Below are 115,343 nucleotides of genomic sequence, written 5' to 3'. Positions count from 1 at the left end.
ATCCGCGGGCGTCCCGGAACAGCCGGACGGGCACCGCGTCGGCCAGCAGACCGTAGCCGTGCGGGTTCAGGTGCAGGTGGTCGCCCCCGTCGGCGGAGTGCAGCAGCCGCTCCGGAGCGGCTGGATCCCGCACCGCCGCGTCGAAGTCGATCACCGCGTCGAACCGGCCGCTGTCACGGATCCACGCGTTCACCGTCCGCCTGGCCTCCTCCCGCAGCCCTTCCGCGTCGTCGTACGTCTCGTTGCCGCCGAACGGCAGCAGGGTCGCCCCGTACACCTCGATGCCGTGGGCGTGCGCGCGGACGACGATCTGCTCGTACGCCGCGATCAACCGCGCCGCGACGTCCTTCTGTGCGGCGGGCGTGGCCGGCGCCGTACCGATGTCGTTGATTCCCTCGAAGACGACGAGCCACTCCACACCACTCTGCGCCAACACGTCACGATCGAGGCGGGCGAGCAGGTTCGGACCCAGACCGTCGTTCAGTACACGGTTGCCGCCCGCCGCCTGGTTGAGGACGGCGGTGCCCGCCGTGCCGCCGGACCGTGACAGCAGACGGTCGAGGAACTGGTCGGGCCAGCGGTTGTTCATGTTGGTGGTCGAGCCCCGCCCGTCGGTCAACGAGTCCCCGACGACCGCGACAGCGGCCGTGCGCGTCGGCGCCCACGTCTCGATCCCACTCAGGAAGTACCAGTGGTCGGTGGGGGTGGCCCCCGCCAGGTCCACGGCATCGACGTGGTCACCGGCCAGGAGGTGGGACGTGGTCCTCGACCCGGGGTGCGAGGTGATGTCGCGCGACGCCTGGCCCTCGGCCAGGTACATCGTCACTGTGAGGTTGCTCCCCGCCGCCACGTCGAACGGCAGCGGGTCGGACACGGCCTGCGCACCCACCGGCACGGTCGTCGACGCGCCGCCTTGGAAGGTGACCGTGCGGGCGAAACCGGGCGCGATCCCGGTGACCCCGGCCCGGCCGTCGACCGGGCGTGCCACCGATACCGAGGTGATCGGCAGGGGAGCGCCGCCGAAGGCGTTGGAGAAACGCAGCCGGATCCGCTCCCCGCCGACCGTGACCCGCACCGTCTGACGCAGGGTGCTGTCGACGAGGACGGCGTCCTCCTGGGTGAACGGCGGCGGCGGCATGTTGCCGGGCTCCGTCAACTGCGGCATGGCCGCCCACGTGTTCACCCAGTGCCGCCCTTCCCGGGTGGTGTTCTCCGTGTCGGCCGCGCCCGCCGCTCCGCCGGTGGAGGCGGCGGTCAGGAGTGAGATCGCAAGCAGGCCTACGGCGGTGAGACTGCTGATCCATGACATTCTTCGCACGGCGGTGCCGTCCCTTCATGGCGCCGACCGTCAGCGGCGCAGCCCTGTGAACCGCACAGCCCTGTGAACCGCACAGCCGGGGTACGACGACGAGGCTTCCCGAAAAGGTGCGTTTACGCGGTCTTCCATGGAGCGACGACGACGTTAGGCAACCTACTTTCGGGACGTCAAGACGTGCACCCGTCGAAACTTTTCGGTACTCGGGGCCTGCCGCCGAAAGTCACAGGGCAAGCTGATTGAAAGTCCCCTGCGCAGGAAGCAACTACCCGAGACGACTCCTGTTGAGGTTGATTTCCAGCGCTTCAGGCCGTTCTGTGATGAGCGCTGCCGCGGGAACGGTGCTTCTGGCGGTGAGTCCGTGTGTACGGGTATTGACCTTGCCCCCGACAGGCGCTTAGCTTCCGTTACTGTAAATATTTCGGTCCAAGCGTCGAATCTTTCGAAGGATACGGAATGAGGCTTTCCGGATGAGGCGTTTCCGCTTCCTCACCGTGGCCCTGGCCACCGCCGCCCTGTCCCTGCCGCTCACGGCCGACGTGGCCGGGGCCGCCCCGGCGGCCGACCGGCAGTCCGTCCCGCACTCCAACGCCAGGCTCGACCGGCTGCGCGACGCCGCCCCCGAGGATTTCGTCGTGGGCACCGCCGTGGCAGGCGGCGGCCACCACTTGGAGCAGGATTACCCGGACCCGTTCACCTCGGACAGGGAGTACCGGAAGATCCTCGGGCGCCAGTTCAGCTCGGTTTCGCCCGAGAACCAGATGAAGTGGGAGTTCGTCCACCCGGAGCGGGACCGGTACGACTTCGAGGCCGCGGACGCCATCGTCGGTTTCGCCGAGCGGCACGGTCAGGTCGTGCGGGGGCACACACTGCTGTGGCACAGCCAGAACCCGCAGTGGCTGGAGCAGGGCGGCTTCTCGAAGGAGGAACTGCGCGCGATCCTGCGCGAGCACGTCACCACCGTCGTCGGCCGGTACGCCGGCAGGATCCAGCAGTGGGACGTCGCGAACGAGATCTTCGACGACCGGGGGGATCTGCGTACGCAGGACAACATCTGGATCCGCGAACTCGGCCCGGGCATCGTCGCTGACGCCTTCCGCTGGGCGCACGAGGCCGACCCCAAGGCGAAGCTGTTCTTCAACGACTACGGTGTCGAGAGCGTCAACGCCAAGAGCGATGCCTACTACGCCCTCACGCAGGACCTGATCCGGCAGGGGGTGCCCGTGCACGGGTTCTCCGTGCAGGCACACCTGAGCACGCGGTACGGCTTCCCGGAGGATCTGGAGACGAACCTGCGGCGGTTCGACGCGCTGCGCTTGGAGACGGCCGTTACCGAACTGGACGTACGGATGGACCTGCCGGAGACCGGGATGCCCACCGACGCGCAGCAGAAGCAGCAGGCCGACTACTATCAGCGAGCGCTGTCGGCGTGTCTGGCCGTCGAGGACTGCAACTCGTTCACGATCTGGGGCTTCACCGACAAGTACTCATGGGTGCCGGTGTTCTTCCAGGGGGAGGGGTCCGCGACGGTCATGACCGGGGACTTCGGCCGCAAGCCCGCCTTCCACGCCCTGCGGTCCACGCTGCAAGCGGCTCGGGAAGACTGATCCCTGTGATCCGCCGCCAGGGTTCACCACCGATCGGATCGTCGGCCAAGGTGGCGCCGGCTGCGGCGAGCGTGCCGGCGAGGCCGTCGGGGAATCCGGCGCCGGCGACGTTGGCGAGGTGGCCGCCGCCCGTCGCGGCGGCCGCCAGGACCACGGTGGTGACCTCGTGCCTGACGGACGACGAACCGCGGTGCCAGCCGCTGCTGCGCGGCAGATGGCCCCGGTTCAGCCGCCCCGGGCGGAGAGGAGTGCGAGCGACGACGATCGACGGTACGAGGGATGCGACCAGGCCGTTGAACCCTTTGGGGGAAGGGAGTTCGGGCGGAGCCCGGCTTCCGTGACGTGCCGCCGCGGGATCTGCATTCAGCGTCCTCGGGCCCATCGCCGCCGATGTAACCGGCCCGGTGGGAGAAGATCACGAGGCACAACAACGAGCGCGCGCAGGGTGATCGGCGTCAACCCCCAGGGCCGGACGCGTACTCCGGCCGCATCGGGGGCTGTTCCATCGACGCCCGGATGCAGTCCCGCCGCGCCGTAGCCGCGCTGGAGTCCGCCATCGTCCGCCGCGACCAGGTGGTCGGATGCGTGGTGCCTCGTGGTACTCCCACGCAGCTGGGTGGTAGAGCGCCCACGGTCCTGGATCTTCCAGCGTCGCCGCTGAGTACGTGACTACACACGTTGCCCGAGCACCACGAAGCCGTGGCCGAGTGATCCATCATCATGATGATGGCCCGGCGTCTGGCGTGCGCGAAGGACGCCAAGCACCGGAAATGATCAGTTTGTTCACGGGCTCTCAGCGGCGACGTGAGCGATGGAGCGAGCTCGGCAGCGCTCAACGAGGCGGTGGCGCCCGTCAACGGACGACGGTGCGTTGCGGTGAGAGCCCGGCGCAGTATCAGCAGGCCCGATCAGATCGCCTACTACGTCGCATCCGCGCCGGTGGGCACCAGCGTCGACCGGCTCGTGCGTGTTGCCGGGCGCCGGTGGGCGATCGAGGAATGCTTCCAGGCCGCGAAGAACGAGTGCGGCCTGGACCAGTACGAAGTCCGCCGCTACGTCGGCTGGATGAGGCACATCACCCTGGCCATGCCCGCGCATGCCTTTCTCGCGGCCACGGCAACACAGGCAGCGGCAAAGGGGGATGCAGAAACGGTTCCACCCTTCGCTCACCGTGGCAGAAGTCCGCCGGCTCCTGGCAACTGGCACCGCACACCGGCCCGCCCGCTACTTCGCACCCATGCGCTGAGATGGTCGCGATGGCGGCGAAGGCGTCAGGCCGTGGCCCGGCACTGTCACTACCGACGACGATGCCACTCATTGGAGGGGCGGTCCGGTAACACCGCCCCTGACATGCCAGCAGCCAACTACACTCCCGACGATGCCTCTGACCAGGCCAGGTAGCGAACCGCTGCTGGAGTACTAGGTCGCGGGCGACGTGCGCTAACGGGTGGCCGGTCGAGCGGACCTCGCGGACGGCGCGCTCGCGGAGTTCATCGGGGTACTTACGTGGTGCTGGGACTGCTGTGGCTCTCCTTACGTCTGGATCGTAACCCAGGCTTCAAGGACTTCACGAAGATCAGTGCAGCTCAAGGCGAAACCGATTGGTGCCTGGTCGTTGGTCGGGTGTGATCGGGAATGGGGACATGCGTCGGCTGGTGCCGGCTGCGCAGGAGGATCTGCGGCTGCGGGTGGTTGCGGCGCTCGAATCGGGGCGGGTGGCGACGTACGGTCAGGCCGCGGAGCTGTTCGGCGTCTCCGAGCGGTCGGTGGGCAGCTGGTGGCGTGCCTTCAAGACCGGCGGCAGGGCAGCCTTGAAGGCGGCCGAGCGTGAATCCCGGGCTGGGAAGGGCGAGTTGGTCGACGATTCCGCTCGTGGTGCGGTGTTGCGGGCGATGCGGGACTACACCCCGGCCGACCTGGGCCAGAGCGGGGTGATGTGGACCCGCGCCTCGACGCGGATCCTGATCCACCTGGTGTGCGGAGTGTCGATGACGGAGCAGGGAGTGGGCAAGTGGCTGCGCCGGCACGGCTTCACGCCGCAGCGCCCCGCCCGGCGCTCCTACCGGCAGCGGGGCGAACAGGTGTGGGCCTGGCTGGAGGAGAACGCCGAGCGGATCGGGCTGCACCTGGTGCCCGGATACAGCCCCGAGCTCAACCCCGACGAACTGACGAACTGTTGAACGCCGACCTCAAACACCACGTCCACGCCGCCCGCGCAACCTCCATCGACGATCTCGCCCGCGAGACCCGACGCTTCCTGCATCACAGGCAACGCCAACCCCGCATCGTCTGCGGCTACTTCAAAGCCCGCCACGTCCGCTACACCATCGAGTAGGAAACCCACCAGTTTCGGCTCAATAGAAGATCGCGTTCACGATCTCCCACAGGTCACAGGGCCTTGAGGACTCCGGTCGCCGAGCGGACCACCCGGTCCTGCTTCCACGCCTGATCATCGGCTCGATCAATACTCACTGCTCGTCCGATAAGTCGCTGGGGTACGGCTCTGCCTTCACGCCCCGCACCTGAACATGGACTGCCCCCCCCAGTGGACCGTGCAGCGATCATTACCTCGATCGAGCGATCCCGAACCGAGGAAGATCGGACTTAGCCTCCACTGAGTATGGCCACGGAGTTCCACGCGGCAACAAGCACCCTCCAGAGTTATAGGTACTCCACTCGGCGAAGGCAGCCCAAACTGTGCCGTCGGATGCCGCAAGGACTCGACCGAGGGAGTGCTGTGTTCAGAACGAGAGCAAGACCCCAGGCAGACTTGATACCGTCCGCCGGTCCGCACCCATGGGGCCGGTGGCGGCCGGCCACCGCGCTGACAGCCTGGCTGGTGGGGATCATCGTCGCCGCGGCGACGGTCCTGATGCCGACGCCCGCGGTGGCCGCGCCGTCCACCCCGGACTTCGGGGCGGCTATCGACGCGTATGCCGCCAACGACCCCCAGGACGAGTGTTTTGACAAGATCCAGCCGGGCGCTCTGGGTCTCCGGGACCTGCTCAACGAGGCGTACGGATCTCACACTTCCTACTTCCAACGTGCCTGCAGTGACGGTGGCACGAGTGAGCACAAGGAAGGCCGTGCGCTGGACTACATGCTCGACTACTACAACTCCGGTGAGCGCGCCATCGCCGACGACACCCTCGCCTGGCTGCTGAAGACGGACAAGTACGGCAACAAGCACGCCAACGCCCGGCGGCTCGGGATCATGTATGTGATATGGAACGACCGGATCTGGTCGGCGCACCGAGCCGATGAGGGGTGGCGGGACTACAGCGGAGACAATCCGCACAGGGACCACATCCACTTCAGTCTCAGCTGGGACGGTGCCCTCAAGAAGACAAGCTGGTGGCAGTGGAAGGAGCCCGGACGGACCACCCACAGCGTGACGGGTGACTCGTTCACCGACCTGGTGGCGACGAAGTCCGACGGCACGATGTGGCTGTATTCCAACAACTTCCTGCGTGACGACGGCATGCCGTACAGCAGCGCCCGCCAGATCGGCAGCAGTTGGAACACCTTCAACCGCATCATCCCGGCCGACGCGACCGGCGACGGCTACACCGACCTGGTGGCGACGAAGTCCGACGGGACGATGTGGCTGTATTCCAACAACTTCGTCCGTGACGGCGGCAAGCCATATAGCAGTGGTCGCCAGATCGGCCACAGCTGGAACATCTACAACCGCGTCATCGCGGCCGACGCGACCGGTGACGGGTTCACGGACTTGGTGGCGCTGAAGCCCGACGGGACGATGTGGCTGTATTCCAACAACTTCGTCCGTGACGGCGGCAAGCCATATAGCAGTGGTCGCCAGATCGGCCACAGCTGGAACAACTTCAACCGCATCACCGCCTGACGTCGCTCCCATGGTGCCGGCCGCCCACTTGCAGCGGTCGGCACCCTCACCCCTCATGACCGCTGGAGCAACCGTGCGACTTTTGATGGGGACGGTTGAGCAGCTCCGCGACCCCGTCTACGCGACCAACCGGTTCCTCGGCAAAACGCTCCAATTCGACTGGCGCAACGATCCAATCGGGCAGAACTGCCAGCAAGTAGTCGGGACTGTTGCAGAGTTGGGTGACAGCGGGTTTATGCAGCCAGGGCTGGGGGCGGGGTCATGATGGTCTCGCACTCGACGGGGGTCAACCGGGCCAGGCGCCTCTGACGCCGGCGGCGGCGGTAGGTGCGCTCGATCCAGGTCACGATCGCACTCCGCAATTCCTGGCGGGTGGCCCAGGTACGGCGGTCGAGGACGTTCTTCTGCATAAGCGCGAAGAAGCTCTCCATGGCCGCGTTGTCGCTTGCGGTACCGACTCTCCCCATCGACCCGATCATGCGGTGACGTGAGAGAACGGCAACGAATTTCCGGGAGCGAAATTACGACAGAGCCGGGCGTCGATCGAGTAGCCCACAAAGCGGCCGGAGTACACGTCCTTGACCGCGCACAGATACAACTTGCCCTCGCCGGTGGGGTGCTCGGTGATGTCCGTGATCCACAGCCGGTTCGGCCCGTCGGCGGTGAAGTCGCGCCGGACCCGGTCGTCGTGCACCGGTCGGCCGGCCTTGGCGTTCTTGCCCCGGCCCCACCCCTTGCCGAAGACGCTCCACCAACGGTTGTCGCGACAAATCCTCCAGGCGGTCCGCTCGGCCATCGCCTCACCGGCCTCGCGCGCCTCGTCGAGGAGGAACCTGTGGCCGAACTCGGGATCGTCGCGGTGAGCACCGAACAGGGCATTGGCCCGGTATGCCTCAGCCAGCTCGGCATCGGTCACTGGTGTCTGGCTGTGGTCGTCGGCCAGCGGCCTGTCGGGCGAGGACATCGACCTGCGCTGGCAGGCGTTCCTGAGAAGGTTCGACCTGGAACACACCTTCCGGATGATCAAGCAGACACTGGGCTGGACCAGCCCGAGGCTCCGCACGCCCCAGGCGGCGGACCGGTGGACCTGGCTGGTCGTCGCCGCTCACACTCAGCTCCGCCTCGCCCGGCCGCTGGCCGCGGACCTCCGCCGCCCGTGGGAGAGGCCGGCCGAGCCTGGCCGACTCGCCCCCGCACGGGTACGCCGGGGGTTCAGGAACCTCCGCCCGCACCTGCCCTGTCCGGCGAGTGCGCCCAAACCCACCCGGGCCGGCCCCGGCAGGGCACCCGGCTCGAAGAACCGGCAACCCGCGACCCGCTACGACGTGGGCATCGGTCAGGCGCCCCGAGACCACCACTGAGCGTGACCAGGTCAGACCATAAAGAACAACCTGAGAGTCTGTTTCCGATCCCTGGTTCGTCGGGCGGGCGTGGTGATGGCGTCCGTGGTGTTGTGACACCGACCGCGGAGGGGAATCTCGGGATGGTGCGCTCGGTTGAAGGAGCCATGGTCAGCATCAGCTACGAAACACCACAGGATACCCGCACGCGGCTGCGCCGAGTGCTTGCCGAGGCCACCTTCAAAGTCCTGTCCGGGCAGTGGGCGTACCACGAGTACCTGGCAGTGCCGGTCCCGCAAATGTCTGCCGACGCCCTGGCCCTGGTGCGCGACGAGGAGAGCTGGTCAGTCCTCGAGCCGGCGCGGGGCGGCGAGGCGGAGGTCTTCGGCGTCTTCGCGTTTCACTTCCCGGCAGCATCCGATAACAGCGGCTTTGTAGGCTGGCTGGCTGGCGAGCTCAAGGATCACCTCGGCACGGGCGTGGCCGTGCTCTGCGGATACAACTCCTCGAAGGGCGGCATTTACGACTACTGGCTCGTCCCTAGTCAGCTTCTATCCGAGGCAGAGGAGCATGTGCGGAGTCTGGCGGCGGACGGCGGTGAGGACAGCCAGTAGGCAGGACTCGGTGAAACCGTCGTGGTGGTACGACAATGAGGCCGGTTCAGATCAGGTGGCCTCTCGGGAGGCGGTTGTCCGCTTCTGCGGGACTTTCGGCGAGTGATGCGCCTGGTCATAAGATCGTGTCCTACGTGGTGAGGCGGTTGCGGTCGTTGGTCCGTTCATGAGGCGGGGTACGTGGAGTTGGATTGTTCCAGACGGCCTGTGGGAGATCGCGAAGCCGCTGATCCCTCCGTCGAAGGTGCGGCCGCAGGGGGGTGGAACGCAGGACACGCCTGATGAGACGCTGTTCGCGGCCATCATCTACGTGCTGGTCAGCGGCTGCGCCTGGCGCGCTTTGCCATCCTGCTTCGGCATATCGAAGTCGACCGCCCACCGCCGGTTCCTGATCTGGTGGAGACCCGGCGTCTGGGGCCGCCTCCACGAGGCCGAACTGCACCGGCTTGACGACGCCGGCCTGGACGACGTCACCCGCGTCGTCCTCGACACCGCCCACGTGAGAGCAAAAAAAGGGGGTGAACACACAGGTCCGAGCCCCGTGGACCGCGGCAAGCCGGGTTCCAGGACGCACGTCTTGCCGGACGCGAACGGACTGCCTCTCCTCGTCGGCGTCTCGGCCGGCAACACCCACGACAGCGAAGGGCTGAAGCCCATGGTCGAGGGCCACCAAACGAGACACGACCCTCACCGCGGCCGCTACTTCAAGCCCCAGCCCTCCACGCAGACCAAGCCCACGACCGCGCCGACCCGCGCAGATGGCTTCGCTGGAAGCGCATCGGAGTACGCGTCGCCCGCAAAGGCATCGAGTCCAGCGCGCCGATTAGGGCGACGACGCTGGGTCGTCGAGCGCACCATGTCGTGGCTCTCCGGTTACCGCGGACTCAGCCCCCGCTACGAGCGCAATCCCCGTAACTACCTGGCCTTCCTCGGACTCGCCGCCGCTCTCTGCTGCTACAAGCGCCTTGCCCGCCTCACCACGTAGGACACGGTCTTATCCGTACGTGAGGGCACCTCAGTGTCGCGTCGAGACCGCACTTCTCTGGGCTCGTTCGAGACGGCGGGCCCTGACGCGTCGGGTGGGGTGGGCGGGGTCTTCGCCGGCGCCCGCCACAGGGGTCCGCGCGCCGCCGGGGGGCGGGAAGAGCCGCTCGGCGACGTCGGCGAGGGCATTGCTGTCCGGTCCCGCCGCGATGTGGAAGTGGGACGGCTTCACAGGGCTGAGGTCACCGCCCCATACGACGGTGCCTTCGCAGTCCAGGAGGATGTCCCGCACGATCCGTTCGTGGTGGGGCCAGAGCCCTTCGGAGCCGCCGAGGGGGTAGGCGGCGGGGTGGAGGCACAGTGCGGTGCCGGAGAGGTGGTTCAACTCGTAGTCCGCAGCGATGGTCCGGTTGGTGGTGTGGCCGCTGATGCCGCCGCCCTGGCCGGTGTCGAGTGGTGCGATCTCGTAATACCAGCGTCGCGCGATGTGCAGGAGCACGGTTGCCACTGGGCCGTCACGCAAGTCCACGGAGGCTGTGAAGCCGTCCACCAGGTGGGTGTTGACGGCGTCGGGGGTGATGGGCCAGCCGTTCACAGACCTGCCCCGGGTCCACTCGGCGCTCTTCCCGTTCGATACGGCGCCCGGTGCGGCGGCAGCCGGTCCTGCGTGGGTGATCCAGGCGGCCACGGTGGTCGCGGCCCCGGCGGCGAGGAGGCCCCGGCGCGTGATGGTGCGGCTCACGCTACCCTTCCATACCTCGGGTGATGACGGTGTGCATTCCCTCGACGAACGAGGCGAGCTGGTCCGAGGGAACCCGGTCCGGGTACTGGCTTTCGTCCTCGGGCAGGAAGGAACCCTTGCCCCTGTCGAACAAGGAGAAGATCTCGGAATCCAACAGGACGTTCCGCACAGTCGCCCGGAACGTGCTGGAGCTGCCGCCGAACCGCTTCTCGTAGAAGTGGGTGAACCGCTTCGCCGATCGGTTCTCTCCATCCCAGAAGTGGTACGTGAACGGCGTGTCGGACAGCAGCCTGTCGTCTCCGCCGCCGGACTCGCCGTCCAAGCCGTGCAGATAGTGGGAGATGTTGTAGGCGTCGACGTCGGCGATGAGGTTGTCACTGCTGAACCGGGATTCCACCGTCGCGGATCCGACGACCTGGACGCAGAAGTCCTCGCCGGACATCGAGCGGTGGTTCTCACGCCACTGCGTGTAGGCGTTGAGAATGTCCCCCCAACCGCAGCCTTCTCCCATAGTTCACGTCGGTGCCGCTTCCGGGGTAGGCGAAGTGACCCTCGGCGGCGGCGCCGAAGTGCGCTAGGGTGATGCGGTGGTTCGCCCGCGGATCATCGTATTTGACCATGTCGCCGGGCTCGATGCCCGCGGCCGCGCCGAGCCGCCTCGTCACATAGCTTCGCTCGTCACCGGGCGCCGTCCCCGCCCTTCGGCTCGCTGCCAAGCGACGACCCACCCCTCCTGCCTTCTACCCTGTCTGAGACCTTCACGGTCGCCGATGAGCCGAGCCAGTGGATGCTGGTTCCGAACTGCAGGGTCGTTCCCAGCCGGACTGGAACCTCCCCGACGTGCTGGATACGGCGCTCATCCGACTGCTCGCCGCATACCTCGACCTCGCCGCCGAGTCCGACACACCCCCGGCCTCCTCTTCGAGTCGGTGTAGGCACTCCGCGTGGTCGCGGAGAACCCCGTGAACGCGGCACCCGCCACCGGGCGGCACCCGGAGGGCAACCCCCGCCCCACCCACACGGCCGCGCAGCCCCCGGACGCCCCGCCGCACCCGCGACCACCGCGCGGCGGGGCACCAGGGACCCGTCAAGCCTTCCCGTTGTACTGGTACCAGTCAGTGATCGGGTCGGTCAGGACCTTGTCGTCGAAGAGCCGGAAGTACACGACCGTGCCCTCGTCGATGTCGTCGTTGTCGTCCATCTCAATCTTATTCATGTCGAGTTCCGCGGACGTCCCCGGCGCCCAGTAGGTCCCCTCCTCCTTGATGAAGCCCGAGCCCTCCCACCACATCGCCCGGACGTAGATCGTGTCGCCGTCGTTCTTGCCGTCGTAGACGTACAGGATCTCGTCGGACGGGTGGAACTCGACCTGCGCCACAGGGCTGTTGTTCTTCTTGACGACCAGCTTCAGGCCCTTGCCGCCGCTGTCATACTTGAACTCGGTGAAGTCGAGGCCACTGTTGTCCGAGCAGGGGCATTCGACGGTGTAGCGGGACCAGCTGGAGACCGACAGGTCCGAGTTGGTGTAGGCGTTCGCCGTGCTCGCGGAGAACCCGGTGAACGTGGCAGCCATTCCGAGGGAGAAGGCCGTGGCCATTGCTCTGGTGCGCATTGTTGCCCTTCTTGTTGGTTAGGAAATGTGGAGCTCCGGCGGCATCCGCCACCAGGTCAGCGCCTCTGCGTACGTGAGAGGCGGAGCGCCTTGACACGCCGGGCGGGCTGGGTGGGATCCTCGACCGCCCCCGCCACAGGAGTCCGCGTGGCGCCGGGCGGCGGCACAAGCCGCTCGGCAACACGTTCCAGCTCCTTGCTTCCCGGCTCCACGGCGATCTGGAAGTGTGACAGCTTCGCGGGGGCGAGGTCCCCGCCCCACACGACCGTGCCTTCGCAGTCCAGGAGGATGTCCCGCACGATCAACTCGTGGTGCGGCCACAGCCCTTCGGACCCGCCAAGGGGGTGCGCGGCGGGGTGCAGGCAGAGCGCGGTGCCCGAGAGGTAGTTCGACTCGTACGACGCGGCGACGGCCCGACGGGTCTTGTGCCCGCTGACGCCCCCGCCCTCCCCGGTGTCGAGCGGCGCGATCTCGTAGTGCCAGCGGCGCGCGACGTGCAGGAGCACAGCGGCTACGGGCCCGTCCCGCAGCACCACGGCAGCCGACGACCCCTCCACCTGATGCCTGCTGACGGCACCGGCATCGATGCTCCAGCCGTTCTCGGATCTTTCCCCGGTCCACGCGTCCTGCTTCCCGGACGACGCGTCCGGCGCGGCGGCGGCCGGCGTGGTCTGCCCGATCCAGGCGGCGGCGACGGTGCCCGCTCCGGCGGCGAGTACACTCCGGCGTGTGAGAGCACGACTCACGCGACTCCCTCCCCTTCCGTACGGCGGTTGATGACGGCGAACATGCCGTTGATGAACGAGTCGAGCGCGTCCGCGGGAATGTTCTCCGGCCACTGTTCTTCGTCTTCGGGCAGAAATTCCTTCTTGGCCCAGTCGTAGACGGAGAGGAAGTCGAGCGTCAGCATGTTCCGCACCGTCGTCTTGAACGTGCTGCTGCTGCCGCGGAAACGGTCGTAGTAGAAAGCGGTGAACCGCCGCTTCGCCTGGTTCGGTCCGTCGCCGAAGTGGTATGCCTCAAGGGCGTCGGACAACAGCATGTCGTCGTCGCCGCCCAACTCGCCGTTGCTGCCGCGCAGGAGCACGGCGATGTTGTGGGCGTCGACGTCGGCGACGAGATTGTCGCTGCCGAAGCGGGACTCCACGGTGGCGGATCCGACGACCTGGACACAGAAGTCGTGGCCGGACAGGTCCCGGTGGTGCTCCCGCCATTGCGTATAGGCGTTGAGGATGTCCCCCGCCCATCCGCAGCCCTCACCCGTCGTCGGTTCGGTGCCGCTGCCGGGGAAGTTGTAGTGGCCTTCGGCGGCGGCGCCGAAGTGGGCGAGGGTGATGCGGTGATTCACCAGCGGGTCGTAGTAGGAGGTTCTGTCGCCGGGCTCGATGCCGTTCGCCGCGCACTCGGCCGCGACGTCCCCGGAGATGCGGCCGAGGAGGAGGCTCCATTTCCAGTCGTGGTAATTGGGCTCAGCCGAGCGCAGGAAGGCCAGCGTCGCGTCGATCACGTCGTGCCGGGGGTACCCCATGCCGGAGATGACGTTCTCGACCCGCTTCACGAACTCGATGTACTGGCGGAGGTCGCCGTCCCCTGTGTCGGTCGTGCCGAGGAAGCTCACCCCAGGGTCGCTGTTCAGCCGCCAGACGTTGTGGTCCAGGCCGTAGCCCGACTGGAAGTCGTACTCCCGGATCTGGTTGAGCGACCAGTTGTGTGGCATCGGGAAGCCGAGGTTCCCGGAGTACCCCCACGACATGCCCGAGACGAACGACCAGCGGGCACCGGCCTCGCGCGAGACGCGCTCGCAGACGTTGCGGGTCCCATACACACCGAAGACATAGCGGGCGCCGCTCCTTGCGAGGGCGTTGCGGACGCCGTTGAAGTAGGGCACGACGTGCGAGGTGATGTGCTCGTCCTGGGCGTCGTAGTCCACGGCGAAGTAGATGCAGGACCCGTGCGGGATGCCGTGCTCCCTGGCCTTGGCGTCGGCCTGGAGCCCCTGGTCGTACCCCTTCGCCTCGGTGAAGTTGGCCAGCTGGGTGCCGTTGTACTGGAACAGCGGGAACAGCCGCATGGCATTGACGACGATGCCCGCCGCCTCGCCGGGCTTGAGCGCCTTGCCGAGGTAGTACGGGTCGTCGGGCTCCAGGTGTTCGTCCAGATACCGGCCGATGATCCGGTAGTCCGCGGCCCACAGCGCCCGGGCGCGCTCGGGGCTGGTGTAGGCGGCGGTGTCGCAGCCGTGCCCTTCACGGGTGTCGTCGCCGCAGGAGACGAGCAATTGGGCCCAGGTCTTGTAGTTGAACGTGCCGGCGAGCGTGCCGGTGGGTAGCTGTGAGAACTCCTGGAAGGCGTCTACCCAGGTCGTGGTTTCCGTCGAGGACTGGTTGCTGAACACGTGGTCGGCGTCGAAATGGATCGCGTTGCCGTCGCTGTCCCAGGTGGGGGAGTTGAACCAGCACGCGAAGCGGAACAGCAGCTCCAGTGGCTCCGTCAGGCGGATGCCGGTGCCCTTGGACTTGAGGGCCGCCTTCGTGCCGTCCCCGAAGTGTCCGTTGATGGTGTTCTTGTCCAGGCCGAGCTCGAACTGGAGGGCCAGCATCAGGCCTTGCTGCACATCGCGCGAGTAGATGCCGTCGGACGGCACCAGGTTCATCGCGGGAATGCGCTCCCGCTGGACGTATTTGCTGTTCAGGTACTGCTGGATCTGCTTGGTGATCAACTTGCCGCCCGGCACGAGGAGGAACTGGTCCATGCGCAGCAGCGAGCGGGTGAATCGGGCCCACAGGTCGGCGTCGATGTCCGAGAAGGTCGCTACGAGGCCCAGGTCGAACAGGGCATCGGACAGGGAGTCCTGAGCCCTCGCGTCCCACACGGCGGGATCGGCCGAGCCGTAGTAGCCCTTGCACCACAAGGCGGCGCTGTAGATGCGGATGATGTTCTGGTTGGTCTCCTTGTCGGGGAACAGGTAGCGCTGCTTCACCGCCGCAAGGGTGCCTGGCCCGAAGTTCTTGACGGTCGGGGAGATCCCCAGCTCGTGCTGGAGTGCCTGGGTGAGGCAGTCGACCGTCTCCCAGCCCGTTCTGCCGTTTGGTGTGCACGGTACATAGCCGGGCACGTTCGCGTAGGTCGCGTTGACCCAGTCCTGGACGGCCCGGATGTTCGGGTCCGGCATACGTACCTCCATGGTTCGGTGCGTCGCCCACCGTCACGGGGTGTGTGGCGGTGGGCGACGGGTCGTCGGCGGGGAGCGTTATCGCATCAGAGGCGGCTGCATTCATCTGAACCCATGGCGGTGACGGGCTTGTAGTACCAGAGGAGGGCGCTGAGCGTCTGCGGACCGTAGATGCCGTCCACGCCGATGTCCTCCCTGGCCTGGGCCCGCTTGAGCGCGTCCCGCGTCAGAGCACCGAACTCCCCGTCCACGTCCAGGGACTGGCCGTAGCACTTGTTGAGGGTCGTCTGCAGGGCCCTCACCTCGGAGCCGGAGGACCCCTGCTGCATCGTGCAGTTGAGGCTCAGATAGGTACCGTTGCTCCAGGCGGGGATGCGCGCCTCGCCGCGCCACTCGATGAAGCTCTTGGCGCTGGTGTACGTCGAGTTGCAGCTGCTCGTGGCCGCGGCGGCGGGTGACGTGCCGATCACCAGCGTTCCGGCGGCGAGCGCACCGATCGCGGCGGTGGCGAAACAGGCTCGCGTGGTACGGAAGTTCATGGAGGTCCCTCCCCGTTGAGCGATGCGTTTGTCATGCCACCGACGGCATGACGCCTGTCGAGTGTCGCGGCAAAGCTGACTGCTCGGAACCTCGAACTTTTCAGGGTGTGATGCAAGGTGCCCGCCGAAACTACACTCCGAGTCGCGCCCCTTGGTGTGGTGTAGGCGATCATTCGTCGGTGGCGGGCAGCAGGGTGATCTTGTCCGGATAGAGGCTGTCCATGCTCTCGTTGGAGACGTAGCGGCGGGGGAAGGCGATCCACTCGTCGTGCATCTCGATCAGCACGGCGGTGGCGAGGCGTTCGACGGCAGCATCGTCGGGGAAGACCTGGACGACGTCGGCCCGGCGTTTGACCTCGCGATTCAAGCGCTCCAGCGGGTTGGTCGACTGGATCTTCGACGGCGTGCTGTTGATGTCCGTGCACGCCAACGACCCACTGCCCGACATGCTCGCGGACCCTGGCCTGCCCACCGTGATGCTGGGCCGTCGCTCGGCTGACGAGAACATCACCTACGTGGACGCGGACAACGCCGGGGGAGCCCGAAGCGCGGTCACCCATCTGCTGAACAGGGGCCGCAGCGCGGTCGCGACCATCACCGGGCCGCTCGACATGTACGTCGCCCAGTGCCGGTTGCGCGGCTACCGCGAGGCGCTGGGACCTGGGGATCGACGCCGTGTTCGCCGCATCGGACAGCATGGCCGCCGGAGAGCTGAACGCCCTGCGCGCGGCGGATCGCCGAGTACCGCAGGACGTCGCCGTGGTCGGATTCGACGACTTCCTCCTGGCGCAGCGTACGGAGCCCACATTGACGACAGTGCGCCAACCGCTCCAGGAGATCGGCCGGACCATGGTGCGGCTGCTTCTGGAGGAGACTGGAGGATTCGGGGGTGGCCTGGCGGCATGTCAGCCTGCGCACAGAAGCGCTGCTCCGCGGCTCCGCCTGACCCGCTCGCCCCACTTCACCCCACGTGGCGCCTGCCGGCCCCGGCCCGCCGGGCCGGTCTCCGCGCCCGCCGTGACGCTGTGCGTCGACTTGCTGTCCCATTCCTCGGGTTGGCCCCTCACCGACGCCGTCCGGGAGCGCTCCCAGCGCCCCGGGTGTGGAGCCCTTGACTGCGGCGATGACGAGCAGGCGTTGCGTTCGACCGTCTTGCCGTGGCCGTACTTGAACGTGACGTATTTCGTCACGTCGGCCGTGTCGTGCGGGAGTAATCCGCCGGTTGACTCGTCCGGGAGCGTCCGCGACCGAGCCCGAGGGTGGAGCGTGGTCCCTGCGATGGCCCCGTATCGCGCCGTTCCCAGTCCAGCGTGACCGTCGGCGGCCTGCCGGTGGGCGGGCAGGTGGACCTGATCCAGACCGGCAGCGCAACCGCGGCCACGCGTCGGCGTGGGGAAACCGGGCGAGCGCGTCCGCACCTCGGTCTCCGCACAGCAGGGCTTGCCTCGCAGGGCATGGCGTTCTCCCCCTGCAGTAAGCGGGGGCTCCAGCACAAGGCTGGAGCCCCCGAGGGAGTCAGCTGGTGGGGAAGGCGTCGGGGGTACTGATGCGGCTCTTGAGCAGCGCCCCCGATTCCGTGAGCACGCCGGCGCTGCTGTAGTCGGTGCCATTGCAGGTGCCGGGTTTGAACGCGGCGCTGCCCTCATTGGCGTCGGAGTAGGTCCAGTTGGCGTAGCCGATCTTCAACTGGTCCAGTAGGTCCAGCCAGGCCACGGAGCTGGCGCGGTCGACCGCGCCCCCGCCGGTGTAGGTAACCGTCCCGAACTCGGTGACGAACAACGGCAGTTTCGTGGCCGCACGGCTCACCGTGGCACGGTAGTTGTCCTTGTGGCTGGCGGCGTAGAAGTGAAACGCGTACATGATGTTGGTGGCGTTGACCGGGTTGTTGATGATCTCCGTCTCGTTGGAGCCGTCCGAGACGCCCAGCGAGGACCAGCCGGGGGTGCCGACGATGATGACGGCGTCCGGGTCGGCGGCGCGGATGACCGGGATGACCTGCTCGGCGTAGCTCTTGATGGTCGCCCAGCTCACGCCGTTGGGCTCGTTGGCGATCTCGTAGATCACGTTCTTCTTGTCGGCGTTGCGGGCGGCGACGGACGCGAAGAACGTCTTGGCCCGCTCAAGGTTGAAGTTCGGGTCGCCCGGCGTCAGGGTGTGGAAGTCGATCATGGCGTACATGCCGCGCGCCTCGGCCATGTCGACGAGGCTGTTCACCCGGCTGGTGAAGCCCGCCGGGTCGGTCTCGTAGCCGCCCTCCTGCACGTACATGGCGATGCGGAACAGGTCCGACTTCCAGTCCATGGCCAGCGCGTCCAGGGAGGCGTTGTTGTAGCACTTGCTGAACCACTGAATGCCGTGCGTGCTCATGCCGCGCAGCTGGATGGGGCGGTTGTACTGATTGCACAGGTACACGCCGCACACCTCGAGCTGCCCGTTGATGCCGACCGGGGTACCGGTGGGCGGCTCGGGGTCCGGGTCCGGCGGGGGCTCCTCGCCGCCGATGGTGCCGGTGCAGGCCACGCCGTCGAGCGTGAAGGCGGCGGGTTTCGGATTGGCGCCCGTGAACGTACCCGTGAAGCCCAGGTCGGCGGAGCCGCCGGTGGCCAGGGTGCGGTTCCAGTCGGCGTTGGTGACGCTGACCGCGGAGCCGGACTGCGACCAGGTGCCGTTCCAGCCCTGGTTCACCTTCTGCCCGCCGTCGGCCCAGGTCCACTTCAGGGTCCAGCCACTGACGGGGTCACCCAGGTTGGTGACCTTCACCCCGGCCTGGAAACCACCCGACCACTGGTTCGTGATCGTGTAATCGACCTTGCAGCCCGAGGCGGCCGCCGCCGGTGGGCTGACGAGAACGGTGAGGCCCAGGACCATCGCGCAGGTCGCCAGTAAGGCCAGTAGACGTTTCACAGCTCTTTCTCCTGTCTGCCGATAGAGCTTGAATTGGGAGCGCTCCCAAAACAGGGCGGGGATATGTTCCGCCCTGTTCGATGTGTGGCGGGTCAGGCCGGGGGCGTGCCCCAGGCCAGGGTCGTGCCGGTGTATGCGGGAACGGCCGGTGCATCGGTGTACGTCGTCGAGGTCGTACGGCTGTAGTCGTTCGCTTCGTTGAAGTTCGACCAGTCCGCCTTGCTCATCCTCAGCTGGATGTCACCGCTGTTGGCGCCGGCGGCCAGCGAGCCGCCCGTGAAGCTCACCTCCAGATAGGCGTCCGCGCCCGAGACGGGTGTCGCCAGCGGCACGACCCGCAGCTTGACCTGCGCGCAGCCCACGGCCGCGTAGTCGCACCAGGCGCTCACGGAGGCCGATCCGTCGCGGGTGAAGTAGTAGCGCACCGCGATGGCGTCGAGTTTCACGGTGGAGCTGCCGGTGTTCACGACCTGGAGCGAGGGCCGGATGGCGTTGTCCGTCGCGGAGCCGTCGTTGTTCTTGTACCGCACCTTCACGGCCCCGGACGGGGTGTCAGAGGACTGCGTGGTCACGTTCAGCGCCGCCGAGGGAGCGGAGACGTTACCTGCCGCGTCCCGGGCCCGCACGGTGTAGCTGTACGCCGTGGAGGGCGAGAGCCCCGTGTCGGTGTAGGTCGTGCCGGTCACCGGCACCGCGTTCACCTTGGTCGTTCCCCGATAGACGTCATACCCGGTCACCCGGGTGTTGTCGGTCGACGCCGTCCAGGACAGCGCAACGCTGGTGGAGGTCTTGGCGGTACTGGCCAGGCCGGTGGGGGCGGTGGGCGCCTGGGTGTCCTCGGGGTCCGTCGGCCCGTCGTACACGTCGCTCAGGCTGATGCCGGTGGTGCTGCCGGCGCCGCCCAGGGGAACCTCGTGGTCGAGGCTGACGAACTTGCCGCCGTGCTGCCACAGCGCCGGCTTGAGCAGAGCGTATTTCTCCTCGTCCCAGGACTTCCAGTCGCCGAGCAACAGGCCACCGGTGTCCCCGGAGTTGGGGTTGAGGCACCAGAACGTCTGGTGAATCCGGTGCTCGACGATGAGGTCCCGAAGTGCGGTCATCCACTTCTGGTTCGGGCCGCCGTCGAGGAAGCCTCCCCACTCGCCGATCAGGAGCGGGGCTTTGTTCTCCTTGTGCAGGTAGAGCCAGTTGGGGTCCCAGACGTCGCGCTCGAGCGTGGTGCGGTTCCAGTCGCCGGTGAACCAGGGCTGCTGGTGGACCAGCGGCCCGTAGTCGTGCGGGGAGTACACGAGCTGGTCGTTGTACGCGCCGAGGTCCACGGGATGGTCGCGGACGCCACGCAGGTTGCCGCCCCACCAGTTCGAGTGGTAGTCGGTGGGAGTGGTGGAGGTCCAGCTCGCACCGGCCTTGGGGTAGATCTCGATGCCCTCGCAGAGCACCAGCAGGTTGGGGTTGATGGCGAGCATCCGCTTGCCGGCGGTCTCGCACACGTGCTTGAAGTTGTCCTGGTCCGTCGAACCGTCCCACTTGGCGCGCGGAGACGTGCTCGCCGTGCCGTGCGGCTCGTTCTTGACGTCCATGGCTACGACGGTGTCGTCGTTCTTGTAGCGGGCGGTCACCCACTCCCAGGCGGTGTAGAAGTCCTCGGAGGTGATGGTGCCCTTCCACCATACCGGGTGGATATGGCCGGAGTTGTCGGCCTCGGCGCTGTGTACGTCCAGCATGACCTTGATGCCGTACCGCTCGCACAGGGCGAGCCAGTGGTCGAAGACCTCCAGGGAGGTCTTGCCCGCGATCTCGGGGTTGGCATAGGCGTTGACGCCGCTCGGGACGGCGGCCTTGCCGTCCTTCCACTCCAGGAGGAGCTGGGTGGAGATGGGTACCCGGACGATGTTGATGCCCCTGGATGCCATCGACTTGGTGATGTCGGTGATGTTGCCGGACCACAGTCCGTGGAAGATCCGTTCGTCGGCGTTGAAGCCGAACCAGTTGGTGCCGGTGAGCCAGACCTCGTCGCCGTTCGCGTCAACGATCTTGTTGCCCTTGGTGTGCAGCCAGTCGTCGCCGGGTGCGGCGACGGCCGCCTCGCTGCGCGCGGGAGCCGGGCGCTCCCCTGCCCCCAGCGCTGGGCCGCTCGCGAACAGTAGTCCTGTGGTCAGCGCCGCAGCGAGTACCACCTGGATGCGCCGCAATGGCCGGCTGCGGCCGCGTCTTGATGACAGTCCCACGATGTCCCTTTCTGTCGCATGGCCAGAACAAGAAGCACGGAACAGCGTTGGGAGCGCTCCCAAAATTGCGCGCTGTTCATGAAGCCAGGCGCCTTGAGGGCTGTCAACCTTTTGAACCAAAGCGGCCAACTCGCGCCGGAGCGTGGGGTGTGGCTGCCGCTTTGAGACGAGCGGCAGGGGCGGCTGGTGACGGCCGGGAGGAACATGGCAGAAGCGGGGGCGTTGACGAGGGGAGGCGTCAATCCCGCTGTCTCATGCTCAGCGGCTGTCCGAGCGCGTTACGCGGTCACCGCCGGTCAGACGTGCCGTCTCACCACGCGCGGTGCACCGAGTACGAGAGCTGCCGCGGCCAGCCCGATCACTCCTCCCGCGGTCACGTTGGAGGGGTAGTGGGCACCGCTGTGTACGCGCTCGGCGGCGACCATGACCGCCGCCGCTCCGCAGACGGTCCCTGCCGTCGGCCACACCGGCACGACGGCGCCCGCGAAAGCGAGACGCCGCGGCGGTGTGCCCGGACGGGAAGGAAGAACTGTCCGGGTGCTCCCGCAGTTCTTTTGACGGCACGGCACCCGTTCCTCGGGTGGGCGGCGCCGGTGGTTCAAATTCTTGACGACCGCGTTGGACAGCACCTGGGCCGTCGCCATGGCAGCCACCCCCCGCGACGGCAGCCGTGCGGCCGCGCCGTCCGCCACACGCGGCGAGGCCTGTGGCCGTCGCCCACCAGAGCTTCGTGTGCTCGGCCGACTCCTGCACTGCGGACGCCAACTCCCGCATCCACGGCGGCCCCCGGCCGATCGTCCTTCTGGCCGGCCAGTGGTCCCCGTCATGCAGATCCGCCATCATTCCCATGAGCTGCCGACTTCCCGTTCAAGGACCGTCACACCGACGTCGTAGTCGGTGCGGTGGCAGCCGCCGCCAGGTCCAGGTCGACCTTGGTCGGGGCCCGGCCGGAGTATGTAGGTTCAACTCGATGTGCCAGGTGGGCACGCGGTGCTGAATCCGTCGATCGCTACCGGGCTCAGCAGGGTCCCCGGCTTGTGGACGAAGGTCAGGCGATCGATGTGTCCCGGGAGCTCGATGGTCCCTGTGTTCCGGCGAGTCGAGGGAACAGGCGCGCGGCGGGTGCGTTGGGGGCGATGTCCAGTCGGGCGTTACGCAGGTTCGCGCACTGGCGCAATTCGGTGGCCAAGGTGGCGGCGTCCGCCGGGGTGATCGGGAAGTCGCTGCCGTAGAGGAGCCTGTCGGGGGTGGCCAGTTCGAGCAGGCCTTTGAGTGCGACAGGAACGGGGTGTGCCGGCGAGGTCGTAGTGGAGGTTGCCGAGGGCGGCGGGTACGTCGGCGCCCTCGCCGGTCAGGTCGCAGACGAAGGCGACCCGGTGTGCGAGTGCGGGCAGGACGGCTCCGGCATGCGGAATGACCCAGCGGATACGGGGGCGGCGTTGGAGTGTCCCGCTCAAGATGAGGTCGACGACGCAGCGGGTGGTGTCGAAGGGGGGGGAACTCGATCATGGGGCGGGGCCGGCCGGGTGTCGTGTGCTGCCAGCCCGGCGGCGAGCTCGGGTGCAGGGTGATCACGGCGTCCCGCGCGTCGAGCTCGGCAAGGCCGGGCGCGAAGGCCGGGTCGGACAGGTAGCGGCCGTGGTAGTGGGTCTTCAACGCGACGGCGCCGGTGCGGAGTTCGTCGTAGGCGCGGGCCAGTTCTTCCAGCGCGCCCTCGACGTCGGGCAGCGGCAGCGAAGCGGACAGGCCGAAGCGGTCGGGACGGGCGGCGACCAGGGCGGCGCCGGAGTCGTTGACGTGCCGGGCGAGGTCCCGGGCCGCGGCGTCCGCGACGAGCCGGCGATCGCCGAAGTGCACCCCGGGTGAGGACACGGGCAGCACGGCGGCGGCGATGCCGTTCGCGTCCATCATGGCGAGCGCGCTCTCCGGGCTCCAGGCGGGAAGTCCGGGCATGCCGTCGGGGCGCTCATGGCCGGCGGCTGGCTGCGCTGGTCCGCTGGAACGGGGATCACCGCCCGGATTCCGCGCTTGCGCAAGTGCTCGCGGATGGCGCGTGAGGAGTACGCCTTGTCGGCCAGGACCACATCCGGTCTGGTGCGGGGCCGTCCGCGGCGGCGGGGAACGCGCAAGCGGGCCATCACGTGGGCGAAGGCGGGTGCGTCACCGGACTGTCCGGCGGTGAGAACGAAAGCGAGAGGCCGGCATCGGGCGTCTGCCGCGAGGTGAATCTTCGTGGTCAGTCCGCCACGGGACCGGCCGATGGCATGGTCGTGCGGCTCGCCGGCCCGGGCCCCTTCTTGCGGGCCCCGGCCGCGTGCTGGTGGGCACGCGCGATCGTGGAGTCCACCGAAACAGCCCAGTTCAGGTCCTCGTCGGCGTCCGCCTGGGCCACGAGCGGGGTGAACACACGCTCCCAGGTGCCGTCGACGGCCCACATGCGAAGCCGGTTGTAGACACCCCTCCAGTTGCCGTACTGCTCGGGCAGATGGACCCACTGGGACCCGCTCTGGAACTTCCAGGCGATCGCATGGATCACCTCGCGGTGGTCCTGCCACCGACCACCCCGCTTCGGCGTCCGGTCAGGGAGAAACGGCTCGATCCGCGCCCACTGCGCGTCAGTGAGCGGCACACCCAGACCAATGATCAGATGATCCGAACGAAACGGCCTAGGCGGGAGCGCTCCAGCCCGTGGTCGTACAGGAGCCGCGCGAGCATCGGAAACGCGGTGACTGCCAGGGCGCCGCCGAGGAACAGTGCGAACATTCCCGGGCTGATGTCGGTACGGGTCAAGTCCTGGTGGAAGAGCAGTCCCACTCCACTGCCCAGGAGCAGGGCAGGCACGATGCTCGAGAGTGCCAGGATCAGAGCGGTGCGCTGGTAGCCGGGTGGCGCCTTCTCGTGGTCGAGCCCTAGGCCGACGAGGAACATGAAGAGTGTGAGGCCGATCGTGCTCAGCACATACAGCACGGGCTTCACAGCGGGCGCGAACAGTGACTCCTGGGCTCCGGGAAACACCCGGCCGAGGAGAGTCGGCCCCAGCGCGATACCGGCGACCATCTCTCCGACAACACGAGGCTGCCCCACCGCGATCGCCAGCTTCCCGCAGAGTGAGGAAAGGACCCAGGATGACCAGCAGCGCCGGCAGGACGTCGAGCACGAGCTGCACGCTTGGATCCTGAGTGGCGGCGAGCGTGCTCATGGTCATCGTCGCCTCCTACGCCCGGGTGAGTACGAGAGCGGCGTTCTGCCCGCCGAAACCGAAGGAATTGCCGAGCACGGCATCCATGACCACCTTTCGCGATTTGCCCGCCACGATGTCCAGGTCGATGGCGGGGTCCTGATGGGTGAGCCCTGCGGTCACGGGGGCCAGCTGGTGCTTCAGTGACAGCGCTGTGATCGCTGCCTCCACCGCACCGGCCGCGCCGAGCGAGTGGCCCGTCACGCCCTTGACCGAGGAGCTGACCGGGTGATGACCGAGCACCTGTTGGATCATGCAGGCCTCTGCCGCATCGTTGAGCGGCGTGGAGGTGGCCGTTCGAAGCGGTTGGCGGGCGGGCCAGCCCTTCAGGACCAGTGTGTGAGGTTGGTTCGGGCGAGGGCCGTCAAGAGGGCTCGGTGGGCCTCGGGTTCGCCGACCGAGACGCGTACGCCGTGTCCCGGGCAGGCTCTGACCTTGACCCCGGCGGTGGCCGCGGCCTGGGCGAAGGGTTCGGCAAACGTGGTGAGCGGGAGCCAGACGAAGTTGGCCCGGGAGGGCAGGACCGGGAGTCCCAGTTCCCTGAGATCCTCGCTCAGTTCCTCCCGCGCCGAGGTCACCGCGCTCAGACGTTCGCGCAGTTCGGTTCCGTCGCGCAGGGACAGGATCGCGGCTCGCTCCGCGAGGCGTGTCACTCCGAAGGGCAACGCCGTCTTGCAGACGGTGGTCACGATCCGGTGTGGGCCGGCCGCGTAGCCGACGCGCAGGCCGGCCAGCCCGTAAGCCTTGGAGAAGGTGCGGAGGACGACGACGTTGCCGTGCTCGCGCAGGATCTCCGGCAGGCCCGGCGGGTCGCCGCCCCGGTCGAACTCCACGTACGCCTCGTCAAGGACCGCCACCACGTCCTCCGGCAGTGACCGAAGGAAGCCGTCCAGCCGGCCGTGGTCGATGACCGTCCCGGTCGGGTTGTGCGGGGAACAGAGGATCACCACCCTGGTCCGGTCGCTCACCCGGGCGCGCAACTCGCCGAGATCGTGTTCCCCGGACGCGGTCAGCGGGGTCTGCACGCCGGTGGCGCCGGAGACAGCGACCAGTAGCGGATACGCGTCGAACCCCGGCTACGCGTAGACGACTTCGTCGCCCTCGCTGCACAGGGCGAGCAGGAGCTGCTGGAGTACGCCCGCGCTTCCAGGTCCCACGGCCACCTCGTCCACGGAAACGCGTAAGTGGCCGGCGATCTCCTCGGTCAGGGCCCGTGCCGTCGGGTCGGGGTAGCGGGCCAGCTGGGGCAGGCCCTCCTCGATGGCGGAGAGCACGGATGGAAGAGGCGGAAGGGTCAGTTCGTTGCTGGACAGGTCGAAGGAGAAGGCCGAGCTCCCGTCGGTGGCCGACGACTCCGCGCTGCGGTAGGCCGTCATGTCCCGTAGGGCGCCGCGCCTTGCGAATCGTGTGCTCATCACCGGGGTCCCCTCGTGAAGATCTGCTCGGGTGTGGTCAGGGCTGCACGAGGAGCCGGGTGGGGAGCATGAGGTTGATGCTGGGCTCGTATTCGGTCATCTGGTCCGGTACGAGCCGCAGACGGGGGTGGTGTCGCATCAGCAGGTCGACGCCGACCCGGGCGACGGTCCGGGCGAGGTAGGAGCCGAGGCAGTAGTGCAGTCCTTGGGCGAAGTGCAGACTGCCGGCGAGGTTGGGACGGCGGGGGTCGAAGACGAGGGGGTCGGGGAACCGGCTGTCGTCGTAGTTCGCCGAGGACACCATCGCCCACAGCGCCGCCCCCTCAGGAATGAGGACGCCCGCCACCTCCACATCCGTGGTGGCCGTGCGGAAGACGCCGAGCCCGATCCCGGAGCGGCGCAGCGATTCGCTGAAGGCGTTGTCGAACAGCGCCGGGTCGGCGCGGAGGTCGTCCCAGTGCCGTGGCTCCCGCAGCAGCTCACGGCAGAGGTTGACGATCACGAACCCGGCGGGGCGGATGCCGGCCGCGAGGATGTCGAAGCTGATCAGGCTGATCAGTTCGCCGGTCGTGTAGTCGGCTTCACCCTTGGCCATCAGGTCCAGGAGGTAGCTGATCAGACCGTCCCGAGGCTTCCGCCGGCACGCCTCGATGACGTCGGCGAGATATGCCTCCAGTTGGAGGACGTCCTCGGCGTAGCCCGCCAGCTTCTCCACCGGCGGTTTCCCGAAGAAGAAGGCGTTGACGGCCTCGTGGTAGCGCATGATCCTGTCGTGGTCCTCGACGGGAAGGCCGGCCAGATCGATGATCACCCTGCCGGCCACGGGCCGGGCGAACGACTGGGCGAGGTCGAACGGGGTGCCCTCCGGTGTCTCGGGCATCTCCTCGAAGCAGCGGGTGGCGATCTCGCGGATGCGGGGTTCACGGCGAAGCGCGGCCTTGGCCGAGAAGTACTTCGCGACCGGGCCGCGCAGCCGGTCGTGCGCGGGCTGCCCGTCGAAGGCCAGGTTGGGGGCGGCGAAGGTGTGCGTTCCCGCCAGCTCGGCCCGGATCTCGTCGGGGAAGGCGGACAGGATCATCGGCCTGGTGGAGGAGGAGAAGCGGTCCGCGTCCTTGAGTATCCTCAAGACGTCGTCGTACCGGGAGACGATCCACATGCCGAACGGTTCGCTGTAGAACACGGGTGCTTCGTTCCGCGCCGTCGCCAACTGCTGGGGGAGATCGGCGAATCCCGGCGTGGCGAAGGGGTTGAAGCCGCTGCCGTCCGGGCCGAACGGGCAACCCCCGGTCAGGGGCGTGGGAACAGGACTTGCGGAGCGGTCGCTTGTTTCTGACATTTTGCTGTCTCGCTCGCTTCTCTTGTGACGACTGGTTTTGTGGCGACTGGTGCCCCCGGTCAGCGGAAGATGTCCGCGAACCGTCGCGCCCACGCATCGTGGTGGGCGGCCTTGACGCTCTCCGGGACGTGCAGGATTCCGCGGAAGTCGTCGGCGTGGGCGGGGAGGCCGGTGCGGTCGAACACGGCGGGAACCCGGGCCCCGGGGTGCACCGGCATCACTCCGAGCTGTTCGCACCAGTCCTGCTGGACGTCCGGCCGGAGCGCGAACGCGATGTACAGCATCGCCACGTCGCGCACCGCGTCCGGCACGCCGCGGGGGACCCACAGGGCGTCGACGGTGTCCGCGGTTCCCTCCTCCGGCACGCTCCAGCCGACGGGCAGCTCGTCCTGGAAAGCGAGGACGTTGGGCAGGGCGCGGAAGCACAGGTCGAGGTCGCGTGTGCGCAGCCGCTCCTCCATGCCGATGCTGTACTCGAGTTCGGCGATCTGCGGCCGGATGCGGCTCATGAAGGTCCAGCACGCCGCCATGTCGGCGGGGATGTCCTCGACGCCGCCGCCCTGCATCGTCTGCGCTATCGCGTGCAGGCCGTTGCCGTGCGGGTAAAGGGCGATCCTGCCGCGGTGCCGTTTGTCGAGCAGGACGTCCCAGGAACCGGGCGGCCCGTCGGGGAAGGCCGCCCGGTGGTAGCCCAGCACGTAGTACACGACGTAGGGGTGCACCACGTACGCCGCCGCGTCGCCCTCCGGGCGGGCCCGGCGGCGCAGGTGCGCCAGGACCGGCATCCGCGCCTGTTCCAGTGCGTGGCAGTGGCCGGCCCGGGCGGCGTGCAGCGCGGGGACCGAGTTCGACCAGATGACGTCGACGGGCGGGCGTGCCCCGGCGTCGAGCGCGGACAGCAGCGCCGGCGGCAGGGCGAGCCCTATGCGCGGTTCGTGCTCCACCCGGACGCCGGTGGCCTCCTCGAAGGGCCGGGAGACCGCGCTGCGCAGCGCGCGTCCCCAGCGGCCGCCCCAGGTGTGAACGCGCAGGGAGTCGCCGGAGGAGCCGGGATGCGGCGGCGCGGTCATGCCCTGCCTCCGGTGCGTGAGTCGGGCAGCAGCGCGAGCAGGCCGCCCACCTGCCAGACGCGCTGGACGAACTCGCCCGGCGGATCGAGCGGGACGTGCTCTCCCGAGTCGGTGGTCAGCCGTGCCGCTGCGGGGTCGATCTCCACCGTCCGGCCCGCGCGCAGCAGGTCCCGGTGTTCCGGCTGGGCCAGGGTGAGGCAGGGGATGCCGTTGTTCGTGCAGTTGCGGAAGAAGATCCTCGCGAAGTCGATCGCGACGATGGCGCCGATGCCGTTCAGCTTCAGCGACCGTACGGAGGTCTCGCGGCTGCTTCCGCAGCCGAAGTTGCGGCCGCCGATCAGCACGTCCCCGGGACGCAGGTTCGGCTGGATGTCGGGGTCGAGGCCGTGGAAGAGTCCCCGTTTCACCTTCTCCTCGTCGAGGCTGAAGAACTGAGGTGGGTGGATGACGTCGGTGTTGAGGTCGTCGCCGAACAGCCAGGCCCGGCCCTTGATCACTGTCATGCGGTGGAACTCCCCGCCGTGTCCCGGTCGTGCGCGTACAGGTCGGGGCCGATGTGCCCGGCGAGTGCCGCGCGGGCCACGGTCCGGGCGCTGGCCAGGTAGGTGCGGCTCGCCCAGTGGCCCATGCGGCCGCGGAAGTTGCGGTTGGACGTGGAGACGCACACGTCGTCCGCGCCCAGCACGCCCTTGTCGATGCCCCCGCACGGACCACAGCTCGAATGGTCGATGACGGCCCCGGCCTCGGTCAGTGTGGTGACGTAGCCGGCCGCCAGCGCCTGCTGGAACACCTGGACCGAGGCGGGGATGACGACGAACCGGACTTGGGGGTGCACGGTCCTGCCGGCGACCTCCTCGGCCGCGTCGCGGAGGTCGGTGAGCCGGCCGCTGGAGCAGGACCCCAGGAAGGCCACGGACACAGGCCGGGTGTCGGCCTCCGCGACCGGTACCACGTTCGCCGGCGACCACGGCTTGGCGATCCGTGGGGTCAGCGCGGTCAGGTCGATGTCCAGGGTGCGTTCGTAGCGGGCGTCCGGGTCCGGTGTGACGAGGGCGGGACGGCGTCCGTCGCGTTCCGCGCAGTAGGCGGCCGTCACGTCGTCGGGCACGAACACGCCGAACTTCGCGCCGAGCTCGACCGCCATGTTGGAGATGGCGAAGCGGTCGTCCTGGGAGATCGGGGTGTCCGCGAGGTCGTGAAACTCCAGGGAACGGTACTGCGCGCCGCTTTCGCCCAGCAGCCGCAGCAGTTCGAGGATGACGTCCCGGCCGTTGCAGTGCGGGCCGAGCGCGCCGTGGAAGCGGACGCGCACGGTGGCGGGCCGCCGCATCCAGGTGGTGCCGGTGGCCAGGGCGTAGAGGATGTCGGTGGAGCCCATGCCGGTGGCGCACGCGCCGACGCCGCCCGCCATGACCGTGTGGCTGTCGGCTCCGACTATCAGGCTGCCGGGAGCGCACAGCGGGCTTTCCACGAGCAGCTGGTGGCAGATGCCCCGGTCGAGCATGAGGTGGGTGACGTTCCTCTCCCGCGCGAAGCGCAGGAACTTGTTGGAGATGTCCGCACGCTCGATCGTCGCCGGCGGGGAGAAGTGGTCGTTGGTGAAGATCACCCGGTCGCGGTCCCAGATCGTCAGATCCCGTCGCTCGAACTCGTCGACCAGGAGCGCGATGGTGGCGTCGTGGCCGAGCAGCGCGTCGATGCGGATCTCACGGTAGAGGCCGGTGCCACCGGGGTCGCAGGTGTGGGCGTCGATGATCTTGTCGCTGAGGGTACGGCCGGTGCGCCCGGTGTGTCCGTGGTGGCTCAACGCTCCGTCCGCCCCTCGACCGGTCCGCTGTAGCGCTCGGTCAGGGTGTCGGGGGCGAACCCCGACAGCAGGGTGCGGTGGGCCGCCAGGGCATCGTCGTGCGCCCGGTGGTGCGGGGTCTTGTCCCGTCGCTCGACGCCCGCCTTTACCTCGGCCAGGGCTCTGGCCAGCAGGACGTCGTCGCAGTGGATGCCGGCGGAGCTGAGGACGTGGCGCACCAGCGACGTGCCGCTGTGCTTCCCGAGGACGAACTCACTGTGCCGGCCCACCCACGCAGGGGGCAGGAACTCGTAGCTGCGGGCGTCCTTGAGCATGCCGTCCACGTGCACACCCGACTCGTGCCGGAAGACGTTGTACCCGGTCACCGGCTTGATGGGGCTGGTGAAGATGCCGCTCGCCCGTTCCACGGCGGCGGACAGCGTGGGGAGGGCCAGCGGATCGATGCCGTGCCCGGCCCCGTAGAGGTGCGTCAGGCCAGCCACGCACTCGGCGAGGTCGGCGTTGCCGGCCCGCTCGCCGATGCCGTTGACCGTGCAGGTGATCGCCTCCGCCCCGGCCGCGACCGCCGCCAGGGTGTTGGCCGTGGCAAGACCGAAGTCGTTGTGGCAGTGCGTGCAGAGCCTGACCCCGTGGTCCAGGGCATCGCGGAGACGGTGTACCAGGCGCTGCATTGCCGCCGGGTGGGCGCATCCGACGGTGTCCGCGAGAACCAGCCGCAGGAGGGGCACGTGCCGGCTCAGCTCGGCCGCCGTGTCGATGAGCTGACGCGGGTCGGTGCGCGTCGCGTCCTCGAAGACCAAGTTGATGCCCAGGCCGTGCGCCGCGGCGGCCTCGGCGCCCGCCCGGAAGACCGCCGTGGCCCGGTCGCGGGTGATGCCGAGGGTCTCCTTCAGCCTCAGGTCGCTGGTCGGCATGAACAGGAACACCTCGTCCGCGTGCGCCTTCGCCGCGGCGGCGACGTCCTGGGGGAGCGGGCGGGCCGTCGCCGCGACGGACGCGCTCAGGCCGAGGCCGTGCATGGCCTGGAGGGCCTCCAGTTCGCTGCCGGACGCGGCAGGGAAACCGGCGTCCAGGACGGAGACGCCCGCGTCCGACAGGGCGGTGGCCAGGTCCAGTTTTTCCTGCGTGGTGAACCAGACACCCGGTGCCTGTTCACCGTCGCGCAATGTGCAGTCGATGACTTCCACGGAGGTCGGGAGATCCGGACCCAACGCGCGTGCTTCTGCTTCTGTTTCCGACATGTGGGGTTCCCTCACCCTTGCCTGTGTGTACGTGATCTGTGGTGTCACTGTCGTGGCTCAGGGGCGTGCTTCCTGGTGCATCTCGATGTCGCACCAGCGCAGCAGCAGGGCCAGGCACGGCATGCCGTCGTGGCGCCAGATGACGCTGGGGCTCGCCATCCGGCCCGGTTCGCTGATCCGGCAGGCGCCGAGGCGGCCCAGCTCCTCGGCCAGCCCCCGGAACTCCTCGCCGATCGCGCCGAGGCCGACGTTCTGGAGCCGCGGGCCGATCGTCCGCAGTTCGTGGACGACGTCACGGGAGCCCGCCACCGGCACCACGCCGACCATGCGGTTGCCCGAGCCCTGGACAGAGGGCAGGTCAGGGGCCGTGGTGACGGTCCAGTCGAGGCCGGGGGCGCGCCAGAAGCCGCCCGCCAGGCTGTCCGCCGCGGACCAGGCGACGCTTGCGCGGCGCATCTGCAATGCCGCGGCGTCCCCCGGCGTGAGGGTGCCGAGGGGGCAGTCCGCCGCGTACTCGGCCATCGCCTCGGCGAGCGCCTCGGCGAAACGGAGGGCGCCCGGCCCGTCGTCCTCCACCAGGTACGCCTGAGGGGCGATGCAGGCGTGCTGGTTGAAGGCCGACACGTCCTCGGCGACCCGTCGGGCCACCTCCCGCAGTCCGACCTTGTCGACGTACGTCCGGGTGAGGACGCCCACCGACACCTTGTGCCCGTGCTCGACGTAGCGCTGACCGGGACGTACGTGGGCGCGGACGGCCGCGCAGGCCGCGTCGCTGCCGTAGGCGATCACCGCGTCCGCCTGCGCCACGACGTCCCGCAGCGCGTCATGGTCATCGCTGTTCCAGTAGGTGACGACAACGGCGTCGGCCAGTACCGGCTCCACCTCCGCGAGGGAGCGCGTGAAGTGCGCCGCGAACGAGGGCTCGCCGCTGGCCACCTTGAGGAGCACCGCGGACTTGACGAGGAGCGCGCGCACCAGCGACAGCGCGGGCAGTCCGGGGACGTTGCCGCTGCACACCGCCATGGTCACCCGGGGTCCGACGGCGAGCGTGTGGCCGTCGAGTTCGGCGTCCTCGCGGAAGCCGTCCAGGACGCCGGGGTCACCGAGTTCGCGGCGCAGGACGCTGTGCAGCGTCCCGGCGCGGTAGTTGCCGAGTTCGACGTCGAGGCTGCGGTCGACCGCCTCCGCCGAGAAGCCGGTGGCGGCGGCGATGTCCTGCCGGGCCCGCACCCGGTCGGGGAAGTCACGGTCGGCCCACCGGGTACACGTCGCGTCCAGCGCATCGACGATCCGGGCGACCGGCAGCGCGCGCAGGGCCTCGTGCGCCGAGCGCAGTCCGTCCCCCAGAGACTGCCACTCTCCCGCGGCCGGCCGCAGGCCGTAGTACCGGACCGGAGCGTCGTCGTCGGCGGCGACGGCGGAACGCTCCAGGGTGCCCCTATCGAGCCACGACGGGAGCCAGGAGACACAGCGGAACTCAGGCACGGCTCCTCCTCCGGTCGGTGGGGGACAGGGGTCCGGTGGTGACCTGGTCGAGGGCGAGCGAGCAGCCCCGAGGGAGGCCCTGGGCGATGCGGCCGACGACGGCCGTCCCGGCCGGGCCCGCCAGGCCCCAGTCACCGGTGAGCACGGCACAGGGGCGGTCGAGCACGCACAGGTCGACGACTTCGAGGAGGCCGACGCCGTTGTCGAGCAGCGTCAGGTCGTCGGGGGCGCGCACCTGCGCCCGGACGAACGGCTCCGACCTCTTGGGCCGTTCGCCCGAAGGACCGGCCGCGGTGTCCTCACCGTCATAGAGCTGGCTGGCCAGTTCGGTCATGCCGAACAGGTTGCGGTGGGCTCGTGGCTCGATGCCGAACACCTCGGCCGCCAGCGTGCGGATCTCCTCGACGGTCACCTGCCGGTTCCGCTTGTGCCCGCCCGCGTCCACCAGACGTGAACCGGCGGGCAGTTCCCAGGACCTCCCGTCCTTCGTCAGCGACCGGCAGAGGTTGACGAAGACCGACGTGCCGCCGATGAGGACCACGGGGCGCTCCTCCGCCACCGCGCCGTCGAGCAGACGGTGCAGCGCGGCACGGTCGACGCCGGAGTTCCCCAGGACGCAGCCGCTGAGTCGGGGGTCGCCGAAGCGGTGGGCGATCAGCTCCATTCCGTAGGCCATGATCATGGTGGGAGCGGCCCGCTCGGAGGGGACCAGCCGGACCACGGCCGGCCGGTCCAGCCCCCGCATGACGTGGCGGCCCGCGCCGGCCAGGATGGACCTGTCCATCAGCGCCATGCCGCGCTCGCTGTACGCGACCTGGCCCGTCCCGGCGTCCGTGGTGTTGCTGGTGCGGAAGACCCGCACCGGAGGGCGGTCGGGGAAGAGGTAGGGGGCGTTCGCCTTGTAGGCGCTGTCCGGGATGCCCAGACCGTCCTCGTGGAGGTCCCAGTAGGCGGCGGTCGCCTCGGAGTTCCGGCGGGCCAGTTCCCGGAGGCGGGTTTCCAGGTGCTCCGCCGCCGGGGCCTCCCCGTCGACGAGCCGCCCGATGTCCTCGTACAGCTCGTCGACGAACGGGTCGTGGTAAGCGATGGGCGTGGTTGCAGCGTGCACGAGCGGGTCTCCCCCTTCTCCTGACTCCGTGCGGAGCGTCGGTGTCACGCGCCGGCGTCCTCGGCCAGTTCGACCCCGACCAGCCGCGTCGAGCGCCTGCTCGTGCGCACGTCCTCCGGGACGGTCCGCAGCACGGACGCGAGATCGAAGGTGAGGGGGTCGATGTCCGCCGGGGACAGGTCGACGCCCGCCCGCAGCGCCGCTCCGCGCATCAGCTCGACGGCCACCTGCTCCAGGGTGCGGAAGTTCGCGTGGAACCGTTCGCGCAGCGCCGGAGGGTCGTCGGGGACGACGATCTCGACGTTGTACCGGTAGTACAGCGGTGCGGCCAGGTCGACGTACGACATGGGTTCCACGGCGCCGTCGTCCACCGCGTCCCACTCCCGCAGGAATGACTGGACACGCTGGGCCACCTGTTGGTAACGCTGCCAGGGCGCTCCGAGGGACTGCATGAACTCCAGATCGAGAAAGGCCCCACTGGTGTACAGCAGGCTGTTCACGGCGAAGTACGCCAAGGTGTCCCAGACGACCTTCGACGCCCACACCTGCGGGTTGCCCATCAGCGCGTACTGCTGCTGCCAGGTGGCCAGGGCGCCCTTGAAGGTGCCGAGGAAGGCCTGGTCGTAGCCCTCGGCGCGCTTCCCAACGTCCTGCCCGGCCAGGTCCCGGACGACCAGGTCCGTGATGTAGGAGTTGGCGATGGCGATGAAGTCGCTGCCCGGCGAGTAGAGGGGGTCGAGGAAGACGCCCGCCTCACCCGTGAGGCACCAGCGTTCCGCGGAGAAGACCTGCTTGCAGCCGTGCATGAAGTGGCGCAGTACCTTGAAGTCCTGGAGCAGTTCGCGTGATCCGGCGATGTCCCGAGCCACCTCCGGCTCGTGCTCGTGCAACCAGGCGAGGGCCCGCTCGAACCTGTTGATGGAGTCGAAGGGGACGAAGCGTTCGTCGGCCACGATGCCCACGCTGGTGGAGCCGGAGGAGAGGGGGATCAGCCACGTCCAGTAGCCGGGACCCATCAGGTGGTTGGTGCTCTGCCAGCGATTGCTCGCCACCCGGTCCAGCCAGGTCTTCCTGGCCTGCGGATCGGCGGGGTCGGTGACGGCTCCGTCGAACCGTTCGAGATCGATCCGCTTGGCGATGCGGAACCACACGGCGTTGACGTCGTGGTCGACGTTCTCCCGCAGCCCCAGCTTCTGTTTGAGCAGGCCGCGCCGGCCGGTGGCGTCGACGACCCAGCGCGTGTGGACGGTGCCCTGCCGGGCGCCGCGCAGCACGGCACGGTGACCGTCCGGGCCGAGGTCGACCGTTTCGGCATGGGTGCCTTCCAGCAGGATGCCGCCCGCGTCGCGTACGCGGCCTGCGAGGTCGTTCTCGAAGCGGCCGCGGTCGAGCTGGTAGGTCCAGGTGGGCAACTGCCGGGAGATGCCGACCTCCAGGCGGGGCACGATGTCCTCGTTGTCCGCGTGAGGGCCGAAGAACCGCAGTCCCTCCTTGCGGAGCTGACCGGTCTTGAGGTGGTCCTTGAGGCCGAGTACGGTCTCGAAGTAGTGGGCCGAGCCCTCCACGGTCGACTCCCCCACCTTGTGGGCGGCTTCGGGGAGGGGGAAGGTCTCGCGTTCCACGACGAGGACGCCGGTGCCCGGACGGGCCTGGAGGATCTGGAGCGCGCAGGTGAGTCCGGCCAGGCCGCCGCCGAGGACCAGCACGTCGGTGGTCCGGTCAGCGCCGGCGAGGGGTTCGGGAGCTGATGTGTTGGTCACGTGACCTGCGACCTTTCGATGGGGGCCGGAAGAAGTGCCCGGCGGAAGGGAGGAGGGGGCGGAGGGCGGCGGCGTGTGCCGTCCGGTTCACGGTTTGCGTGCGACGACCGCGCCGTTCGCGCCGATCGACTCCAGCGCGACCGTGTACGGCTCGACGAACCCGGCCGCGGTGAGCCAGTCGGTGTACTCGGACGCCGTGTAGGCGCGGCCCTCGGTCTCGATGAGCTGCGTGAGACTCATCAGCGCCGCCGGGGTGGGGCCCGTCTGCTCCTCGTTGACGAGGAAACCGGCGATAATCACCAGGCCGCCCGGTGCGAGAGCGTCGAAGGACTTGCCCAGCAGCAGTTGGGCGTCGGACTCCCGCCAGTCGTGCAGGATGTTGCAGAGGACGTGTGTGTCATGGCCCCCGGGGAGCGACGCGTCCTCGAAGAAGTTTCCGTCGACGGTGGAGATCCGCCCGCCGAGGCCCGCCTCCTCGACGCGTCGCGCGGCGATCTGGGTGACGAAGGGCAGGTCGTAGACGGTCGCCCGCAGACCGGGGCGGGCCCGGCACAGAGCGATGGCCAGCGCGCCGGAGCCGCCGCCCACGTCCAGCAGGCTCGCGGCGCCGTCGAGTCCGACGGCGTCGGCCAGTGCCTCGCCGGCGAAGGTGGACAGGGTGTGCATGGCCTCCCAGAACGTGGCGGTCACCGCCGGATCCTGGCTCTCGAACAAGGACTTCTCGTGCTCGGTGTCCCAGCTCACGGGCCGGTTGGCGCGCACAGCCTCGGTGAGCCGTCCCCAGGCTGGGTAGAGACGCTGGTCGAGCATGGTGAGGAGACCGCCGAAATGGTGGGGCTTCCCAGGTACCAGGTACTCGTCGGCGAGCGGGCTGTTCCGATACCGGTCCCCGGCCTTCTCCAGCAGACCGAGTGACGCGCAGCCGGTCAGCAGCATGCGCGCCGGCCGCTCGTCGATCTCCACGTCCTTGGCGAACTCCTGGAAGGTCAGGCCGGACGTCCCGGCGAGGCGGGCGAACAGCTCCAGTTCGTACGCGCCAGCCAGTGTCTTGAATGCCCAGAAACTGGTGGCGAGTTGGAACAGCGGTGCCGGTGAAGGGGGAGTTTCGGGCATGGGTGGGCTGCTCCTTGTCTCGCGGGCGTCTCGTGGACGTCCCGTGGGTGTTCGTGGACAGTTCGCGAAGTGGGCGTCGGCGGGGCTCTCGGGCGGTGCGGTGCTCGTCGCCCGGTCCGGCCGGCTCGCTCAGGCGGTGGTATGAGCCGAGACAGGGGTGAAGTCGAGCAGGACCTCTTGCAGACCGCGGGTCACGAAGCCCGCCTCCTGGGGTACGAATCCGGGGGAGAGACGGAGATCGGGAAGGGTCTGGAACAGGACCCGGAGCGCGGTCGTGATCTCCATGTGGGCGAGGGCGGCGCCGACGCAGAAGTGCCGTCCGGAGCCGAACGCGAGGTGCTGGGCCGCACCCGCGAACGCCCGGTCCACCTCGGCGTCCGCACGGAAGGGGTCGAAGGTGTCCGGCGCGCGGAACCGGGCGGGGTCCCGGTTCGCCGCCCCGACCAGCAGGAAGAGCAGGGCCCCCGCGGGCACGGTGCCACCGGACAGCGTGACCGCCTTGCGCGCCACGCGGGTGATGACCCGGACCGGGGGAGATAGTCTCAGTGTCTCCGCGAGGGCCCGGTCCAGCAGGGTCGGATCGTCGGCCAGTGCCGCCTGTCCGACGGTGCCGCTCTGCAGCAGATGGCAGACGGACAGGCTGAGTGTCTTCTCCGTCGTCTCGCCGCCGGCCGCCAGCAGGACGAGCCCGAAGCTCTTGATCATCTCGTCGTCCATGCTGGCCCCGTCGACCTCGCTTGTGCATAGCAGGGAGATGAGGTCGTCGCCAGGGTCCGCGCGGCGCCGCCGGATCTGCTGGCCCAGGAACTCCCACAGTTCCTCGCCCGCCCGGAGGCCGGCCCGTGCGACATCCGGGTCCTGGCCGAAGTTGCCGCTGTAGTCCACGATCGCGCGGTACCAGCGGCGGAAGTCGTCGTGGTCGTCAGAGACCCCCAGCAGGCGCATGATCACCTTGACGGGGAGCCGACGGGCGAAGCGCTCGGCGAAGTCGACCGTGCCGTCGGCCGCGAAGGAGTGCACGAGTTGTCGCGCGGAGTCCGCTATGTAGTCGCCGATGCGGTCGGTCAGCTGCTTCCGGTGGAACGCGGGGGAGATGAGGCGGCGATGACGTGTGTGTTCCTCTCCGTCCATCGCCATGAGGCTCTGCTGCACGAGGGGCCGCAACTGGTCGTTCCAGCTCCGGCTGGAGAAATTGTCGGCGTCCCGGAAAGCACGTGCGACGTCGTCGTACCTGCTGATGATCCAGGCATTGAGGCGCTCGTCGTGGAAGAGCGGAAAGTGTCTGCGAAACGTCTCGTACGCCGGATAGGGGCAGCGTTCGAATTCGGCGGAGAGGAGATCGGGAGATGGGGGGTACGTGTCTAACATGGGCATCAGGCTGCCTGATCGTGTTCTACAGGGGAACCTGAAAACTTGCAGGGTCATCCCGCGCCACGCGTTCATGCTTCGATGGCACACGCTCATGGTTCCGTGTCACAGGACAGTGACTGTGCGCCGCGGTCGGCGTGACCCTCGCGGGTTGACTTCTCCATAGAGCCCACTGATGCCCGCGGTATGGCGTCCGCCATCCGAGGGGTCGATCGAGACTGCGATGCGCCCTACCACCACCCTCCGTCTTCGAGTCGCCCGTCTTCCTCCAAGCGTCAGCCCGCGAGTTCCGCAGCGGCACGTTCCGGGCGCCGCTCACCCCCGTAAGCCGAAGGCCCCCCGTTCTTGGCTTGACTCTGTCGGGGGTCTTGGAATTTCCCGGTGCGACAGCATGGTCAACGGGCATGCTCGGATAGTTCCGCCGACCGACAAAGCTGTCGAGGTCCCGGTTGTCCCTTGGCCTCCGTTCCGGTAAGCAAGTTCCGCCTCTGACCGCGCAGATTGCGCGGGTGAGCAACCCTGGCGGCACGACGGCGATATGGGTGCGTGACCGCTTGGACGGGCTGTGGTGCGACGAGGACTTCGCCGACTGGTACCCCAGGGACGGGCGTCCGGGGCTCTCACCTGCCCAGCTGGCCACCGTCTGTGTACTGCAGTTCCTTCTGTCTGTCGGACCGGCAGGCCGCCGAGGCGGTTCGCTGCCGCATCGACTTCAAATACGCCATGGCCATGGAGCTGGACGACCCCGGGTTCCACCATAGTGTGCTGGCCGACTTCCGCGATCGTCTCGTCGAAGACGGCCGCGCCGACCGCCTCCTCGACCTGGCGTTGGCCCGTCTCAAGGAGGCCGGACTGGTGCGTGAGCGCACCACTCAGCGCACCGACTCCACCCACGCCCTGGCGGCGGTGCGTGACCTGACCCGCCTGGAGTTGATCACCGAGGCGGTCCGCGCCACATGGATCGCTTGTTCGAATTTGGTGTCATCTCGGACACGCCATCACCCGTCCGACCAGCTGTGACTGTGCGCGACAGTTGTCCTTTGAGTACGCTAGTTGTCCCGTATGAGGTGGGAGTTATCCAGTGAGGGCCAGGTTGTGCAGCCGGGCGATGCCGAGCATGGCTTGGTGAACTCCGTCGCCCTTGAGTCGGCAGTCCCGCAGGATCTTCCAGTTCTTCAACCGCGACAGGGCGTGTTCCACGCGCGCTCGTGCCCGGCGATGGACGGCATTGTCTGCCTCCTGTGATGGGCTGAGGTGGCTCTGGCCTCGTCGTCTGCGGTGCGGGGTGAGGAGGCCGGTGCCTTGGTAGCCGCCGTCGGCGAGGGTCGGGGCGCCGCGGCAGGCCCGGTCGATGCCGGACTCGGTGAAGGCCCGGCAGTCGTTGCGGCTGCCGGGCAGCGGGAGTCCGATGGCCACGACCAGGCGGCTGGCGGCGTCGATGACGACCTGCAGGTTGGTCGAGTACCGGTAGTTCTTGCTGGATGCGGCGACACTGCGGTCGCGGGTGGGCACCAGGGTGCCGTCGACGATGTAGACGGTGTCCTTGCGTGGCCGGCGTGCCGGGGAGATGGCCAGCAGCGGAGCGAGGTGGTCCAGGATGCGGTCGGCAGCGGACTTCGACACCCCGAACAGCGGCGCCACCTGCCGCAATGTGAGGTTCGTGCGCCAGTACGTCGCCACCAGCAACACCCGGTCCTCGAGCGACAGCCGCCACGGCCGGCCATGCTGAATGTCGCCACCTCGGCGCCGTACCAGCCACCAGCCTCGCGAACTGCACCTCGGTCAGACCCGTAAACGGCTCGATCCACTTCGGTTCATCTGCTGAGATCACCCCACCCGTGCCCGACCAACGCACCAGCAGCACCACCGGTTACGGGACAACCTCTAGTTGGCCGATGTGCGTGGTAGACGGCCCGTAGGTCTGATGAGCCGGGACGCGTTAGTTGGAACCCTGGTCTCGCTTGTTGGAACCACTCGGTCCCACTGGCACTGTCGATCTTCTGGGCTAGGCGTTCAGCATGGTGGATGAGGTGATCGCCAAGGCCGCGTGGTGGGGCATCGGATCGGGGCGGGAGAGCTTGGCTCCTGCATCGCCGCGCCGGAGATGCAGGGTATGCATGGGTTCCTTGGGGTGGGCGGCTTCGGTCGGTCGCGCACTCCGTTCCCGTAGGGGCGGGCGCTCGGGGCACGTACACTTGCCGTATGGGGCATACACATACGTCGGCGGAGGGCCCGGTCCGGGCTCTTCAACCGCTGGGTCCCGTCGCGCCCCGTGCGCGCTGCCGTGCGCTGCACGGTCACGGCTAGCGACTTTCCCGACGAGCCCGCGCATCCGGTTCTCCCGCCTCCCTCGTCCCGCCATGCCCAAGGGCCCGCAGGCAGCACCTCCACGGCGGACCCGGCGTGCCGCGGCCTCCTCCTGAGCCTTTGCCGAAGGGTTCCGCGGGCTCCCGCACCGTGCGTCCCTGAACCGCACATTCCCCCTCCCGCACTTCCCCCTGCGCCCGCGCCCCTGGCGTGCCGCCGGTATCGCTTCCCGCGACCCGGCGGGCCGGCCGCATCCTGAGAGGACCCCTGTGAAGCTGAGCGAGTTGCTGGCCGGGCACGATCACGAACTACTTCTGGGCGATCCGGGGACGAGAGTCACCGCGGGAGCATGCTTGGATGCCCACCGCGTCTCGCCGGGTTCGCTCTTCCTCGCGGTGCCCGGGCACCGCGAGGGCGGCCCCGAGGCCATCGGTTCCGCGCTGGCGCGGGGCGCCGTCGCGGTGCTCGTCGAGGAGCCCGCGGCCGGTCTTCCCGCGGCGGTATGGCCGTCGGCACAAGGCGCCTGCGTCGTGCGGGTGGCCGACACCCGTAAGGCCGCAGCGCTGATCACCTCGCGCTACTACGGGGAGCCCGGCCGGGCGATGGACATGGTGGCCGTCACCGGCACCAACGGCAAGACGTCCGTCTCGTACATGGTGGAGTCCGTGCTGCGGATCGCCGAGGGCGGGAAGGTGGGTGTGATCGGGACGGGCGGGAACCGGATCGGGGACGAGCTGATCCCGATGCCGCGCTCGGTGCTGACCACTCCGGAGTCACCGGACTTCCAGTATCTGCTGGGGCACATGCGCGATCACGAGGTGGACACCGTGGTCCTGGAGGCCACCTCGATGGGCCTGCTGAACCACCGGATCGACCACTCCTTCATCGACGTGGGCATCTTCACCAACCTCACCCAGGACCACTTGGACGACCACGGCACGATGGAGCACTACCGGGACGCCAAACTCCGGCTCTTCGACGGACTCTGCCGGCGCGCGGTGGTCAACGCGGACGACCCGGTCGGCGCGCTGGTTCCGGCGATGATGCCGGGTCTGGTCCGTACGTACGCCCTGGACGCCGAAGCCGACTACCGGGCGACCGACCTGGACATGGATGCCTTCGGCACGCGGTTCACGCTCCACCACGAGGGGCGCAAGTATCCGGCCGCGATCCCCGTGCCCGGCAGGTTCTCGGTTTCCAACGCCCTGGCCACCCTTGCCGCATGCCATCTGCTGGGCCATGACTTGGCCGGACTGGTGGCGGCGCTCGACCGGATGCCCCCGGTCCCCGGGCGGCTGGAACGGCTCGAGACCCCGCAGGGCGCTTCCGTGATCGTGGACTACGCGCACTCGCCCGACTCCTTGGACAAGGTGCTCGCCGCCATCAGGGACTTCGCCGCTGCACGCGTCATCACGGTCTTCGGCTGCGGAGGAGACCGGGACGTCACCAAGCGGACCCAGATGGGCGAGATCGCCGGGTCCCACTCCGATCTGTGCGTGCTCACATCGGACAACCCCCGTGACGAGGACCCCGAGGCGATCATGGACCAGATCGCTCCGGGACTCACGGCCACCGGCACCCCCTTCGAGCGGATCGCCGACCGCCGCGACGCCATCGCCTTCGCCCTGTCCGCCGCCGGGCCGGCCGACATCGTGCTGGTCGCGGGGAAAGGCAGTGAGCCGTACCAGATCGTCGGCGACCAGCTGATCCCGTTCAGCGATATGGCGACGGTGCGCGAGCTGTCAGCCGTACGGGACTAGTACTCCAGTCGCAGTTCGCTATCACTGCTGGTCAGAGCCATGTTCCTGAGTGTACGCGGCTGATGCCACGTCAAGTTGTGGAAGTTCGTGACCTCGGATGCGGCGGGCCGTTGTGCTTGTCGTGCAAGACGATGTGCAGCTCGATGCCTGGTCCGCGGAACTGGAAGAAGTACTCGTGCGGGTCGGCCATCGGTTCGGTCGGGTGGATCTACGCCGGAGGATGCGCGCCTACGTGCACGGCCTGATCGGACCGGTGGGCCGGAAGAACAGCTGGCAGCTGGCCGAACATGCCGGTCACCGCTCTCCTGCGGGGTTGCAGCATCTCCTCGGCTGGGCCTGCTGGGATCCCGATCACGTACGCAATGACCTGCAGGAATACGTCGCCGAGAAGCTCGGGGACGCGGCTGGGGTACTGATCATCGACGTCACCGGGTTCATCAAGAAAGGCACGGTCTCGGCCGGAGTGCAGCGCCAGTACTCCGGCACCGCCGGCCGCACCGAGAACTGCCAGATCGGTGTCTTCGCCGCCTACGCCTCAGCCAAGGGCCGGGCCCTGGTGGACCGGGAGCTGTACCTGCCCAAGTCCTGGATGTCCGACCGAAATCGCTGCCGGGCAGCGAGGATCCCCGACGAGCGGGAGTTCGCCACCGAGGGCTGGCCAAGGCCATGGTGACGCGGGCGCTGACCTCACCGCTGCCCATCGCCTGGATGACCGCGGACTCCGCCTACGGCCAGGTTGGCGGCTGCGCCGCCTGCTGGAGGAGGCCGGCGTCGGCTACGTCCTGGCCGTGCCGAAGTCCCAGCACGTCCACGCCCTGGGCCGCATCGACTTCGCCATCGCCCAGACACCCGACGATGTCTGGGAGCGCCAGTCCTGCGGCAACGGCGCCAAAGGCCCACGGATCTACGACTGGGCCGCGGCGAGACTGCCCGCCATCGACGACTTCGACGGCGATCAGCCCACCCACCAGCGCTGGGTCCTGGCCCGCCGCAGCCTGGCCCGGCCGGACGAGATCGCCTACCACCTCGCCTACGCACCCAACGGCACCGTCGTCGCCGAACTCGTGCGCATTGCCGGAGCCGCTGGGCGATCGAGGAAGCCTTCCAAGCCGCGAAGAACGAGTGCGGCCTCGACCAGTACGAGGTCCGCCGGTATCCGGGCTGGTACCGGCACATCACCCTGGCCATGCTCGCCCACGCCTTCCTCGCCGCCATGGCCTCAGCGGCAGCCGAAAAGGGGGCGGCAGAAAGGGTTCCGGAGCTCTCGCACCGCTCACCGTGGCAGAGGTCCGGCGACTCCTGGCAGTTGACCGTCCCCCGGTGACACACCTGCGGCGCACCAGCCACACACTGAACTGGTCACGCTGGCGCAGGCACCACCAGGCCATCGCCAGACGCTGCCACTACCGCCGCCGCATCCAAGGTCACGAACTTCCACAACCTGTCGTGACATCAGCCGAGTACACTCAGGAACGTGGCTCTGACCAGCAGTGATAGCGAACTGCGACTGGAGTACCAGACACTGCCCCGTACGGCACGCGCGCGTACCGCCGCGATCTTCCTGCTGTGCCCGGTGGGTGTCGTGCTCGCGTGCCTGCGGAAGCGGCTCGTTCACGAGCAGTACACCGGCCAACTGGCCGACGGGCACGCTCAGGTACCTGGCTGACTGAGCATTGTTCGTAGCGGCACCGGACGGCGGTCAGGTCGAGGAGGCCGGATAGTCGCGTGGGCTGCGTTCACAGCGGGGCCCAGGCGACGAAACTCTGTCCTTGAGCCGTGGCAGCGCCGGTGGCCGGCTCCGAGCGGGCCAGGCCGACCGTGCCGTTCCACAACACGGCCTGCGGGCGCTCCTGACGGCGCGCACCACAGGTCCCTCGCGCGGCCTGCCACCGTTCCCGTACGACTGCCAGACGGAGGCGGTGCCCTGCGGGAACTGGAACCAGTGGCGGTCGCTCAACTCGGCCAGTCGCAGCCGGTTACTGCGGGCCAGCGGATCGTCGGCACGCAGGACCACGCCGACCGGATCGGTTCACAGCGCACGTACCTCTAGAGCGACCTCGTCGAACGGCACCCGGGTGAGGGCGACATCGACCAGACCGGTGCGCAGCCCGCACGTCGGGTCGGCCAGATCGGCGTCGCGGACGCGGATGTCGATGCCGGGATGGTCCCGGCGGTAGGCCGCGGCCAGCCTGGCCCCCCAGGGTCGGTGCCGTCGCCCAGGATGCCGACGGTGATGGTCGCGACACCGGCCGCCGCGATCACGCGTACTCGGACGCGGTCGGCATCGTGGAGCATGGCTCGCGCCTCGTCGAGCAGCACCGTGCCGACCGGAGTGAGCGTGACGCCGAGAGGCGAGCGGGCGAAGAGCAGGGCCCCGACATCGGTCCCAACTGCTTGATTGCCCGGCTCGGCGCCGGCTGACTCATGTGCAGACGGGTGGCGGCCCGACCGAAGTGGAGTTCCTCGGCGACCGCCACGAGTAACGCAAGGTCCGGTAGCTCCACACTGCGACGATACCCGTAAGGCATCGGCGTTGCGAGACCGGTCTTGGACAGCCGCGCGGACCCGGCGGTGAACTCGTGACCTGCCCGGCCCCTTCTCGATCGGCGGGGCCGTGGCGTCCTCCCTTCGGCGTGCGGCTACCTCGGACGACGAACGCTTCCGGTGGCTGAGTTCATGACCGTGGTCGTCGTCGTGAACAGAGGAGGCTGGTGGTGACCTTGCAGACCTGCCCCTCGAAGCCGCCGCAGGTTGTGGTTGGCGTCGAACGTCCGCTTGCGCGAGTGGCCGAGGGCGTCGGTGACCTCGGTGGCTCGCACGTCCGGGCCCTGTAGAGGACCCCACACCGCCGGTCGACCGCAGCCGCCGAGGCAGCGAGCATCCCCTGATTGCCGACCGGTTCGGGGACACCCCTCGCGAAGTCGCTGGCGAACGGATCCTGACTGCGGGCCCACGTGTGGCGCATCTATCGCGTCGATCCGGTGGGGATGCGGATTCGGGCGGAGGAGCCCGTACCTGGACCTGAGCGGCGGCATCGACCGCCGACGCCCCGACGGACGTGCGCGATCCCGTGGTCCGGTCATCCGAGGACGAGGCGCTCCAGCCGTTCGAGGCTGCGCTCCATGTTTCCGCGGTTGTGCCGGGGCACGGGCGACAGGTGCCACAGGACGGACGGCAGGCGGGTCCGGGAGTAGTCGAAAGTCTCCCTGACGCCTGTACGGTCCCCCGCGCCCAGCTCGGTCAGGTGCCAGCGCCAGATCAGGCCCGCGTAGTGCTGCCAGGCGATGGTGCGCCCCTCGATGAACTCGATCACCCGCAAGGTGATCGTGTACGGGATGACGTGCCGCATCCGCATGCGGAACTCCGCACCGGCATGCAGCCGTCGCGGGGCGTCGACGGTGGCCCGCACGGAGCCGTCCCCGTTGAGACGGGAATGGTTGTGCGGATCGGCGAGCACGTCGAAGAGTGCGCGCGCCGGGGCGTTGATGGTGCGGACGACGGTTACCTGGTACGCGGCCATGTGCGTCCTTCGGTGCGGGTGTGGCGGCCCTCCCGTGCGGGACGACCGGTGGTCCGATGGTTGCTCACGACCTCTCGCCGCCAGGGGCCGCGCAGTGGGCGCGGTCCCATGCGGGGTCCCGGTAGTCGAGGCGACGCAGAAGGGAGCCGGCCGGGTAGAGGTGCGCCTTCTCCCTCTGGTAACGGGCGAAGACGGCACGCATGGACCGGACGGTGGAATCCAGTGCGGTGTCGTGGAACGCGCTTCCCTCCACATAGGGAGCGTCCTTCAGAACGCGTCCATCCTCCACTCCCAAGTGCTGCCGTGCGAAATCGGCGATGAGCCTACGGGTCAGCAGCCTGCGCAGGGGGCCGCGATGGGGAGGCACCCACGCCGCACCCCAGTAGAAGTGCATGGTGCCGTCCGAGACGGGGTTGAGCGACGTCCAGCCGGTGAGTCGCAGTCCGGTGCGGCCGAGTTGAATGCGGCTTTCCTGGCACAGCGGTGTCACCAGGTCCGCGTGGACCTCGAGGCGGAAGGGCTCGGGTGACAGGGACCGGCCGCGCAGTGCGGAACGGGCCTGGGACATGGTGGCCACGACGCCCATCTTCTTGTCGTAGGTCACCGGTGCCTGATGATCGGCGCGAAAGACCATGTCGATCGCGGGGCGCACCGGGTACACGCTGTGTGCGTCGATGTGAACTGCGCAGGACTCCAATGCGGCGGGCCGGGACCGTCGGCTCCAGTAGGCGGACTCCGCGTGGGTCCAGATGCAGTGCGGGATGTCGAGGAAGTGGTCCATCCATACGCGCAGGTCACCGTAGACCTCGAAACGGCCGGACGCCGTCACGTGTCCTTCGGGGAGGCTCTGCGCACGCACGGGGAACTCGGCCTGCGGCGTGTCCTCCACCGATACCCAGATGAGCCCCACCGCTTCCCGGACGAAGTAACGCCGCACAGTGCACCGGGCCTTGAAGGCGCTGTCGGCGGCGAACTCGACGGGGACCTCCGTGCAAGCGCCCGTCCCGTCGAACTTGAAGTGGTGATAGTCGCAGCGGATGTTCTCCCCCTCGACTTCTCCGTGGGACAAGGCGACACCCCGGTGAGCACACTGATCCAAGAGCGCTCGCAACCGACCCGTGGCCGTGCGGAACACCACAACCGGCGATCCCCAGTACATGACGCGCACCGGCGAGCGGCCCAGCTCGCTGGTCTCCAGTACCGGCACCCACATGTTCGGCCTCCCTTGACAGGGACATTGAGCTGACTTCTCGAATATCTCCGGGCCGACTGCGGGAAAACTGCGGAGGTATACGTACCTTCGTCCCGTTACGGTGAGTGGAGCGTGGAGAGTCGGGACGGAGATGCGCACCGCCCTCCGCGAAGGACCCCTCTGGGTGCCCCAGAAGCACACCGTCGGCACAGGCGCAACCACCTGGCCGAGCAGGGCGGCGGGGCTGGGTCGTGAAGTGCGATGTGGTCGGTTGCGGCGCTCCCGCGGCCCCGGCGAGGTTCAGGTGTTCCGTACGCGGTGGCCGATCGGTACCTCGGCGCAACGCCGGACGTCGGATGTTGCGCCCACAGCGCCTCCGTGAAGGCCCGACCGCCGGGCAGCGTGTAGCCGACGTCGATACCGGCCGATCCGGAGTAACCGGCACCGTGGATGGTGCCGTGGACCGCGGAGGGCTCGAAGTCGACGTTCTCCATGGCGTGCCCGTACTGGGCGCTGAACTGCTCCGAGGTGTACTGGCAGGTGCCGTACCGGCACTGGTAGTTGAGCAGTCGCCGGACGTCACCCCAACTCGCGAGTCGGGCACGGCTGTGGACCGTGGCGAGACCCGGCCGCCGGCCGGCGTCGTCTTCGATCTCGACCCGCCACCGCTGGGTGATCGCCCGCCGCAGCCTGTCCGACCCTGAAGACGTGGATTACTACCTGGCCTATGCAGTCGTCGGCACCGAGATTGCCGAGCTGGCCCGGATCGCAGGCTACCGCTGGGTGATCGAGGAGTGCTTTCGAGCTGCGAAGAACGAATGCGGTCTGGCCGGATACGAGGTCCGCCGTTATCCCGGCTGGTATCGACACATCACTTTGGCCATGCCTGCCCATGCCGTCCCGTCCGCACTCGCAGCACAACCCCAGGTCGGCGGCGGTGTCGCCAAGGGAGTTGCAGAAACAGATCAGCTCTCGTCCCGCTCACCGTGGCAGAGATCCGGCGACTCCTGGACGCTCTCCTGCCCCACCCACGAGCAGACCGCTGCACCGTCACCCATGCAGGGACTGTAAATCGTTCGGTGCAACTCCCGATGATGGAGGATGCATCGATGACCGGTGAGAACGTGGCCGAGCAGGACGCTGTCGAGTCGGCAGCGGCTGTATCGGCGAAGGCCGTGGACGACCAGCTGATCGACGAGCTGGTGAGCCGGGCCCAGGCCGAGGGCCTGCAGCTGGCCGGCGAGGGCGGGCTGCTGCAACAGCTGACCAAGCGGCTGTTGGAGTCCGCCCTGGAAGGCGAGATCACCGACCACCTCGGCTATGACAAGCACGATCCGGCGGGCAAGAACGGCGGCAACTCCCGCAACGGCAAACGCTCCAAGACCGTGCTGACCGACGTCGGCCCGGTGGAGATAACCGTGCCCCGCGACCGCGACGGCTCCTTCGAACCGAAGATCGTCAAGAAGCGGCAGAAGCGCCTGACCGGGGTCGACGAGATGGTCATCTCGCTGGCCGCCAAGGGCCTGACCACCGGCGAGGTCCAGGCCCACCTGGCCGAGGTCTATGGCGCCGACGTCTCCCGCCAGACCATCTCCACCATCACCGACAAGGTCCTCGAGGGCATGGCCGAATGGCAGAGCCGCCCCCTCGACCCGGTCTATCCGGTGGTCTTCATCGACGCCATCCACGTGAAGATCCGCGACGGCGCGGTCGCCAACCGGCCCATCTATGTCGCCCTGGCCGTCACCACCGAGGGCCGCGGGGGGGAAATTCTCGGGCTGTGGGCCGGCGACGGCGGCGAGGGCGCCAGGCACTGGCTGCACATCCTCACCGAGATCAAGAACCGTGGCGTGAACGACGTCCTCATGCTGGTCTGCGACGGGCTCAAGGGCCTGCCCGAAGCGGTGGAAACCGTCTGGCCCCGCACCATCGTGCAGACCTGCGTGGTCCACCTGCTGCGGAACTCCTTCCGCTATGCCGCCCGCCAGGACTGGGACAAGATCGCCCGCCTCCTCGAGCCCGTCTTCACGGCGCCGACCGAGGAAGCCGCCCTGGAGCGGTTCGCCGAGTTCGCCGACACCTGGGGACGGAAGTATCCGGCGATCGTGAAGCTGTGGAAGAACGCCTGGGAGGTGTTCACCCCATTCCTGCGGTTCGACACCGAGATCCGCCGCATCGTCTGCACCACCAACGCGATCGAGTCGGTGAACGCCCGCATCCGGCGGGCGGTCAAGGCCCGCGGCCACTTCCCCCGCGAGCAGGCCGCCCTGAAGTGCGTCTACATGGCCATCATGTCTTTCGACCCCACGGGCAAGGGCCAGGCCCGCTGGACCATGCGCTGGAAGACCGCACTGAACGCCTTCGACATCACCTTCGACGGCCGACTCTCAGCAGCCCGCCAGTAACCCAACCACCCCAGTTACACCACTCGTTTGACACCCGCCTGGGCGGTGACGCATCGAAGATTATCTTCACGAACGCCAAAACGGTGGAGAAGGTGAGCGGCGTCAAGGTCCCTCAATCTAAGCCAGTATGTGTCGGATGTCAGAATGATTACGGCCCCTGCCAATGTATTGATGGGGTAGTGCCTGCGCCGGGTGGTCGCTGGGAAGGACGGCGTTAACGGATGCAAGTGTTCGACGTTTTGAGTATTGAGATAGGCCGCCATGACTGGGCTGGGATGGCCTGTGGATGCGGCAGGTCCGCCGACCATATTCAGACAGATTTTCGAGCAGCTCTGGGGGGCTCTCCGACCAGTCGGACGGGAGAAGGGTGGGCAGAAGGACACGCATTTGTACAGTCCAATCTGATGCAGCCCGCAGTGGCGACGGCCTCCATGGTCATGGCTGTGTTGGCCAGCGGGGTTCCGAGTGAGCACCGTCGTCAGCTGTTGATTGTGCTGGCCACGTTGGTCAACGGAGAGCAGGATGACATCGCGGACAGTTGTCTCGAGGCTGTCAGAAGCGGATCCTGGATCCTCTACGAGGAGATCGCTTCAGGGCGCGATATTGACTCCGCTTCATATGCCTTCGAGATCCTGCAGTTGATCCAGTATGAGTCCGAGAGGCTCGATGCCTTTCACCGCGTCGCTGCGGCAAACTGGTCTGCAGACCTTAAGGCGATCACTCCGACGCGGCCACGGCCCGCCGCAGGCACCCCCGCCTGGGGTGGGTCCCCCTGACCGCCCGGACGGGCCGGCACCATCCCACCCGCTGCGTGGCCCACTCGGATACGCGGTGGCTCATCGCTTCCGCCGCGCCCGGCATCGAGCGGGCGTACATGGACTGACCTGCGTGCCGACGGCGGGGTCCGTTTCAGAGCACATCTCATTTGGCTGAGTAGGTTGTTAACCGTGGTGGGGATTGTTGAGCGGCTGGTGCCGGACGAGCTGTGGGAGCTGTTCCAGCGGGTGGTGCCGGAGGCGCCGTCGCGGCCACAAGGGGGCGGCCGGCGTCGCCACGGCGACCGGGAGGTGCTGGCGGCGATCGTGTTCGTGGCGACGTCGGGCTGCACGTGGCAACAGCTGCCCGCGGTTTTGTTCGGGCGGTCCGGGGCGACGGCCCACCGCAGATTCACGGAGCGGACGAAGACCCGGGTGTAGGCCAAGCTTCTCCGCCTGGTCCTCGACGAACTGGGCTCCCACGGCGACCTGGACTGGTCGAGGTGTGCGATCGACTCGGTGAACATGCGAGCCCTGAAAAAGAGGGACCTGACGGGTCCGAATCCTGTCGACCGAGGCAAGTATGGCTCAAAGATCCATCTGGTCACCGAGCGGACCGGTCTGCCCCTGTCGGACGGGATCTCCGGCGCCAACGTCCACGACAGCCAGGACCTGACACCTCTCATTGAGGGCATACCCCCGAGCCAGTCCCGCCGAGGCCCACGCCGGCGCAAGCCAGGCAAGCTTCACGCCGACAAGGGCTACGACTACCGCCATCTGCGGAAATGGCTGTCCCAGCGGGGCATCCGACACCGCATCGCACGCAAGGGTGTCGAGAATTCACGGCAACTCGGGCGACACCGCTGGACCATCGAACGCACCATGGCCTGGCTGGCCGGCTGCCGCCGTCCACCGGCGCTACGAGCGCAAGGCCGACCGCTTCCGCGCACCGCGCCACGACCAGCGCGGGAGGGGTCCCGACACGCGTCTGACACGGTACCCCCTGGCATTCGGAGCACCACCTCACGGTGCGCCACCTCACGGTTATCGACCACAACCGTCCGGCCCCGGGCCGGCCGTCTCGGCCGCCCGGGCCGTCAATCAAAGCGAGGTCCTATGAGACGCGCGTTTCATGCGCTGTTGGTGGGTGCGGTCGCCGTCGGAGTGTCGGGTGTGTTCCACCCGGTCGCATCGGCCGCCGACACCTCTCCGCTGGAGGTCAGGAGCGTCACCGCGAGCGCCGATGACGGCAACGTCGCCGCCAACACCCTCGACGACGACCTGAGCACCCGCTGGTCCGCCGAGGGCGACGGGGTGTCGATCCGCTACGACCTCGGCTCGGCGCAGACCGTCGGTTCGGTGTCGATCGCCTGGCACCAGGGGGACAGGAGGAAGAGCACCTTCGACGTCCAGCTGTCCGCAGACGGATCGTCGTGGACCACGGTCGTGAACCGGAAAGGCAGCAGTGGCAGCACACTCGAGCAGCAGAGCCACGACTTCGCCGACGCCTCGGCCCGCTACGTGCGGATCGTGGGCCATGGCAACACAGTCAACGACTGGACCAGCATCACCGAGACGGACGTCTACGGGGCCGATGGAGGCGGAGACGGCGGTGGCGGCTCCTGCGCGTACCCGGCCGACGTGCTGGACCTGACGGACTGGTACATCGGGCTGCCGGTGGGCGACGAGGAGTCCCCCACCAACGTCTACCAGCCGGAACTCGCCACATACGCGAACGACCCGTGGTTCGTCACGGCCGACGACTGCTCGGCCGTCCGGTTCCGGGCCCCGGTCAACGGGGTCACCACCAGCGGTTCCAGCAATCCCCGCTCGGAGCTGCGGGAGATGACGAACTCCGGCAGGACGAAAGCGAGTTGGTCGTCCACTTCTGGCACCCACACGATGGTGATCGACCAGGCCATCACGGACGTTCCCGAGGAGAGGCCGTACGTCGTCGCCGGGCAGATCCACGACGCCTCCGACGACGTCACCGTTTTCCGCCTGGAAGGCAGCAAGCTCTACATCACCGACGGCGACACCTCACGTCACCACCTGATGACGGACAGCTACGAGCTGGGTACGAGGTTCCAGGCGAAGTTCGAAGTCAGCGACGGCGAGACCAGGGTCTACTACAACGGCGAGTTGCAGACCACGCTGTCGAAGGACTACTCCGGCGCCTACTTCAAGGCCGGCGCGTATACGCAGGCCAACTGCGGCAACTCGGATCCGTGCAGCAACGACAACTACGGCCAGGTGAAGATCTACGACCTGGACGTCACGCACGGCGACGGCGCGGGCGAGGGGGACTCGACCGAGGCCGCCGAGCGGTACGGCTGGGGCACCCCGCTGCCGATCTCCGACGAGTTCGACCACGCCGGCGCCGTTGACCCCGGCAAGTGGGCGGTACCGACGGGCGAGGTCGGCGGCACGCAGGGATGCTGGGAAGGGCACGACGGGAACGGCCGCCGGTGCGCCAAGAACAGCACCGTCGCCGACGGCATGCTCACCATGCGCGGCGAGGCGAACGGCGACACGGGATGGCTCAGACAGCAGCGTGACGCCCAGTACGGCCGGTGGGAAATCCGCTCGCGCTCACGGAACACCGGCCCGGCCGGCGGGCTTTACCATGTGCTGCACCTGATCTGGCCCACCGCCGGCAACCGACTGGAAAACGGGGAGTACGACTGGGTCGAGACGTCCGACCCCGAATCGCAGTGCCTGACCGCTTTCCTGCACTATCCGAAGAGCCCGACGGACAAGAAGGAGCGCCGCGACGTCTGTCCCGTGGACATGACGCAGTGGCACAACTTCGCGTTCGAGTGGACGCCGGACGCGTTGGTCGGCTACGTCGACGGCGTGGAGTGGTTCCGGGAGTCGGGCGGCGCGGACGCCGACCGGGGGGACATCCAGACGATGCCCTCGGGGCATCTGAACATCCAGCTCGACAACTTCACCGGCGACAGCGGTCTGCGCCCGGCTGTGCTGGAGGTCGACTGGGTCCGGACCTACGACATCGAGCCTGCGGGCGAGGATCCCACCGATCCCGGCGGGGGCTCCCCGGTCCAGGTCGTGGGAGTCTCGGCGAGTCCCGATGACGGCAACGTGCCCGCCAACACCCTGGACGACGATCTCAGCACCCGCTGGTCGTCCGAGGGCGACGGGGCGTGGATCCGCTACGACCTCGGCTCGGCGCAGACCGTCGGATCGGCGTCGCTCGCCTGGCACCGGGGGGACAGCAGAAGGAGCACCTTCGACGTCCAGTTGTCCGACGACGGGTCGTCGTGGAAGACCGTCCTGGAACGGGCGACCAGCAGCGGCGGCACACTCGAGCAGCAGAGCCACGACTTCGCCGACGCCTCGGCCCGCTATGTGAGGATCGTCGGCCACGGGAACACGTCCAACGAATGGACCAGCATCACTGAGACGGACATCCACGGAGCCGACGGCGGCGGCGGAGACGACGGAGAGCCGAGCCCCGCCCGCACGATCCGTGTCGCGGACTCGGACGCATTGAAGAGCGCGTTCGGGGACGCGCGCGCCGGGGACCGCATCGTGCTCGCGGACGGCACGTACTCGGTCGGCGGAATGACCGGCAAGAACGCAACGGCCGCCGAGCCCATCACCGTCGTCGCGCAGAACCGCGGCAAGGCGGTGATCGACGACGGGCAGCTGGAGGTGGCGGACTCCTCCTACGTTACCTTCGAAGGGCTGACGTTCACGAACAGTGACACACTGAAGATCACCAGCTCGAACAACGTGCGGCTGACCCGCAACCACTTCCGGCTGACCGAGGAGTCCTCACTGAAGTGGGTGATCATCCAGGGTGCAAACAGCCACCACAACCGGATCGATCACAACCTGTTCGAGGAGAAGCACCAACTCGGGAACTTCATAACCATCGACGGATCCGGAACCCAGCAGTCACAGCACGACCGCATCGACCACAACCACTTCAGCGACATCGGCCCCCGCGCGAACAACGAGATGGAGGCCATCCGGGTCGGCTGGAGCGGCATCTCCCGGTCGAGCGGGTTCACCGTCGTCGAGTCGAACCTCTTCGAGAACTGCGACGGTGACCCGGAGATCGTCTCCGTGAAGAGCAACGACAACATCGTCCGCCACAACACCTTCCGCACCTCGCAGGGCGTCCTGTCCCAACGGCACGGGAACCGCGGCGCGTTTTACGGCAACTTCTTCCTCGGCCAGGGCAAGGCGGGGACCGGCGGGATCCGCATCTACGGCCAGGACCACAAGGTCTACAACAACTACTTTGAGGGTCTGACCGGCACCGGCTACGACGCCGCGCTGCAGATCGACGGCGGCGACGTGGACACCTCCGGCGCGCTGAACGCACACTGGCGTGTCTACCGGGCGACCGTCGTGAACAACACCTTTGTGAACAACGTGGCCAACATCGAGATCGGCGCCAACTACAGTCTCGCCCCGGTCGACTCGGTCATCGCCGACAACGTCGTCACCGGCAGCCGGGGCAAGCTGATCAACGAAGTCAACAAGCCCCAGAACATGACCTACTCCGGGAACATCGCGTGGCCGACCGGATCGGCGACCGTCGGCGTGTCCGCACCCGCCGGCTCCGTCAGGACGGTCAACCCGCTGCTCGCCTCCGACGGATCGCTGTATCGGATCGGTGCGGGAAGTCCGGCGATCGACACCGGAACGGGCGACCACGCCTTCGTGACCGACGACATGGACGGCCAGGCCCGCGCCGCCGGCGTCGACGCCGGCGCCGACGAGCGGTCGGCGTCCACGGTCACACGCTCCCCGCTCACCGCGCCGGAGGTCGGCCCCAGCGCCGCGTAGAAAGGGCGGGAGGACCGGTGGCGGGTCGGGCCTGTCACCGGTCGTGCTCGTCGCGAAGGGTGCTCTGGTCCGGCTCTGCCACCGGGTGGTTGACCACAACCGCGCACCGACCCAGGGAGGTTCCACCACCCCGGCGGCGAGAAACCAGCTTCAGCGGTGTGCGGCCACGGTCGTCACAGACGGTGCCGCTGACGGGAGCGGTGCACGAGCCCGTGTTCGACCGGCGGTCCGGCGCTACGGCTGTCCTGCGGGCGTGCCGTCCGGGCCGCCGGGGGCGTCGTCCATCAGGTTCAGGTCCGGCGGCACGAGCGTTGTCGGCTCGACCAGGCCCTTGAGCAGGTTGTGCAGCAGGCTGTTATCGAAGGGGCGTTCCTCGGACCTGCCGTGCATCAGCGCGTACCTGAAGCCGGTGCCGTGCAGCCGGCGGCGTACCGCCTCGATCCGGTACTCGATCCTGCGCTCGTTCCAGTTGCCGTCCGGGCGCAGGTGGACGAGCTGCCGGGCGGCCATGGAGTACGTCAGGGGGCGTCAGCTCTTCAGGGTGGCCATGGCCTGTTCGCCGACGGCGCGGATGCGCGCGTGGGCGACATTGACGGCCTGCTGACCGACGGAGAGGTCGCGGTGTTTGTCGCGGAAGGGCACTCGTACGGTGCCGCCAGCGCCCTGGTAGCCCTTGTCGCCATAGCAAACCACGCCGACCTCGGCCAAGGCGTCGATGATGCCGTGGGTGCGGGCCGCCTTGATGTCGTGCGCGGCGCCGGGCAGGGCGGCGGAGACCCACAGCAGGCGGCCGAATGGGTCGGTGAGGACTTGGACTGCCGCGCGTTGAGGATCTGTTGAAGCGTGGGAACCAGCGCGGCCAGGAGGTTCACGGCCTCGCGGATGTAGCGGTGGACCGTGGCCACACCTATGCCGAAGGAGGCCGCGAGCCGGGATTAGGTGTCACCGCAGCGCAGGTGGGCCAGGACGAGCAGGGCCTGCCGATTCGGGGGCAGGCGCCGCCAGCGGGTGCCGACCTGTCGGCGGCGCTCGGCGAGCTGCCTGGTCGGGAAGCGCAAGTGTGAGCTGGACAGGTCGATCGCGGACGGGTAGGCAAGCACGACGACGCTCCTGGTCAAGCGAGTGATCTCGGTTGGGAACTCGCCTACCAGGAGCTTCACGCCTTTATGTGACCAGGGGCAGCCCACCTCACCGCAGCCGGCGCCAGGTTGGATGAGCAGGTATCGATCAATCTTCCTTGGGCCGCCACAGCCAGCGCAGAGCGTCCGGCAGCAGGACGCCGCCGTGGTTGGGGCTGTGTCCGCCGTCTCCGAGGACAAGGCGGAAGTCGTAGCCCGCTTCAGCGAGAGCGGCTGCCACGCGCAGGTCTTCGGCGAGCCAGTTCCACTGTGGCTCATTCCAAGTGCAGGTCGCGGTGGCCGCCGGCCCGCAGCCAGTACGCCAACGCGTTGAGGATCTCCCGCCGCGCGTGCTTCGCCGGTCGCCCACCAAGCTTGACCGCCGGAACCAGCGGACGGAGGATCTCCCACTCCTGATCGGTCAGATCCGTCGAGTAACGGGTACGCAGCCCGCACACCCCAGCCCCCGAACGTGCGTCACCACCCCGCTACCAGGGACTTGCCCGCTGACAGGCTTTTCAGACGCCCTCTAACGGCACCGTCCTTCGCCGGGTCGCCCGGGATCACGAGGAGACCCGCGTCGGGGGCGTACTGGATCGTGTCTCTGCTCGGCATGCGCAAGTTATGCCAAAGGCATATGCACTTCCATGGGTCAGACGGGCGGATACTCAAAGGCCGGCTTGACCTGGAGCCGCATGGCGGCCGGACCTTCGAGGGTGTCACCGTCCGCGTCGCGCGGCGCGTCCTTGCGCTGGCGGCGGCAATCTGGCACAACCACAAGACCGCACAGCCTGTCATGCGATCTCTGATCGCCTACGACCACTGATCACATCGGAATGACTCGTCTGGCTCTCGGGGACACGCCTCGGCGTTGAACACCAGGTGGCCTAAAGCCAGTCCGAAGAAGACCAGATCCTGAGAGTGAACTCCTGTGCGAGATGGGTAACGTTCGGCGTGCATGAGGGATGTTGACCTGGGGCGGGGTGGGGGTAGTGAGCGGAATAGTGGTCTATCTGCCGCGAGGCAGCGGTGATGCCGGAAAGGGGCCGTGCGCCAATCCGGTGACGTTACGGCTCGGGCCGGGGCAAGTGGCGCGCTTTGGGCGCGGCTCCGCGACGACGCCCGTCGAACTGCGGCTTGATGACGAGGCGATCTCCCGCCTTGCGGGCGAGATCCGAGTGACGGACGACCACTGGCAGCTCAGCAACCACAGCGCGAACCAGAGTTATCTGGTGGAGAACCCGGAGGGGGCGGGCGAGTATCTGAGGGTGCCGCCGCGGCGGGCCGCGGCTCCCATCCCTTTCGAGTTCTCCCGGGTCGTGCTCCCCACTCGCCGCAACTCCACGGTCTCCTTTCAGGTGTTCGCGCCCGACCACGTCTACTTGGACCCGGACGACATGGGCGTCCAGTGGGGCAGCCGCACGGTCACGGCGTACTCGCTGGACGAGACGGCCCTCTATTTCCTGGTCCTCGTGGCGCTCTGCGAGCCCCGGCTGCGCGACGAATCGCCGGTCGCGGTGCCCACTACCCCGCAGATCGTCGAGCGGCTCAAAGGGCATCCAGTCTGTGGTCAGTTGGGAGCCCGGGCGGTCAGCTCGCACATCGACTACCTCGCCGAGGAGAAGACCCGGATCAGTACCCCGCCGGAGCACGAACCCGGCAGAGCGGCCCGGCGCAACGGCAAGCGGGAGGCGCTCGTCGGACTCGCGCTGCGCTTCGGGCTCGTACGGGAGGAGCATCTGGCGCTCCTGCCGCCCCGGACAGGAGCGGGCGACCGGCGGCGGGAGACGCTCAGTTGACCCATCGGCGCGCAGAGTGGCGCGTCACCCAGCGGATCCGAGGGGGCAATGGTGTACGGTCCTGCCGACACATCGGGCGATGAGCGTGCCGAGTTGCTGCCACGCGGTTACCGGGTCTGCGACTGGGAGGTCACCGAGCCGATCGGGGCCGGCGGCTGGGCAACGGTCTACGCGGGCCGCGCGGTCGACGCCGCACGAGCGGGGCAGGCGGGACAGGTGCCGGCCGACATCGGCCCTGCGAGTCAGGTTCCGGACGACGTCGCCCTCAAGTTCCTGCCGACCGCCGGCCTCGCTCCGCTGCAGGCCCGCAAGGTCGCGGAGAGCGCCCGGCGTGAGGTCGAACTCGGCCGTCGGGCCGGGCATCCGAGGCTGATCCGTCTCCTGGACCCCGTCGTACTCACGGATCCGGGCCGCCCGTGGCTGGACGGCGCGATCGTGCTGGTGATGGAGCGTGCCGAGCACAGTCTGCGGACGGTGTTCGATGCCGGAGTGAGCGAGGCGGAAGCCGCCCGGCTGTTCGCCGCGATCTGCGAAGGCCTGGCCCATCTGCACCGCAGCGGCTGGGTGCACGGTGACCTCAAGCCCGAGAACATCCTGCTGATGGCCGACGGCTCACTCAAGCTCTCGGACTTCGGCCTCGCCACCGAACTGACCGGCACCACCGGCACCCACGGGTACGCGCCGCCGATGGGCACCTTCGACTACCTCCCGCCGGAGCGCTGGAAGGCGCCGCTCGGCGAGCGGGGCGTGCAGGTCCGGCCGAGTGCCGACATCTGGGCCCTGGGCATCATGATCCACGAGGTGTTCACACGCGGTGCCTCGCCGTTCCCCGGTGGGACGCCGGTGTCGCGCGGTGCGGCAGTGCAGGAGTACGCGGACGGGCGCGCGCCGCTGCGTATCGACGGGGCGGTGCCGCCGTTCTGGCGTGAGCTGGCCACCGACTGTCTGGCCCCGACCCACGCCGCGCGCAGCGCGCACACCGCCGAGAGCCTGCTGGCCCGCATCGTCTCGCGAGAGTCAGTCCCTTCGATACGTCGACGGCGGGCAACCCGCGCTACTCTCCTGGCTGTTGGCGTGTGCGGGGCGGCCGCCGCGCTCTGGTCGTCTGCCGGTCCCGACGGCGCATCCGCGGACGGGGAACCCGCGGGCCGGATCCGGGTGTTCAACGCCGAGACCCAGTGCAGGGACCGCCCGGACCGGGATCCGCAGTGCAGTCTCGGCCTGGCGATCGACCCCCTGAAGCCGTACACGATCGACAACGTCGTCCCTACCCGGGTCTGGCACGGCGACGCCCTCGACGTCGACTGCCGGCTGTCCCAAGGGGTGCCCATCATCGACGAGTCGGACGCGAGCTCCACCGACTGGTACCACGTCCGCCTCCCCAAGGGCGGAGCCCGTTCGAAGGCCTGGCTGCCCGCCGTGCGCACGAGGGACCACCCCGAGGTCCCCGCGTGCCCACGTCCCGTGTCGGAGCAATGAGAGAGCGGTCGGCGACGCCCCCAACGCGTCTGAGCGTGGCTCGTCTACGCCTTGCGAAGCCGGGCGATGATGCCGTCGATGTCGCGGGTGAGCCAGTAGGGGCGGACGTAGTGGCCGCCCTCCACCTCGTGCGCCTCGTGCGGGATGCCGACGCGGTCGAGGTGGTACCGGAACTGTCGCTGGGTCTCCAGCACCACGGACTCGTTGGCCCACCCCTGGATGTCTTCGGAGCTGGTACCGGCGACCATGAAGACCCGCTTGTTGCGGTAACTCTCGATGCGCTCCACGGGGTTGTCGGCGGTGACCCTGGTCTGGTCCCACGGGACGCCGTAGACACTGCCGCCGTTCAGTTCCACGGCCGCGGAGGACGCGTTGGCCCAGTGGGTGACCGCATCACCTGGGTTGCCACGCAGGTTGGCCGGGCCGGAGTGGGCGCTGACCGAGGCGAAGTGGCCCCAGTACTTGGCGGCGTACTTCAGTGCACCGAAACCGCCCATGGAAAACCCTGAGACGGCGCGGCCGTCGTACTCGGCGTACGTACGGAAGTTCGCTTCGACCCACGGGAGCAGCTGGCCCATGTGGAAGTGCTCCCAGTTCCGGGGGCCCACGTTGGAGTGGACGGGGTTGGAGTACCAGCCCGCAGGTCCGCCGTCGGGCATCACGACGATGATCTGCTTTCCGGCGGTCAGACCGCGGATGTTGTGCACGCGGTCGAAGGTGATGAAGTCCTCCAGGCCGCCGTGCAGCAGGTAGAGGACGGGATAGGTACGTCCGCTGGTGTGGTAGCCGTCGGGGAGCAGGACGTTGACGCCGGGGTCCCAGCCGATCGCGTCTGTCGCGAACCGGTAGTACCACATGCGAGGGTCGTCCCTGTTGTGCTCCACGATGCGCAGCCCTTCGGCCGCATGGGCCGACGACGCCGCCGCAAGGGTGCTCCCGCCGCCGAGAGCCGCCGCCGCGGAGAGTCCGCCGACGGTCTTCAAGAGGTTTCTGCGGGTAGGGGTGTACTTGCTCAACGTAGCCTCCTGGTAGGAAAACTGGCAGGAAAAAGAAGTCAGAACCAGCTCTGGTACTGACTGCTGTTGCACGGCCAGGTGCGGAGCCCGTAGCTGCTGTCGTCGATGCACCGGCCGGTGTGCTGATTCCGGAACTCCAGCGTGCCGTCACCCCAGACCTTGACCCACCAGCTCTGCTCCGGGGTCGAGTTGCAGAACGCGGTGTGGAACCCGTGGCCGGTGTCCGTGATACAGCGGCCGGTGTTGATGTTCCTCAACTCGCGTGTGCCGTCGTCCCAGACGCGCACGGACCACTGCTGCGGATTCGAGCCGTTGCACTCCCAGGGGCGGAACCCGTCGTCAGTGTCGTCCATGCACCTGCTCGTGGCCTGGTTCCTGAAGCTCTGGATAGGAGTCGATGCGACGTCCACGGACTCCTGTGTGGCGGCGAGGGTATTTCCCTCGGCCAGCGCGCTCGGCGCCGATACCAGGGGTAACAGGGCACATACCGCGCTGAGCAGCATGGTTCGCTTCCGGGGCATGTCGCCGCGTCCTTTCGGTCGTTGGGTGTCGTGCCTGTCGTGAGGGGCCGGATGGGGTGCGCGTGCGGCTCGTGAAGCGACGGGGCCGTGCGCACCAGCGAGTCGAACGGTATCCACGGGTTCCCGGCCAGGGCATCCGGAACGTTACGGACTGACAGTGCCTGGTGATCTCCGATAGGGATCGGAGTGCCGTGAGAGGACGCCGCTTCCGGCTCGGTACTCCGCCGTGTCCGGTCGTGGGGACCGGGCAGGCTTCCGCGCAAGCCGGGCCCACCTCACGACCGGACGCCTCGGTCGGCGGGCAGGGACCAGAGAGCGGGACTGCCCGACACTACGGGCGCGACCGTGCGGTCCCCGAAGGCCGTCCACGGTCGCCATCCACCGCTTGGCTGTGCCTGGACGCGGGTCCGTATCCGGCCCTCGGCGGTGACGGCGAAGACGTGCGTCCGCCCGGTGGCGTCGAGCGCGGCCGTGGGCGTGGCGGCGAGCCGGATGCCAGGTTCGCCGAACTCCGCGCCGGGGTCCCAGACGCCACCCGGCGCCACCTGCCAGCGGTGGCTGAGCCGGGCCCCGCCGGGTGTCAGGGAGAAGGCCTCCAGCCTGCCGTCGGCGTTGACGGCGAACGAGGGGGCCGCCGCGCTCCAGCCGAACAGCGGGCGCCACTCGTCCCAGTCGCCGCTCGGCACGGTCTGCGCCCGGTGGAACGCCCCCACGCCGGACGGTCCGATCGCTGCGACGGTGAGCCGGCCGCTGCTGTCTCTGCCCGCCCGTGGCGCACCGCCCGCCGCGGTGCCGAGGCGGTGCCACACGGCGGTCCAGGTGCCGCCCGGCGCCTCCTGCCACCGGTGGAAGATCCCCGAGCCGCCAGGCGAGAGGGCGAACGCCTCAAGACGGCCGTCAGCGTTGGCGGCGATCACCGGTGGGGCGCCCGCCGCTCCGCCGAAGCCGGACTCCCACGGGTCCCAAGTCAGCGAGCCGGGCGAGCGCTGTCGTCGCCGTGCCAGCGAGGCGCCGCCCGGGGCGAGGGCCAGGGCCTCCAGCCGGCCGTCGGCGTCGCGGGCGACGGCGGGGGCGGCGCCCGCGGGGCCGCCGAACTCCTCCCAGTCGTGCCAGCCGCCGTCCGGCCGCTGCACCCGGTGATGCAGATTCAGGCCGCTTGGGGCGAGGGAGAACACCTCCAGCCTGCCGTCGGTGTTGCGGCCGAGCGTGGGGACCGCTCCGGCCGGCCCGCCGAAGACTTCCCACGGGGACCAGGTGTCGGTGTACGGGTCCAGCTGGACGCGCCGCAGCATCGAACGGTCGCCCGCGTCGAGAGCGCACACGGTCAGGCGGCCGGCGACGTCCAGTTCCGCCACCGGGTTGTCCGGACTCTGCCACGGCGGTGGGGTGTCCCGCCAGTGGAGAGGCGCCACGTACAGCCCCTGGCGGAACCAGCCCGCGGCGCTCGCGTACCACTCAGCTCCGTCGGCGACGACCTCGACGGCGTGACCGGGCACATGGCCCGCGTAGCCGTCGAGGTCGAACCTGAAGGGGTCCCGGGACGCGAGCACGTCCGTGCCGTCGTAGCCGTTGCGCGGCCCGATGAACAGGTAGTACCAGCCGTCCCGTTCGACGACGTACGGCGACTCGGTGACCGAGACGGTCGTGTCGGTGCTCGCGTCGGTGAACGCGATGGCCGGCTCGCTCCAGCGCAGCAGGTCGTCGGAGCGCCGGCAGGCCACGACATGGCGTCCGCCGGTGTCCGACAGCTCGGTGTAGTACATGACCCACTCGCCACCGGCCCGCACCACCATCGGGTCGCGTGCGGCACGTCCCCGGAACAGCGGGCCTGACGGCTCGCGGGTCCAGGTGGACAGGTCGTGCGACGTGGCGAGGTTGATCGCGGCACCGTTCGCTCCGCCAGCGGCATAGAACATCCAGAACCGGCCGTACGCCTCGACGACGTGCGGCGCCCACAGGTGTTCTTCGCCGAAGTAGGACGGGTCGACGGTCAGGGCATCGGCGTGGGTGGTCCACGGCCCGTGAAGGGTCTGCGCGGAGGCGTGGGCGAACGCGATCTCCTCCGTGCTGTCCGGGGATTCGCCGCGCGGCGCGCTGTTGCCGACGATGCTGAACAGGTGCCAATGCCCCTGCGCCTTGATCAGCGTGTGGTCGTTGAGATAGCGGGGCCCGGCGAAGGTGGACGGATCATAGACGTACGCGAAGGGCCCGGCGCCGATCCACCGAGGGGGCGGCACCGTCGCGGCGGCGCCACCGACGCCGAGGGTCCCGGCGGTCGTGGCCCCGGCTCGGCTGGCTCCCAGGAGCGGGAGCACGCCCGCTCCGGCCGCGCCCCGCATCAGGTTCCGTCTGCTGATCGGAAGCATGAGTGTCTCCAGAGGGACCGCGTGGCCGACCGTGCCGTACAGGCTCGGCCGACCACGGGTCGTAGATGTGTCGCCTGCCTGACGCTAGGTCAGTTGACGGCGGGGCCTGCGGTGTTGTTGACCCAGCCCCATTCGGACCAGGTGGAGAATCCGGTCTGCCACCTGTGGTAGGTACCGGTGGGATTGGCGCCGAAGATCTCGATCCGGCCATCCGCGTTCGCTGCCGCGGTGACCTCTGTGCCACCACCACCGAACGTGGCCCAGTCGCTGTAGGGCGCGTTGAGGCCGGTCTGCCAGGCGTGCATCGCCGTGTCGCCGTTCATTGCGAACACCTCGACACGACCGTCGGGCGTCCGCTCACTGCTCAACTGCGCGTGCGCAGGACCGCCGGTGGGCTCCCACTCCGACCAACCGGTCTGGTCCCTCTGGTACTTGTGGAAGACACCCTCCGGACCCGAAGCAAAGACCTCAAGACGGCCGTCCGCGTTGTGGTCAACGGTCAGATCATGGCCGCCACCACCGAAGGTGTCCCACGCCGACCACCCGCCATTGGGCGCGGTCTGGTACTGGTGCTCGAAGGTCTCCCCATTGAGCGCGAACACCTCAAGCCGACCATCCGGAGACTTCTCCATCTCCACCCGGCTGTCCGCCGGACCGCCACCGGTGGCCTCCCATTCCGACCAGCCACCGTTCGGCACCGTCTGGTACTTGTGGAAGAGACCGACCGGCCCGGACGCATACACCTCGATCCGGCCGTCCGCATTCACACCGGCCGCCACATCACGACCGCCACCACCGAACGTCTCCCAGCCCGACCAACCACCCGACGCCGACAGCTGATAACGGTGCTGGAAAGTGCTCCCGCCGATCGCGAACATCTCCAGCCGGCCATCCGCATTCGGAGCGATCGCCAACTCCGCGTTACCAGGACCACCCAGAGACTCCCACGCCGACCAGTCACCATTCGCCTCAACCTGCCAGGCATGATGCACACCATCATCACCAGCCACAAAAGCCTCAAGCCGACCATCCGCCGACCGCGCCGACACCACCCGACCCGACTCAGCCGGATACACCAAAGGTTGTGGTCGCGGACCGCTGCCCGGGGTGCACGGCAGCACCACGCCGCGCTCCGCGAGATAGGGCTCGGGGTCGATGCCGTACGAAGTGGACCGGTTCCCCCAGATCCGTAGATGAAGGTGGGGTCCGGTCGAGTTGCCCTCGGATCCCATCAGGGCGATCTGCTGGCCGGCCACGACGTGGTCGCCGGCGGAGACGTCCCGCTGGTACATATGCCCGTACTCGGAGATCGTCCCGTCGGGGTGCTGGATTCGGATCCATTGGCCGTAGCCGTCCTCGTACCCGGAAATGGTCACCTCTCCGTCACCCACGGCGTAGATCGGCGTTCCGTAGTTGTTAGCGATGTCGACGCCGTTGTGGCCGCTGTGGTAGTGCTGGGACACCATGCCGGCCGCCGGGCACGCCGCGGCGAAGTTGGTGGTACGGGCCGCGGCCGGGGTCGTGGCCAGCAATACCGGCAGGAGGGCGGCTGTCGCCGCGAGAACCAGGTGCAGTGCGCGTCGGGAGAGTCCGATCAGCACGGGACGCTCCTCCCCTCGTTCGTCTCAGGGTGAGTTGGATATGAGTGGGATATCGGGGCGAGTGGGATAGGCGCGCGGTACGTAGCGCGCCGGTCACGCCTTGCGGAGACGGTCGATGTCACGGCGCAGCGGACAACCTCGTCGCGCCACTTCGGACCGCGCCGGCTCGCCGGATCGGGCCGGGAGCGGGCGGTCTGAAAGGTAGCAACTGGGTGGGGGGCAAGGGACCCCGGAAGGTTACGGACTGACAGGCGGGAACGCGTCGGCTAATAGGAGGGACTGCACTACGGGCGCGGTGCTGTCGAGCTGTCGCTGCTTCGGCAAGGGCATAGACCTGCCCGCCGTGGACGAGGTACCCCACCATCCAGCCACAGAGATCGTTTAACTACTAGGGTCCGTCTTCAAACGGATCTTGCCCAGAGCAGGAACGATGCGAGGGTGACCGCCGCTTCGAAGGAAGTGGCGGTCTTCTCGTATCTGGTGGCGATGCCGCGGAAGCCCTTGAGCCGGTTGAAGCAGCGCTCGATCACGTTGCGCCGCCGGTAGGCCTCCCGGTCGAACCCTGGCGGTCGGCCGCCGTAGCCACCGCGCCTCAGCCGGTGCCGTCGCTGGTCGGTCTTCTCGGGGATGGTGTTCGCGATGCCGCGTTTCCGCAGATAGGCACGGAAGCCGCGGGAGCTGTAAGCCTTGTCTGCGATGACCTGGTCGGGCCTGCACCGCGGCCGGCCCGGGCCGGTGCGGGGGACACGGATACGTTCCAGCAGAGGACGTGCGCAGACGCTGTCGTGGCGTTGACCGGGCGTCACCAGGATCGCGAGTGGGCGGCCCTTGCCGTCGCAGGCGAGGTGGATCTTGGTGGTCAGTCCGCCTCGGGATCGGCCGAGGGCGTGATCGTCCGGTTCGTCCTGCTGATGCCGCCCCCTTTTCGGCCGGTGGCGGCGGCGTGCTGGTGGGCGCGGACGATGGTGGAGTCGATCTGGACCAGCCAGTCGATGTCGCCGGCCGCGTCGGCGTGGGCCTGGATGTGCTGCAGGGCTTGGGTGAACACTCCGTCGAGGGCGTAACGGCGGAAGCGGGTGTACACGGTCTTCCACGGCCCGTAGCGTTCCGGCAGGTCACGCCAGGAGATCCCGGTGCGGACCCTGTAGACCATCCCGTTGATGACCTGCCGGTCCTCCACGCGGGGACGTCCCGTCGCGGCCCGGGGTATCAGTGGAGCGAGTAACTCCCACTCCTGGTCAGTGCGTTCATGACGACGTACCACGACACCATGATTCACCACCCGGATGATCTTTGAAGACGGACCCTAGATCACGAGTGGCTTGGGGAGTGCGCCTCCATTGGGCGCGGGGGCCGGGCCAGGCTCGTGATCACCGTTCGCGTAGGGTCGGTCACAGCCTCGCGCGCGGGACTTCGCGCGGTGGAGTGCCCTTTGCACCACATGCAGCGGAATAGGGCGTCCGTGCGAGGTCTTTGGCGACTCGGGGGTGTGGCTGATGAGTGCAGGCTTTGAAGCAGGGGGAATGGCGGGGGCGCCTGTAGGAAACAGGGTGGCCGCCCTTTTCGTGAATCTGCTCCATTGCGGGCAAAACCTGCGCTGTTCTGCGTTGCCGTAGAGCGACACCTGTGACCTGACCTCCGGCTACGCGAAAAGGTCCACCCCTGTCTGACAGTGGGTCACGCTAGCCTCAGTCGTCCCAGGAACTCAATATCGTGACTTTAAACCCAGACACACAGGGGGAGTTGCGGCGTGACCACCCAACCGGTGATGACAACCCCGAGCGCTGACACACCGGTTGCGCTCAGGTATGCACCGATGCCTCTTGACGGCACCGGCATTGCGGTGGCGACGGTGGCCGCCATGCTCGACAACGGCGCCGGCGGCGCCGCGGCGCGTGTCCTGGTGCCGGGGGAGGTGCTCCCTTACGGGACCGTCCCGGTGGTGGTGACGGACACGACCGTGTACGGGGTGCAGCGCCTGGAGGAGACGCTGCTGCGCTGGGGACCGCTTCCGAAACCGTGGCTGGTGTGGGTGGCCGATGCCCCCGCCCGCCCGGTACAGGACGCCCGCTTCACCGTCCGGGCTCTCGAAGGGCGTCTGGCCGGGGTCGCGCGCCTTCCGTACCTGCCTGTTCTGCGAGCGGTGAAAGGGCCTGATGAGGCCCTGGAGTACAAGGACGTCCAGACCGCGGCCGCGAAGCTGCGGCGCACGATCGAAAGGAAATGACCATGGCGACTCTTGCGGCCCTCATCCCGGGAGCCAAGCCGACCCCGATCCCGGGGATGGACGGCCCGGTGGCCGAACTCTTCGGATATGTCCTGTGGCTGCTCACCCTGGCCGGCGCGGGCGGTGTCGGCTTCGGTGTCTACAAGTTGGCCGTGGCGGACAAGAGCAGGAACGGCGGCGGCTCCGAGCCCTTCAAGTGGATGGGCGGCGGGATCGCTGCGGTGATCCTGTCCAGCTCGCTGATCGCCATCCTCAACGGCATCGCAGGCTGAGGCGGCGATGGGACGCACCAAGGGAACGTGGAACACCAAGGGCACCTGGCTGGCTGGCGCTGCGCTCGCGGCCGTCCTCGCCCTGACGGGCTACGCCGTACTCGCCGGTGGTGATGAGGACACGGACCCGCCGAGCAAGGGTGGATCAACCCCGAGCGCGTCCGTCTCGCCCGGCCCGTCGGCGACGTACGCGCCGCCCAACGACTGGACCGAGCCGGATCAGTGGGCTGCGCTTCCGCGGGGGAAGCGCACCGATGAGCGCGGCAGCCAGGTCGGCTACCCGCACACCACCGAGGGCGCCGTCGCGGCGGCCGCGGCCCTCAACACGGTCAGCATCGAGGGCGGCCGCGACACCGTCGACGAGCAGCTGCGGATCTACCACTCCTACGTCTCCAAGGCCGACCAGAGCGACGCGCACGCCGAGGAGATCGAGCTGGCCGCGGTCCAGACCGACAAGTCCCTGCACCAGGAGATGGGCCTCCCCGCTGGAGGACCGCTGCCGCCCGGGGCGTACATGCGCAGCAGCGTGATCGGCTACAAGGTCGTGAACGCCTCGGAGGACGAGGTCAGCGTGTGGCTGCTGTCCCGGGCGGCGCAGAAGGCGGGCGAGACGGCCAAGGAGTCCGTCGACTACACCCGCATCCTGAACGCCGTGGTGTGGGAGGACGGCGACTGGAAGCTGTCCGGCGCGGCCACCCAGCGGGCGATGGGCGCCGCGCAGAAGGACCAGCCGAAGATCGTCGCTCCCGGTGACGCCGCCTTCAACACGGCCGGGTGGACGGCCATCCGGGAGGCATCGTGACCGGGCGCCGTCTGGCTGCTGTGCTGCTGGCGCTCGTGGCCGTGCTCGGACTGTCGGTGTCTGCACCGCAGTCCGCCCGGGCGGACGGCCCGATCGGGGATGGGACCGAAGCCGGATGCCGGGTCATCTCCGGGCCGATCCTCGGCACGATCCTGCCCGGTGGCAGCTCGACTCCCGGGCGCCCGGGAAGCCTGACCGGCTGGAACGGCTGCGACGCGGTCGGCAAGGTCGGCGAGGAGAAGATCAAGGACGCGTGGAACAACGTCTGGGAGTCCCTCCTCGGCGACGTCATCAAGTCCGGCGTTGACGTGACGAAGTGGGTCATCAAGAAGACTTTGACGTTCGCCCTGCTCGGGCCGTCGGTGGACCTGGCCGGCACCGGACTGTGGACCGGGAAAGACACGACACTCGCAGGCATGCTGACCTGGCTGGGGCTGGTGATCGCCGTGGCCGGGGTGATCTGGAACCTGGGCAAGATGGCGCTCACCGGGCAAGGCAAATACGCCGGGCGGGCCATGGCTGGATGGGTCGAGAACTTCGTTCTGTCCTTCCTCGGCGTGAGCCTGTTCGCGTCGCTGCTCGTTCTCGGGGATGCGCTGAGCGCGGGACTGGTGAACGCGGTCTTCAAGGACGACGCAGAGGCCTACGACCGGATCATTGCGGTGATGCTGCCGACCGGCGTGTCCAACCCCATCACGCTCCTGTGCATCGTCTTGGTGCTGCTGCTGGTCGGCTTCATCCAGATGGTCATGATCTTCCTGCGGCTGAGCGCGATCCCCATCATCTGCCTGCTGATCCCCGTGGCCGGCGGGGGACGCACCGGCGGCGAGGCCACCCACAAGTGGGCCCCGGCCCTGATCACGGCGGGCATGGTCGTCGTGGCGTACAAGCCGATGGTCGCCGTCATCATCTGCACCGGCTTCGCCGAGTTCGGCGAAGCCAAGACACTCACCGAGTGGCTGCGTGGCTGCGCGACGCTGGTCCTCGCCGTTCTGGCGCCCGGCCCGCTCACCAAGATCTTCGCCCCCTTCGGGGCGGCGGCCGGTGCCGGGCTCAGCGCAGGCGGCGCCAGCGGCGCCCTGTCGGCGGCCGCCAGCTACATCGGCGGCAAGAGCGGCGCGAAGGGCGACGACGGCAGTGCTGGCGGAGGAGACGACCGGCAGACGGACGCCATCCGCCACATGCAGATGGTCGAGCAGAACATGGGCCCCCAGAGCCGGGGCCAGGACGGCGACGGCGGTTCCGGCAAGGACGGCGGCCAGGGCAGCGACACCCAGACACAGGCCTCCCGCAACCAGGCTGGCCGTGTGCCAGGCCAGACCGGAGCCGAGGGCGCCCCAGGCGCCGATGCGGCATCCACCGGAGGCAAAAGCTCTGGGAGTTCGGCGTGATCGGTCACGGCCCTGGCGGCGACGAGCTGGCCGCGAAGGTCGCCGAGGCCATCCGCACCTGGGACCGGGAGTACCGCGGCCGTGAGGCCACGTTCGAGATCCAGCCCCTCGACGCCCCCGCGATCGAGCAGCGCCCCGGCCTCTTCGCACTCGACACCCCGCTGAACCGCATCGTCGTCGACTGGGGGTGACGCCGCTCTACGCAGCGGACGGTGCCCGTCGGCCACACGCCGGCCGACGGGCACATCCGTCCCGGCACCATCTCGCACTCATGCCAGGGGGACCCATGGACCCGCACGGACTCACAGCCCAGCGCTTCCCGCTCGTCGCCCGATTCCGGCCTCCTTGTCTGCCTCTGCCCGAGCGCGTACGCGGCCTGGTCGAACTCGCCGACACCGCGGTCGAGAAGAGCGACCAAGGGCTCGCATCGGCCGCCTGCAACCAGGCCGCGCTCATCGCCTCCGACGTCGGCCTCCCCGACCTCGCCCGCGCGCTGTGCCGCCGCCACGCCGTCGCCTACCTGCACGCCTGCCCCCTGCCCGGCATGAGTGCGATCCGCGGCCTGGAACCCGTCGTCAACCTCGCCCGCCTCCAGATCCGCGCCGGACACGCGGACGAGGGACGTCGGCGGCTGCTCGACCCGTACTCGGCGGTCGAGGCGGGTACGGCCGCCCAGTTCGAGGGCGTCGCCGTACCGTCGGACATCACCGCGACCGACGAGGACCGTCGTGAGGTCCGCGCGTGGCTGTGGCGCGTGCTCCTCGCCGACGGCACCCGCACCCTCACGACCACGGGTCGGTGGGCCGAGGCCGAAGCGCACATCGAAGCCCATCGCGGCGTCGGCAACCGGATGCTCGACGGACGCCAGACCGCGGTACTCGCCGCACTCACCGCCGGCGACACCGCCCGGGCCGCTGTCCTCCTCGCCGACACGACGCCCGGCGACCCGTGGGAACAGGCTGTCACGGCCTGCCTGACCGTCCTCTGCCGCCGCGCCGCCGGGCAGCCGGTCGACCGCCAAGTGGCGGACCTGGTGACGGCATACATCGGCCGGAGAACCGAACCGGGCATGACCGTTTTCGACACCCGCCTCGGCCTCACGGCCCTCGACGCGACCGGTGCCACCGGGACACCTGCCGCACGCCGCATCGTCGACGACCTCCACCGCAGGACGACGAAGGCCCGGGACGGCTACGCGGCCCGCGAGATCCTGGCCAGCCCTTTGGCCACCGCGATCACCTCGGGTCGGCAAGCGCAGGATTGCCGTGACCTGGTGAGCGCCTGCGCCCTCGGGGGAGTGGGCAGGCCGAACGAGCTGCCAGGAGATCTCGTTGCGGTCGTGCGCACCGGAGACAGCGTGATCCGGGCAAGTCTCGCCTGAGTGTTCGACCTTGGACGTACGCCCCCGTGGAGAGATCCTGAGAAGGTCAGCTCGAAGAGCCCCCAGGAAGACGGCCCTTCAAGACGTAGGATGAGCGGCTGGCCCGCCAAGTAGCTACGGAGCCACCCATGACCTATTTGTCGGAATCCATGAAAGTCACTGAAACCGCGCCCCCGCAGCCATAAAGACGCAGGTCAAACAGTCTGCTCCCCGCACCCGCGGGGATGGTCCCCGCATGGTCGTCCTGCGCAACGAGGAGATCTGCTGCTCCCTGCCCCCGCAGGGACGACGAACCGGTTTCCCACTGGGCCCCGCAGCGACCACGGCACACCTCACCCGCACTGGACACACTGGCCTGATCCCCCGTCACACCGTCCCATCAAGTCCTCGGCCATGCCTGCCCGCACGACGTAGCCATGCTGATCAGCCCTTCCGGACATGGTCCCTGCGAGGCGGAAGCTCCGGTCGCAAGGAGCGCCTTCTCCTCGAACTTCTGTGCCTAGTAAGTTCACGTGTGCACATAAGTTGTTGATGTCACCGGCAGGTGTCGACGGGGGTTGCGTGATGGTGGGTCACAGGCCGACGGATTGGCATGTCCTGGACCTGGACAAGGACCCGACCCCTGGTGACCCGCAGCGGGTTCGCACGCTCGCGAAGACGCTGCACGACTTCGCCGACGACGTGTCCGATGCTCTGCGCCTGGTGAAGGGCATGGCGGGGGAGACCACGCTGGCGGAGTGGGCGGGCAAGTCGGCCACCGTGTTCAAGGAGGAGTTCTCGGGCGTACCGAAGAACCTGAAGAAGCTCGAGAAGTCGTACGGCATGTGCGGCGACGCCCTCGCCGACTTCTGGCCGAAGCTGGAGCGCGCCCAAGCCCTGGCGGACAAGGCGTTGCGCAAGGCGCGGGAGGCGCGTGAGGATCTGTCCTCGGCGCAGTCGAAGCTGTCCTCGGCGGACTCGTGGGTGACGCGGGCGTCGAAGGAGGCCGACAAGTACAAGGACGACCCGACGGGCAGCAAGTCGGACGCGGACAAGCCGGACGAGGGCAAGGTCCGTGCCGCCACGCGGGACGTCCAGCATGCCAAGACGGCGCAGACGAACGCGCAGTCGGCCGTCGACTCCGCGCAGAGCGCGCTGGACGCGGCGAAGAAGATGGCCGAGGACGCGCGCAAGATGCGCGAGGACGCCGCCCGCGACGCGAAGAACAAGATCGACGAGGCGTCGGACGCCGGCATCCAGAACCGGTCGTGGTGGGAGGACATCGGCGACTGGTTCACCGACAACTGGGACAGCATCGTCGCGGTCTGCAAGGTCGTCGTCGCCGTCGTCGGCATCGTCGCGATGATCATCGGCGGGCCGATCCTCGCCGCGATCGTCGTCGTGGCCGCACTCGTCGTCCTCGCCGACACTCTCAACAAATATCGCAAAGGACAGGCGTCCCTGTGGGACGTGGGGCTAGCGGCTCTGGACTGCATACCCGGAGTCAAGGGCCTCACATCCCTCGGCGCGATCGCCAAGGGCATGAAGGGGATGGCCACCGCCGTGCGGGGTGGTCTGAAGACCCTGCGTTCCGGTGCCAAGGACCTTCTTGCGAAAGCCAAGCCCTACAAGGGCCGGTGCCGGGGCGGCGACCCGATCGACATGGTGTCCGGCGAGATGCTCATGGAGCAGGTGGACCTGGAACTCGGCGGGCTCCTGCCGCTGATCGTCCGGCGCACCCACGTCTCGACCTACCGCTGGGGGCGCTGCTTCGGGCCGAGCTGGGCTTCGACGCTGGACCAACGCCTGGAGATCGACGACCAGGGCGTGGTGTTCGCCAGCGAGGACGGCATGCTCCTGGCCTATCCGATTCCCGCGCCCGGCACCGCGATCCTGCCTCTGGAGGGGCCTCGACGGCCGTTGACGTGGAACGGTGACGGCGAAGGCACGATCACCGTCCACGACGATGAGACCGGACGGACGCACCACTTCGCTCCCGGTGTACGGCGCGACGGTGACACCCCCGCCTACACCCTGCCCCTCGCCGCGATCACCGACCGCAATGGGCACCGCATCGACTTCCTCTACGACGAGGCGGGCGTCCTCGCCGAGATGCGCCACTCGGGCGGCTACCGGGTGGCCATCGCCACGGAACACGGCCGGGTCACGTCCCTGAGCGTTCTCAGCTCACCGGAGGACGGGTATGGCGCGGAAGCCCACTCACCGTGGACGGTGGTGCGACGCTACGGCTACGACGCGGAGGGCAATCTCCGCGCCGTCTCCGACGGGCAGGGCCGGGACGCCCAGCTCACCTACGACGCCGAGTCCCGCATCACGAGCTGGACCGACCGCAACGGCGGTTGGTACCGCTACACCTACGACGAGCGGCACAGGGTCACGGCCGGCAGGGGAGCGGACGGCTTCCTGGACTGCTCCCTCACCTACGACGACGCGGCACGCGTCAACACGTACCGGAACTCCCTCGGCCGGGCCACCACCTACCGGTTCGACGAGCGTCTGCAACTCGTCCAGGTCACCGATCCCCTGGGAGCCTCGACCCGCCGGGAGTGGGACGAGAACGGACGCCTGGTCTCCTGGACCGACCCGCTGGGCCGCACCACCCGGCAGGTCTTCGACGCGGCCGGCCACCTGACCGAGGTGGTCAGGCCGGACCTCAGCTCTGTCCGGGCCGAGTACGACGAGGCAGGCCGCACCCGCCGGCTCACGGACCCCGACGGTTCGTTCTGGAGCTACACCTACGACGAGCGAGGCAATCGCCTGTCCGTCACCGACCCGTCCGGCGCGACCACCCGCTACAGCTATGACGCTCTGGGGCGGCCCCTTTCGGTCACCGACGCGCTCGGCCACACCCGGCACATCCAGACCGACCCGGCCGGCCTGCCGCTGGCCCTCACCGACCCGGAGGGCCGGACGACCCGGGCGCGGCGCGACTCCTTCGGACGCGTGACCGCGGTGACCGACCCAGCCGGCGCCACCGACCGGTTCGGCTGGACCGTCGAAGGACTGGCCTCGTGGCGTTCCTTCCCGGACGGTGCGACGGAGGCCTGGAGCTGGGACGGCGAAGGCAACCTCGTCTCCCACACGGCCCGCAACGGTGCGGTCACCACGTACGAGTTCACCCACTTCCACCAGCCGACCTCCCGCACCACACCGGACGGCCGCCGCTACACGTTCGCCTACGACACCGAACTGAACCTGACCGGTGTTCACAACGCGGACGGCCGTACCTGGGAGTACGCCTACAACGAGGCCAACCGCCTGATCCGGGAGACGGACTTCAACGGCCGTACGCTCACCTACACCCACGACGCGGCCGGGCAGCGTACGTCGTGGACCAATGGCGCCGGACAGACCACGGACGTGACCGTGGACCTGCTCGGCCGGCCACGCCAGTACCGCACGGCGGACGAGATCACCACCTACGCGTACGACAGCGCCGGCTCACTGCTCCGCGCGGCCAACCGCGACACCACGGTCGAACGCACCTACGACTCCATGGGCCGCACCCTGACCGAGACGGTCAACGGCCGGACCACCACCTACACCTACGACGCCCTCGGCCGCCGCATCAGCCGACGCACTCCCTCGGGCATCACCTCCACCTGGACCTACGAGGCGACGGGCCACCCGCAGACCTTGAGCGGCGCCGGCAGCCAACTGCGCTTCGACTACGACACCGCCCATCGTGAGATCCGCAGGACCCTGGGTACGGAGGCGGTGCTCCACCAGAGCTGGGACGGCTCCGGCCGGCTGACCGGGCAGTCGGTGACCACGCCCAGCCGCGGCAGCGGCGACGTGGGCGGTGAGCTGCTCCAGCACCGCACCTACGAGTACGACCTCGACGGAGCGCTCAGGGAGATCGACGAGCTGCTCGGCGAGAGCCGCCGGTTCGACGTGGATCCGGTCGGCAGGCTGACCGCGGTCAGGACCGCCGACCGCGAGGAGAGCTACGCGTACGACCGCGCGGGCAACCTCCTCACCAGCTCCCCGCACGACGGCCCCGCGGAGCCGCAGCCCCACGATTTCCACGGAACCAGACTGCACCGCGCAGGACGGACCACCTACACCTACGACGGCCAGGGACGCCTGATCCGCAAGACCGTCCGTCTCCTCAGCGGCGGACGGCGCACCTCCCACTACGGGTGGAGCCCGGAGGACCGCCTGGTCCGGACCGTCGCACCGGACGGATCCGAGTGGCACTACACCTACGATCCGGACGGCCGACGGGTCGGCAAGCAACGCCTCGGCACCGGCGGGGACGTGCTGGAGGAGACGACGTTCAGCTGGGACGGAACGCGCCTCGCCGAACAGATCGAGACCGACGGCACCGTCACCACCTGGGACTACGCGCCGGGTTCCCACCGGCCCGTCGCCCAGACAGTGAGCGGTGGCCGCGAACGGCCGGCGGCGGACCGAGCCGGAAGCGACCTGGGCGACACCGACGCCCGCTTCTACGCCATCGTCACCGACCTCGTCGGAACGCCGACCGAACTCGTCTCGGCGGACGGCCGCATCGTCTGGCACCGCAGATTCACGGCCTGGGGGCAGCCGACCGGCGCACTGCTCCCAGCCCCGGAAGCCGACTGCCCCCTGCGCTTCCCCGGGCAGTACGCGGACGCCGAGACCGGCTGGAACTACAACTACTTCCGCTACTACGACCCGGAGACCGCGCGCTACATCAGCGCCGATCCGCTGGGCCTGGCTCCGGACCCGAACGACTATGCCTACGTCACCAACCCGCTCCTTCTCCTCGACCCGCTGGGCCTCATCCGCATTCGAGGCCAGGGCGGCCGGTGGGAGAGGGACCCGAATTCGCCCGCACAGACCCACAACCGCGACACGGAGTACCCCGGCAGCTATCGCCAGTCCACCCATGACGCCATGGCCGCCGCATGGACCGACGAGGGCATCGCCCAGGGCGGTACCCCGATGCGGCCCACGGGACGGCTCGACTCCCAGGGCCGTCAGATCATGGAACGCACTCCCAGGTCCGAGCTGACCTGGCGCAACTCAGCGGGCGAGGTCATCCCGTTCAACCAGCTCACGTACGAGCACCTGACACCGGTGGTCGATCACTGGAACCAGACGGGTTACCGTTCCGACCGGACCACCCGCAACGACTTCTACAACGATCCCGACAACATGGAGCCCATGACGAGAAGCGAAAACTCCCGCGGCGGTGCGCTCATGGACGCCACCTACCGCCAGGATGTCCACCCCACCCTCTACTCATGCAGCTAGGGCCCCCGACCCGAGCACAGGAGCCACCCTCATGAACCTTGGATCCGTCCTGTCCGCCATGCCCGGCGCCGCTCCCGTTCCCGGTCTGGCATCCGCGTGGCGGTGGTCGCCGAACCCGATGTTCACCTTCACCGCCGCACTCTCCACCGACGGCCGGCACAACCTGCAGGTCAACGTACGTGGCCCCTACGACGAGGCGCTCGTCACGGCACTGCTCGCCCACGCGCGCGCCCATGACGACACCTTCGTGGAACAGGGGCGGAACCTTGTGGCCGTCGGCGGCTTCCACCACGACGGGACGGAGTTCGACACCGTGGGGGTGGCGGCAGCCGAGGTGCACGGCTACCACGCCACCGAGAACCCGGAGCTGTCCGCGGTCACCTACGCCGTCTTCCCCGCCTACGCCAGTGAGATCTCCGGCAGCGAGAACGAGGAAGAGGCCTGGGGCAGGTTCCGCAAAATGCTCCAGCCGAACAAGCTCGACCGCGCCGAGGTGCCGTTCGTCAAGATGCGCTACGACAACACCCGCACCCAGAGCATGAGCAAGGGCGACGCCCGCGGCTTCGCTCCCCTGGACACGCTGGTGCGGGAACTGGAGCTGCTCGACGGCGCTCCCGGCAGCTTCGTCGAGTGGGAGAACCGGCACGGCGCCGTCTGGCGAGTGGGCAGCACCGGCGACGGACTCGAGCTGACGCACGACGCAACGCAGGAACCGGTGAGCCCCGGCCAACTGCAGGCCGTGGCCCGCACCAGCGTTCAGTAACGCACCCGTCCGTTCTCCGCAGGCCCCGGCATCCAGCAGACCGTGCCGGGGCCTGCGCGGGGCTCCGAGCGCCACGGGCACTGGCGAAGAAGAACACCAGAGCGTGCGGCGTCAGCGCGAAACGTGCTACAGGCCGGCCAATCTCCCGCGTCCCGAAGCCGGAAACCGCGAAAACCGTCGAAAGCGCGCCCCTACACCCATAAACTCGCAGGCCAGACAGCCTGCTCCCCGCACCCGCGGGGATGGTCCCTTCAAGGGCGACCTTGGCGGCCTGGTCACCGCCTGCTCCCCGCATCCGCGGGGATGGTCCGTGCTCGCGGCCTACGCCCGGAACTTCACCAGCGAGGACGCCCGCTCAGCTGCGATCGCGGCCTGGAACATCCACTACAACTACCACCGACCACACTCAGGCGCAGGCGGTCAGCCACCGGCATCCCGAATGCGGGAAGGCGTCACCAACGTCCAGCCCTCATACACCTAGCGGGCCTCACAGCCCCTGCAGGTCAGCGCTGGTTGCCGCTGCCAGCGTCTCCGCCCACCTCGGCGCAAGGCCCTCCAAACATCGCCACTGAACCCCCGCGTCACGACGGCGTGGGCTGACAACGGCTGCCACACCAGGGCGCTGATCACAGTGCCACTCTCGGCACCGACGTCGAAGGCACCCGCGGTGCTGGGTTCTCGAGAGGATTTTCAGCTGGGACCTCACAGGCTGAGGGCACGCCCACGGATCGGCGCCGAACTGTCGGTACTCTTGAGAGCATCGGCCAGGTGGCCGAAGCCTGAGCAGGGCATTGCCAGTCGGCCGAGTCGATCAGGTTGCCCTTCGTGTCACTGAGGTGGAAGCAGTTGCCGTTGCCCCACACCGTGACCGGCTCGGGCCGATAGTCGACCTGGAACGGTTCGTCCCCGCGCAGCGTCCCCCGGACCACGATCCATCCGCTGCCGGCGAGTGGGTGACGACGCCCCACGTCTGCTTCGGGAGGACGTGGTGCGTTTCCGCCCAGGGTTCCACGGTCAGTTCCAGTGCGGCCTCACCACGGTTGCTGAGCAGCAGCCACGCCGTTTCCGCGTTGACCATTTACGGCACCCCTCTTCGCCCCTGCAGACGACGCCACCTGCAACCGCAGGCCCTACGGGCCGACACGACGCAATCCTCATACGCGCGATCATCTGATCCAAGCGACTTCGTCGAGACCCAACTGCGCCTTCTAAAGTAGGTGAGCTCATCGGCGCTGATCACGAGGGCACGGACAGCCTTGGAGCGAGCAGGTCCAGTACTTCCTCCCATCGGTAGCGGTCGGCTCCGCCGCCTGCCTTGGGCCGGTGGAGCTCGTAGGAGCCGATCAGGACGCCCATCTCGCGCAGCAGGTCCAGGCTCCGTCGGTATGCCGGGTGGGAGGGCTGGGCGGAGTTCAGGTAGGGCAGCACGGCGACCAGAACGCCCATGGCGGGTGCTTCGCACAGGATGCTCAGCGCGAGATTGTCCGAGCTCCCGGCGGCCCACTTGTTGACCGTGTTGAAGGTGGCCGGGGCGACCGCGATGGCATCCGCAGGCCGGCTCGGGCGTGGCTCGCCCGGTGATCGCCAGGCCGAGCGGATGGGGCGGCCGGTCTGGGTCTCGACCGCCTCGGTGTCAAGGAAGCCGAGTCCTTGCGGGATGGCGACGACGCCGACGTCCCAGTGCCGTTCCTGTGCCGCGGTGGTCTATGCGGCCGACGTCGCCGCCGACGCCGGCCGCGCAGACGACGATCTGGAGGAACGGCTTGTCGTGCTGGTCGCTCACGTGGGCACTCCCAGTTGGCGGCTGACGTGGTGGAGCTCGTGTCCGGCGATGGTCGCGGGCTGCCATGTCGGCGACCGGTTCGCGTGCGGCCGGGCGGCGGACATCCTGTGTCGCGCAGCTCTCTGCGACGCGTGGCGCCTTGTAGCCGTCGGCGAGTCTGCCCTGCTGACTGTAGGCGCGGGCGGCCTCAACCCAGAGTGCGGCCCGTCGCTCGGGGACGGGGATGTGCCGCCGCATGAGGGGGCGAGCGGTTTGAAGGGCGATTCCGGCGTCGCCGAATGAGACAGCCGCGCTGATCTCGTGCAGGGCGACGTTGGTGGGGCTGAAGTTCGCCCAGGCGTCCGGCCTGTCGAATGCGACGTAGCGGGCCACCTCTTTGGCCTCGGTGAGGAAGTCGTGGGTGGTTTCGCGGTCGCCGTTTCTGCTGGCGGCGGTTGCTCCGCGGAGCAGCAGCAGGCCGACCGCTGCCAGGTATCGGGGCGGGCGTTGGTCGTAGGAGCCGCTGAGCTGGTCGACGGTGTGGCGCACCATGTTCACGGCCTGGGCGATGTGCTTCTCCCGTACGTGCACGTGGGCGTGAACGCGGACGCTGGCGGCGAGGACGACAGGGGCTCCGGACCGTTCCGCCTCGGCCATGGCCCGGCCGGCCGCGAGCCAGGCGTTGCCTTGGTCGGCTCACTTCAGCAACAGGCTCACCACCGACGTCTGGTATGCGGTCGCGAGCAACCCGGACGCCTCTGGCGAACTGGATGAGCCGCGGACGGCCTGGCGCAGGTCGGCGATCAGGCCAGGCAGGGTCTGTTCCAGTTTTGCGTAGTCGCACGTGCAGAACAACCGGCGTACGGTCCGTGCCCGCTCCTTCAGGTCGTCGATGCCCGAAGGCTGCCCGGTGGCGGCGGGGCTCGGTCCCGGCAGTAGGGCCTGGATCAGGTCGTGGCGTGCTGCGGTCGGCGTCGGCGTAGCCGCGAGCGCGGCGAGGCTCGCGGCAAGGAAGGTGCGGCGGTGCATGTCCTCGGTTCCGGGGTCGCTGGGGCTGGCGTCGGGGACAGGGGTGTCGAACACATGTGTTTCGGCCGCTTCCATAACTCCGGGATGCAGCAGCTGGCGACGCATAACAGATACACGGACCCAGGCCGGACAACAGGACCGCACACCACAGTGGTTGGCCGTATCGCCGACGCGGGATCACCGCCGCATCCTGCCGAGCGCATAGGAGGGGTCCGTCTGCCTGCCACCGGTCGGCGGACGGGCAGCTCGGCGGGGACCGTCAGGCCGTGGGCCAGGTGATCTGCTGACCTTCCGGAGTGACGTTGATCTGGAAGTGGTCCAGGGCCGGGGCGCCGTCCGCTTGCCACCGCTGCAGACGGTCCTCGACGGCATCCCACAGCAGCATCGGCCCGCCCTGCCGGACGGTCCACTGCTTGCCGTCCAGGGCGAGGGCCGCCCAGGCGCTGGCCTCCACGTCGACCAGGACGTGCCAGGTGCTGTCCTCCAGCGTCAGGCTGAGGCGCTGTGCGCGCGGTGCCGCGAGCTGGGCGACGAACCGGGCGTCCCAGTGGTCCAGGACATCGGCACCGACCCGGGCCTGTCGCTCCTCGCCGGAGTTTAAGTCGGGCAGCATGCCGAGGGGCGGTGGCATCTGCGGACGGGCCAGCATGAACTGAACCTGCCCCCCGAGGAACCGGCCGTGCGCCACGCCGTCGTGGCCAACGGTCAGCCGCGCCAGCTCGGAGGAGTGCATCCACCCGCACAGGGTGGCGAGGATGATGCCGCCCGGCTTGGTTTGCTCGATCCACGAGTGCGGCAGCTCCCACACCCCGCACGTCGCGATGACCCGGTCGTAGGGGGCGCCGTCCTTGTGCCCAGCCAGGCCGTCACCGACGATCAGGTCGGGGAAATAACCGCAGGCGCCCAGGCCGACGCCGGCACGGCTGGACACGCTGGCGTCCACCTCCACCGACGTCACGAGTTCGTCCCCGAGCCGGTGGCAGAGCAGGCCGGTGGAGTACCCGGTGCCGGTGCCGACCTCCAGGACTCGAAGGCCGTCTTGGGCTTGGAGGTCTTCGAGCATCCGCACGACCAGGCTGGGCAGGGTGCTGGAGGAGGTGGGTTCGCGCAGGACCTCGCCGCGGACGTCGCCGGGCACGATGGTGCCCGCGATCTGGGTGACCAGCGACTCGTCTGTGTAGCAGAGCTCCAGCCAGCCTTCCCGGTCGGCGGGCACCGGCCGCCAGGCGCTGCCGAAGCGTCGGAAGAAGCCGCCCCGCAGGAACTCGTGCCGGGGTACGGCTTCTACGGCCGCACGCCACTGCTCGGTGCGCAGGGCACCGCTTTCGGTGAGACGGTCGGCGAGATACCCGCGCAGGGTTGCGGAGTCCAGGACGGTCATCAGCGGCTCTTCCTTTCCAGGAGGTCGGCCATCGCCGCGAGCATCGGCAGGCCGGTCTCGTGCTCCAGCCAGTACCACTGACCGGACGGGTTGCACTCCAGGAACCACCATCGGCCCTGGCAGTCGATGGCGAAGTCGAAAGCGCCGAAGACGAGACCGAAGTGGGACAGGTAGGCATGCAGGGATTCGGTGACGTCGCGCGGCAGCGGCACGCCGCTGTAGGTGAGGCGGCTGTAGTCGGTGCGCCAGTCCAGCAGGTCGGAGTCGATACGGACGGCGAACACGTGCTCGCCGATGACGGTCACGCGTACGTCCGCCGTCTTGTCCACGCGCTGCTGGAACAGGTGCGCGGTGCCGGCCACCGTCTCGTCGATGTCGTCGGCCGTGACCTCGGCGACCTTCACGACGGAGGACACGCCGTCGATGCGGTACAGCGGCGCCGCGAGCGGCTTGTAGATGGCGGGGCCGTGCTGCTTGATGAAGGCCCTCGCCGTGTCCGGGTTGCTGGTGATGGTGGCGGGCGGGAGGCGGAAGCCGGCTCGCGCGGCGGCAATGAGGCCGGACGGCTTGAATTCCGCGTCGCTGATGTGGTGGGGGTGGTTGACGTACCGGCAGCCCGGGAGGGAGGCCAGGACGCCACCGATGCCGTAGCGGGCCTGCGCGACGGCGAACTGGGCGTCCTCGTCCTCCAGGTGTGGGAAGGCGAACCCGGAGGGTCGCCGGTAGTACAGGGACCGGACCTTGGTGAGGTCGGCGGTCCGGGACGGCGTGGACAGTGTGCCCTCCACACCGTTCGACGTGATCGTGGCCGCGACCGACAGGGCGTGGGGGAAGTCCCCCGAGTCGAGCCGCACGACTGGGACATCCCGGTCCTGCAGCTCGCTGATCACCACGTCGGCCGTGGGGTCGTCAAGGTTGGTGACGACCAGCACCGGGCCGGCACCGGTCACTGGTCGGTGTCGTTCCCGGTGTCGGTGTCCGTACCGGATCCGGTGCCGTCGGGGCTGGTGCCCGTGGACGGGTTGGTGCCGGTGCTGGTGCCGTGCCCGCCCATCTCAATCGTCTTGCCGCGGTCGTCGAAGTACCGAGTGGTCTGGGTGGTGGGGTCCAGGACGGCCTTGGCGTAGCCCGGGGCGGGCGACGGGTAGGGGGCCATGCGGCGTACGCCCCACGGGGTCGGGGTGAGCGTGCCCGTCGGCAGTGGTGTCCCGGTCGGGAGCCGGTCAGAGTGAGCAAACAACGGATCTTCCTTTCGTGTTGTGGTGCGGGGAGCCCGCTCCGGGGCTCGACCTGTCCGGGGTTGGGGCGCGGGACGGGAGGTGTGGGACCCGTTCCGCCGACGGCTTGCGGTCCTTCGACGGGACGGGCGTTTATGGGGTGCGACCCTGACCCTGCGGTCGCCATGGGGCCCCAGACGCCGGGGCTGGGCGGGGGCGGTCAGTCGCCCTGGGGGAAGGCCCGTGCGAGCAGGATGTGGGCCAGGGCGCGGACGGCTAGCGGGTGCGGCTCGATCCGGTCGGCGTGTACCCGGTGGGCCCACACGTTCCAGCCGGGCCCGGAGTTGCCGGCCTCCTGGGCGACCAGGACCGCGTCCTCCGGGTCGGTGATCGGCTGATCGCAGTGCCAGCAGAGGCGCACCGCGCCGGTCATCTCGGCTCGCCGTCCATGAGCTCGTGGTGGTCGCACAGGGCTGCCAGGACGCGGGCCAGGCGGCGGGCGTAGGCGTTGGCGCCGCCGGGCCGCGCGGCCGGTGCGGCGCGGAGCTTGCCGCGTGCTTCGCCGATGCAGGCAAGGGCGCAGTACCGCGTGATGCTGTCCGGCAGCCGCCCGGCCGCCACCACCTCGCGGACCATCACTTCCACGTGGCGGCGCAGCAGCTCGATCAGGACCGTCACCTGCGTGTCGGAGGGTTCCGGGTAAACGGTGCCGCCGTCGGCGTTGAGGAGGGCGCTCACGGTCTCGCGCATCGTCTCCAGGTCGACCGGGACGGTCGCCGTGGGCTGGCCGGTGGCGTTCACCGGGCCGCCGCCTGTGCGGTGCGGTGGCGCGGGCACTCGCAGGGCGGGTACGCGTCGCGGATCGGCAGCGGAGCCTCCTTGCCCTTGACGCTGATCGTGCCGAAATCCTTGGTGATCGCACCGTCCCGGTTCACCCGGTACACGTGCAAGGTCATCCTGGCGCTGGGCTTTCTGCGGGCTGTAGCTTTCATGGCGTCGGCGCTCCCTCTCCGGAATGAGCGTTGGCCGCGCCCCGGGGCCGTTCGCCCGGCCGCCGGGGTCTATGGACGTCCGTACACCGGTCACGCGGTGGCCCTCTGGTTGCGGCACCCGCACGTGAAGACCTCCCACACGCGGTTGTTGCCACGGACCACGACGTGTCCAGCCGCGCGCAGGGCCCGGTTGACGGCTCCGCAGTTGAAGCACGCCTCACCGTGTAGTCGGACGATGCTCATGCGCCCCTCGACGACTGCGGGCGCGGGCCGGAGCGTCTGCGGCATCCCGGTTCCCATCTGCTGGTTTCTGCGCGTGGAACAGATGGTGGGGGCCGACGGGAGGTACAAGTACCCCAGCAAGTGGTAGCTGGAGTAGCTCAGTTCAGGTGGCCGCGCACCACTCCGCGAAGTTCGTGAGCGTCTCAGAGTCGGCACGCTTGAGGCGGCGCAGCCGGGCAGCGTCCTCACGGACCCACGGGTGCTCCCGGGTATGCTGCGGCGCGATGTGCCGGGCCACCTTCAGCGATTCGAAGGCATCGTCGGCGAGCCCGGTCCACAGTTGCGCCCGGGCCAGCTCGATGTAGAAGCCACTGCGTCGTTCGGCCGGCAGTTCCTTCGGCGGCTTCCACTCGCTCGCGACGTCCAGAGCCCGCGCGACGTGTTCGTCTCCCAGGCTAACGGCGACGGACACCTCGTGCGCGCGTACGGAGTCCGGGCCAAAGGCGGTGCCCCAGTACACGCCTTCCGGAATTCGGTCCGCGAATGTGCGGGCCTCGTCCAGGTGTCGCGTCGCTGCCGAGTCGTCGCGCGCCCGGCCCGCAATGACCGCTGCCCGCATGTGGAGGGCGCCCTGGACGGCGATGGCTGGGGCTGCCGATGCGCAGGGCGCGGCATCCAATGCCTGTTCGAGGGCTCTGAGACCGGCCTCGTGAGCCTGGGCAGCGAAGAACGTCTCGGTCCGCACGTAGGCCACGGTGGCAGTCAACACCGGGTCACTGGCTTCGGGGGCAGCCCACCGCATCAGGTCGATCAGACGGGCGGACAGGTCCCGGGCCCCGAACTTGTAGGCGACCGCGTCAGCGGATCGGTAGGCCCTGACGAGTAGACCTGCGATCTCCGCACGGTCCTCGGCTGGGGCGGCGTGGAAGGCGCGGGTGAGTTCCGTCAACAGGTCGGGGAGCGCGCGCACAATCCGCGTGTACTGGGCGGCCACTCGCCACCTGGCGGCCTCGGCGACCGCAGCCCGCAGATCACGCATGGGTCGAGTGGGGCCGTCGTCGGGAAGGTCGTAGGTAGCGATCGTGTCAGAGAGCGCAGGCAGCGCATCATGCACTCGCGTGTGCGCAGCTCCGCGGTCGGTCCGTAGACGGGCAGGGTCTACCCCGAGGGCGTCAGCGATGGCTTCCAGGGTGGCGTCAGTGACGCCTCGCTCGCCCCGTTCGATCTTCCGAATGGTTCCGAGGGCGACACAGGCGGCGTCGGCGAGCTGCTGTTGCGTCATCTTCGGGCGGACCACACTGCGGTAGTAGGCAATCCGGCGGCCTACCCCGCTGTCTGTAAGTGCGGGCATACTGACTCCAGTTCCACGCGTCCACTCCGAACGGTACTCGCGTCCACACGCGACGTGCACACGAACGGCCCCAAGCTTCGACTGGTGGGGCCGCTTCGCACTGGTCAGCCGCGGACGATGTCGGCCAGTTCCGTGAGGCTGTTGATCCGCCAGTCCGCCGCGGCCACCACTTCACGGGAGTCCGCCCACAGGTGGCCCCAGGGGCCTCGGCGGATGTGCGCGACGCGTAGGCCGGCAGTCTTGGCGGGGAACACATCGTTGGCCGGGTGGTCGCCGACATACAGGGTTTCGTCCGGCTCCGTCTGTGCCACCTCCAGCACTCGGTGGAAGAACCCCGGTTCCGGCTTGGCAACACCCAATTCGCCAGAGGTGACGACGAGGTCTGCCGGAAGGGCAAGGCTGCGCAGCAGGTCACCCGCGCGAGTCGTCTGGTTGCCCGCGACGATCACGCGTATGCCTAGGTCCCGCAAGGCGGCCAGTGCGGGGCGTACGTCGCTGTAGAGGTCGCCTTCGTCCAGGGTCTCGCCGCGGCCGGCGGCCTCGCGGGCGCGGTACTCGGCAGCAACGTCGATGCCCGGCCGCACGAGACGCAGGGCCTCGGCATTGTCCTGCCCTTGAGCGACGACGGCACCCACGAGCGCAGACAGGGTGTGGCGGGGGACCTCCAGCCAGTCGGCCCAGGACGCCCAGTACCGGTCGTCTCGGGTGATCGTCTCGCCGACGTCGAAAATGATGGTTTCAATCACGACTGGGAGCCTAGGCCCCGATTACCCGCGCCGATCGAACCGGCTGCCACGCGGCTCAGTCCCGCGTGTCGACGACTCTGGACACAGCACCCCCGCGTCGGCGGGGAGGGCGACGCCTGGTACCTGCTCACCAACGACCCGGCCGGAACACCCCTGTGCCCGCGGGGATGGCCCCGGCGAGACCCGGCGGCCGGGTGACGGCCCGCCCTGCTCCCTGCGCCCGCAAGGATGGTCCCCGCGCGGCGACGGCCCTCGTCGGCCAGCTCGCTGAAGATGCCGGCGACGTGCCTCCCCACGCTCGCGGGGGTGGTGTCTCGCCGGGTCGCGCGGGCTTGTTCCAGTCGACTGCTCCCCATGCCGACGGGGGATGGTTCGCCTAGTTGTGGTCTGGGTCTGGGGTGGATGGGTACTCGTGAGCGGAGGGGTGTGTCTGGTGTTCTTGTGGTGGCAGCCAGAGTGTCTGGGCGATTGCCAGGGCGGGAGTGTGTGCTGCTGGCCCAGCCGGGGCCTGGTTCCGGGGCTCCCACGTGGATCGGCCGGTCCCGGGGGAGGTTTTCAACGGGACTCCATGAGCTTCTTGAGGCGGCCCAGGTCGGCGGCGACCATGCTGGCGTCGCGGTCGAAGTCGGCGTCGCTGGTCTCGGGCCGACGGCGGAGGGTGAACACGACTTCGCTCGCTGCGCCGTTGGCGATGACGCGGACCGGGTTGTAGACGGTTTCCCCGGAGGGGAGCGTGACGTGGTGGTCGAGTACGCCCAGCTCGTTGTGCGGTGCGAAGGTGATCACGACTCGTCCCATGGGGGAGGACTCCGCGACCCAATGGTCGTCGATCCTTTCGATGGATTCTCCCAGGCCATGGGCCCACGCGGGCAGGTTGGCCGGGTCCGATGCGTAGGCGTAGACGTCGTTGACGGTGCGGTCGACACGGGTACTGAGGTGACGTGAAGCCTCGCCGATGTTGTTCATGGCGGTGACGGTAATGGACGGTGGACACGGTCCTCTTGAACGAATCGGACATGCATGCTCCCGCTGGGTAGACCCCGCGTAGCGATCACGTGGAATCTCAGCCAGCGTGGTCGGTGTTATGGAATTTCAGCCGTCGCTCGCCCCGTGCTGGGCGGCGTACGATCAGGCCCTCTCGTTCGTGCCGGGAGGTGGTCTGAATCGTGACGGTGCCGAGTCTTCTGGCTGTGTTCGCTCACCCGGATGACGAATCATTGTCTGCGGGTGGGGTGCTGGCTCGTCATGCGGCTGCGGGCGCGCGGACCGCGGTCGTCACGGCGACCTGGGGCGTAGACACTGTGCGGGCCGGGGAGTTGGCGGCGGCGCTGCGTATCCTCGGGGCTGGCGAGCCGCGGATGCTGGGGTACGCCGATGCGCGTGTACCGCACTCGGCCCCGGGCGGTGTGCGGTGGTGCGACGTGCCGCTCGACGAGGCAGTGCGGCGGCTGGTGATGCACATCAGGCAAGTCCGCCCGGACATCCTCGTCACTCATGACGCGTACGGCGGATTGACCGGGCACCCCGATCATGTGCACACCCACCGGGTGACCATGCTCGCTGCCCAAGCAGCCAACCTCGAACAGCTCTACCCGGACGCAGGCGCCCCCTGGCAGCCGCGCGCCCTCTACCTGGCCACGCACCCGCACTCGGCCGTGCCGGCCGTGAAAGGCGTCATTGGCGCGCGCAAGGCGGTCTACAGCGTTTCGGACGGACAGGTCACCGCGACGGTGGATGTCGGCCCGTGGATGGAGCAGAAGATCGCCGCCGTACTGGCGCATCGCTCCGAGGTGGAACGGGGGGCCCTGCCCGGCGTAATCGCCGGCCTTCCGCCGGATACACGGCACCGGTTGTTCGCTACCGAATGGTTCATCCGCCACGCCTCCGTTGCCGCGCCGGCTGCGCAGACGGAGCTTACCGCCTGACCGCGGCCCAGCCCTGAGAGGAAGGCGGCCGTGACTCCTCATGCGGTGTGCAAGCTGCGCAGCACTGGGACCTGTGGCGGTCGGGGCTGGACGGGCCGTGGTCGAGGCTGCGCAATAGTCTGCGCAACGCTGGGCCGTCGCCGTCCGCCACTGTGCCAGTACGGCCAGTGCCAGCCGGTCTCCGCCGCCCGCCGCCGCGTGGACCATGCCTGAATCTCACCCGGGGAGGTAGGGAGGTAGTCCTTCCCGGGTCGGTCCACAGGTTCTGAGTCTTGCTCCGGTATGTGCGCCGGTCAGTTTTCCGTGTAGTCCGTGTAGTGGTGCGGCCTGGTCGCTGATGGGGCGTTCGGTGCTCATACAACGGCTCCTCTACTGCAGAATGTTGGCGGTGCGGGCAGCGGTCAGCCAGTCGGGGAATTCCTGCAAGAGCTGGTCGTAGAGGCGGTCATCGGGAATGGCATGCGGGGTGCGCCCAGCGTGGAAGAAGCCTGCATTGTCGACGATGCGGCGGGCCGGAACGGCGAGGGTGTCCAGCTTGTGCAGGAAGGCGAACTCGTTGTCGTCGGGGTCGCCGAAGCCGATGAACTGCCAGAACAGGGGAAGGCGCGCGGCTTTGCACAGGTAGCGCTCGGCAGCGTACTTGCTGGTGGGGCCGCCGTCGGTCTGGAAGATGACCAGGGCGGGGCAGTGGCTGTCGGATTGGAGGTAGTGGTCGATGACTTCGTCCATGGCCCAGTGGTAGTTGGTGCGCCCCATGTGGCCGAGGTTCTCGTGCAGTTTGTTGATACGGCCACGGTGCCCGCCGAGTGTGAGACCGGTGGAGCCGTCGACATCGGTGGAGAAGAACACCACGGGGACAGTGCCGTCGTCATCGAGGTGGGCCGACAGTGACAGAACCTGTTCGGCCAGGTGCTGCATGGTGCCGTTGCGGTAGTAGGGCCGCATAGACCCGGATCGGTCCAGCACGAGGTACACCGCAGCCCGCACGCTTTCCAGCCCATGCCGGCGCACGCTGGCACCGGCCGCTTCGTACAGACTGACCAGGTCGGGTGCTTTCTCTTGCACCTTGGTCAGGTTGATGGTCCCCGAGTGTTCACTGCTCTTTATCGGGATCACTTCTCTCGCTGGTGGTGCTCTTTGCTTTCGAGTAGGCACCGCGGTCGCCGGCGGGGCTGCGCATGGTGTGGTTCGACGCTCGGCGTGCCACCGATCTCGACCAGCATGGTTGCCTCGGCGCCTTCGCCTGCCTCGTCCTCCGATACCCGTTGTGTGGTGCAGGCGTGAGGTGTGCTCTCGCGCAGGCCGGGTGCGGGCGTGCGCAAGAGGACAGCCCCCGGCGGACGCAGACGCTCTGGTCGGGGATGCGTCTTGGCGTCATCCGGTCGCGGCGCGCTCCCCGGATGGTGTCCGGCGTGTTGTTGGGGTGTCGAGGTGGACGGCGACGGTGGTGTAGAAGCGGTCTACGGCGTCGTCGACGCTGCGGATGAAGCCGGTCTCGGCGTTGCCGCGGCCGCTTCCCATGCTTTTGAGCAGGGACAGGCGGAACCCGGTGATTGCGGTGCCGCTTTCCTTCGGGAGCAGGTCCGCCGGTTCGGGGCGGAGTCGCTCCAGGGTTCCGCGAGGGCCTCCGGTATCACTGTCGGTGAGGGTCTCGATGTGCAGGTCGGCCGGCGCCTCGGCCAGGCGCCGGACGAGTCGCTTGGCCCAGCTGAGGGGGTAGCCCTGCTGTGGGGCCGGAATCTCGATGGAGGTGCGTAGCTTCCCGGTGCGCAGGTCGGCGCTGACGGCCAGAACACCTGGGGTGTTGTCGATGCGCAGTTCTGCATGGAGGCGGCCGTCGAGGCAGAGTTGGTCGGCGAGGCGGTCCCGGCGTTCCTTGGGGCCGGTTCCGCGTTTGGCACGTTGAACGGGAAGGACCTTCTGTCCCAGTTCGCCACCCAGTCTGAGGCAGACCTGGCGGATGAGTCGCTCCCAGTTCTCGACCACTTCCAGTGCGCGGGCGTCGCCCTGGCAGAGGGTTTCATCGTCGATGCCGTTGCGCACGGGGACCCAGGCGGGGCCCATATTCTGGAAACCGTGGCAGCCGGAGTTCTCGTGCTGCAGGTAGTGCAGGAGTTCCTGGAGCAGCCACGCGTGCGTCGCGTTGCTCACTCCCTCGTGTCTGATCAGCATTTGCGCCTGGTGGGCGACTTCTGCCCAGGACAGGTGCCAGAGGGCTACCTTGTGCTTGCGGCGTTTGTCGATCTTGACGTCGACGAGCGGGCTGCCTTCCAGCGCGACATCGTTCGTCAGTGTGATCACGGCCTCGTAACCGCGGCGTGCTGCGATGTCCGTGTACGCCTGCACCTGGTCGGTCTTGAGACCGTTGCCGTTCGTCTTCGTCTCGACCAGCGCGGTCCACAACTTGCCCGCCCGCTCCACGCGGATCACCCCGTCCGGGCGACGGGGACTGTCACCGTGAGGCAGGGAGACCTCCGTGAACGTTTCCATTCGGCCCGCCGGAGCCCCGAACCCCGCGGTCAGCCTCCTGCTGAACTCCGGCACCTGCGCCATCACCGACAGCAGTACCGAGGTGGCGCGCATCTCGCGGTCCCGGTCGCTCTTGAGCACCGAGACCGGGAAGAGCCTGGCCTGCTTCCAGGAATCGTTCTCCGCGAGGGTCTTCTTCACCGTCTTGGGAAGGGTGACCTTCTTCTTCGCCGTTCGGGGGCGAGCGGCCGGCTTCTTCGGCCCGGTGACTTCACCCTCCGGCTGGCGAGGAGCAGGGATGGCCTCAAGCGTCGGCTTCCCAGCCGGTTCCTCGACCGGCGCAGAAGCCGTCGCGTCCGCCTCCTCGCCGGCTTCCGCGGCGACGAGCGCTGCCGCTGCCTCCTCGGCCGCGTCATCCTCGATGTCGACGCCGAAATCCGTCGCCAGCCCGGCAAGCCCTGTTTCGTATCCCTGCCCGACGGCACGGAACTTCCATCCCTCGCCCCGTCGGTACAACTCGCCGAAGATGACCGCCGCCACCGAGCCCGCGTCATCGACAGAGAACCGCAGAAGGCTGTCGCCGGCGGCGTCGGCCAGTGTGATCCTCACGTTCTCCAGGTCACCGAAGAGAGCCCCGTCGTACCTGCTGGCAGCGACGACGATCCGCTCGGTTGCCGGCGGTACGGCCGTGAGGTCGAAGCTGATCCGGTCCTCACTGCCGTCCGACGTCGGCGTCTTACCCAGAAGCTGCACGCTTCCATCGGCGGCCACCGGATGGTTGTAGAAGTAGAAATCTCCGTCGCTGCGCACCTTTCCGTTCTCGTCCAGCAGCAGGACCGACACGTCCGCGTCGCCCTCACCGGTGGGACTGGCCCACCCCAGACTGACGATCACTGAACCGATGTTGTCGCTCAGGTCCGCCAGGGCCACGTTCGAACCCATGATCATTCCCTGCACAAAGCCCCCCAGCGGCGCACCTTGGGCATGCGGAGGATTTCCGCTACATCTGCCCCCTTGCGCGACAAGATGACGAGTCGCGCGAAAAAACTGTATTACGCACAGAGCCCGAACGTGGAGGTTCTGTGAAGTTGGATGGGTGGTTGACCCGCTACGGCCTCGCACGAGAAAGCAGACAGTGAGGCGGACCGACGGAGATGCGGGCGGCCGCGGTCACGGCTCTGATCGCCCCCCATCAGGAACTACCGGTCCTCCAACCACCAAGTCTCCGTCGACGCCGACACCCGCCTGGTCGTCGCCGTCGGCAAGCCGGTTCCCGACAACCACGACGACTGCCGGGCCCGCAGGGGTCCGGCCCGAAGGGTGCCATCGGTACCACCCTCGCGGTAATCACCGACGGTGGCGACCGGTGCACGGCCTGAACTCCCGCCCTAACGGCCCGAGGAAGGAAGAGCGCAACGCGCTGAGATCCACCGGCGTGCCCCCTGGAATTCCTCGGCCTCGTGCCCGCTGCACGCGTCCAGGCCGTCAAACTCGCCCGCCGACCCGAAGCCATCGGTAAGCGGCTCCAGCAGGGGTCCGGGTCCTCATGGTGATGCCCGGCGCCTGAGTCGAAAGGCGGTCGACGGAACCATCTGATGCAGGGGATCATGCGTAGGTGTCGCAGATCGAAGCCGCAACCGATGACCTGCAAGACTTCGCTGATCTCTGGAGTATTGGCGAGGCCCATGCTCACGATCTCGTCGAGGTTGCCTGCGCGGCACTCGTTGCCGGACTGGACAGCCCGGCACTGCGCATTCTGGCCGGATACACACGTGCGGAGGCGGAGTACGACGTTCCCGACCTGCTTCCCGTCGTACTCGATGAGCTGGACCTTGTGTGACAGCGAGGCCGGGCAGGACGCTGCCGTGCGGGCGCTCGCGCACCAGATGCTGGCGGGCCGGCTGACGCCGCGAGAGCTTGTTATGCGCATCCACCAGCGGTTCGGCCACCAGCTACCCCTGGCCGAGCGCCTTGTTGAGCTTGATGACGAGTACGACATCGTCGAGTACGGGAACAGGTCGTTGGCCCAGTTCGATGCCGAGGTCACGGTCGAAGCTCAGCGTCTGGCGCATGGTCGGCCCGGCTAACCGACATTCGTAGCGATCGAGCCCTGAGCAAGCGGTCGTCAGCAGAAGCAGGTAGCTGAACTGTCCGGTTCTTGCTCGCCGTAGTCCGGCAGCCTTCTACGTTCCGGGGCATGCTGGATCCCGAGCTGCCGGAACGGATCACCGCTCGGCCCGCACTTCCGACAGTTGTTGGGCCAGCTGCTCTTCGAGTTCGTCCGGCTCCGCGCGCCGCGCGGTGATCCGTTCCAGCAACTCGGGATCCAGCATGCATTCGATCGTCAGAAGGCCGACCGGCCACAGCGAGTAAGAACCTGGCGGCCAGCTCCACTTACGGCCATCGAGAACAGCCCGGGTCCCTACCACTCCGCTGGCACAGGGGCCTGGCCCGGGGCACCCGACAAGATCGGCTGACTTCTCCCGCTTCTCCAATCCGTGCGTCGGCGTGTGATCACTGGCCTACTCGGCCATCGATTCTCTCGCGCAGGAGGTCGGCGTGGCCGCAGTGCCGCGCGTACTCGGCGATCTGCGCCACCAGAATCTCGCGCAGCGGCCCCTCCCCGGTCCGCGTGCCGAGGTCTGCGAAGCCCGCGATGTAACGGTCGGTCACCTCACTCTCGGCCCGCCACTGCCGCCAGGCATCCTCCACGACCGTTGGGTCGGCGACCGCGCCGTTCCAGTCGCCGTCACGGTCTTCGGCGGTGCGGTAAATCCTGGGCGAGTCCTCTCCGGCCATGCGGCGGAAGTGCCGTTCGTCCTCGGCCATGTGCCTCACCAGCCCGAGCATGGACATCGTGGATGGCGGTACGGAGCGCCGGGCCATCTGTTCGGCGTCCAGGCCGGCACACTTCATCTCGATGGTGAGCCGGAAGTGGCGCAGACTCTCCAGCAGCGTGCCGCGTTCGTCGACCGTCTCGACTTCGGTCTCGCGCGGATCGTCGTCCGGGTCGACCCACATGTCGGGGTAGATGGTGGAAGGGGTCCACCGAGTCACCGCTGTTTCGTTGTTGCCCTCACCTGAGTCCATCATCGCATCGTGGCCGCGCATCAACTCCGTCCGCCACTGAATATCGAATCCGGGTCGGCCAACGGCTGACCGACCGCGTCCCGCCCCTCTGCGGCGTCCAGTCCGCCAAGCCGGACAGATGCCGTATTTTTGCGCAGCCACCTGCTCATTGAGCGCTGGGAACTTTGTGCAGCCGCGAGCGTGCACACTGCCACGCACGCGACAGGCACCCTTGGTGGGCCCGACCATGGAGCCGACCATGGCTGGTCAGTGGGCATGCCGCGGTCTTGTGGTGGGTGGTCGGGGGTGGCGGCTGCCTGTCTGGTCGGGGGTGGGAGAGGCCGGCTTGGTCGGCCGGACCACAGCCCCGACCATGGGCCCGATTACGGGTTCACGGCAGGGTGCGCGCCAGCACCGGGAGACGAATCGCTGCTCCCGGCTGCGTATCAGCGGACTGACTGTGCAGCCCGAGGCGACTGTGCATGCCCGGTGTGCACAGTCGCCGCGCTCTCCGACTGTGCAGGACCCCGGCCCTCGTTGTGCAGCCGCGTGCACATTGAGCGCCGAGACCACTGTGCAGCCGCGAGTGTGCACACCGCCTGGCACGCGAAAGGCAGCCATGGTGATGAGGATCTTAGAAATCGGTCGGGGCTGCTCGATGCCTCACGTGCTCCGCTTCTCAACTGAGTGAGGAACGGAACGAGCACCTCACAGGTGGCCAGCAGGAGTCGCCCGCTTGTTCAGCGTGCGTGTCGGGCCGAGCAGCCGTGCCGCCTTTACGTTCCTGAGCACTCCTTCGCTCGCTGCGTGGTGCTGTGGTGCTTCAGGCGGTGCGGTGCGCTCCGGCGAAGGACTGCAGGGCTTCCTGCGTGTGGGGAAGGCCGAGGTCCCGCAGCCGGTCTGCGGACGAGCGGATGAGCCAGGCGTGCCGGTGGCCGGCGAGATCGCCCAACAGCTGCTGCTGCGCCGCTGTCAGGTCGGTGTAGCGGGGTGCGGGGTGCGGCTGCGGAGCGGGAAAGAGCTCCTCGATCGCCCTGCGGGTGCGGGGCCCGTAGCAGTCCCAGACGATGCGGGGCAGGCACGCGTCGAGCGCCTCGCTCACGGCGGCCGGGTCCGAGCCGGGCGGCAGGGCGTGCAGGGTGCGCTCGATGTGGCCGAACAGGTCGCCCTCGCAGTAGTCGGTTACGCGATCGAACGGGCTGCGGGCAGCTGCGGCCGTCGTAGCCAGTCTCCGGATTCTCCGACCGCGACCAGCAGTGCAGCTGAGGCGGCGCAGCGTGGGAGGGTGGTGGGCTGGCCGGTGGTGTGGCTGAGCAGCCAGAGGATGAGCGTGAGCGCGGCCCACCAGAGGCTGACTGATCTGATCTCGCGCCGCCAGCGCGGTGGCCTCGTCATCAGGCGGTGTTCGCCGTACGGAGTGCCGCGATGCCCGCGACCGCGGTGGCGGCCAAGGTGATTGCCGGTGAGGCTCCGGCCATACGCGGGATCGCGTTGAGGGGCGCGACGGCGTACAGGGCGAGGACTGCCCAGCCGCGGGTTCTCGTCGGGGTGAGCCGGGTTCGCAGACGTTCCGGTATGCGTCCGGTGATCATGGCAAGGCCGGCAGGGAGCAGAGTGAGGGAGAAGAGAGCGAGGCCGATCCAGTGCCAGGTCATGGTGGCGGGGGTCTCCTGTGTGGTGCGGGGTCGGGTCAGTTGCGGAGGGTGGTGGCAGTCATGACGAGGCCGGTGATGAGCGCGGCAAGCCCGATGACCAGGACGGGGAATCCGGGGCCGGGCAGGACGTACATCAATGCGCCGGCCAGGGTGAGTGGGGTTCCGGCGGCGGCCAGGATGACTCCGATGCGGCGTTCGGTCATGGTGTTCCTCATGGCGGGCTGGATGGTGGTCGTGGGCGGGGTGTGCGGTGGCGGATCAGGTGGGCGGTGAGTGCCCCCGATCAGCAGGGCCCAGGCCGCCGCGGCGGGGCCGGCCTGCTGCCATCCGAGGATGAGGGTAGCGGCTGCTGGTTCTGGGGCGAGGCAGCAGCTGCTGGTGATGTCCTGTCTGACTGAGGGTTCGCTGTCCTGATCACTGCGCGCTACGACGTTGCCGGTGACCGGCCGTGCGCTGGCTCACCGCGATCACGAGGATGCCGGTCACCATGAGTACGCTGCCAGTCAGAGTTCCCCACTGCCGGGTGTCGACGTCGTTGGTCATCAGCCCGAAGGCCACTTGACAGCAGAGTGCGATGGCAATGACCAACTGCCCCCAGCCGTAGAGCTGCGGGCGGGTGACGTGTTTCCGGTTCGTGGGAAGCACCCATCCGCGGGTGAGCGCCGCGATACCCGAAGCGGCGATGAGCAACGCCAGCAGAATGACCGATATGCCGAGGTAGAGCCTCATGTTCCCTCCTTACAAGCCGGACTCATGCCGGACATCCGCGTGATCATGGCACCTCTTGGGGCGCCCTCCATGAGCTTCCTCCCGGGTGGTGCTGACCGGGGAGGGCGCCGACGAGTGGGCTGATGGAGCTGCCGGGCTGCGACAGCGTGAACCTGATCAAGATGATCACGCACCAGCGGCATGGCCGCCGACGGGGGCGCCGGCCAACACCTCACAGCCGCGGTGATGCGGGGCCCCGGCTCGGCGCAGGTGCTTTCATGGTTCTGGCCTGTCAAGCCGTGTGCACCAGCGGCCGGGCGTGCCGTCCGATACCACGTTGCTGATGCCGTTGCACGATCCATCGCACGAGCGGCAGCAGGCCCAGCCATACCACCAGCATGACCGGCACGCTCGTGAAGGTGCCCACAACCATAGCCGGGAGCGCACACAGGGCTGCTCCGGCTGCTTCCTTGCCTCTGGTCACGAGTGTGGCGGGCAGGTCCCGCACGGCGTGGCACCGGGCCCGGGTTAGGGCCGTGAGACCCGCGTACAGGCCGTACGCGCCGCCGCAGATCACCGCCAGGGCGAGCGCGCACACGAAGATCGGCTCGCCCTCCGGGGTATCGGCGGTCTCCTGGACGACCTTGCCCTGCCGTACTCCGGTCGCGTAGTCCCGCCACAGCGTGACCGTCACGTGGTCACCTGGACGCAGGCGCTTGAGCAGCGGCTCGGAGGCGCCCATGTCGATGCTGCGGGGCACCTGCGTCGGACCGTTCAGGTACAGCGTGTACCCCGATGACTTGTTCTGTTCCTTGATCACTGTACGGGTCACGGTCGCCTCGAACGAGCGCAGGCAGTCGTCATGAGGAGAGGACAGGGCAGCGCACGAGGTCGCAGTTCCGAACGCCTTCTCGTCCTCGATCAGGCTCGGCACGATGGCCAGCCCCGCGGCACCGACAAGGAGCATCACGACTCCGAGCAGCGCCGCGCACAGCCCCCACACGCGACGCCGGACAGTACGCCCCCGGACGGTTCCCGGCTCCGGAGGCAGGCTCAGGCGGAGGCCCAGGAGCGGGTCACCGCGCGACGGCATGACGGCGCCACCCGTCCCACCAGGGTGAACAAGGCCACGGAGACGGTCGCCGCTGCCCCTGTGGCCAGCGCGTCCGCGACGTACCAGACCAGCTCAGGCCGCAGGCTGTCGACGAGCGCGAACAGCACAGTAGCCCCCACAAAGCCGGCCGCGAACCCGGCAGGCCAGGAACGGTGACGTACCCAGAACCACTGCACGAGCCCGGCGCCGATGAGGGGAGCAACGGACAGCCGCGGCTCGTCAAGGGCCGCGCTTGCGGCGTACCCCAGGCCGCTGACCGCCCAGCAGGCCGCGGCGACCAGCACTGCCTCGCTCCAGGAGACGGATCGTCTCACGCCCGCCGCCCGCCCTTCACCGTTCGGGCCCGGTGGCGCTGCCACCCCCGGGCGACAAGGGCCGTCACGATCGAGCCGACCACGAGCGGCCCGGCGACCCAGCGGATCACATCCGCCGACCAGCCCGGCTGCCCGCCGGTCATCAAGGTGACCGTCTCGATGGCGAGGGAGATCCCCAGCAGGACAAAGCCGAGCCCCCAGGCACGGACTCCCCACACGGACCCCTGGATGGGTTCCGGTGGTCGGCGAGGCCGGAGCAGGGCCCGGCAACCCAGCCACACGCATCCCACCCCCCGCGGCGACCACGAGCACGTCCATCACCCTGTCGAACACCTCGGCCACGGCTCCGAGCATCTGTCCCTCCCTCCGCCTGTCACATCCTGCGGGCCTCAGAACAGCAGGTCCGCCCCCGGCTCATCATGATGGCTGCCCGTACACCGCCGCTCATCCACCGGGCACGGCAAACGACCTGGCCAGCTGCTTTCCGGAACCCGGCAATGTGCGTGACAACGGCCCTGGCCTTGTGTTCTTCGAACAGCGTTGTCTTCCGGGTCGCGGCAGCATCTGGTGATCGCGCTGCTCGCGGACGTCCCTGAACAGCATCGGTGTTGCCCCGATGACGGCTGGTGGGCGTTGGCCCGGCCGAGGGCCGGATCATCAGCTGCCATATCCTGCCGCAGCGGCGAGCTGACCTTCGCGATCACGGTCGTGTGCTCCCGGAAACCCCAGGGGCCTGGCCTGCTCGGTACAGGCTCTACTCCCCAAGCGGCCCGACTTGGACCCACATGCACCGTGCTTCAGCTGGAACCGCAGGAAGATCTTACGATCCGACATCGCAAGAAGGAGTAGGTAGATGGATGCCCGGAAGACGCTTTTGGGGACTCATCGTCCTGTCCGTGACCGTTGTCTTCTGCGCCATCGGCTACTACCTCAACGACTACAGCCCGAGCGGTCCTTGGGGCCTCGCGGGCCTGGCCTGTGGCCTGATCACGGTCCTCGCGATCAATAAGCTCCAGAACAAGTAGAGAAACCGCCGTGCTGCCACCCACAGTTCCCGGCCGGTTCGCGGCGCGCCAGCACACCTCCATCGGCAGCCCTGTTCAGACGCAGACAAGCACGGAGACTGCCGGGCCGCGGACGATCGCGCACGGTGTCGGTGTCGGTGTCGGTGTCGAGAAGGATGGCGGCAGCCGGGCGTGGCCCGGCCGAGGGGCAGCTCATCAGCTGCCGTATCCTGCCGCCGTGGCGAGCTGGAAGCGTTCCTTTGTTGATGCGTTCTGGACCTGGGATCAGGTCCTGGGCGGGCAACGGCGTCCGACACGGATCCAGAAGTGGGTGGCCCAGCGCCCCATCGGTGCCGGCCTCTGCGCGGCAGTGCCCTTTACGCTCCTCTGCTTGACGCTGTCGCGAGAGGAGGAGCCCGACGATCTGCTGTTCGCTGTGTTCGCAGGGTTGGCCATGGGAGTGATCTTCGGTCTCGCGGCCGTCGCGGAACGGCTCCGGCGGCGCAGGCTCAAGCGTCTGGGCATATGGGACGGATCCTGAGCAGGGTCCGGCGCGGCCTGCTCTGAAGACGCGTGAGGGAAGAGGGGAACAGGGCAGTGTCACGAAACCCCAGGGGCGAGTTCTTCGACGGCCCGGGCTGGATGTGCTTGAGCATTCTGTTCTACGGGTGGACAGCAGCCAGTAGCGGCACCGTGCCCTGGCTGAGGGTTGTCGCCGCGCTGGGGTTGGCGGTCTGGGTGACGTTGCTCGCCAGGCACCTTCTGCGACGTGCCCCTGCCCGTACATCGTGTGAGCCGCCGGATGGGCCGACGGCCCCGCCCCCAACCAGTTGAGCTGGCAGAACCTAGGTCCCAGGGGCTTCTGGCCCTGGAGTCACGTCCTGGGACGGGGCTGTATGGGCAAGATGCGAACGCCTGGTCCAGGCGCGCTCAGTTGCTCGCGCAGCTGACGGTTGTCCACCTCAGACACATGGAGTGCTGACGACCAGGGCCTCGACATCGGCCCGTAGCTGCTTGATCTCCTCGGCGTCTGCCGCTCGAAGCTCCTTGAGTTTGACGATCTGTTTGCGTAGCCGCAGTTCCCAGTCAGGGGTGCCTCCTCGAGCGCGGACTCTTGCGTAGAAGTCGTTCTTCAGATCGAGGTGCCGTTGCGTGAGGGCGTTGCGGGGTACTCCGGCTTCCGTGGCCAGGGCGACGATGGTGAGCGCTCCGTTCGATTGCTCTGGTGTCCCGGCGAGGATGAGTCCATGGCGGCCCGGATGCGGTCGCGTTCGTCGGGTGCCGGGCTCATGCTGTGGTCTCCTCCTGGTCGGCGATGCGGGTGCGGTGGTGCTGAGCTGCGAGGCTGCGCAGGCTTTCGGCGCGCTGGTGAAGGCGGTCGGCGAGCGGGCCCGGGACCAGCTCGGAGGCTGACTGTTTCTCCAGGTCTTCGGCCTGAGCGGTCAGCTGGGCGGCGTGCCGGTCGGTGCGCGCGATGTTCGCGCAGGCGGGAACGCAGCGGTCCAAGGTAGGTGTGTCCCTGGTGCCGAGGCGGTGGCAGAGGGCCTTGTCGCGGTTGTAGACGCACATCAGGAAGGCGTGCGGGTTGTCGTGGACGGCCAGGCTGGGGTTGCGCAGGATGGCCTTGGCCTGACGGGCACTGCGGATCGAGCCGGTGAACGTCGGCGCCTGGGCGGCGGCGTGGATCGCCCGCCGGGCAGCCGACCCGGAGATGCCGACGCCTGCGCGGAGATCCTTGTGGAGGGCGGCGAGGGTGTCGGCGGTGGCGCGAGCGGTCTCGATGTCGAGGAGGTCGTGGATGCCGTCGCGGCTCCGCGCCGCGTAGCCGGCTCTGACTGCGGTACGCATGTGGCCGTACTGGATGGCCAGGGCGACGAGCCCGCCGGTACGGCGGGCGATGTGCCAGGCCAGGGTGTGGCGGAACCGCCGTCCGGTCGCTCGAACGCGCCCTGAGGCTGTCCGACCGACTGCCGGCCGGGCCGGACACCGCCCATCTCCAACTGCGCCTGCTCACCGCGCTCCCCGCGCTCCCCGCGCCACTTATAGCCTGCGAGGGCTACGGGTCCCAGCGGATGACGACGCTTCACATACGCGCCCTGCGCCTGGCTGGGCAGCTCGGCACCGATCCCGAGCCGCCGCTCCTGTGGTCCCTCGCGCTGGCTGCCCTCACCCGCGGCGAATGGGAGTCGGCGCACGCCTTCGGCACACAGTTGCAGGCCCGCGCCGAGCGGGACGACGACCAGGTCCTGTCGGTGGAGAGCGACTACATCCTGGGAATCGCCGCCTACTGGCCCGGACACCTGACCACGGCCCGCGCCCATTTCGGAGCCGCCGCCATGCGGCACTTCCGGCCCGCTCTGCGCCACGCCCACGTCCTGCGCTACGGACAGGACCCGGAACTTCTCGTCCGGCTGCGCCTGGCCCACACGCTCTGGCTCCTGGGCCACCCCGACGACGCGGACCACCAGCAGGACCTCGTCCGGAACGCCCTCGACACCGCCGGCGAGTCCGCCCACCCCTACAGCCGGGCGACCGTCTGGGTGTGGTCCGCCATCCTCGCCATGGACCGCCGCGACACCGAACGGATACGGCATGGTGTGCGGACCCTCCACGCCGGCGCGGTGGACGACGCTCCCGCGCAGATCCGGCTGGTCGCGGAGATGTTCGCCGGCCACCTGGATGTCCTCGACGGGCGAACGGCTGCCGGACTGGCGCGAGTACGGGCCGTACGCGATCACGTCATGGGCCGCGGCCAGGCACCCGCACCGGGCGTGCCGGGCATGGCCACGCGCCTGCTGCTCGAGGACTACGCGGTGGCGGGTGAGCCGGCAGCCGGCCTCGCGCTCGCCGACGAGGCCCTCGGCATGGGCTGCGGCGCGGAGCTCTGGGAGGCCGAAATCAGACGCCTGCGCGCGTCCTTTCTGGCGGCGCTCGGCGCTCCCGGGGACGAGGTGCTGGCGGAACTCGAACGGGCCTTGGCGGTAGCGCGGCGACAGCGGGCGCGGGCCTTCGGGCAGCGGGTCCGGGAAACGCTCGCGGAACGCTTCCCGGGACACGATCGTGCTTTGGGAAGAGAACCGGAGAAGGAGTGAGGAGGAGTCATGACTACCACCGATCTGGCGACCGCACTGCGCCAGGGGTTCGCCGGACAGGTTGTGCGGCTCGCCGAGTCCGGCTACGAGGAGGCCCGCCAGGTCTTCAACGCCATGATCGACCGGCGCCCGGCGGTCATCGCCCGCCCTGCCGACACCGCGGATGTCGCGGCGGCCGTCGACTTCGCCCGGGATCACGGGCTCGTCGTGGCGGTCCGCTGTGGCGGCCACAGCGTCACCGGGCTGGGTACCTGCGATGACGGGATGCTGATCGACCTCAGCGGCCTGAAGACGATCACGGTCGACCCGCAGGGGCGGACCGCCCGGGCTGGCGGAGGCGTCCTGTGGGGCGAGCTCGACGCCGCCACCCAGGTACACGGCCTCCATACGCCCGGCGGGCGCGTCACCACCACCGGGATCGGCGGTTTCACCACCGGCGGCGGATACGGCTGGACGTCCTGCAAGCACGGGCTCGCCTGCGACAACCTCATCTCGGCCGAGGTCGTGCTCGCCGACGGCAGGGTGGTGCGCGTCAGTGAGGACGAGCACGCCGACCTGTTCTGGGGCATCCGCGGCGGCGGAGGAAACTTCGGCATCGTCACCGAGTTCGAATTCCGACTGCACCCGCTCGGCCCGACCGTCCTCGCGGGGCTGGCGATGTTCCCCGTCGAGCGCACCCCCGAGGTACTGCGCGGCTGGCGGGACCGCGTGGACGCCGCCCCGGACGAGCTCTCGTCCGCCCTCGTCCTGTTCATCGCGCCGCCCGAGCCGTTCGTCCCCGAGGAACTACGGGGCAAGCCGGTCCTGGGCATGGCGGCACTGTACGTCGGTGACGCCGACCGCGGCGCCGACGTGGTGCAGCCACTGAAGGACCTCGGTCCCGCCATGGACCACATCGGGCCCATGCCATACACGGCCTTCCAGTCGGCCCTGGACCCGCTAGCGTCCCGAGGCTTCCGCAGCTACTGGCGCGGCGAGTACATGCGGGAACTCAGCGACGACGCGATCGACAGGTTCCTCGCGCATGGCGTCGACCTGACCGTGCACGGCGCACCCCTGAGCCAGATGATCATCTTCCGTATCGGGCAGGGCGTGGCGGCGGTGCCCGACGATGCGACCGCGTTCTCCCAACGCGAGGCCCGCTACCTCTTCCCCCCGATCTGCATGTGGGCGGACCCCAACGACGACAGCGCGATGATCAAGGCCGGGCGTGCCTTCGCGGCCGCTATGCGCCCGTTCAGCACCGGGGCCTCCTACCTCAACTTCACACCGGAGGCCGACCGCGTCCGCGACGCCTACGGCGAGGACAAATACGCCCGCCTCGTGGCACTCAAGGGCACCTATGAACCGGGCAACCTGTTTCGCCTCAACCAGAACATCCGCCCCAGCCACGCCGCCCCCGTCGGCTGAGTGATCGACTGGCAGCACGCCCACCGGCCGCCGGGACTCCCGGCGGCCACTACGAAGTTCCCTGGCTGCGGCTCGGCTGCGGCTGCGGCTGGTCGTGGCCGCAGGCGAGGATTCCGGCCCGCCGCTGTACCCGTCTTGCCTCGGTGTTCCCGGAGGAAGACCGCTGATCAGGCGTTGAGCGCGCCGAGCTGCTGCATCAGGCCGAGGTCGTCCAAGTTCCACCAGCTCTCCGCGATCTTGCCACCCTCACACCGGAAGGTCGCGTGGCCAGTTCCCGAGATCTCCCGGCCGGTGGCCTCCATGCCCTGGTACGCGCCCACGTGACGCCCCTTGAAGGACACCCGTGCGCAGACCATGTCGCCCTCGGCCACCAGGCTCTCGATGGTGACCACCGGTTCGAACGCCTCGATGGTCTCCCGGTTCTCGGCCTTGGCCTGCGCGAGCCCCAGGTCGTACGACGATAGGGACGGGTCGTGCTCCCGGTAGTCGTCGGTGCACAGTGCGTCCGCCGCATCGACGTTCCGCGCGTTGACCACGTCCTCGAAGAAGCTACGGACCATGATCTTGTTCAGTTGCTCGTCCCTCATGACGTCGAGGTCGGTGAAGGACGGCTCCCCGTCGCACAGGGCGACCATCTCCCGGAAGATCCGATCGGTCTCCGGCAGGTTGGAGTTCTTCATTGCCTCCTCGTACGAGGGGAACTCCACGATCTCCACCACATGAGTGGAGTCGGCGCGGTCCCGCCCCACGATCGAATGGGTGGCCGTCCGCTTGCCCTGAGTCGCCTCGACCCAGGTGTCCATCAACCTGTTCAACTCATCGGCCCTGCTCGTCTTGCAGTCGATGACCTGCATGAATGTCATGACGTCTCCCATAGGTCGGAGAACTCGGGGCATCTCCAGGCTATGTTCGGGTGACGCCAGGCGGCGCCGGCAGGCAGGGGTGTGCAAGGCCACCGACAGGAACCCTCTCTCGACATCGAGAGTGCGGGCTACACCTCGCGTGTCGTCGGTTCCCGCGCCGATGAGATCGGCGACCTGGCCGCAGGCGCGGGAGGGCCCGCATAGGCTCGGGGCCGCAGGCCCGGCCGCTTGAGGGGTCGCCGAACCAGTCCGCCAGATACAGGTGCATCGTCTCCGTGACCGCGGGTCGATCGGAGTGGTGGAGTTGTAGACCAGGTAGGTAGACGGGGCTGCCCCGAGCGCGGGGGTCACGCGGCGGCCCCGCTGTCCACGGGCAGCTCGGCCAGCCGCCACTCCAGCATCCCATCGGTCAACCGGACAGCCTTGCGGCCACGTGCGTGCAGCAGGCGTACGGCGTCGTAGGCGAGGACGCAGTAGGCGCCACGGCAGTACGCGACCACCTCGGCCTCATGCGGCAGCTCCGCGATGCGCTCGGCGAGCTCGTCGACGGGGATCGAGATCGCGCCGGGGATGTGCCCGGCGGCGTACTCCTGTGCTGGCCGGACATCGAGGACGACAACTCCGCCCACCTGGGCGCGGGCCAGGAGCTCCTCGCGATCGAGCTCCTCGGCATCGTCCGTGCCGAGGTATGCGGTGCGGGCGGGCTCGACGTCGGTCTGGTGGGCCTGTGCGACCTGGCGCAGCAGGGCGTAGAGGGCGGCGACGTCGTCGCCAGCCAGCCGATAGTGGATGCGTACGCCGTCGCGACGGGCAGCCACGAGCCCGGCCTGCTTCAGGATCTGCAGATGCGCCGAGGCGGTGGTCAGGTGCAGCCCCGCAGCCCTGGCGAGCGCGTCGACGGTGCGCTCGCCCTGCGCCAGCAGATCGAGCAGTTCCAGGCGCTTGCCGCTGCTCAGCGCCTTGCCGGTGCGGGCGAAGGCTTCGTAGAGCGCGGCTTTGCGCTGGGGGTCTCCCATGGCATCCTCCATCATTCCATGGAATATTGTAGCTAAAGGGGGACGCCCAAGCGACCTGCGCCTTCCGTGACACCTGGAGGACCTGATGGGCTTCGCCGACGATCACTTGATACCGCTGGTCGATGAGGGACTGGGCAACAGCGCCTACCTGGTCGACCTCGGCGATGGACGGGCCCTGGCCGTGGATGCGAGCCGTGATCTGCGTGCCCTGCGCGCCGCGGCTGGCCGGCGTGGCCTGACGGTCGCGTACGCCGCCGACACCCACCTGCACGCCGATTTCCTCTCCGGTGCCGTGCAGCTCGCGCACGACGACGGCGCCGTCGTAGTCGCGTCCGCCGTCGGCAACCGGGCCTTCCCGCACACCACGGTTGCCGACGGCGACGAGATGGATCTCGGCGGCCTGACCCTGCGCGCGCTGGCCACCCCCAGGCACACCGACGAGCATCTGTCCTTCCTGCTCCTCGACAGCACCCGCGAGCTCGGAGTCTTCACCGGCGGTTCCCTGATCGTCGGCTCGGCCGCCCGTACGGACTTGCTCGGTGCCGACCGCGCGGAGGAGCTGGCCCGCGCCCAGTACCGCTCGCTGCGGCGCCTGGCCGAACTGCCGGACGCGACAGCCGTGTGGCCGACGCATGGCTCCGGGTCCTTCTGCTCCGCGCCGCCCGGTGCTGAGCGCACCACCACCATCGCCGCACAGAAGCGGGCCAACCCCCTGCTCGCCGCACCGGACGAGGACACCTTCGTACGGCAGTTGCTCGGCAGCCTCGGCTCCTACCCCGCGTACTTCGACCGTCTGGGTGAGGCCAACCGGCGCGGGCCCGCCGCCCTCCGCTCGGCCCCGACTCTTGCCGCGCTCTCCCTGGATCAGGTGCACCGCCTGCTCGGCGAGGGCGCCCGGATCATCGACGTACGCCCCGTGGTGGACTTCGCCGCAGGACACATCCCCGGCGCTGTTTCCATCACGCTGCGGCACCAGTTCGCCACCTGGCTGGGCTGGCTGCTGCCCGACGACACCCCCCTCGTGTTCGTCACCAACCCCGATCAGGACCTTTCGGAACTCAGCTGGCAGGCGCTGAAGATCGGCTACGAGCGGCTGGCAGGGCACCTCGGCGGCGGTATGGATGTCTCGACCGCGGGCGGCGGAGAGCAGGAACGCATCGAACTGCTTACCGCTGACCGGATCGCCGAGCGCCCCGTCCTGGACATCCGCCAGCGGGCCGAACACATCGCCGGACACATCCCCGGCGCGGTCCACATCGAACTCGGCGACCTCAGCGGGCACAGCGACCAGGCACCTCGGCGCCCCATCGTGGCCTGCGGCCACGGTGAACGTGCCATGACCGCGGCCAGCCTGCTGCAGCGCGCCGGCCACAAGGATCTCGCCGTCCTGGATGGCGGACCGGCCGACTGGTCCAAGGCCACCGGCCGTGCCCTGGAGGAGACCGCGTGACCACCCACGCCACCGGCGAGGCCAGCCCCGGCATACGCCTCGGGCTGCGGGCCAACCTGGCCCAGTTCAGCCTGCTCGTCGTGGTCAACGCCCTGGTCGGCCAGCAGCGGCAGGAACGCACCGTCCTGCCGCTGCTGGCCGACGACGTCTTCCACCTGTCCGCCTACACCGCGGCTCGGGTGGCCTTGGCGATGTTGCCGGCTCCGAGGGTTTTCAGCGCGCCGATGGCGAGGTTGCGGAAGGTCGCCATGGTGCGAGGTGCGGTCTTGGTGTGGACGGTGGAGGCGTCTTCGGCGAAGGTGACGTCCCTGATGTGGTGCGACGAGTTCTCCACTCCCCAGTGCCCACGGATCGCGGCGGCCAGATCGGCCGGGCCGACCTGGTGGGCGTCGAGGCTGGTGACGGCGTAGACGCTCTCGCGGGTCTCGCGCTTGCTGGTCTGGCGACGGCGGCGGTGGACGCGGATGGCCAGGCGGGCGTAGGGAAAGGCGATTCCGCCGAGTTCCTCAGCGATCCCGCAGGTCTTGATCGAGCGGGACTCTCGCCTGCCGTGCCCGGCCCGGGAGGCGGTGTGCTGGACGGGGATGTCCCGCCACGGCAGGGCCGCGAGCTGGCTGTGGGCGGTCGGCTGGTTGGTCTTGATCACGGCGATGTAGTGGGCTTTCTTGGTCTCGACCAGCCAGGAGATGTTCGCCTTGACCGAGTGCAGCGCGTCGAAGGTGACCACGGTGCCGACCAGATCCAGCGGTGCCAGCAGCGGCCGGAAGTGCGTGGTCTCGTTCGTCTTCGCTCCGACCTCGGCCTGGGCAAGGGTCACGACGCAGCCGTGGGTGACCGCCGAGAGCAGGTGCCGACGCGCCGAGGTGAAACGGGCTGATCCCTTGAGCGCTTTGCCGTCGACTGCGATGACGCGCCGTGGCCCGGGTGCGGAGACCCGCGGCGTCACGGCGGGCTCGGTGGCCGCGCGGTGCCGGTCGGCCAGGTAGGCGCCCACCGCCCGGTCCAGGGAATCACCGTCAACAGCCCCCAGTACACGCCCGATCGTGGCCGATGACGGAGCCCGCCGCCAGGTGAGCAGATGGCGACGGACGCCGATGACCGCCTCATCCTCGCCGTGACCGTCACCGTCGCGGGCCTGTCGGAGAACGCCCTGGGAATCCGACTCCTCGACCAGGCGAAGAAGACGTACCCCACGATCTCCAAGAGCTGGGTCGACACCGGCTTCAAGAACGCCGTCGTCGAGCACGGCGCCCGCCTCGGAATCGACGTCGAAGTCGTCAACAGGAACCCGGAGACCCGCGGCTTTCAGGTCGTGAAAAGGCGCTGGGTGGTCGAGCGGAAGGATCGGTTGGATCATGATGCGCCACCTGCTGACTCCCTGACGCTGCGTAGCAGGCAGGCCGTGGCCGCTCGTGTCACGATCCACCTCGAAAGGGCAGGAAGGCTGCTGTCGCGTGGTCGAGCGGCGCCGCTGGCCAGGTGACGAGTCCGCCGGAGGCCGGAGGGGGGTCGTGACGTGCGGGAGCCAGTCTACCCGTCAGCTGATTACCAGCTGTTCGGTATCCATCACGGCCTGTTCGGTGTGGTCGATGACGTTTCCGTTCGAGCAGTTGTTGGGGTGGTCGGTGACATAGTCGCCCAGCACGGGGACTACCGCGACTTCCTGGAGGCATACCGCAGCCGCGGCGAAGCCGAAGCGGCCGGCGGCGCTCACCACTGTCAGCGGCCAGTTAGATTTCCCCGTTCGCGGCCACTTTGACTCCCCACCACGGCCACTTCAGTTCCCCGCTGGCGGCCACTTCGTGTACGCAGCGTGAGGTCACCCCCGGCGGTGTTCGCCCCACCACGGCAGGATCGGAGGCAGGTCGCTGAGGCCGCGGGCCGGCCGCTTCGGCATCGGCGACTCCCCGTCGTCCCCGTCCCAACGGCGCGCGTACTGGTCCGGGAGGCTGCCCCAGCCCCAGTAGGGAACCGGGCGGTCGGGAATCTCGCCGAGTTCCTTGAGGGGATCAATGCGCTTCTCCGCCACGGTGCACAGGTGCGCCCAGTCATCGCCCATGTCGAAGACATAGGCGAACTGTTCGCCGGTCTGCAGTCTGCTCAGCTTGGTCGCATGGCCGTCCACGGTGCCGTCCGGGGCCTCGCCGTCCCACCAGTCCAGCGGGCTGACGTGGGTGGCGTCGGACAACGTGAACAGGTGCAGGTGAGCCAAGTCCCAGCGAGCGAAGCCGAGATCGATGGCCGAGGCGAGCTCTGTGAAGGAGTGCGACCGAGCCGCTGCGAACACCCGGCCGGGACGCGGCCACAGGTCCGCACCGTGACCAGAGACCAACTCCACCCGAATCGACAGCCAGGTACGAGCCATGTCAACAACCCCCTCATGCGCCAGATCCGCGAGACAGTACCGAGGCTACTGAGTGTGACTGCCGAATGGGGAATCGAGCTGGCCGTACGTGGGGAATTTCTACTGGCCGCCGTCACACCACGTCCCCGAGGTCACTGTCGTTGTCGGCGAGGGCGGGAGAAGTACCCGACGCGGTGACGGCGGCCACTGCCGCAGCGGTGAGCATTCCGCGCGCGATCATCTTTTTCATGACCAGGCCAACGAGGAGCCGCAGGGCAGGGCACGGCCCCGTGTTCCAGCGGACGCGTGGGAAACAGGTCTTGATCGTGGAGAGCAGGCCGACCGCGGGCTTCGGACGCGCCCTGCCGCGCGGGGCGCATCGCCAGCGAGTGCTCCTCGGGTCTGGTCGCTCAGGTCAGGAGCAGGCCGCCCCCAGTCAGCAGAGCGGCGCCGGCCAGTGCGGTGAGCAGCGGGACCGTGCGCTTGCTTGCTCCGCTGAGGCGGAGGGCGAAGGCCAGCGGGCCGATGGGAGCGGTCCTGTTGTTCATGTCGATCTCTTCGATGGTCGAGGTGACCTCGGATCGGTTGTGTTTCAGGAGTCGTCTCGTCGCAGGGCATCACGCAGCCGCAGCAGTTCGCGGCGGTGGGCCTGTGCCCGCACCAAGACGAGAGCTGCCGCGGCGGTGAAGAGGACCCCGCCCAGAGCGGTGACCAGCACGTCGGCGGCGGCACCGCGCACGGCGGCCAGCGCCGTCCCCGCGATGGTGGTCAGCACGGTCGCCCCGAGCGCGAGGCGAGCGCCCAGCACCCGGTCCCGGGCGAACAGCGGTCGCCGCCTGCTCAGTACCCATCCGGCCAAGCCGGCCCAGGCCGCCCCGATGGCAACCAGTCCGGCGAAGGCCACCTGCGTGCGGGCGGGCAGCGGATCCGGCTCGGTCGCCCACAGCACCGCGATCAGTGTCGCCGCGCACCCACCCGCCAGCCCCACCGCCATGTGGCGCATCCGGGAGCGCAGCGACACCTCCGCGGCCAGCGCGCGTTCCAGCTCCTCGGGCACTCCCCGCTGAGCTGTGGGGTTCTGCTCACTCATGCCTCGTATCCCCTTTCCGCAAGGGCGGTCCGCAACATGCGCCGCGCCCGGTGCAGTCGGCTCTTGACCGTGCCGGGCGGTACGCCGAGCACCTCCGCACAGGCCACCAAAGGCAGATCCTGAAGGTGGAACAGGATCAGCGCCTCGCGCTCCAGGGGCGGCACCCCGGAAAGGCCGGCTTCGATCTGCATGGTGGTCAAGACGCCGCTGAGTTCGTCGTCGGCGGCGACGTCGCCCACCACGTCCATGGACGTCTCCGGAACCCGGTACGTCTGACGCAGCTGGTCGGTGACCGTGCGCCGGGCGATGGTGAACAGCTACGGGGCGAACCGCTCCGGCTGCCGCAGGCGCGGCAGGCCACGCACCACCGCGATCCACACCTCCTGTGCGAGGTCGTCCGCGAGGTGCGGTGAGCCGACCATCCCGCGCAGGTAGCGACACAGCGGGGCATGCCAGGCACCCACCAACTCGCGGAACGCCTCCCGCTCCCCGAGCTGGCAGCGCACCACCAGCAGCCCGTCGTGCACGTCGCTGCTCACCCGCATCTCCCTGTCCCGCGCCATCCGTCACCCAGACAGTCGGCATTCCAGCCGGAAAGGTTCATAAGAGCGATCCTCTCTGGCGCGGGTGCGGCAGTGCACCCGATCGCGCCCGGGGCAGCGCACGCAAACTTTGATGATGTCGGGTCCCAGTTGATGCCTGACGTTTGGGTCTCACCTGATGCTTGACGGTGGGCCTAGACAACATCGGAAATTTTGTGGGGCTTGTTGGCTTTCACGTTACGGACCGGGACGTCGGTGGTGCGGCGGATGACCCGGACCTGGCCGTCCAGCTCGGCGGTGATCGTGGTGTCCGAGACGTGCACGGTCACGGTCTGGCCTGCGTAGGGGCGGCCCAGGGAGACGGTCTGGCGGCAGACCGTGACCGTGCCCACCGCGCTGACCTTCCGCTGCACCCGGACCGGCTCGACACGGGGCCGGGGCGGCGGGCCGGCAGGCCGCAGTCCACGCAGACGCCGCACCTGATCGGGACTGAGCGGGTTGGGCCGCACCCGCAGCAGTTCCCGCGAGGACGGATCGAAGAACGACAGCGTCTCGTCGTCGATGCGGACACCCACCTGGCGGCCGCCGAGGATCTCCGCCGCCAGCACCTGGTGGCCGCCCAGGCCCACCAGGCCGCTGTTGTTCACGACCCGGTCCACCTCGAACGCGGCCCCGTCACTGTCACCGGCGGGAAGCGGCGGAGGGCCCGCCGCACGACCGCCCCGGGCCGCCAGCCGCCCCAGATCCACCACCGACAGATGCGACCGCACCGTCTTGACCCGCGCCCCCGCGATCAGCACATGGATCACTCGCGTGTCCGCCCAGAACGTCACCGTCAGCCCCGCCCGTGACGGACCCAGCCAGAACTGCTTGCCCGCAACCTGCAGATTCCCACTCGCCGGCACCACCCGCTCGAACTCCACCGCCCCTGCCTCATCCACCCGCACCACGCCGGGAACGGGGACCGGGGCAGGCTCCGCCTCGACCGGAACCCGGTCCGCAGGCGGCGTCCGCTGCTGCGGCACCAGCCCCAGCACCCCAGGCACCCGCAGCCCCAGCACGGCCCGCTCCTCCTCGGGCACCGGAGCAAACCGGTCGGCAGGAGACCGCATGTCCAGGGCCTGATGCGGCCGCACCGAGTTGTACTCGGCCACCCACGCGTCCAGCACCGCCTGAGCCTGCCCGACGCTCTCGAACGCCGGGCAGTCATCCAGAAGTTCACGCCGCAGCGTCTGGTGGAACCGCTCGACCTTGCCCGTCGTCGTCGGCGAGGCCGGCTGGGTCAGCCGGTGAGCGATCCCGTTCTCCCGGCAGATCCGGTCGAACAGCACCTCACCCCCGTGCCCGAACCGGTCGGTGAACTGCTTGCCGTTGTCGAGGTCGCGACGATCACCAGGTCGACTTCTTCACCGTGGACACGGGCATCAGCGAGAGCAGCGCGGGCTGCCTCGGACACCATGTCGGCGACGGACTCAGTGTCCGCGAAGCGCCGGCTGACGATCCCGACGCGCTGTCTGATCCATTCGTCGTTGGTATCGACCATGCGCGCGATCTCGTCGTTGCTCACCACCCGCGGGGGCTGGTAATGGCCTACGCCGACGATTCGGGCTCCCGGTTTCGGCGACGACGTAGTCATTTCAACTCTGCCTTTCTGCTGTTTCGAGAATGGGACCTGCGGTGTCCCCGGGATGGGTCAAGGCGAGGCGCCAACTGGCCTCACCCACCCCGTAGACGGGTTCCGGAGGAGGTTGACCGGGCCTACGTCAGTAGTCGAACTTCTCGAACTGCACGTACTCCCCTGCCGTCCATTCCAGGACCGACCTCCTCAGGCCGGGACCTGTACACACATCGAATCGCCGCCGAGCCGCTGTGCCCTTGGTCAGAACGTCGTTCTTCTGGATCCGTCGGGTGCGTACTACTGTGCCGAGCCGGCGGATCCTGTCGATTTCTGCGTTTTGTTTTCCGTCGACCGATCGGGTCACGAACAGCTCCGTTACCGCTCCCAGGCCGTCGACTTTTTCCAGGACGTCGACTGCCAGCGGCAGGTCATCCGTTTTCAGGCTCCAGAGGATTCTCATCCTCCGGCCGGATTCCAGCACGGGCTGCGCCTGCGCCATGAGAGGTGTGATTCCGACTCCAGCAGCCACCACGATGATGTCGTCATCGGTGCGCGACCCCTTGGCTGCGTCAGCGTACCTCACCTCTTCTTCGCCGCCGAAGTCCAAAACGGTGGCGGAGAGCGGCGCACCGGGCTTCCACTTGGCCAGGAGTGACGTGACTGGCCCGTTCCTCCGGACAGTGACCTCGAATTCGGCCCCGCTCAGCGGTCCGCGGTGTTCCGTTCCTGCGGTGCGTTCTTCAGGGGTGGGAAGCGTTGGGCTCGAGATGGTGAAGGCCCGGATGTAATCGTCGTTGAGTGAGCGGGGGTCGTGGTCGCGCATGTGTGACCATCCGCGATCGAGCGTGGCGGAAAAATCAAGAGTGACGTGCTGCCCCGCGCGCCATGGTTCGAGCTGCTGGAACTCTGCGCTCGACCGTGGGGTGGACAGATCGGGGGCGAGCCGGAAGGTGTATCGCGAGATCGTCGGCGTCAGATGGTGTGCGCGGATCAATGTCGCCGTAGCCTTCCCCACCGGTCGGCCGTCCGCGTCGACGCTGTCGGCTGAGCGGGACTCCGCTCCGCTGATTTCGTGAGCCAACCTGCGTACCGGCGGGTTGTAGGGCGACTGGTCCAGCAGTTGTCCACGGAACGGCAGCCCGTCCTTCACGAATCGAGCCGCCTCCACCCGCACTCGGACAGCGAGTTTGCTGTGCGGGATCATGGATGCGGCGTCGGCGCCGGCCAAGATCTCTGCCCGTCCTGTCAGGTAGAGGACGTCGCCGGTTTCGAAGTCGGGAAAAGTAATTCCCACAGCAGGGTCGGACTTAATGTTTCCCAATGTCTGGAACAAGCGATTCCCCGAATACTCGGGATACACCAGAACGACACCGTCTGCATCGGAGTTCGTGTGTACTCGCACGAACCCGGGAGCCCCACCCCGGTTGTTGGTGTCCATGCTCTCAGCGCCGTGCCTGCTTGAGATGAAAAAGAGGTCGGACTTGGCGATGAGTTGCACCGCCTCGGGCGGCAGCGGAAGCCGGTCGCCGACCAGGTGAGGAGATGCTTCATGAGGCTGGACGGTTTTCCTGTTCAGGTACTTCGGGCAGTTCCCCAGTGTCTCGTCCACAGCGAGGGCCACCTGCACTTCCGCAGGCCCCCCAGCCCTCCCGGCCACCGTATTCTTCTCCAACGGCCTGGCCAGAACCGCTCCGCCGAGCACTCTCCCGGCAATTTTGACCCGCGTCCTGGTTTCCAGGTCGATCACCAGGCCGGCGGCCAGCCTTCCCCCGTCCTCGTGCCTGACGAGGATCCCGTCGCGGTCGCGCTCTTCCTCATCCCTCTCCTGCTCCTTGCTGCTTGTTCGGTGCATGTGGCCGTCCTCGTCGGAGAACAGCGCCTCCAGTGCCGGGTCATATCCGAGCGTGCCCTCACTTCGTCCCCCGGGCTGGTGCGCGACGTGAGCCAGCGAAGTCACCTTCAACACGCCTCTGGCCAAGGGGAGCGTGGTACCTGGTTGCCCGCCGAGCACCGTTGTCCATACGCGGCCGTTCCTGTCGACCGCCCCCAGTGCGATGAGAGGGCTCTGCGTCATCCAGGGCACGTACTCCATGGGCAGCCCGGGAGCCGTGGGATTGAATTCGTACGGCACCTTGAGAAGCCGGTGCATGGCTTCTTCACCCTCGTGCCACTGGGGCCGCGAGTGCGAAAGATTCGTCGTCATAGGCTCTTCTCCTCCCACGGTGGTTCTGCGAGAACCGCTGGGTTGTTCATCGTCGAGAACCCATGTTCTGGGCGTTGGTCCCAAAAGGTGCCTCGGTGCGGGGTTCCGGCCTGCTCGGGATTGCCGAAAGCACAGCCGCGCCGGCACTCAGGAGGGCGGTCCACGCCAGTGGCGCGGCGGTGGTGGTGTGTTCGGCGAGAACGCCTGCCAGCCACGGCCCCACGGTCTGTCCCGCGGCGAACAAGGTCGTGAACGCTGCCAATGTCGCGGTTCAGTCGACAGGCTGGAGCACGGTCCGGATGCAGGCGGTGACAGTCGCCGGGACTGCCATGAGCGTCACGCCGTAAGCCGCCGCCGAGGCGAACACCGCAATGGCCGAGGATGACAGCAGAGGCAGGTCCGCGCCACCGGCGAGGCCCGCCCAGCACGGCAGCCAGGACACGTGTGCCGGGCCAGCGGGTCATCGGGCGGCTCCACAGGAACGGGGTTGCCATGACTCCGGCTCCCAGCACCGTCAAGGTCAGGATCTCCTGAAGGACCGAGGCGTGTCGATCAGCGAGGTAGACGGACAGGAAGGTGATGCAGGTGATGTAGCCGACCGCAAAAAGGAGGTAGGCCAGGGCGCGCATCGCCACCAGCACCAAGAATGCGTTACTCGCCGCCGTGCCCGCCAGCGTCACCGCAGTGGCGGCCATTCCCCAACGGAAGACGGACGCGGCGCCCCACCTGCGTACCAAGGCAGCGGTCAGCACCGCACCCACCACGTAACCGAGTCCGTTCGCGGTGCTCAATGCGCCCGCGTCGGCCAGGGTCCACCCCAGATCACCCTGCAACGCCGGCACGAGCAGTCCGTAGGCGAAGCGGGCGAGACCCAGCGCTGACGCGGTCCCCAGCGCCAGCCGCACGGCGGTGGCCATACCCACTCCCAGGATCGAACCGACCGGTACCATCTGACGCTAGCACGACGATCGAACCGGTTGGTACCATCACCTCATGCCTGTTGCCAAAGGTTCGACCATCGACCCCGAGCGAACCCGCGCCACGATCGTGCACGCGGCCACCCAGGTGCTGTACGAGCGGGGGCTGGACGGCATCGGGGTGGCGGAACTCTGCGCACGTCTTGGCGTGTCCAAGGAGACGCTCTACCGGCACTTCGGCACCAAGGACGGGCTGGTGCACGCCGTGCTCGACACGCGAAGCGACCGGGTCATCCACTGGCTGACGGATACGGTCTCATCGAGCGGAGACCGTCCTGCTGACCAGCTCACAGCTCTGTTCCGGGCTCTCCAGGGCTGGTACGACGGTCCTGAGTTCCGCGGCTGTGCGTTGATCAACGCCGCCACGCAACACCACACTGACGCCGTCCGCGCCATCGCCGCGCGCCATGTCGAGGGTTACCTCGAACTGCTCACCGGCATCGCCGAGAGGGCCGGCGCCGACGATCCGCACCGCCTCGCGCTGCAACTGCTCATTCTTGCGGAGGGTGCCACCGTCGTGGCCGACCATCACAGCTCTGCGCGGGCGGGTGAGCTGGCTTGCCAGGCCGCCCTGGCTCTCCTCGCCGCTGCGGAGCGATCCTGACCAGTCCCGCGGGTCGAGCCTCAGCGAAGGAGCCGCTCCGCCCCCGTAAGGGGACGGAGCTGGGTGCGTTCGAGGTCTTCAGCCCTCGGATCTGTCATGCGGCCGGACGCCGACTCAGCGGGCGTTGTGGAAGATGACGCCGAGGGTGTTGCGGTGTCCAGAAACGACAGCGTTGGTGCCGTGCCGCATGGGGTGGCGACGGAAGCCGTTCTTGCCGCGGACCGGGCGGTGCCGGACGGGGAAGATCATCCCCTGGCCAAGCTCAGTGACCACGCACTCAACCGGTGCGTGTCGACACCATGGCGCTCGCGCGGGGCCTTCCGCAGCAAGGCTCGTTCTTTCTGGCCAACCTTGGTAGGGAGCCTTGGGTCGATCAAAGACAGCGGCGTGGTGGCTGTGGATCAGCAGTCACCGGATGTGAGGTGGCGTGAGATGGCTCAAAGAGATACTTCACAAGCCCTGACTGTCAGTGGCAGCTCTAAGAGGTCCTAACAGAAGTTGTTGATCATGTGACTTTCAGCTTGGGTGGTCGTTGGGCTGTTCGTGGGGAAACGACAGTCGCGGCCATGGATCGTG

95 protein-coding genes and 21 pseudogenes (1 of these 116 running past the window's edge) are annotated in these 115,343 nt (G+C 68.5%); 41 read left to right on the top strand and 75 right to left on the bottom strand.

Features of this window, described 5'->3' with window-relative positions; all coding sequences use genetic code 11:
- A protein-coding gene (locus ACFW48_RS18440) for an SGNH/GDSL hydrolase family protein (protein WP_386316305.1) crosses the window boundary here: on the bottom strand, positions 1–1,309 show its 5' portion. Its footprint begins 2 nt before the window's first position; the window shows 1,309 of its 1,311 coding nt (coding positions 1–1,309); its start codon is at positions 1,307–1,309; its stop codon straddles the left edge of the window (only 1 of its three bases is visible, at position 1).
- A gap of 476 nt (positions 1,310–1,785) precedes the next feature.
- On the opposite strand from ACFW48_RS18440, the gene ACFW48_RS18435 reads away from it, so the two are divergent.
- From ACFW48_RS18435 to ACFW48_RS18415, 5 genes and pseudogenes are all read left to right on the top strand, one after another.
- The gene (locus ACFW48_RS18435; protein ID WP_386315857.1) at positions 1,786–2,922 is read left to right on the top strand and encodes an endo-1,4-beta-xylanase; all 1,137 of its coding nucleotides are present in this window, start codon (positions 1,786–1,788) and stop codon (positions 2,920–2,922) included.
- An 882-nt stretch (positions 2,923–3,804) separates the two neighbouring features.
- Positions 3,805–4,080: pseudogene (locus ACFW48_RS18430) on the top strand (IS701 family transposase); the annotation flags it as partial.
- 485 nt (positions 4,081–4,565) lie between these two features.
- A complete protein-coding gene (locus tag ACFW48_RS18425) occupies positions 4,566–5,102 on the top strand; it encodes a winged helix-turn-helix domain-containing protein (protein WP_386315855.1) in 537 nt (178 codons plus the stop codon).
- Complete coding sequence (locus ACFW48_RS18420; RefSeq protein WP_386315853.1) at positions 5,099–5,257, top strand: hypothetical protein; 159 nt, start codon at positions 5,099–5,101, stop codon at positions 5,255–5,257. Before ACFW48_RS18425 ends, ACFW48_RS18420 begins: the two co-directional genes overlap by 4 nt.
- A 504-nt stretch (positions 5,258–5,761) precedes the next feature.
- Positions 5,762–6,787: an FG-GAP-like repeat-containing protein gene (locus ACFW48_RS18415; RefSeq protein WP_386315852.1), complete on the top strand. Its 1,026-nt coding sequence runs from the start codon at positions 5,762–5,764 to the stop codon at positions 6,785–6,787.
- A gap of 233 nt (positions 6,788–7,020) precedes the next feature.
- Here ACFW48_RS18415 and ACFW48_RS18410 read toward each other — a convergent pair.
- Positions 7,021–7,706: pseudogene (locus ACFW48_RS18410) on the bottom strand (transposase); the annotation flags it as partial.
- A 1-nt stretch (position 7,707) separates the two neighbouring features.
- On the opposite strand from ACFW48_RS18410, the pseudogene ACFW48_RS18405 reads away from it, so the two are divergent.
- The 3 genes and pseudogenes from ACFW48_RS18405 to ACFW48_RS18395 all read left to right on the top strand — a co-directional run.
- Positions 7,708–8,170, top strand: a pseudogene (locus tag ACFW48_RS18405) (transposase); the annotation flags it as partial.
- A gap of 124 nt (positions 8,171–8,294) precedes the next feature.
- On the top strand, positions 8,295–8,741 hold the full coding sequence (locus ACFW48_RS18400; RefSeq protein WP_386315850.1) for a DUF6196 family protein: 447 nt from the start codon (positions 8,295–8,297) through the stop codon (positions 8,739–8,741).
- Between the two features lie 166 nt (positions 8,742–8,907).
- The gene (locus tag ACFW48_RS18395; protein WP_386315849.1) at positions 8,908–9,726 is read left to right on the top strand and encodes an IS5 family transposase; all 819 of its coding nucleotides are present in this window, start codon (positions 8,908–8,910) and stop codon (positions 9,724–9,726) included.
- A 30-nt stretch (positions 9,727–9,756) separates the two neighbouring features.
- On the opposite strand, the gene ACFW48_RS18390 is transcribed toward ACFW48_RS18395, so the two are convergent.
- The 7 genes and pseudogenes from ACFW48_RS18390 to ACFW48_RS18360 form a co-directional block, all read right to left on the bottom strand.
- A complete protein-coding gene (locus tag ACFW48_RS18390) occupies positions 9,757–10,467 on the bottom strand; it encodes a hypothetical protein (RefSeq protein WP_386315848.1) in 711 nt (236 codons plus the stop codon).
- Position 10,468: 1 nt separating this feature from the next.
- On the bottom strand, positions 10,469–10,909 hold the full coding sequence (locus tag ACFW48_RS18385) for a hypothetical protein (RefSeq protein ID WP_386315846.1): 441 nt from the start codon (positions 10,907–10,909) through the stop codon (positions 10,469–10,471).
- A 645-nt stretch (positions 10,910–11,554) separates the two neighbouring features.
- On the bottom strand, positions 11,555–12,079 hold the full coding sequence (locus ACFW48_RS18380; RefSeq protein WP_386315844.1) for a hypothetical protein: 525 nt from the start codon (positions 12,077–12,079) through the stop codon (positions 11,555–11,557).
- 56 nt (positions 12,080–12,135) lie between these two features.
- Positions 12,136–12,825, bottom strand: coding sequence for a hypothetical protein (locus ACFW48_RS18375; RefSeq protein WP_386315843.1), 690 nt, complete (start codon positions 12,823–12,825; stop codon positions 12,136–12,138).
- Positions 12,822–15,251 (bottom strand): glycoside hydrolase domain-containing protein, encoded by a 2,430-nt coding sequence (locus tag ACFW48_RS18370; RefSeq protein ID WP_386315841.1) that lies wholly within the window; start codon positions 15,249–15,251, stop codon positions 12,822–12,824. The genes ACFW48_RS18375 and ACFW48_RS18370 overlap by 4 nt, the downstream gene beginning before the upstream one ends.
- Before the next feature lie 86 nt (positions 15,252–15,337).
- A complete protein-coding gene (locus ACFW48_RS18365) occupies positions 15,338–15,790 on the bottom strand; it encodes a peptidoglycan-binding protein (RefSeq protein WP_386315839.1) in 453 nt (150 codons plus the stop codon).
- Between the two features lie 169 nt (positions 15,791–15,959).
- Positions 15,960–16,187: pseudogene (locus tag ACFW48_RS18360) on the bottom strand (transposase); the annotation flags it as partial.
- A 1-nt stretch (position 16,188) separates the two neighbouring features.
- Between ACFW48_RS18360 and ACFW48_RS18355 the strand changes: the two are divergent.
- Positions 16,189–16,736: pseudogene (locus tag ACFW48_RS18355) on the top strand (substrate-binding domain-containing protein); the annotation flags it as partial.
- Positions 16,737–17,305: 569 nt separating this feature from the next.
- On the opposite strand, the gene ACFW48_RS18350 reads toward ACFW48_RS18355, so the two are convergent.
- The 17 genes and pseudogenes from ACFW48_RS18350 to ACFW48_RS18270 form a co-directional block, all read right to left on the bottom strand.
- Positions 17,306–18,694 (bottom strand): cellulase family glycosylhydrolase, encoded by a 1,389-nt coding sequence (locus tag ACFW48_RS18350; protein WP_386315837.1) that lies wholly within the window; start codon positions 18,692–18,694, stop codon positions 17,306–17,308.
- A gap of 92 nt (positions 18,695–18,786) precedes the next feature.
- Positions 18,787–20,922 carry a cellulase family glycosylhydrolase gene (locus tag ACFW48_RS18345; RefSeq protein ID WP_386315835.1) on the bottom strand — a complete coding sequence of 712 codons (2,136 nt, stop codon included), beginning with the start codon at positions 20,920–20,922 and terminating at the stop codon, positions 18,787–18,789.
- A gap of 867 nt (positions 20,923–21,789) precedes the next feature.
- Positions 21,790–22,830, bottom strand: a complete 1,041-nt coding sequence (locus ACFW48_RS18340) for an amidohydrolase family protein (protein ID WP_386316303.1) — start codon at positions 22,828–22,830, stop codon at positions 21,790–21,792.
- 80 nt (positions 22,831–22,910) lie between these two features.
- Positions 22,911–23,563 (bottom strand): annotated as a pseudogene (locus ACFW48_RS18335) (IS5 family transposase); the annotation flags it as partial.
- Between the two features lie 2 nt (positions 23,564–23,565).
- Entirely contained in the window at positions 23,566–24,096 is a 531-nt protein-coding gene (locus ACFW48_RS18330; protein ID WP_386316301.1) for a cation:proton antiporter, read from the bottom strand.
- Positions 24,097–24,136: 40 nt separating this feature from the next.
- Positions 24,137–24,490 (bottom strand): hypothetical protein, encoded by a 354-nt coding sequence (locus ACFW48_RS18325; protein WP_386316299.1) that lies wholly within the window; start codon positions 24,488–24,490, stop codon positions 24,137–24,139.
- A pseudogene (locus tag ACFW48_RS18320) lies at positions 24,487–25,536 on the bottom strand (histidinol-phosphate transaminase). Before ACFW48_RS18320 ends, ACFW48_RS18325 begins: the two are co-directional and overlap by 4 nt.
- A 76-nt stretch (positions 25,537–25,612) precedes the next feature.
- Positions 25,613–26,911, bottom strand: a complete 1,299-nt coding sequence (locus tag ACFW48_RS18315; protein WP_386315833.1) for a cytochrome P450 — start codon at positions 26,909–26,911, stop codon at positions 25,613–25,615.
- A gap of 59 nt (positions 26,912–26,970) precedes the next feature.
- Positions 26,971–27,981, bottom strand: a complete 1,011-nt coding sequence (locus ACFW48_RS18310) for a PotD/PotF family extracellular solute-binding protein (protein WP_386315831.1) — start codon at positions 27,979–27,981, stop codon at positions 26,971–26,973.
- Positions 27,978–28,484, bottom strand: coding sequence for a hypothetical protein (locus ACFW48_RS18305; RefSeq protein ID WP_386315829.1), 507 nt, complete (start codon positions 28,482–28,484; stop codon positions 27,978–27,980). The genes ACFW48_RS18310 and ACFW48_RS18305 overlap by 4 nt, the downstream gene beginning before the upstream one ends.
- Positions 28,481–29,788 carry an aconitase/3-isopropylmalate dehydratase large subunit family protein gene (locus ACFW48_RS18300; protein WP_386315828.1) on the bottom strand — a complete coding sequence of 436 codons (1,308 nt, stop codon included), beginning with the start codon at positions 29,786–29,788 and terminating at the stop codon, positions 28,481–28,483. Before ACFW48_RS18300 ends, ACFW48_RS18305 begins: the two co-directional genes overlap by 4 nt.
- Positions 29,785–31,029 (bottom strand): hypothetical protein, encoded by a 1,245-nt coding sequence (locus ACFW48_RS18295; protein WP_386315826.1) that lies wholly within the window; start codon positions 31,027–31,029, stop codon positions 29,785–29,787. The genes ACFW48_RS18300 and ACFW48_RS18295 overlap by 4 nt, the downstream gene beginning before the upstream one ends.
- Before the next feature lie 57 nt (positions 31,030–31,086).
- The gene (locus ACFW48_RS18290; RefSeq protein WP_386315824.1) at positions 31,087–32,514 is read right to left on the bottom strand and encodes an acyl-CoA reductase; all 1,428 of its coding nucleotides are present in this window, start codon (positions 32,512–32,514) and stop codon (positions 31,087–31,089) included.
- Positions 32,507–33,622 (bottom strand): hypothetical protein, encoded by a 1,116-nt coding sequence (locus ACFW48_RS18285; protein ID WP_386315822.1) that lies wholly within the window; start codon positions 33,620–33,622, stop codon positions 32,507–32,509. Before ACFW48_RS18285 ends, ACFW48_RS18290 begins: the two co-directional genes overlap by 8 nt.
- 44 nt (positions 33,623–33,666) lie before the next feature.
- Complete coding sequence (locus ACFW48_RS18280) at positions 33,667–35,382, bottom strand: NAD(P)/FAD-dependent oxidoreductase (protein ID WP_386315820.1); 1,716 nt, start codon at positions 35,380–35,382, stop codon at positions 33,667–33,669.
- Positions 35,383–35,469: 87 nt separating this feature from the next.
- Positions 35,470–36,495: a methyltransferase gene (locus ACFW48_RS18275; RefSeq protein WP_386315818.1), complete on the bottom strand. Its 1,026-nt coding sequence runs from the start codon at positions 36,493–36,495 to the stop codon at positions 35,470–35,472.
- A gap of 129 nt (positions 36,496–36,624) precedes the next feature.
- Positions 36,625–37,863 (bottom strand): cytochrome P450, encoded by a 1,239-nt coding sequence (locus ACFW48_RS18270; RefSeq protein WP_386315816.1) that lies wholly within the window; start codon positions 37,861–37,863, stop codon positions 36,625–36,627.
- A gap of 645 nt (positions 37,864–38,508) precedes the next feature.
- Between ACFW48_RS18270 and ACFW48_RS18265 the strand changes: the two genes are divergently transcribed.
- Positions 38,509–38,883 (top strand): transposase, encoded by a 375-nt coding sequence (locus tag ACFW48_RS18265; protein WP_386315814.1) that lies wholly within the window; start codon positions 38,509–38,511, stop codon positions 38,881–38,883.
- A gap of 54 nt (positions 38,884–38,937) precedes the next feature.
- Here ACFW48_RS18265 and ACFW48_RS18260 read toward each other — a convergent pair.
- Positions 38,938–39,718 (bottom strand): annotated as a pseudogene (locus ACFW48_RS18260) (transposase).
- A gap of 721 nt (positions 39,719–40,439) precedes the next feature.
- On the opposite strand from ACFW48_RS18260, the gene ACFW48_RS18255 reads away from it, so the two are divergent.
- The 3 genes and pseudogenes from ACFW48_RS18255 to ACFW48_RS18245 all read left to right on the top strand — a co-directional run bounded on the left by ACFW48_RS18255 (position 40,440) and on the right by ACFW48_RS18245 (position 43,596).
- Complete coding sequence (locus ACFW48_RS18255) at positions 40,440–41,930, top strand: UDP-N-acetylmuramoyl-L-alanyl-D-glutamate--2,6-diaminopimelate ligase (RefSeq protein WP_386315813.1); 1,491 nt, start codon at positions 40,440–40,442, stop codon at positions 41,928–41,930.
- A 97-nt stretch (positions 41,931–42,027) separates the two neighbouring features.
- Positions 42,028–43,254: pseudogene (locus tag ACFW48_RS18250) on the top strand (IS701 family transposase).
- Positions 43,255–43,404: 150 nt separating this feature from the next.
- Positions 43,405–43,596 (top strand): hypothetical protein, encoded by a 192-nt coding sequence (locus tag ACFW48_RS18245; protein ID WP_386315811.1) that lies wholly within the window; start codon positions 43,405–43,407, stop codon positions 43,594–43,596.
- A 139-nt stretch (positions 43,597–43,735) separates the two neighbouring features.
- Here ACFW48_RS18245 and ACFW48_RS18240 read toward each other — a convergent pair.
- From ACFW48_RS18240 to ACFW48_RS18230, 3 genes and pseudogenes are all read right to left on the bottom strand, one after another.
- Positions 43,736–44,458, bottom strand: a pseudogene (locus ACFW48_RS18240) (LysR family transcriptional regulator); the annotation flags it as partial.
- 551 nt (positions 44,459–45,009) lie between these two features.
- A complete protein-coding gene (locus ACFW48_RS18235; protein WP_386315810.1) occupies positions 45,010–45,450 on the bottom strand; it encodes an SRPBCC family protein in 441 nt (146 codons plus the stop codon).
- 64 nt (positions 45,451–45,514) lie between these two features.
- Entirely contained in the window at positions 45,515–46,663 is a 1,149-nt protein-coding gene (locus ACFW48_RS18230; RefSeq protein WP_386315808.1) for a Rieske 2Fe-2S domain-containing protein, read from the bottom strand.
- A 735-nt stretch (positions 46,664–47,398) separates the two neighbouring features.
- Between ACFW48_RS18230 and ACFW48_RS18225 the strand changes: the two are divergent.
- The 5 genes and pseudogenes from ACFW48_RS18225 to ACFW48_RS18205 form a co-directional block, all read left to right on the top strand.
- Positions 47,399–47,539 (top strand): annotated as a pseudogene (locus tag ACFW48_RS18225) (IS701 family transposase); the annotation flags it as partial.
- 212 nt (positions 47,540–47,751) lie between these two features.
- Positions 47,752–49,047 carry an IS256 family transposase gene (locus ACFW48_RS18220; protein WP_386315807.1) on the top strand — a complete coding sequence of 432 codons (1,296 nt, stop codon included), beginning with the start codon at positions 47,752–47,754 and terminating at the stop codon, positions 49,045–49,047.
- A gap of 404 nt (positions 49,048–49,451) precedes the next feature.
- Complete coding sequence (locus ACFW48_RS18215) at positions 49,452–49,823, top strand: hypothetical protein (RefSeq protein ID WP_386315805.1); 372 nt, start codon at positions 49,452–49,454, stop codon at positions 49,821–49,823.
- A 171-nt stretch (positions 49,824–49,994) separates the two neighbouring features.
- Positions 49,995–50,751 (top strand): annotated as a pseudogene (locus tag ACFW48_RS18210) (IS5 family transposase); the annotation flags it as partial.
- Positions 50,752–50,945: 194 nt separating this feature from the next.
- The gene (locus tag ACFW48_RS18205) at positions 50,946–54,623 is read left to right on the top strand and encodes a chondroitinase-B domain-containing protein (RefSeq protein ID WP_386316297.1); all 3,678 of its coding nucleotides are present in this window, start codon (positions 50,946–50,948) and stop codon (positions 54,621–54,623) included.
- Positions 54,624–54,857: 234 nt separating this feature from the next.
- Here the strand turns inward: ACFW48_RS18205 and ACFW48_RS18200 are convergent, their stop codons facing one another.
- The 4 genes and pseudogenes from ACFW48_RS18200 to ACFW48_RS18185 all read right to left on the bottom strand — a co-directional run bounded on the left by ACFW48_RS18200 (position 54,858) and on the right by ACFW48_RS18185 (position 56,199).
- Positions 54,858–55,133: a hypothetical protein gene (locus ACFW48_RS18200; RefSeq protein ID WP_386315804.1), complete on the bottom strand. Its 276-nt coding sequence runs from the start codon at positions 55,131–55,133 to the stop codon at positions 54,858–54,860.
- Between the two features lie 21 nt (positions 55,134–55,154).
- A pseudogene (locus ACFW48_RS18195) lies at positions 55,155–55,723 on the bottom strand (transposase family protein); the annotation flags it as partial.
- Positions 55,724–55,850: 127 nt separating this feature from the next.
- Positions 55,851–55,982 (bottom strand): hypothetical protein, encoded by a 132-nt coding sequence (locus ACFW48_RS18190; protein WP_386315803.1) that lies wholly within the window; start codon positions 55,980–55,982, stop codon positions 55,851–55,853.
- A gap of 34 nt (positions 55,983–56,016) precedes the next feature.
- Entirely contained in the window at positions 56,017–56,199 is a 183-nt protein-coding gene (locus ACFW48_RS18185) for a transposase (RefSeq protein WP_386315801.1), read from the bottom strand.
- A 209-nt stretch (positions 56,200–56,408) separates the two neighbouring features.
- Here ACFW48_RS18185 and ACFW48_RS18180 point away from each other — a divergent pair.
- From ACFW48_RS18180 to ACFW48_RS18170, 3 genes and pseudogenes are all read left to right on the top strand, one after another.
- A pseudogene (locus tag ACFW48_RS18180) lies at positions 56,409–56,567 on the top strand (IS982 family transposase); the annotation flags it as partial.
- 166 nt (positions 56,568–56,733) lie between these two features.
- The gene (locus ACFW48_RS18175; RefSeq protein WP_386315799.1) at positions 56,734–57,540 is read left to right on the top strand and encodes a serine/threonine protein kinase; all 807 of its coding nucleotides are present in this window, start codon (positions 56,734–56,736) and stop codon (positions 57,538–57,540) included.
- Positions 57,541–57,588: 48 nt separating this feature from the next.
- Positions 57,589–59,019 carry a serine/threonine-protein kinase gene (locus ACFW48_RS18170; protein ID WP_386315797.1) on the top strand — a complete coding sequence of 477 codons (1,431 nt, stop codon included), beginning with the start codon at positions 57,589–57,591 and terminating at the stop codon, positions 59,017–59,019.
- Positions 59,020–59,063: 44 nt separating this feature from the next.
- On the opposite strand, the gene ACFW48_RS18165 is transcribed toward ACFW48_RS18170, so the two are convergent.
- The 5 genes from ACFW48_RS18165 to ACFW48_RS18145 all read right to left on the bottom strand — a co-directional run bounded on the left by ACFW48_RS18165 (position 59,064) and on the right by ACFW48_RS18145 (position 65,787).
- The gene (locus ACFW48_RS18165) at positions 59,064–60,035 is read right to left on the bottom strand and encodes an alpha/beta hydrolase (protein WP_386315795.1); all 972 of its coding nucleotides are present in this window, start codon (positions 60,033–60,035) and stop codon (positions 59,064–59,066) included.
- Between the two features lie 38 nt (positions 60,036–60,073).
- Positions 60,074–60,538, bottom strand: a complete 465-nt coding sequence (locus tag ACFW48_RS18160) for an RICIN domain-containing protein (RefSeq protein ID WP_386316296.1) — start codon at positions 60,536–60,538, stop codon at positions 60,074–60,076.
- A 293-nt stretch (positions 60,539–60,831) separates the two neighbouring features.
- The gene (locus tag ACFW48_RS18155) at positions 60,832–62,922 is read right to left on the bottom strand and encodes a family 43 glycosylhydrolase (RefSeq protein WP_386315793.1); all 2,091 of its coding nucleotides are present in this window, start codon (positions 62,920–62,922) and stop codon (positions 60,832–60,834) included.
- 89 nt (positions 62,923–63,011) lie between these two features.
- Positions 63,012–64,523 (bottom strand): peptidoglycan DD-metalloendopeptidase family protein, encoded by a 1,512-nt coding sequence (locus ACFW48_RS18150; RefSeq protein WP_386315791.1) that lies wholly within the window; start codon positions 64,521–64,523, stop codon positions 63,012–63,014.
- A 401-nt stretch (positions 64,524–64,924) separates the two neighbouring features.
- Positions 64,925–65,787 (bottom strand): IS5 family transposase gene (locus tag ACFW48_RS18145; RefSeq protein WP_386315789.1). Its coding sequence is split into 2 segments (ribosomal slippage): positions 64,925–65,428 and positions 65,431–65,787, totalling 861 coding nucleotides; the frame shifts between segments, so codons are not numbered across the junction.
- 486 nt (positions 65,788–66,273) lie between these two features.
- Here ACFW48_RS18145 and ACFW48_RS18140 point away from each other — a divergent pair.
- The 9 genes and pseudogenes from ACFW48_RS18140 to ACFW48_RS18100 form a co-directional block, all read left to right on the top strand.
- Positions 66,274–66,750 carry a hypothetical protein gene (locus ACFW48_RS18140; protein WP_386315787.1) on the top strand — a complete coding sequence of 159 codons (477 nt, stop codon included), beginning with the start codon at positions 66,274–66,276 and terminating at the stop codon, positions 66,748–66,750.
- 2 nt (positions 66,751–66,752) lie between these two features.
- Positions 66,753–67,022 (top strand): hypothetical protein, encoded by a 270-nt coding sequence (locus ACFW48_RS18135; protein ID WP_386315785.1) that lies wholly within the window; start codon positions 66,753–66,755, stop codon positions 67,020–67,022.
- 7 nt (positions 67,023–67,029) lie between these two features.
- Complete coding sequence (locus ACFW48_RS18130) at positions 67,030–67,824, top strand: hypothetical protein (protein ID WP_386315783.1); 795 nt, start codon at positions 67,030–67,032, stop codon at positions 67,822–67,824.
- The gene (locus ACFW48_RS18125) at positions 67,821–69,215 is read left to right on the top strand and encodes a hypothetical protein (RefSeq protein WP_386315782.1); all 1,395 of its coding nucleotides are present in this window, start codon (positions 67,821–67,823) and stop codon (positions 69,213–69,215) included. Before ACFW48_RS18130 ends, ACFW48_RS18125 begins: the two co-directional genes overlap by 4 nt.
- Positions 69,194–69,406: pseudogene (locus ACFW48_RS18120) on the top strand (methyltransferase, FxLD system); the annotation flags it as partial. The gene ACFW48_RS18125 and the pseudogene ACFW48_RS18120, both read left to right, overlap by 22 nt.
- A gap of 95 nt (positions 69,407–69,501) precedes the next feature.
- The gene (locus ACFW48_RS18115) at positions 69,502–70,596 is read left to right on the top strand and encodes a hypothetical protein (protein WP_386315780.1); all 1,095 of its coding nucleotides are present in this window, start codon (positions 69,502–69,504) and stop codon (positions 70,594–70,596) included.
- Between the two features lie 564 nt (positions 70,597–71,160).
- On the top strand, positions 71,161–75,837 hold the full coding sequence (locus ACFW48_RS18110) for an RHS repeat-associated core domain-containing protein (protein ID WP_386315779.1): 4,677 nt from the start codon (positions 71,161–71,163) through the stop codon (positions 75,835–75,837).
- Between the two features lie 31 nt (positions 75,838–75,868).
- Positions 75,869–76,600 carry a hypothetical protein gene (locus ACFW48_RS18105; RefSeq protein WP_386315777.1) on the top strand — a complete coding sequence of 244 codons (732 nt, stop codon included), beginning with the start codon at positions 75,869–75,871 and terminating at the stop codon, positions 76,598–76,600.
- Positions 76,601–76,922: 322 nt separating this feature from the next.
- Positions 76,923–77,081: pseudogene (locus ACFW48_RS18100) on the top strand (integrase core domain-containing protein); the annotation flags it as partial.
- Positions 77,082–77,836: 755 nt separating this feature from the next.
- Here the strand turns inward: ACFW48_RS18100 and ACFW48_RS18095 are convergent.
- The 11 genes and pseudogenes from ACFW48_RS18095 to ACFW48_RS18045 all read right to left on the bottom strand — a co-directional run bounded on the left by ACFW48_RS18095 (position 77,837) and on the right by ACFW48_RS18045 (position 86,266).
- Positions 77,837–78,383, bottom strand: a pseudogene (locus tag ACFW48_RS18095) (flavoprotein).
- Positions 78,380–79,424, bottom strand: a pseudogene (locus ACFW48_RS18090) (transcriptional regulator); the annotation flags it as partial. The pseudogenes ACFW48_RS18090 and ACFW48_RS18095, both read right to left, overlap by 4 nt.
- Positions 79,425–79,650: 226 nt before the next feature.
- Positions 79,651–80,772: an ATP-grasp peptide maturase system methyltransferase gene (tgmC, locus tag ACFW48_RS18085; RefSeq protein ID WP_386315775.1), complete on the bottom strand. Its 1,122-nt coding sequence runs from the start codon at positions 80,770–80,772 to the stop codon at positions 79,651–79,653.
- Positions 80,772–81,722: an ATP-grasp ribosomal peptide maturase gene (tgmB, locus tag ACFW48_RS18080; RefSeq protein WP_386315773.1), complete on the bottom strand. Its 951-nt coding sequence runs from the start codon at positions 81,720–81,722 to the stop codon at positions 80,772–80,774. The genes tgmC and tgmB overlap by 1 nt, the downstream gene beginning before the upstream one ends.
- Entirely contained in the window at positions 81,719–82,012 is a 294-nt protein-coding gene (gene tgmA / locus ACFW48_RS18075) for a putative ATP-grasp-modified RiPP (RefSeq protein WP_386315771.1), read from the bottom strand. The genes tgmB and tgmA overlap by 4 nt, the downstream gene beginning before the upstream one ends.
- A 197-nt stretch (positions 82,013–82,209) precedes the next feature.
- Positions 82,210–82,422: a hypothetical protein gene (locus ACFW48_RS18070; RefSeq protein WP_386315769.1), complete on the bottom strand. Its 213-nt coding sequence runs from the start codon at positions 82,420–82,422 to the stop codon at positions 82,210–82,212.
- The gene (locus ACFW48_RS18065) at positions 82,419–82,790 is read right to left on the bottom strand and encodes a DUF6415 family natural product biosynthesis protein (protein ID WP_386315767.1); all 372 of its coding nucleotides are present in this window, start codon (positions 82,788–82,790) and stop codon (positions 82,419–82,421) included. Before ACFW48_RS18065 ends, ACFW48_RS18070 begins: the two co-directional genes overlap by 4 nt.
- Positions 82,787–82,945, bottom strand: a complete 159-nt coding sequence (locus tag ACFW48_RS18060; RefSeq protein WP_386315765.1) for a hypothetical protein — start codon at positions 82,943–82,945, stop codon at positions 82,787–82,789. Before ACFW48_RS18060 ends, ACFW48_RS18065 begins: the two co-directional genes overlap by 4 nt.
- A 421-nt stretch (positions 82,946–83,366) precedes the next feature.
- A complete protein-coding gene (locus ACFW48_RS18055) occupies positions 83,367–84,554 on the bottom strand; it encodes a helix-turn-helix domain-containing protein (protein ID WP_386315763.1) in 1,188 nt (395 codons plus the stop codon).
- A 104-nt stretch (positions 84,555–84,658) separates the two neighbouring features.
- Positions 84,659–85,300, bottom strand: coding sequence for an HAD family hydrolase (locus ACFW48_RS18050; RefSeq protein ID WP_386315761.1), 642 nt, complete (start codon positions 85,298–85,300; stop codon positions 84,659–84,661).
- Positions 85,301–85,855: 555 nt separating this feature from the next.
- Positions 85,856–86,266: an SRPBCC family protein gene (locus ACFW48_RS18045; protein ID WP_386315759.1), complete on the bottom strand. Its 411-nt coding sequence runs from the start codon at positions 86,264–86,266 to the stop codon at positions 85,856–85,858.
- A 200-nt stretch (positions 86,267–86,466) separates the two neighbouring features.
- On the opposite strand from ACFW48_RS18045, the gene ACFW48_RS18040 reads away from it, so the two are divergent.
- Entirely contained in the window at positions 86,467–87,225 is a 759-nt protein-coding gene (locus ACFW48_RS18040; RefSeq protein ID WP_386315757.1) for a PIG-L deacetylase family protein, read from the top strand.
- Positions 87,226–87,594: 369 nt separating this feature from the next.
- Here ACFW48_RS18040 and ACFW48_RS18035 read toward each other — a convergent pair whose 3' ends face one another.
- The gene (locus tag ACFW48_RS18035; RefSeq protein WP_386316294.1) at positions 87,595–88,332 is read right to left on the bottom strand and encodes a vWA domain-containing protein; all 738 of its coding nucleotides are present in this window, start codon (positions 88,330–88,332) and stop codon (positions 87,595–87,597) included.
- A gap of 267 nt (positions 88,333–88,599) precedes the next feature.
- Positions 88,600–90,642 (bottom strand): TerD family protein, encoded by a 2,043-nt coding sequence (locus ACFW48_RS18030; protein ID WP_386316293.1) that lies wholly within the window; start codon positions 90,640–90,642, stop codon positions 88,600–88,602.
- Between the two features lie 246 nt (positions 90,643–90,888).
- Here ACFW48_RS18030 and ACFW48_RS18025 point away from each other — a divergent pair.
- From ACFW48_RS18025 to ACFW48_RS18015, 3 genes and pseudogenes are all read left to right on the top strand, one after another.
- A pseudogene (locus ACFW48_RS18025) lies at positions 90,889–91,055 on the top strand (IS5/IS1182 family transposase); the annotation flags it as partial.
- 254 nt (positions 91,056–91,309) lie between these two features.
- Positions 91,310–91,534: a hypothetical protein gene (locus ACFW48_RS18020; protein WP_386315756.1), complete on the top strand. Its 225-nt coding sequence runs from the start codon at positions 91,310–91,312 to the stop codon at positions 91,532–91,534.
- Positions 91,515–91,781 (top strand): hypothetical protein, encoded by a 267-nt coding sequence (locus ACFW48_RS18015; RefSeq protein WP_386315754.1) that lies wholly within the window; start codon positions 91,515–91,517, stop codon positions 91,779–91,781. The genes ACFW48_RS18020 and ACFW48_RS18015 overlap by 20 nt, the downstream gene beginning before the upstream one ends.
- Before the next feature lie 427 nt (positions 91,782–92,208).
- Here ACFW48_RS18015 and ACFW48_RS18010 read toward each other — a convergent pair whose 3' ends face one another.
- From ACFW48_RS18010 to ACFW48_RS17975, 8 genes are all read right to left on the bottom strand, one after another.
- Positions 92,209–92,784 carry a DinB family protein gene (locus ACFW48_RS18010; RefSeq protein WP_386315752.1) on the bottom strand — a complete coding sequence of 192 codons (576 nt, stop codon included), beginning with the start codon at positions 92,782–92,784 and terminating at the stop codon, positions 92,209–92,211.
- Positions 92,785–93,586: 802 nt separating this feature from the next.
- A complete protein-coding gene (locus ACFW48_RS18005) occupies positions 93,587–93,865 on the bottom strand; it encodes a hypothetical protein (RefSeq protein WP_386315750.1) in 279 nt (92 codons plus the stop codon).
- A gap of 292 nt (positions 93,866–94,157) precedes the next feature.
- Entirely contained in the window at positions 94,158–94,418 is a 261-nt protein-coding gene (locus ACFW48_RS18000; protein ID WP_386315748.1) for a hypothetical protein, read from the bottom strand.
- Between the two features lie 35 nt (positions 94,419–94,453).
- A complete protein-coding gene (locus ACFW48_RS17995; protein ID WP_386315746.1) occupies positions 94,454–94,633 on the bottom strand; it encodes a hypothetical protein in 180 nt (59 codons plus the stop codon).
- 199 nt (positions 94,634–94,832) lie between these two features.
- Entirely contained in the window at positions 94,833–95,147 is a 315-nt protein-coding gene (locus ACFW48_RS17990; protein WP_386315744.1) for a hypothetical protein, read from the bottom strand.
- Between the two features lie 271 nt (positions 95,148–95,418).
- Positions 95,419–96,093, bottom strand: a complete 675-nt coding sequence (locus ACFW48_RS17985) for a hypothetical protein (protein ID WP_386315742.1) — start codon at positions 96,091–96,093, stop codon at positions 95,419–95,421.
- Between the two features lie 86 nt (positions 96,094–96,179).
- The gene (locus ACFW48_RS17980; protein WP_386315740.1) at positions 96,180–96,554 is read right to left on the bottom strand and encodes a hypothetical protein; all 375 of its coding nucleotides are present in this window, start codon (positions 96,552–96,554) and stop codon (positions 96,180–96,182) included.
- A complete protein-coding gene (locus ACFW48_RS17975; RefSeq protein ID WP_386315738.1) occupies positions 96,551–96,772 on the bottom strand; it encodes a hypothetical protein in 222 nt (73 codons plus the stop codon). The genes ACFW48_RS17980 and ACFW48_RS17975 overlap by 4 nt, the downstream gene beginning before the upstream one ends.
- Before the next feature lie 678 nt (positions 96,773–97,450).
- Here ACFW48_RS17975 and ACFW48_RS17970 point away from each other — a divergent pair.
- Positions 97,451–97,579, top strand: coding sequence for a hypothetical protein (locus ACFW48_RS17970; RefSeq protein WP_386315737.1), 129 nt, complete (start codon positions 97,451–97,453; stop codon positions 97,577–97,579).
- Positions 97,580–97,796: 217 nt separating this feature from the next.
- On the top strand, positions 97,797–98,099 hold the full coding sequence (locus ACFW48_RS17965; RefSeq protein ID WP_386315736.1) for a hypothetical protein: 303 nt from the start codon (positions 97,797–97,799) through the stop codon (positions 98,097–98,099).
- Between the two features lie 746 nt (positions 98,100–98,845).
- Here ACFW48_RS17965 and ACFW48_RS17960 read toward each other — a convergent pair.
- On the bottom strand, positions 98,846–99,406 hold the full coding sequence (locus ACFW48_RS17960; protein WP_386315734.1) for a hypothetical protein: 561 nt from the start codon (positions 99,404–99,406) through the stop codon (positions 98,846–98,848).
- A gap of 224 nt (positions 99,407–99,630) precedes the next feature.
- Here ACFW48_RS17960 and ACFW48_RS17955 point away from each other — a divergent pair, with 224 nt between their 5' ends.
- Both ACFW48_RS17955 and ACFW48_RS17950 read left to right on the top strand, forming a co-directional pair.
- A complete protein-coding gene (locus ACFW48_RS17955) occupies positions 99,631–100,650 on the top strand; it encodes a hypothetical protein (RefSeq protein WP_386315732.1) in 1,020 nt (339 codons plus the stop codon).
- A 9-nt stretch (positions 100,651–100,659) separates the two neighbouring features.
- Positions 100,660–102,060, top strand: coding sequence for an FAD-binding oxidoreductase (locus tag ACFW48_RS17950; RefSeq protein WP_386315730.1), 1,401 nt, complete (start codon positions 100,660–100,662; stop codon positions 102,058–102,060).
- Positions 102,061–102,227: 167 nt separating this feature from the next.
- On the opposite strand, the gene ACFW48_RS17945 is transcribed toward ACFW48_RS17950, so the two are convergent.
- Positions 102,228–102,923 carry an ester cyclase gene (locus ACFW48_RS17945; RefSeq protein WP_386315728.1) on the bottom strand — a complete coding sequence of 232 codons (696 nt, stop codon included), beginning with the start codon at positions 102,921–102,923 and terminating at the stop codon, positions 102,228–102,230.
- Between the two features lie 347 nt (positions 102,924–103,270).
- Positions 103,271–103,939 (bottom strand): ArsR/SmtB family transcription factor, encoded by a 669-nt coding sequence (locus ACFW48_RS17940; protein WP_386315726.1) that lies wholly within the window; start codon positions 103,937–103,939, stop codon positions 103,271–103,273.
- An 85-nt stretch (positions 103,940–104,024) separates the two neighbouring features.
- Between ACFW48_RS17940 and ACFW48_RS17935 the strand changes: the two genes are divergently transcribed.
- A complete protein-coding gene (locus ACFW48_RS17935) occupies positions 104,025–105,389 on the top strand; it encodes a rhodanese-like domain-containing protein (protein WP_386315724.1) in 1,365 nt (454 codons plus the stop codon).
- Between the two features lie 163 nt (positions 105,390–105,552).
- On the opposite strand, the gene ACFW48_RS17930 is transcribed toward ACFW48_RS17935, so the two are convergent.
- The gene (locus tag ACFW48_RS17930; RefSeq protein WP_386316291.1) at positions 105,553–106,395 is read right to left on the bottom strand and encodes an ISAs1 family transposase; all 843 of its coding nucleotides are present in this window, start codon (positions 106,393–106,395) and stop codon (positions 105,553–105,555) included.
- Positions 106,396–106,491: 96 nt separating this feature from the next.
- Here ACFW48_RS17930 and ACFW48_RS17925 point away from each other — a divergent pair.
- Positions 106,492–106,762, top strand: a pseudogene (locus tag ACFW48_RS17925) (IS5/IS1182 family transposase); the annotation flags it as partial.
- 164 nt (positions 106,763–106,926) lie between these two features.
- On the opposite strand, the gene ACFW48_RS17920 reads toward ACFW48_RS17925, so the two are convergent.
- The 10 genes and pseudogenes from ACFW48_RS17920 to ACFW48_RS17875 all read right to left on the bottom strand — a co-directional run bounded on the left by ACFW48_RS17920 (position 106,927) and on the right by ACFW48_RS17875 (position 114,103).
- A complete protein-coding gene (locus ACFW48_RS17920) occupies positions 106,927–107,103 on the bottom strand; it encodes a hypothetical protein (RefSeq protein ID WP_386315722.1) in 177 nt (58 codons plus the stop codon).
- Between the two features lie 105 nt (positions 107,104–107,208).
- Positions 107,209–107,754 (bottom strand): hypothetical protein, encoded by a 546-nt coding sequence (locus tag ACFW48_RS17915; RefSeq protein ID WP_386315720.1) that lies wholly within the window; start codon positions 107,752–107,754, stop codon positions 107,209–107,211.
- A 389-nt stretch (positions 107,755–108,143) separates the two neighbouring features.
- Positions 108,144–108,281, bottom strand: coding sequence for a hypothetical protein (locus ACFW48_RS17910; RefSeq protein ID WP_386315718.1), 138 nt, complete (start codon positions 108,279–108,281; stop codon positions 108,144–108,146).
- A gap of 44 nt (positions 108,282–108,325) precedes the next feature.
- On the bottom strand, positions 108,326–108,823 hold the full coding sequence (locus ACFW48_RS17905) for a transmembrane transport protein (protein WP_386315716.1): 498 nt from the start codon (positions 108,821–108,823) through the stop codon (positions 108,326–108,328).
- On the bottom strand, positions 108,820–109,071 hold the full coding sequence (locus ACFW48_RS17900; protein WP_386315714.1) for an RNA polymerase sigma factor: 252 nt from the start codon (positions 109,069–109,071) through the stop codon (positions 108,820–108,822). Before ACFW48_RS17900 ends, ACFW48_RS17905 begins: the two co-directional genes overlap by 4 nt.
- 69 nt (positions 109,072–109,140) lie before the next feature.
- Positions 109,141–109,362 (bottom strand): RNA polymerase sigma factor, encoded by a 222-nt coding sequence (locus ACFW48_RS17895; RefSeq protein ID WP_386315712.1) that lies wholly within the window; start codon positions 109,360–109,362, stop codon positions 109,141–109,143.
- A 1,091-nt stretch (positions 109,363–110,453) separates the two neighbouring features.
- Positions 110,454–110,741: pseudogene (locus ACFW48_RS17890) on the bottom strand (integrase core domain-containing protein); the annotation flags it as partial.
- Positions 110,648–110,932, bottom strand: a complete 285-nt coding sequence (locus tag ACFW48_RS17885; protein WP_386315711.1) for a hypothetical protein — start codon at positions 110,930–110,932, stop codon at positions 110,648–110,650. The gene ACFW48_RS17885 and the pseudogene ACFW48_RS17890, both read right to left, overlap by 94 nt.
- A 196-nt stretch (positions 110,933–111,128) precedes the next feature.
- The gene (locus tag ACFW48_RS17880; protein ID WP_386315709.1) at positions 111,129–113,186 is read right to left on the bottom strand and encodes a pyridoxamine 5'-phosphate oxidase family protein; all 2,058 of its coding nucleotides are present in this window, start codon (positions 113,184–113,186) and stop codon (positions 111,129–111,131) included.
- Positions 113,183–114,103 (bottom strand): YbfB/YjiJ family MFS transporter, encoded by a 921-nt coding sequence (locus ACFW48_RS17875; RefSeq protein ID WP_386315707.1) that lies wholly within the window; start codon positions 114,101–114,103, stop codon positions 113,183–113,185. The genes ACFW48_RS17880 and ACFW48_RS17875 overlap by 4 nt, the downstream gene beginning before the upstream one ends.
- 76 nt (positions 114,104–114,179) lie before the next feature.
- Here ACFW48_RS17875 and ACFW48_RS17870 point away from each other — a divergent pair, with 76 nt between their 5' ends.
- The gene (locus ACFW48_RS17870; RefSeq protein ID WP_386315705.1) at positions 114,180–114,767 is read left to right on the top strand and encodes a TetR/AcrR family transcriptional regulator; all 588 of its coding nucleotides are present in this window, start codon (positions 114,180–114,182) and stop codon (positions 114,765–114,767) included.
- 114 nt (positions 114,768–114,881) lie between these two features.
- On the opposite strand, the gene ACFW48_RS17865 is transcribed toward ACFW48_RS17870, so the two are convergent.
- The gene (locus ACFW48_RS17865) at positions 114,882–115,040 is read right to left on the bottom strand and encodes a 2OG-Fe(II) oxygenase (RefSeq protein WP_386315704.1); all 159 of its coding nucleotides are present in this window, start codon (positions 115,038–115,040) and stop codon (positions 114,882–114,884) included.
- Positions 115,041–115,343: the final 303 nt, after the last annotated feature.

The organism is Streptomyces sp. NPDC058812, assembly GCF_042744565.1.
Lineage (GTDB): Bacteria > Actinomycetota > Actinomycetes > Streptomycetales > Streptomycetaceae > Streptomyces > Streptomyces thinghirensis.
Note: the sequence above shows the minus strand (reverse complement) of the source record. Positions and strands in the feature narration are given on the sequence as shown.

Bases quoted from the DNA above. Each gene is read 5' to 3' on its own strand.
- ACFW48_RS18310 (WP_386315831.1), bottom strand. From the start codon at position 27,981: ATGACCGCGCCGCCGCATCCCGGCTCCTCCGGCGACTCCCTGCGCGTT.
- ACFW48_RS18160 (WP_386316296.1), bottom strand. From the start codon at position 60,538: ATGCTGCTCAGCGCGGTATGTGCCCTGTTACCCCTGGTATCGGCGCCG.
- ACFW48_RS18365 (WP_386315839.1), bottom strand. From the start codon at position 15,790: ATGAACTTCCGTACCACGCGAGCCTGTTTCGCCACCGCCGCGATCGGT.
- ACFW48_RS18155 (WP_386315793.1), bottom strand. From the start codon at position 62,922: ATGCTTCCGATCAGCAGACGGAACCTGATGCGGGGCGCGGCCGGAGCG.
- ACFW48_RS18060 (WP_386315765.1), bottom strand. From the start codon at position 82,945: ATGACCTTGCACGTGTACCGGGTGAACCGGGACGGTGCGATCACCAAG.
- ACFW48_RS17910 (WP_386315718.1), bottom strand. From the start codon at position 108,281: ATGAACAACAGGACCGCTCCCATCGGCCCGCTGGCCTTCGCCCTCCGC.
- ACFW48_RS18105 (WP_386315777.1), top strand. From the start codon at position 75,869: ATGAACCTTGGATCCGTCCTGTCCGCCATGCCCGGCGCCGCTCCCGTT.
- ACFW48_RS17935 (WP_386315724.1), top strand. From the start codon at position 104,025: ATGGGCTTCGCCGACGATCACTTGATACCGCTGGTCGATGAGGGACTG.
- ACFW48_RS18170 (WP_386315797.1), top strand. From the start codon at position 57,589: ATGGTGTACGGTCCTGCCGACACATCGGGCGATGAGCGTGCCGAGTTG.
- ACFW48_RS18275 (WP_386315818.1), bottom strand. From the start codon at position 36,495: ATGCCCGAAACTCCCCCTTCACCGGCACCGCTGTTCCAACTCGCCACC.
- ACFW48_RS18215 (WP_386315805.1), top strand. From the start codon at position 49,452: ATGCAGCCCGCAGTGGCGACGGCCTCCATGGTCATGGCTGTGTTGGCC.
- ACFW48_RS18380 (WP_386315844.1), bottom strand. From the start codon at position 12,079: ATGCGCACCAGAGCAATGGCCACGGCCTTCTCCCTCGGAATGGCTGCC.
- ACFW48_RS18295 (WP_386315826.1), bottom strand. From the start codon at position 31,029: ATGTCGGAAACAGAAGCAGAAGCACGCGCGTTGGGTCCGGATCTCCCG.
- ACFW48_RS18235 (WP_386315810.1), bottom strand. From the start codon at position 45,450: ATGGCCGCGTACCAGGTAACCGTCGTCCGCACCATCAACGCCCCGGCG.
- ACFW48_RS18400 (WP_386315850.1), top strand. From the start codon at position 8,295: ATGGTCAGCATCAGCTACGAAACACCACAGGATACCCGCACGCGGCTG.
- ACFW48_RS17905 (WP_386315716.1), bottom strand. From the start codon at position 108,823: ATGAGTGAGCAGAACCCCACAGCTCAGCGGGGAGTGCCCGAGGAGCTG.
- ACFW48_RS17960 (WP_386315734.1), bottom strand. From the start codon at position 99,406: ATGCGTACCGCAGTCAGAGCCGGCTACGCGGCGCGGAGCCGCGACGGC.
- ACFW48_RS17940 (WP_386315726.1), bottom strand. From the start codon at position 103,939: ATGGGAGACCCCCAGCGCAAAGCCGCGCTCTACGAAGCCTTCGCCCGC.
- ACFW48_RS17915 (WP_386315720.1), bottom strand. From the start codon at position 107,754: ATGGCTCGTACCTGGCTGTCGATTCGGGTGGAGTTGGTCTCTGGTCAC.
- ACFW48_RS18200 (WP_386315804.1), bottom strand. From the start codon at position 55,133: ATGGCCGCCCGGCAGCTCGTCCACCTGCGCCCGGACGGCAACTGGAAC.
- ACFW48_RS18220 (WP_386315807.1), top strand. From the start codon at position 47,752: ATGACCGGTGAGAACGTGGCCGAGCAGGACGCTGTCGAGTCGGCAGCG.
- ACFW48_RS18395 (WP_386315849.1), top strand. From the start codon at position 8,908: ATGAGGCGGGGTACGTGGAGTTGGATTGTTCCAGACGGCCTGTGGGAG.
- ACFW48_RS18435 (WP_386315857.1), top strand. From the start codon at position 1,786: ATGAGGCGTTTCCGCTTCCTCACCGTGGCCCTGGCCACCGCCGCCCTG.
- ACFW48_RS17880 (WP_386315709.1), bottom strand. From the start codon at position 113,186: ATGACGACGAATCTTTCGCACTCGCGGCCCCAGTGGCACGAGGGTGAA.
- ACFW48_RS18010 (WP_386315752.1), bottom strand. From the start codon at position 92,784: ATGGACTCAGGTGAGGGCAACAACGAAACAGCGGTGACTCGGTGGACC.
- ACFW48_RS18110 (WP_386315779.1), top strand. From the start codon at position 71,161: ATGGTGGGTCACAGGCCGACGGATTGGCATGTCCTGGACCTGGACAAG.
- ACFW48_RS18340 (WP_386316303.1), bottom strand. From the start codon at position 22,830: ATGGACGCGAACGGCATCGCCGCCGCCGTGCTGCCCGTGTCCTCACCC.
- ACFW48_RS18030 (WP_386316293.1), bottom strand. From the start codon at position 90,642: ATGATCATGGGTTCGAACGTGGCCCTGGCGGACCTGAGCGACAACATC.
- ACFW48_RS17945 (WP_386315728.1), bottom strand. From the start codon at position 102,923: ATGACATTCATGCAGGTCATCGACTGCAAGACGAGCAGGGCCGATGAG.
- ACFW48_RS17955 (WP_386315732.1), top strand. From the start codon at position 99,631: ATGACGACGCTTCACATACGCGCCCTGCGCCTGGCTGGGCAGCTCGGC.
- ACFW48_RS17950 (WP_386315730.1), top strand. From the start codon at position 100,660: ATGACTACCACCGATCTGGCGACCGCACTGCGCCAGGGGTTCGCCGGA.
- ACFW48_RS17985 (WP_386315742.1), bottom strand. From the start codon at position 96,093: ATGCTCCTTGTCGGTGCCGCGGGGCTGGCCATCGTGCCGAGCCTGATC.
- ACFW48_RS18070 (WP_386315769.1), bottom strand. From the start codon at position 82,422: ATGACCGGCGCGGTGCGCCTCTGCTGGCACTGCGATCAGCCGATCACC.
- ACFW48_RS18135 (WP_386315785.1), top strand. From the start codon at position 66,753: ATGGCGACTCTTGCGGCCCTCATCCCGGGAGCCAAGCCGACCCCGATC.
- ACFW48_RS18370 (WP_386315841.1), bottom strand. From the start codon at position 15,251: ATGCCGGACCCGAACATCCGGGCCGTCCAGGACTGGGTCAACGCGACC.
- ACFW48_RS18130 (WP_386315783.1), top strand. From the start codon at position 67,030: ATGGGACGCACCAAGGGAACGTGGAACACCAAGGGCACCTGGCTGGCT.
- ACFW48_RS18015 (WP_386315754.1), top strand. From the start codon at position 91,515: ATGAGCTGGACCTTGTGTGACAGCGAGGCCGGGCAGGACGCTGCCGTG.
- ACFW48_RS17870 (WP_386315705.1), top strand. From the start codon at position 114,180: ATGCCTGTTGCCAAAGGTTCGACCATCGACCCCGAGCGAACCCGCGCC.
- tgmC (WP_386315775.1), bottom strand. From the start codon at position 80,772: ATGACCGTCCTGGACTCCGCAACCCTGCGCGGGTATCTCGCCGACCGT.
- ACFW48_RS17990 (WP_386315744.1), bottom strand. From the start codon at position 95,147: ATGAGGCTCTACCTCGGCATATCGGTCATTCTGCTGGCGTTGCTCATC.
- ACFW48_RS18270 (WP_386315816.1), bottom strand. From the start codon at position 37,863: ATGTTAGACACGTACCCCCCATCTCCCGATCTCCTCTCCGCCGAATTC.
- ACFW48_RS18230 (WP_386315808.1), bottom strand. From the start codon at position 46,663: ATGTGGGTGCCGGTACTGGAGACCAGCGAGCTGGGCCGCTCGCCGGTG.
- ACFW48_RS18315 (WP_386315833.1), bottom strand. From the start codon at position 26,911: ATGTCAGAAACAAGCGACCGCTCCGCAAGTCCTGTTCCCACGCCCCTG.
- ACFW48_RS18000 (WP_386315748.1), bottom strand. From the start codon at position 94,418: ATGACCTGGCACTGGATCGGCCTCGCTCTCTTCTCCCTCACTCTGCTC.
- ACFW48_RS17875 (WP_386315707.1), bottom strand. From the start codon at position 114,103: ATGGCCACCGCCGTGCGGCTGGCGCTGGGGACCGCGTCAGCGCTGGGT.
- ACFW48_RS18115 (WP_386315780.1), top strand. From the start codon at position 69,502: ATGGACCCGCACGGACTCACAGCCCAGCGCTTCCCGCTCGTCGCCCGA.
- ACFW48_RS18055 (WP_386315763.1), bottom strand. From the start codon at position 84,554: ATGCCCGCACTTACAGACAGCGGGGTAGGCCGCCGGATTGCCTACTAC.
- ACFW48_RS18385 (WP_386315846.1), bottom strand. From the start codon at position 10,909: ATGTCCGGCGAGGACTTCTGCGTCCAGGTCGTCGGATCCGCGACGGTG.
- ACFW48_RS18425 (WP_386315855.1), top strand. From the start codon at position 4,566: ATGCGTCGGCTGGTGCCGGCTGCGCAGGAGGATCTGCGGCTGCGGGTG.
- ACFW48_RS17900 (WP_386315714.1), bottom strand. From the start codon at position 109,071: ATGGACGTGGTGGGCGACGTCGCCGCCGACGACGAACTCAGCGGCGTC.
- ACFW48_RS18045 (WP_386315759.1), bottom strand. From the start codon at position 86,266: ATGAACAACATCGGCGAGGCTTCACGTCACCTCAGTACCCGTGTCGAC.
- ACFW48_RS17995 (WP_386315746.1), bottom strand. From the start codon at position 94,633: ATGAGGAACACCATGACCGAACGCCGCATCGGAGTCATCCTGGCCGCC.
- ACFW48_RS18305 (WP_386315829.1), bottom strand. From the start codon at position 28,484: ATGACAGTGATCAAGGGCCGGGCCTGGCTGTTCGGCGACGACCTCAAC.